Source organism: Sphingomonas sp. HITSZ_GF (genome assembly GCF_029543155.1).
GTDB lineage: Bacteria > Pseudomonadota > Alphaproteobacteria > Sphingomonadales > Sphingomonadaceae > Sphingomonas.
Genome location: NZ_JARQXA010000004.1, coordinates 224,645 through 335,024, shown reverse-complemented (window position 1 = coordinate 335,024; position 110,380 = coordinate 224,645). Strand labels below are relative to the sequence as shown.

106 protein-coding genes (2 of these 106 cut by a window edge) are annotated in these 110,380 nt (G+C 67.5%); 38 read left to right on the top strand and 68 right to left on the bottom strand.

Features of this window, described 5'->3' with window-relative positions; translation table 11 throughout:
- The 7 genes from pal to ruvB all read right to left on the bottom strand — a co-directional run.
- On the bottom strand, positions 1–443 hold the 5' portion of the coding sequence (gene pal / locus P6144_RS13355; RefSeq protein ID WP_277768252.1) for a peptidoglycan-associated lipoprotein Pal. It extends 70 nt beyond the left edge of the window; the window shows 443 of its 513 coding nt (coding positions 1–443); its start codon is at positions 441–443; the stop codon falls past the left edge of the window.
- 67 nt (positions 444–510) lie between these two features.
- Entirely contained in the window at positions 511–1,881 is a 1,371-nt protein-coding gene (gene tolB, locus P6144_RS13350) for a Tol-Pal system beta propeller repeat protein TolB (RefSeq protein ID WP_277768251.1), read from the bottom strand.
- 2 nt (positions 1,882–1,883) lie between these two features.
- The gene (locus tag P6144_RS13345; protein ID WP_347275818.1) at positions 1,884–2,651 is read right to left on the bottom strand and encodes a TonB C-terminal domain-containing protein; all 768 of its coding nucleotides are present in this window, start codon (positions 2,649–2,651) and stop codon (positions 1,884–1,886) included.
- 23 nt (positions 2,652–2,674) lie between these two features.
- Positions 2,675–3,118, bottom strand: coding sequence for a protein TolR (gene tolR / locus P6144_RS13340; RefSeq protein ID WP_277768249.1), 444 nt, complete (start codon positions 3,116–3,118; stop codon positions 2,675–2,677).
- A gap of 4 nt (positions 3,119–3,122) precedes the next feature.
- Positions 3,123–3,812 carry a protein TolQ gene (gene tolQ / locus P6144_RS13335; protein WP_277768248.1) on the bottom strand — a complete coding sequence of 230 codons (690 nt, stop codon included), beginning with the start codon at positions 3,810–3,812 and terminating at the stop codon, positions 3,123–3,125.
- 7 nt (positions 3,813–3,819) lie between these two features.
- Positions 3,820–4,266 carry a YbgC/FadM family acyl-CoA thioesterase gene (locus tag P6144_RS13330; protein ID WP_277768247.1) on the bottom strand — a complete coding sequence of 149 codons (447 nt, stop codon included), beginning with the start codon at positions 4,264–4,266 and terminating at the stop codon, positions 3,820–3,822.
- Positions 4,267–4,310: 44 nt separating this feature from the next.
- On the bottom strand, positions 4,311–5,333 hold the full coding sequence (gene ruvB, locus P6144_RS13325) for a Holliday junction branch migration DNA helicase RuvB (protein ID WP_277768418.1): 1,023 nt from the start codon (positions 5,331–5,333) through the stop codon (positions 4,311–4,313).
- Positions 5,334–5,413: 80 nt separating this feature from the next.
- Between ruvB and P6144_RS13320 the strand changes: the two genes are divergently transcribed.
- Complete coding sequence (locus P6144_RS13320) at positions 5,414–6,310, top strand: 2-hydroxyacid dehydrogenase (RefSeq protein WP_277768246.1); 897 nt, start codon at positions 5,414–5,416, stop codon at positions 6,308–6,310.
- A gap of 10 nt (positions 6,311–6,320) precedes the next feature.
- Here P6144_RS13320 and P6144_RS13315 read toward each other — a convergent pair whose 3' ends face one another.
- From P6144_RS13315 to P6144_RS13295, 5 genes are all read right to left on the bottom strand, one after another.
- A complete protein-coding gene (locus P6144_RS13315; protein WP_277768245.1) occupies positions 6,321–6,719 on the bottom strand; it encodes a GFA family protein in 399 nt (132 codons plus the stop codon).
- Positions 6,716–7,315, bottom strand: a complete 600-nt coding sequence (gene ruvA, locus P6144_RS13310; RefSeq protein WP_277768244.1) for a Holliday junction branch migration protein RuvA — start codon at positions 7,313–7,315, stop codon at positions 6,716–6,718. Before ruvA ends, P6144_RS13315 begins: the two co-directional genes overlap by 4 nt.
- A 207-nt stretch (positions 7,316–7,522) precedes the next feature.
- Positions 7,523–8,011, bottom strand: coding sequence for a crossover junction endodeoxyribonuclease RuvC (gene ruvC / locus P6144_RS13305; RefSeq protein ID WP_277768243.1), 489 nt, complete (start codon positions 8,009–8,011; stop codon positions 7,523–7,525).
- A gap of 244 nt (positions 8,012–8,255) precedes the next feature.
- On the bottom strand, positions 8,256–8,999 hold the full coding sequence (locus P6144_RS13300; protein WP_277768242.1) for a YebC/PmpR family DNA-binding transcriptional regulator: 744 nt from the start codon (positions 8,997–8,999) through the stop codon (positions 8,256–8,258).
- Between the two features lie 172 nt (positions 9,000–9,171).
- Complete coding sequence (locus tag P6144_RS13295) at positions 9,172–9,408, bottom strand: DUF2312 domain-containing protein (protein WP_086130470.1); 237 nt, start codon at positions 9,406–9,408, stop codon at positions 9,172–9,174.
- Positions 9,409–9,509: 101 nt separating this feature from the next.
- Here P6144_RS13295 and P6144_RS13290 point away from each other — a divergent pair, with 101 nt between their 5' ends.
- Positions 9,510–10,319: an SGNH/GDSL hydrolase family protein gene (locus P6144_RS13290; protein ID WP_277768241.1), complete on the top strand. Its 810-nt coding sequence runs from the start codon at positions 9,510–9,512 to the stop codon at positions 10,317–10,319.
- Here the strand turns inward: P6144_RS13290 and P6144_RS13285 are convergent.
- Positions 10,282–10,656 (bottom strand): DUF1244 domain-containing protein, encoded by a 375-nt coding sequence (locus tag P6144_RS13285; protein WP_277768240.1) that lies wholly within the window; start codon positions 10,654–10,656, stop codon positions 10,282–10,284. The genes P6144_RS13290 and P6144_RS13285 overlap by 38 nt on opposite strands.
- Positions 10,657–10,732: 76 nt before the next feature.
- Between P6144_RS13285 and pyk the strand changes: the two genes are divergently transcribed.
- Complete coding sequence (gene pyk, locus P6144_RS13280) at positions 10,733–12,211, top strand: pyruvate kinase (RefSeq protein WP_277768239.1); 1,479 nt, start codon at positions 10,733–10,735, stop codon at positions 12,209–12,211.
- Between the two features lie 121 nt (positions 12,212–12,332).
- Here the strand turns inward: pyk and P6144_RS13275 are convergent, their stop codons facing one another.
- The gene (locus tag P6144_RS13275; protein WP_277768417.1) at positions 12,333–12,938 is read right to left on the bottom strand and encodes an HAD family phosphatase; all 606 of its coding nucleotides are present in this window, start codon (positions 12,936–12,938) and stop codon (positions 12,333–12,335) included.
- A gap of 4 nt (positions 12,939–12,942) precedes the next feature.
- The gene (gene ykgO / locus P6144_RS13270; protein WP_086130464.1) at positions 12,943–13,068 is read right to left on the bottom strand and encodes a type B 50S ribosomal protein L36; all 126 of its coding nucleotides are present in this window, start codon (positions 13,066–13,068) and stop codon (positions 12,943–12,945) included.
- 174 nt (positions 13,069–13,242) lie between these two features.
- Here ykgO and P6144_RS13265 point away from each other — a divergent pair, with 174 nt between their 5' ends.
- The 5 genes from P6144_RS13265 (at position 13,243) to P6144_RS13245 (ending at position 17,749) form a co-directional block, all read left to right on the top strand.
- Complete coding sequence (locus tag P6144_RS13265; RefSeq protein ID WP_277768238.1) at positions 13,243–13,842, top strand: DUF4136 domain-containing protein; 600 nt, start codon at positions 13,243–13,245, stop codon at positions 13,840–13,842.
- On the top strand, positions 13,839–14,957 hold the full coding sequence (locus tag P6144_RS13260) for a M14-type cytosolic carboxypeptidase (RefSeq protein WP_277768237.1): 1,119 nt from the start codon (positions 13,839–13,841) through the stop codon (positions 14,955–14,957). Before P6144_RS13265 ends, P6144_RS13260 begins: the two co-directional genes overlap by 4 nt.
- 39 nt (positions 14,958–14,996) lie before the next feature.
- Complete coding sequence (locus P6144_RS13255) at positions 14,997–16,010, top strand: hypothetical protein (protein ID WP_277768236.1); 1,014 nt, start codon at positions 14,997–14,999, stop codon at positions 16,008–16,010.
- The gene (locus P6144_RS13250) at positions 16,007–16,465 is read left to right on the top strand and encodes a GNAT family N-acetyltransferase (protein ID WP_277768235.1); all 459 of its coding nucleotides are present in this window, start codon (positions 16,007–16,009) and stop codon (positions 16,463–16,465) included. Before P6144_RS13255 ends, P6144_RS13250 begins: the two co-directional genes overlap by 4 nt.
- 117 nt (positions 16,466–16,582) lie before the next feature.
- A complete protein-coding gene (locus tag P6144_RS13245; RefSeq protein ID WP_277768234.1) occupies positions 16,583–17,749 on the top strand; it encodes a DUF5009 domain-containing protein in 1,167 nt (388 codons plus the stop codon).
- Between the two features lie 2 nt (positions 17,750–17,751).
- Here P6144_RS13245 and P6144_RS13240 read toward each other — a convergent pair whose 3' ends face one another.
- Complete coding sequence (locus tag P6144_RS13240) at positions 17,752–18,762, bottom strand: sigma factor-like helix-turn-helix DNA-binding protein (RefSeq protein ID WP_277768233.1); 1,011 nt, start codon at positions 18,760–18,762, stop codon at positions 17,752–17,754.
- 176 nt (positions 18,763–18,938) lie between these two features.
- Positions 18,939–19,661, bottom strand: a complete 723-nt coding sequence (locus tag P6144_RS13235) for a dienelactone hydrolase family protein (RefSeq protein WP_277768232.1) — start codon at positions 19,659–19,661, stop codon at positions 18,939–18,941.
- A gap of 74 nt (positions 19,662–19,735) precedes the next feature.
- Between P6144_RS13235 and gpmA the strand changes: the two genes are divergently transcribed.
- The 3 genes from gpmA to P6144_RS13220 all read left to right on the top strand — a co-directional run bounded on the left by gpmA (position 19,736) and on the right by P6144_RS13220 (position 22,196).
- Positions 19,736–20,422 (top strand): 2,3-diphosphoglycerate-dependent phosphoglycerate mutase, encoded by a 687-nt coding sequence (gene gpmA / locus P6144_RS13230; RefSeq protein ID WP_277768231.1) that lies wholly within the window; start codon positions 19,736–19,738, stop codon positions 20,420–20,422.
- A gap of 245 nt (positions 20,423–20,667) precedes the next feature.
- Positions 20,668–21,123, top strand: coding sequence for a 5-(carboxyamino)imidazole ribonucleotide mutase (purE, locus tag P6144_RS13225; protein ID WP_277768230.1), 456 nt, complete (start codon positions 20,668–20,670; stop codon positions 21,121–21,123).
- Entirely contained in the window at positions 21,120–22,196 is a 1,077-nt protein-coding gene (locus tag P6144_RS13220; protein WP_277768229.1) for a 5-(carboxyamino)imidazole ribonucleotide synthase, read from the top strand. Before purE ends, P6144_RS13220 begins: the two co-directional genes overlap by 4 nt.
- An 87-nt stretch (positions 22,197–22,283) precedes the next feature.
- Here P6144_RS13220 and P6144_RS13215 read toward each other — a convergent pair whose 3' ends face one another.
- The 3 genes from P6144_RS13215 to P6144_RS13205 form a co-directional block, all read right to left on the bottom strand.
- Positions 22,284–23,222, bottom strand: coding sequence for a DUF808 domain-containing protein (locus P6144_RS13215; RefSeq protein WP_277768228.1), 939 nt, complete (start codon positions 23,220–23,222; stop codon positions 22,284–22,286).
- Between the two features lie 669 nt (positions 23,223–23,891).
- Positions 23,892–24,191 (bottom strand): hypothetical protein, encoded by a 300-nt coding sequence (locus tag P6144_RS13210; RefSeq protein WP_277768227.1) that lies wholly within the window; start codon positions 24,189–24,191, stop codon positions 23,892–23,894.
- Between the two features lie 14 nt (positions 24,192–24,205).
- Positions 24,206–27,076: an insulinase family protein gene (locus tag P6144_RS13205; protein ID WP_277768226.1), complete on the bottom strand. Its 2,871-nt coding sequence runs from the start codon at positions 27,074–27,076 to the stop codon at positions 24,206–24,208.
- 125 nt (positions 27,077–27,201) lie between these two features.
- Here P6144_RS13205 and P6144_RS13200 point away from each other — a divergent pair, with 125 nt between their 5' ends.
- Complete coding sequence (locus P6144_RS13200) at positions 27,202–28,896, top strand: M20/M25/M40 family metallo-hydrolase (protein ID WP_277768225.1); 1,695 nt, start codon at positions 27,202–27,204, stop codon at positions 28,894–28,896.
- A 211-nt stretch (positions 28,897–29,107) separates the two neighbouring features.
- Here the strand turns inward: P6144_RS13200 and P6144_RS13195 are convergent, their stop codons facing one another.
- A complete protein-coding gene (locus P6144_RS13195) occupies positions 29,108–31,414 on the bottom strand; it encodes a TonB-dependent receptor (RefSeq protein ID WP_277768224.1) in 2,307 nt (768 codons plus the stop codon).
- Positions 31,415–31,681: 267 nt separating this feature from the next.
- Here P6144_RS13195 and clpB point away from each other — a divergent pair, with 267 nt between their 5' ends.
- On the top strand, positions 31,682–34,261 hold the full coding sequence (clpB, locus tag P6144_RS13190) for an ATP-dependent chaperone ClpB (protein ID WP_277768223.1): 2,580 nt from the start codon (positions 31,682–31,684) through the stop codon (positions 34,259–34,261).
- Positions 34,262–34,367: 106 nt separating this feature from the next.
- Here the strand turns inward: clpB and P6144_RS13185 are convergent, their stop codons facing one another.
- The 4 genes from P6144_RS13185 to xseA all read right to left on the bottom strand — a co-directional run bounded on the left by P6144_RS13185 (position 34,368) and on the right by xseA (position 40,222).
- Complete coding sequence (locus tag P6144_RS13185; protein WP_277768222.1) at positions 34,368–37,433, bottom strand: TonB-dependent receptor; 3,066 nt, start codon at positions 37,431–37,433, stop codon at positions 34,368–34,370.
- Positions 37,434–37,701: 268 nt separating this feature from the next.
- Positions 37,702–38,604 (bottom strand): M23 family metallopeptidase, encoded by a 903-nt coding sequence (locus P6144_RS13180; RefSeq protein ID WP_277768221.1) that lies wholly within the window; start codon positions 38,602–38,604, stop codon positions 37,702–37,704.
- Between the two features lie 13 nt (positions 38,605–38,617).
- Positions 38,618–38,818: a DUF2093 domain-containing protein gene (locus P6144_RS13175; protein WP_277768220.1), complete on the bottom strand. Its 201-nt coding sequence runs from the start codon at positions 38,816–38,818 to the stop codon at positions 38,618–38,620.
- A 27-nt stretch (positions 38,819–38,845) separates the two neighbouring features.
- On the bottom strand, positions 38,846–40,222 hold the full coding sequence (gene xseA / locus P6144_RS13170; RefSeq protein WP_277768219.1) for an exodeoxyribonuclease VII large subunit: 1,377 nt from the start codon (positions 40,220–40,222) through the stop codon (positions 38,846–38,848).
- Between xseA and purD the strand changes: the two genes are divergently transcribed.
- Positions 40,221–41,483 (top strand): phosphoribosylamine--glycine ligase, encoded by a 1,263-nt coding sequence (purD, locus tag P6144_RS13165; protein WP_277768218.1) that lies wholly within the window; start codon positions 40,221–40,223, stop codon positions 41,481–41,483. The genes xseA and purD overlap by 2 nt on opposite strands.
- 3 nt (positions 41,484–41,486) lie before the next feature.
- Here purD and P6144_RS13160 read toward each other — a convergent pair whose 3' ends face one another.
- Complete coding sequence (locus tag P6144_RS13160; RefSeq protein ID WP_277768217.1) at positions 41,487–41,963, bottom strand: hypothetical protein; 477 nt, start codon at positions 41,961–41,963, stop codon at positions 41,487–41,489.
- 155 nt (positions 41,964–42,118) lie between these two features.
- Between P6144_RS13160 and P6144_RS13155 the strand changes: the two genes are divergently transcribed.
- A complete protein-coding gene (locus P6144_RS13155) occupies positions 42,119–43,945 on the top strand; it encodes a VWA domain-containing protein (protein ID WP_277768216.1) in 1,827 nt (608 codons plus the stop codon).
- Between the two features lie 72 nt (positions 43,946–44,017).
- The gene (locus tag P6144_RS13150) at positions 44,018–44,869 is read left to right on the top strand and encodes a hypothetical protein (RefSeq protein WP_277768215.1); all 852 of its coding nucleotides are present in this window, start codon (positions 44,018–44,020) and stop codon (positions 44,867–44,869) included.
- Here P6144_RS13150 and P6144_RS13145 read toward each other — a convergent pair.
- From P6144_RS13145 to P6144_RS13125, 5 genes are all read right to left on the bottom strand, one after another.
- The gene (locus tag P6144_RS13145; protein WP_277768214.1) at positions 44,866–45,399 is read right to left on the bottom strand and encodes a hypothetical protein; all 534 of its coding nucleotides are present in this window, start codon (positions 45,397–45,399) and stop codon (positions 44,866–44,868) included. The genes P6144_RS13150 and P6144_RS13145 overlap by 4 nt on opposite strands.
- The gene (locus P6144_RS13140; RefSeq protein WP_277768213.1) at positions 45,396–46,703 is read right to left on the bottom strand and encodes a hemolysin family protein; all 1,308 of its coding nucleotides are present in this window, start codon (positions 46,701–46,703) and stop codon (positions 45,396–45,398) included. Before P6144_RS13140 ends, P6144_RS13145 begins: the two co-directional genes overlap by 4 nt.
- A 203-nt stretch (positions 46,704–46,906) precedes the next feature.
- Complete coding sequence (locus P6144_RS13135) at positions 46,907–47,338, bottom strand: nucleoside deaminase (protein ID WP_277768416.1); 432 nt, start codon at positions 47,336–47,338, stop codon at positions 46,907–46,909.
- A gap of 163 nt (positions 47,339–47,501) precedes the next feature.
- The gene (locus P6144_RS13130) at positions 47,502–47,699 is read right to left on the bottom strand and encodes a YqaE/Pmp3 family membrane protein (protein WP_277768212.1); all 198 of its coding nucleotides are present in this window, start codon (positions 47,697–47,699) and stop codon (positions 47,502–47,504) included.
- Positions 47,699–47,995: a hypothetical protein gene (locus tag P6144_RS13125; protein WP_277768211.1), complete on the bottom strand. Its 297-nt coding sequence runs from the start codon at positions 47,993–47,995 to the stop codon at positions 47,699–47,701. Before P6144_RS13125 ends, P6144_RS13130 begins: the two co-directional genes overlap by 1 nt.
- Positions 47,996–48,168: 173 nt before the next feature.
- On the opposite strand from P6144_RS13125, the gene rpmB reads away from it, so the two are divergent.
- The gene (gene rpmB / locus P6144_RS13120) at positions 48,169–48,465 is read left to right on the top strand and encodes a 50S ribosomal protein L28 (protein WP_116839891.1); all 297 of its coding nucleotides are present in this window, start codon (positions 48,169–48,171) and stop codon (positions 48,463–48,465) included.
- 210 nt (positions 48,466–48,675) lie between these two features.
- Here rpmB and P6144_RS13115 read toward each other — a convergent pair whose 3' ends face one another.
- The 4 genes from P6144_RS13115 to P6144_RS13100 all read right to left on the bottom strand — a co-directional run bounded on the left by P6144_RS13115 (position 48,676) and on the right by P6144_RS13100 (position 53,898).
- Positions 48,676–49,671 (bottom strand): esterase-like activity of phytase family protein, encoded by a 996-nt coding sequence (locus P6144_RS13115; protein WP_277768210.1) that lies wholly within the window; start codon positions 49,669–49,671, stop codon positions 48,676–48,678.
- A 199-nt stretch (positions 49,672–49,870) separates the two neighbouring features.
- Entirely contained in the window at positions 49,871–50,593 is a 723-nt protein-coding gene (gene phbB / locus P6144_RS13110) for an acetoacetyl-CoA reductase (protein WP_277768209.1), read from the bottom strand.
- 34 nt (positions 50,594–50,627) lie between these two features.
- Positions 50,628–51,650 (bottom strand): ferrochelatase, encoded by a 1,023-nt coding sequence (gene hemH, locus P6144_RS13105; protein WP_277768208.1) that lies wholly within the window; start codon positions 51,648–51,650, stop codon positions 50,628–50,630.
- A 7-nt stretch (positions 51,651–51,657) separates the two neighbouring features.
- Complete coding sequence (locus P6144_RS13100; protein WP_277768207.1) at positions 51,658–53,898, bottom strand: molybdopterin cofactor-binding domain-containing protein; 2,241 nt, start codon at positions 53,896–53,898, stop codon at positions 51,658–51,660.
- Between the two features lie 190 nt (positions 53,899–54,088).
- On the opposite strand from P6144_RS13100, the gene lgt reads away from it, so the two are divergent.
- The 5 genes from lgt to P6144_RS13075 all read left to right on the top strand — a co-directional run bounded on the left by lgt (position 54,089) and on the right by P6144_RS13075 (position 59,045).
- The gene (gene lgt, locus P6144_RS13095) at positions 54,089–54,961 is read left to right on the top strand and encodes a prolipoprotein diacylglyceryl transferase (protein WP_277768206.1); all 873 of its coding nucleotides are present in this window, start codon (positions 54,089–54,091) and stop codon (positions 54,959–54,961) included.
- Positions 54,962–55,055: 94 nt separating this feature from the next.
- Entirely contained in the window at positions 55,056–56,060 is a 1,005-nt protein-coding gene (locus P6144_RS13090; protein WP_277768415.1) for an SAM-dependent methyltransferase, read from the top strand.
- A 135-nt stretch (positions 56,061–56,195) separates the two neighbouring features.
- On the top strand, positions 56,196–56,699 hold the full coding sequence (locus P6144_RS13085) for a GNAT family N-acetyltransferase (RefSeq protein WP_277768205.1): 504 nt from the start codon (positions 56,196–56,198) through the stop codon (positions 56,697–56,699).
- On the top strand, positions 56,696–57,463 hold the full coding sequence (pgeF, locus tag P6144_RS13080) for a peptidoglycan editing factor PgeF (RefSeq protein ID WP_277768204.1): 768 nt from the start codon (positions 56,696–56,698) through the stop codon (positions 57,461–57,463). The genes P6144_RS13085 and pgeF overlap by 4 nt, the downstream gene beginning before the upstream one ends.
- A 271-nt stretch (positions 57,464–57,734) precedes the next feature.
- The gene (locus tag P6144_RS13075) at positions 57,735–59,045 is read left to right on the top strand and encodes a cystathionine gamma-synthase family protein (RefSeq protein ID WP_277768203.1); all 1,311 of its coding nucleotides are present in this window, start codon (positions 57,735–57,737) and stop codon (positions 59,043–59,045) included.
- A gap of 25 nt (positions 59,046–59,070) precedes the next feature.
- On the opposite strand, the gene P6144_RS13070 is transcribed toward P6144_RS13075, so the two are convergent.
- The 3 genes from P6144_RS13070 to P6144_RS13060 form a co-directional block, all read right to left on the bottom strand.
- Positions 59,071–60,981, bottom strand: a complete 1,911-nt coding sequence (locus tag P6144_RS13070; RefSeq protein WP_277768202.1) for a hypothetical protein — start codon at positions 60,979–60,981, stop codon at positions 59,071–59,073.
- 208 nt (positions 60,982–61,189) lie between these two features.
- Positions 61,190–62,191: an SGNH/GDSL hydrolase family protein gene (locus P6144_RS13065; protein ID WP_277768201.1), complete on the bottom strand. Its 1,002-nt coding sequence runs from the start codon at positions 62,189–62,191 to the stop codon at positions 61,190–61,192.
- 31 nt (positions 62,192–62,222) lie between these two features.
- Positions 62,223–63,119: an iron-containing redox enzyme family protein gene (locus tag P6144_RS13060; protein ID WP_277768200.1), complete on the bottom strand. Its 897-nt coding sequence runs from the start codon at positions 63,117–63,119 to the stop codon at positions 62,223–62,225.
- 205 nt (positions 63,120–63,324) lie between these two features.
- Here P6144_RS13060 and P6144_RS13055 point away from each other — a divergent pair, with 205 nt between their 5' ends.
- The 3 genes from P6144_RS13055 to P6144_RS13045 all read left to right on the top strand — a co-directional run bounded on the left by P6144_RS13055 (position 63,325) and on the right by P6144_RS13045 (position 68,093).
- A complete protein-coding gene (locus tag P6144_RS13055; protein ID WP_277768199.1) occupies positions 63,325–64,836 on the top strand; it encodes an acetyl-CoA hydrolase/transferase family protein in 1,512 nt (503 codons plus the stop codon).
- Between the two features lie 42 nt (positions 64,837–64,878).
- On the top strand, positions 64,879–67,194 hold the full coding sequence (locus tag P6144_RS13050; protein ID WP_277768198.1) for a GH92 family glycosyl hydrolase: 2,316 nt from the start codon (positions 64,879–64,881) through the stop codon (positions 67,192–67,194).
- Between the two features lie 185 nt (positions 67,195–67,379).
- Complete coding sequence (locus P6144_RS13045) at positions 67,380–68,093, top strand: hypothetical protein (RefSeq protein WP_277768197.1); 714 nt, start codon at positions 67,380–67,382, stop codon at positions 68,091–68,093.
- A gap of 7 nt (positions 68,094–68,100) precedes the next feature.
- On the opposite strand, the gene murA is transcribed toward P6144_RS13045, so the two are convergent.
- Complete coding sequence (gene murA / locus P6144_RS13040) at positions 68,101–69,384, bottom strand: UDP-N-acetylglucosamine 1-carboxyvinyltransferase (protein ID WP_277768196.1); 1,284 nt, start codon at positions 69,382–69,384, stop codon at positions 68,101–68,103.
- A gap of 147 nt (positions 69,385–69,531) precedes the next feature.
- Here murA and P6144_RS13035 point away from each other — a divergent pair, with 147 nt between their 5' ends.
- Positions 69,532–70,242, top strand: a complete 711-nt coding sequence (locus tag P6144_RS13035; protein WP_277768195.1) for a Crp/Fnr family transcriptional regulator — start codon at positions 69,532–69,534, stop codon at positions 70,240–70,242.
- Positions 70,243–70,517: 275 nt separating this feature from the next.
- Here P6144_RS13035 and clpS read toward each other — a convergent pair whose 3' ends face one another.
- From clpS to phaC, 3 genes are all read right to left on the bottom strand, one after another.
- A complete protein-coding gene (gene clpS, locus P6144_RS13030; RefSeq protein ID WP_277768414.1) occupies positions 70,518–70,850 on the bottom strand; it encodes an ATP-dependent Clp protease adapter ClpS in 333 nt (110 codons plus the stop codon).
- A 202-nt stretch (positions 70,851–71,052) separates the two neighbouring features.
- Positions 71,053–71,820, bottom strand: a complete 768-nt coding sequence (locus P6144_RS13025) for a phasin family protein (RefSeq protein ID WP_277768194.1) — start codon at positions 71,818–71,820, stop codon at positions 71,053–71,055.
- Between the two features lie 117 nt (positions 71,821–71,937).
- Positions 71,938–73,698: a class I poly(R)-hydroxyalkanoic acid synthase gene (phaC, locus tag P6144_RS13020; protein WP_277768193.1), complete on the bottom strand. Its 1,761-nt coding sequence runs from the start codon at positions 73,696–73,698 to the stop codon at positions 71,938–71,940.
- A gap of 128 nt (positions 73,699–73,826) precedes the next feature.
- Here phaC and P6144_RS13015 point away from each other — a divergent pair, with 128 nt between their 5' ends.
- On the top strand, positions 73,827–75,032 hold the full coding sequence (locus P6144_RS13015) for an LL-diaminopimelate aminotransferase (RefSeq protein ID WP_277768192.1): 1,206 nt from the start codon (positions 73,827–73,829) through the stop codon (positions 75,030–75,032).
- A 10-nt stretch (positions 75,033–75,042) separates the two neighbouring features.
- On the top strand, positions 75,043–75,822 hold the full coding sequence (locus tag P6144_RS13010) for a sulfite exporter TauE/SafE family protein (RefSeq protein WP_277768191.1): 780 nt from the start codon (positions 75,043–75,045) through the stop codon (positions 75,820–75,822).
- Positions 75,823–75,834: 12 nt separating this feature from the next.
- On the opposite strand, the gene P6144_RS13005 is transcribed toward P6144_RS13010, so the two are convergent.
- On the bottom strand, positions 75,835–77,079 hold the full coding sequence (locus P6144_RS13005; protein WP_277768190.1) for a hypothetical protein: 1,245 nt from the start codon (positions 77,077–77,079) through the stop codon (positions 75,835–75,837).
- Positions 77,080–77,124: 45 nt separating this feature from the next.
- On the opposite strand from P6144_RS13005, the gene P6144_RS13000 reads away from it, so the two are divergent.
- Positions 77,125–77,547 carry a thioesterase family protein gene (locus tag P6144_RS13000; protein WP_277768189.1) on the top strand — a complete coding sequence of 141 codons (423 nt, stop codon included), beginning with the start codon at positions 77,125–77,127 and terminating at the stop codon, positions 77,545–77,547.
- Here P6144_RS13000 and P6144_RS12995 read toward each other — a convergent pair.
- A complete protein-coding gene (locus P6144_RS12995; protein ID WP_277768188.1) occupies positions 77,544–78,005 on the bottom strand; it encodes a hypothetical protein in 462 nt (153 codons plus the stop codon). The two genes, P6144_RS13000 and P6144_RS12995, sit on opposite strands and share 4 nt — an antisense overlap.
- 59 nt (positions 78,006–78,064) lie before the next feature.
- On the bottom strand, positions 78,065–78,565 hold the full coding sequence (locus P6144_RS12990; protein ID WP_277768187.1) for a helix-turn-helix domain-containing protein: 501 nt from the start codon (positions 78,563–78,565) through the stop codon (positions 78,065–78,067).
- A 151-nt stretch (positions 78,566–78,716) separates the two neighbouring features.
- Between P6144_RS12990 and P6144_RS12985 the strand changes: the two genes are divergently transcribed.
- Positions 78,717–79,028: a hypothetical protein gene (locus P6144_RS12985; RefSeq protein WP_277768186.1), complete on the top strand. Its 312-nt coding sequence runs from the start codon at positions 78,717–78,719 to the stop codon at positions 79,026–79,028.
- Between the two features lie 115 nt (positions 79,029–79,143).
- Positions 79,144–81,234, top strand: a complete 2,091-nt coding sequence (locus tag P6144_RS12980) for a bifunctional (p)ppGpp synthetase/guanosine-3',5'-bis(diphosphate) 3'-pyrophosphohydrolase (RefSeq protein ID WP_277768185.1) — start codon at positions 79,144–79,146, stop codon at positions 81,232–81,234.
- On the opposite strand, the gene P6144_RS12975 is transcribed toward P6144_RS12980, so the two are convergent.
- The 6 genes from P6144_RS12975 to P6144_RS12950 form a co-directional block, all read right to left on the bottom strand.
- A complete protein-coding gene (locus tag P6144_RS12975) occupies positions 81,231–81,668 on the bottom strand; it encodes a hypothetical protein (protein WP_277768184.1) in 438 nt (145 codons plus the stop codon). The genes P6144_RS12980 and P6144_RS12975 overlap by 4 nt on opposite strands.
- The gene (locus tag P6144_RS12970) at positions 81,622–82,029 is read right to left on the bottom strand and encodes a MerC domain-containing protein (protein ID WP_277768183.1); all 408 of its coding nucleotides are present in this window, start codon (positions 82,027–82,029) and stop codon (positions 81,622–81,624) included. The genes P6144_RS12975 and P6144_RS12970 overlap by 47 nt, the downstream gene beginning before the upstream one ends.
- Before the next feature lie 76 nt (positions 82,030–82,105).
- The gene (locus tag P6144_RS12965; protein WP_277768182.1) at positions 82,106–84,091 is read right to left on the bottom strand and encodes a TonB-dependent receptor; all 1,986 of its coding nucleotides are present in this window, start codon (positions 84,089–84,091) and stop codon (positions 82,106–82,108) included.
- Between the two features lie 85 nt (positions 84,092–84,176).
- Positions 84,177–84,590 (bottom strand): DUF2946 family protein, encoded by a 414-nt coding sequence (locus P6144_RS12960; RefSeq protein WP_277768181.1) that lies wholly within the window; start codon positions 84,588–84,590, stop codon positions 84,177–84,179.
- Between the two features lie 410 nt (positions 84,591–85,000).
- On the bottom strand, positions 85,001–85,954 hold the full coding sequence (locus tag P6144_RS12955) for a DUF6607 family protein (protein WP_277768180.1): 954 nt from the start codon (positions 85,952–85,954) through the stop codon (positions 85,001–85,003).
- A gap of 21 nt (positions 85,955–85,975) precedes the next feature.
- Positions 85,976–88,147: a TonB-dependent hemoglobin/transferrin/lactoferrin family receptor gene (locus P6144_RS12950; protein ID WP_277768179.1), complete on the bottom strand. Its 2,172-nt coding sequence runs from the start codon at positions 88,145–88,147 to the stop codon at positions 85,976–85,978.
- Positions 88,148–88,321: 174 nt separating this feature from the next.
- Between P6144_RS12950 and P6144_RS12945 the strand changes: the two genes are divergently transcribed.
- Positions 88,322–89,344 carry a glycosyltransferase family 2 protein gene (locus tag P6144_RS12945; protein WP_277768178.1) on the top strand — a complete coding sequence of 341 codons (1,023 nt, stop codon included), beginning with the start codon at positions 88,322–88,324 and terminating at the stop codon, positions 89,342–89,344.
- Here P6144_RS12945 and P6144_RS12940 read toward each other — a convergent pair.
- Together P6144_RS12940 and P6144_RS12935 are read right to left on the bottom strand one after the other, a co-directional pair.
- Complete coding sequence (locus tag P6144_RS12940; protein ID WP_277768177.1) at positions 89,341–90,072, bottom strand: class I SAM-dependent methyltransferase; 732 nt, start codon at positions 90,070–90,072, stop codon at positions 89,341–89,343. The genes P6144_RS12945 and P6144_RS12940 overlap by 4 nt on opposite strands.
- Before the next feature lies 1 nt (position 90,073).
- The gene (locus P6144_RS12935) at positions 90,074–90,460 is read right to left on the bottom strand and encodes a GtrA family protein (RefSeq protein WP_184165135.1); all 387 of its coding nucleotides are present in this window, start codon (positions 90,458–90,460) and stop codon (positions 90,074–90,076) included.
- A gap of 157 nt (positions 90,461–90,617) precedes the next feature.
- Here P6144_RS12935 and P6144_RS12930 point away from each other — a divergent pair, with 157 nt between their 5' ends.
- On the top strand, positions 90,618–92,459 hold the full coding sequence (locus P6144_RS12930; RefSeq protein ID WP_277768413.1) for an AcrB/AcrD/AcrF family protein: 1,842 nt from the start codon (positions 90,618–90,620) through the stop codon (positions 92,457–92,459).
- Between the two features lie 122 nt (positions 92,460–92,581).
- Here P6144_RS12930 and P6144_RS12925 read toward each other — a convergent pair whose 3' ends face one another.
- The 6 genes from P6144_RS12925 to P6144_RS12900 all read right to left on the bottom strand — a co-directional run bounded on the left by P6144_RS12925 (position 92,582) and on the right by P6144_RS12900 (position 97,059).
- The gene (locus tag P6144_RS12925) at positions 92,582–93,223 is read right to left on the bottom strand and encodes a MarC family protein (protein WP_277768176.1); all 642 of its coding nucleotides are present in this window, start codon (positions 93,221–93,223) and stop codon (positions 92,582–92,584) included.
- A 16-nt stretch (positions 93,224–93,239) separates the two neighbouring features.
- Positions 93,240–94,115 (bottom strand): bifunctional methylenetetrahydrofolate dehydrogenase/methenyltetrahydrofolate cyclohydrolase FolD, encoded by an 876-nt coding sequence (gene folD, locus P6144_RS12920; protein WP_277768175.1) that lies wholly within the window; start codon positions 94,113–94,115, stop codon positions 93,240–93,242.
- On the bottom strand, positions 94,105–94,413 hold the full coding sequence (locus tag P6144_RS12915; protein WP_277768174.1) for a DUF167 family protein: 309 nt from the start codon (positions 94,411–94,413) through the stop codon (positions 94,105–94,107). Before P6144_RS12915 ends, folD begins: the two co-directional genes overlap by 11 nt.
- Positions 94,414–94,419: 6 nt before the next feature.
- Positions 94,420–94,716 carry a YggT family protein gene (locus tag P6144_RS12910; protein ID WP_277768412.1) on the bottom strand — a complete coding sequence of 99 codons (297 nt, stop codon included), beginning with the start codon at positions 94,714–94,716 and terminating at the stop codon, positions 94,420–94,422.
- Between the two features lie 416 nt (positions 94,717–95,132).
- On the bottom strand, positions 95,133–96,029 hold the full coding sequence (gene argB, locus P6144_RS12905; RefSeq protein WP_277768173.1) for an acetylglutamate kinase: 897 nt from the start codon (positions 96,027–96,029) through the stop codon (positions 95,133–95,135).
- A 43-nt stretch (positions 96,030–96,072) separates the two neighbouring features.
- Entirely contained in the window at positions 96,073–97,059 is a 987-nt protein-coding gene (locus P6144_RS12900) for a DUF1176 domain-containing protein (RefSeq protein ID WP_277768172.1), read from the bottom strand.
- A gap of 67 nt (positions 97,060–97,126) precedes the next feature.
- Here P6144_RS12900 and P6144_RS12895 point away from each other — a divergent pair, with 67 nt between their 5' ends.
- Positions 97,127–97,996 carry a 3-hydroxyacyl-CoA dehydrogenase NAD-binding domain-containing protein gene (locus P6144_RS12895; RefSeq protein WP_277768171.1) on the top strand — a complete coding sequence of 290 codons (870 nt, stop codon included), beginning with the start codon at positions 97,127–97,129 and terminating at the stop codon, positions 97,994–97,996.
- Here the strand turns inward: P6144_RS12895 and P6144_RS12890 are convergent.
- The 3 genes from P6144_RS12890 to P6144_RS12880 all read right to left on the bottom strand — a co-directional run bounded on the left by P6144_RS12890 (position 97,993) and on the right by P6144_RS12880 (position 101,277).
- Positions 97,993–98,592: a PilZ domain-containing protein gene (locus tag P6144_RS12890; protein WP_277768170.1), complete on the bottom strand. Its 600-nt coding sequence runs from the start codon at positions 98,590–98,592 to the stop codon at positions 97,993–97,995. The genes P6144_RS12895 and P6144_RS12890 overlap by 4 nt on opposite strands.
- A gap of 531 nt (positions 98,593–99,123) precedes the next feature.
- Positions 99,124–100,419: a nucleoside transporter C-terminal domain-containing protein gene (locus tag P6144_RS12885; protein WP_277768169.1), complete on the bottom strand. Its 1,296-nt coding sequence runs from the start codon at positions 100,417–100,419 to the stop codon at positions 99,124–99,126.
- Between the two features lie 414 nt (positions 100,420–100,833).
- Entirely contained in the window at positions 100,834–101,277 is a 444-nt protein-coding gene (locus P6144_RS12880; RefSeq protein WP_277768168.1) for a hypothetical protein, read from the bottom strand.
- A gap of 102 nt (positions 101,278–101,379) precedes the next feature.
- Here P6144_RS12880 and P6144_RS12875 point away from each other — a divergent pair, with 102 nt between their 5' ends.
- Positions 101,380–102,057, top strand: coding sequence for a queuosine precursor transporter (locus tag P6144_RS12875; protein ID WP_277768167.1), 678 nt, complete (start codon positions 101,380–101,382; stop codon positions 102,055–102,057).
- A 150-nt stretch (positions 102,058–102,207) separates the two neighbouring features.
- Here the strand turns inward: P6144_RS12875 and egtD are convergent, their stop codons facing one another.
- The 6 genes from egtD to P6144_RS12845 all read right to left on the bottom strand — a co-directional run bounded on the left by egtD (position 102,208) and on the right by P6144_RS12845 (position 107,241).
- On the bottom strand, positions 102,208–103,185 hold the full coding sequence (gene egtD / locus P6144_RS12870; RefSeq protein ID WP_277768166.1) for an L-histidine N(alpha)-methyltransferase: 978 nt from the start codon (positions 103,183–103,185) through the stop codon (positions 102,208–102,210).
- Between the two features lie 115 nt (positions 103,186–103,300).
- Positions 103,301–104,563, bottom strand: a complete 1,263-nt coding sequence (gene egtB, locus P6144_RS12865; protein ID WP_277768165.1) for an ergothioneine biosynthesis protein EgtB — start codon at positions 104,561–104,563, stop codon at positions 103,301–103,303.
- Between the two features lie 144 nt (positions 104,564–104,707).
- Positions 104,708–105,253: a cob(I)yrinic acid a,c-diamide adenosyltransferase gene (locus tag P6144_RS12860; protein ID WP_277768164.1), complete on the bottom strand. Its 546-nt coding sequence runs from the start codon at positions 105,251–105,253 to the stop codon at positions 104,708–104,710.
- Between the two features lie 45 nt (positions 105,254–105,298).
- A complete protein-coding gene (locus P6144_RS12855; RefSeq protein ID WP_277768163.1) occupies positions 105,299–105,934 on the bottom strand; it encodes a LysE family translocator in 636 nt (211 codons plus the stop codon).
- Between the two features lie 92 nt (positions 105,935–106,026).
- Entirely contained in the window at positions 106,027–106,260 is a 234-nt protein-coding gene (locus tag P6144_RS12850) for a twin transmembrane helix small protein (protein ID WP_277768162.1), read from the bottom strand.
- Positions 106,261–106,269: 9 nt separating this feature from the next.
- Entirely contained in the window at positions 106,270–107,241 is a 972-nt protein-coding gene (locus tag P6144_RS12845; RefSeq protein WP_277768161.1) for a glutamyl-Q tRNA(Asp) synthetase, read from the bottom strand.
- A gap of 368 nt (positions 107,242–107,609) precedes the next feature.
- On the opposite strand from P6144_RS12845, the gene P6144_RS12840 reads away from it, so the two are divergent.
- The 3 genes from P6144_RS12840 to P6144_RS12830 all read left to right on the top strand — a co-directional run.
- Positions 107,610–108,176, top strand: coding sequence for an HNH endonuclease (locus tag P6144_RS12840; RefSeq protein ID WP_277768160.1), 567 nt, complete (start codon positions 107,610–107,612; stop codon positions 108,174–108,176).
- A 199-nt stretch (positions 108,177–108,375) separates the two neighbouring features.
- The gene (locus P6144_RS12835; RefSeq protein ID WP_277768159.1) at positions 108,376–109,962 is read left to right on the top strand and encodes a serine hydrolase; all 1,587 of its coding nucleotides are present in this window, start codon (positions 108,376–108,378) and stop codon (positions 109,960–109,962) included.
- Between the two features lie 76 nt (positions 109,963–110,038).
- A protein-coding gene (locus P6144_RS12830; protein WP_277768158.1) for a PBP1A family penicillin-binding protein crosses the window boundary here: on the top strand, positions 110,039–110,380 show its 5' end (the start). It continues 1,989 nt past the right edge of the window; the window shows 342 of its 2,331 coding nt (coding positions 1–342); the start codon lies at positions 110,039–110,041; the stop codon falls past the right edge of the window.

Below are 110,380 nucleotides of genomic sequence, written 5' to 3'. Positions count from 1 at the left end.
GGGCGCTCCTTGCCGTAGCTGATCGTGGTGATCCGGGTCGGCGAGATGCCGCGCGACGCCAGATAGTTCTTGGCGGCATTGGCGCGACGATCGCCCAGGCCGAGATTATATTCGCGGGTGCCGCGCTCGTCGCAGTGGCCCTCGATCGTGATCCGGGTGTTCGGGTGGCTGCTCAGCCACTGCGCCTGGCTGTCCAGGATCGCGCGCGCCTCGGGATCGATGTCGTACTGGTCGAAGGCGAAATGGATCGTGTCGCTGGCGACTTCGCGGCGGAACTGCTCGTTGATCGGCGCCGCAACGGTATCGCTGTCGCCTTCACCCGTCGTGACCGGTCCAGTCTCCGACGGCGCGGGCGGGATGTTGTTGGCGTCGCGCTTCTTGGTGCAACCCGCAGTGGCGATCAGCGCGATGCCGAGCACCAGGCCAGTCGTAATCTTGGACATGGTCTTTTCTCCTTTTCTCGTCGCATCGGTCCGCTTGCCCGGACCCTAGCACAGATGCGGTAACGTTTCAGGGGCGAATCGGTCCCCAACTGGGATCGGATCCGTCGAGCGGCGTCGGAATCCGCCGCGCATTGGTGCCGGTGAGGTCCACCGACCACAGGTCCGGACGGCCCGAACCCTGGGCAGTACGGAAGAACATCAGCACGCGGCCGTTGGGCGACCAGCTCGGCGCCTCATCGCCCCAGCTGTTGGTCAGCAGCTTCTCGCCGCTGCCGCCGGGGTTCATCACGCCGATCCGGAACGCGCCGCCGCCGGTGCGGGTGAAGGCGATCAGATCGCCGCGCGGGCTCCACACCGGCGTGGCATAGCGGCCGCCGCCGAAGCTGATCCGGTGCTGGTTCGATCCGTCGGCGTTCATGACGTAGATCTGCTGGGTGCCGCTGCGATCGCTCTCGAACACGATCTTCGAACCATCGGGCGAATAGCTGCCGCCGGTATCGATACCGGGCGAATTGGTGAGCCGCGACGGCGCGCCGCCCGCCGTGGCGATGCGATAGACATCGGTGTTGCCCGACTGTGCCATCGAGAACAGGATGTTGCGCCCGTCGGGCGAAAAACGCGGCGCGAAGCTGAGGCTGACGTTGGATACGAGGAGCCGGTTCTCGCGCGTCGCCATGTCATAGACATAGATGGACGGCTTGCGCTGGGTGTAGCTCATATAGACGATAGCGTTCTGCTTCGGCGACATGCGCGGCGTCAGCACGATCGACTGGCCATTGGTCAGGAAGCGGTGGTTGGCGCCGTCCTGGTCCATGATAGCCAGCTGCTTGCGGCGCTTGTTCTTGGGGCCGGTCTCGGCAACGTACACCACCTGGCTGTCGAAATAGGGGCCCTCGCCGGTGAGCTTCGAATAGACCGCGTCGGCGCACTTGTGCGCGGCGCGGCGCCAGTCGGCCGGCGAGACGACGAAGCCCTGACGGACCAGCTCGCTCTGCAGCAGCACGTCGTAGAGATAGCAGCCGACAGTCAGCGAGCCATTGCCGTTGGCGCGGACATAGCCCTGGATGATCGCCTGCGTGCCGTTCCAGCTGCCATAGTTGGGCGCAGTGACTTCGCTGTACGCGATCCCGCGATTGGCGCTGGGACCGGTGGTCTTGAACAGGCCGGTGCCACGCAGATCGGCCTCGACCACTTCGGCGAGCTTGGCGCCGAGCTGGTCGGTGGGGCCCGCAGGCGTCGAGACGCTCTCCGAAGTAGGCATCGCCGGGATGGCGATGACGAGGTCCTTGGCCGCAGTGTTGGTCACGTCGACGCTGAGCGGCGTGTCCTGATCCTGCGCCGGTTGCTGCGGCTGCGGCGCCGGCACGTCCTGGGCCTGGGCGGCTGTTCCGGCGGCGGACGCCAGCAGGGCCGCGATCGTCAGATGGGCAAATTTCATCTTCACAGGTCCTCGTACAAAACCGGGGCTATGACTTTCCACGCATCATAATATTGCGAGGGCAGCTTGAAGGGGGCGGCGAGCTTCACTGCGCGGATCGCACGGTCGCGGGCTAGATCGGCCTGGGCGCGATTGCTATCCGTGATGCCAGTCTGCGTCACCTGCGGTGCGCTGGCGAGCGATCCGTCCGGATTGAGCCGCACGGTCACCTTGGTGCGCAGCTTGTCCGAATCGGCACCGCTGGGCGGCGCCCAATGCGGCCGGATCTGCCGGATGATCGCCGCGCTGAGCGCAGCCTTGACCTCGGGCCCGGCAGTCGCCGCGGGCGGCGTGACCGATTTGCTCGGGCTGGGCTTGTCGTTGATTCCAGCGAGCAGACCGTCGAGCCGGCCGGTCGGCGCGACTGGACGGTTGGACGGGCGCGAGGGCGCCTGTGCCGGCGCAGCCTTGGGCGGCGTCTTTGGCGCGGGCTTGGCCGCATCGGGCGCAGGTGCCGGCTTGGGTTGGGCAGGCTGCGGCTTGGCGATCGGCTGCGGGTTGGGTGCAGGCTCGGGCGGCGCGCTGTCGGGCTCGACCGGCGCTTCGACGGGCGAGAGCTTGGCCGCCGGCATCTCGCTGGTCGGGTTGGGCGAGGTGCTTTCCAGCGACACCGAATCGACCAGCGCGACTTCGATCTGCGTGGGCTTGAGCTTCAGCGGATTGGGCGTGGCGAGGAATCCGACCGACAGGATGCCGAACAGGGCGACATGCCCCAGCACGGCAACCGTCAATCCGGCTCCCTCGGCCCGATCCATCACGGCTTGCTGCTCGCGTCGGTGATCAGCGAGACGCGGTTAAGGCCGGCATGGTTGAGCTCGCCCATCACCTTCATGACCTTGCCATAGCCCAAGCCCTGATCGGCGCGCAGGAACACCGGCACCGGCTTGCCGTCCGGCCCCGGCGCGCGGCCGGCGATTTCCTCGAGCTTGGTCGAGAGCGTGGCGTCCGAGGTCAGCTCGTCGTCGATGAAGATCTGGCCCTTGTCGTCGATCGAGATCTGGACGGGCTTCTGATCCTGGTCGACCGGCTTGGCGCGGCTCTCGGGCAGGTTCACCGGAACGCCCGCCGTCAGCAGCGGCGCGGTGACCATGAAGATGATCAGCAGCACCAGCATCACGTCGACCAGCGGCGTGACGTTGATCTCCGCCATCGGCGCGCGGCGGCCGCGGCCCTTGTTGGAAGGGAGGTGCATCGCCACCGGGTTAGGCCTCCATCTCCAGGCGACGGCTCAGCGTCGCGTGGAAACCGTCGGCGAAGCGGTTGAGGCGGGCCTCGATACGGTTCACCTGGTGCGAATAGCGGTTGTACGCGATCACCGCGGGGATGGCGGCGAACAGGCCGATCGCGGTGGCGAACAGCGCCTCCGCCATGCCCGGCGCGACCACGGCGAGCGAGGCGCTCTGCTCCTTGGCGATACCGGTGAAGCTGCGCATGATACCCCATACGGTGCCGAACAGGCCGACGAACGGCGCGACCGCACCGACGGTGGCGAGGAAGTTCAGCCGATCCGCAAGCCGGTCGATCTCCTGCGCGATCGTGGCGCCCATCGCGGTGGCAAGGCGCTCGCGCGTGCCGTCGCGATCGATCGCCTTGCCGCTGGTCGAGCGGCGCCATTCGGTGACGCCGGCGGCGAAGACGCGGGCGATCGGCTGGTCGCGGCCGGCGGCGCGGCGGTGGAACTCATCGATATCGTCGGCCTCGCGATACTCACCCTCGAACCGGTCGATCGCCTTCTTCACAGAGGAGGCCTTGAAGCCGAAGCTCAGGATGATCGCCCAGGTCCACAGCGAGGCGAGGAGCAGGCCGATCATCACGGCGCGCACCACCCAGTCCGCCTGCAGGAACAGGCCGATCGGCGACATGGTTGCGGCGTCGGTGCTGAGAAATTCCATGATCGGTTCAGTTCCCCTTGAAGACCAGCGGCTCGAAACGCTCCATCCACGCTGCCGGCTGGCGGCGCGGACGGCCGGACGGGGCGACGAACACCGCCTCGATTTCCGCTTCGGCCACTATGGTAACGTCGCGCATGACTCGTTGATGAATATCCACTGCGGCAGGGCGCAGCCGGACCAGCCGGCTGACCACCACCAGTTCGTCGCCCAGGCGCGCCGGCGCGCGGTAGCGGATATTCGCTTCCCGCAGGGCATAGGCGCCCTCGCCCGCTTCGTGCGCTGCGCGCTGATCGATGCCGGCGAGCGCCAGCATATCGGAGCGGGCGCGCTCCATGAACCGCAGATAGTTGGCGTGATAGACCACGCCGCTCAGGTCTGTGTCCTCGAAATAGACACGCAGGACGAAATGATGCTCGAGGCCCTCGAAGCGGCCAGGGGCGAAACGAACGTCCATGCAGCGGCCCTAACGCAGCGATTCCCCCGGGGGAACCCCCGGCCTCAGTCGAACAGCCCTTCCTGCGCGGTGGACGGAGGATTGAGCCCGAGATGCTTCCACCCCGCCGCATTGAGGCAACGGCCCCGCGCCGTTCGCGCGATCATCCCGATCTGGATCAGATAGGGCTCGATCACTTCCTCGATCGTGTCGCGCGGCTCGCTCAGCCCCGCCGCCAGCGTCTCCACCCCCACCGGGCCGCCCTTGTAGATATCGGCGATCATGGTGAGGTAGCGCCGGTCCATCGCATCGAGGCCGAGCGCATCGACTTCGAGCCGGGTGAGCGACTGGTCGGCCACCTTCGCATGCACCGTCTCCTCGCCCAGCACATTGGCGAAATCGCGCACCCGGCGGAGCAGCCGGCCGGCGATGCGCGGGGTGCCGCGCGAGCGCCGGGCGATCTCCTGCGCGCCGTCCGGAGCGACATGGAGATCGAGCAGCCGGGCGGCGCGGGTGACGACCTTTTCCAGCTCGTCCACGGTGTAGAAATTGAGGCGCACCGGGATGCCGAACCGATCCCGGAGCGGCTGGGTGAGCAGCCCCTGGCGGGTGGTGGCGCCGACCAGGGTGAAGCGCGGCAGGTCGATGCGGACGCTTCGTGCTGATGGCCCTTCACCAATCATAAGGTCCAGCGCGCGGTCCTCCATCGCCGGGTAGAGGACTTCCTCGACCGCCGGATTCAACCGATGGATCTCGTCGATGAACAGCACGTCGCCGTCCTCGAGATTGGTGAGCAGCGCGGCCAGGTCCCCCGACTTGGCGATCACCGGACCCGAAGTCGAGCGGAAGCCGACACCCATCTCGCGGGCGATGATCTGGGCGAGCGTGGTCTTGCCGAGCCCCGGCGGGCCGAAGAACAGGACATGGTCCAGCGCATCGCCGCGCCCCTTTGCGGCTTCGATGAACACGCGCAGATTCTCGCGCGCCGCCTTCTGCCCAACGAACTCGTCGAGGCTCTTGGGGCGCAGCGCGGCATCGACATCGTCGATCCGACGGGCGGAGGAGAGAAGGCGATCGGAATCGGTCACCGCATCGCTCCAGCCGGTTTCGTGCGCCGAGGCAAGCCCATGGCTGGCCATTTGCCGGCCCACGGGTCTAGGGCAGGCAGATGGCGCGCCCCGACCTGCTGATCGCAACCAACATCCCCGCCCCGCTGCGTGCGGCGCTGGCCGAGCGGTTCACGCTGCACGAGGGCGATGCGCCGCCCGAGACCCGCGCCATTGTCGGCGGGGGCATGGCGAAGGTGGATGCCGCACTTCTCGCCAGGCTGCCCGCGCTCGAGATCGTCGCGATCCACGGCGTGGGGCATGACCGGCTCGACCTCGATGCGCTCAAGGCACGCGGCGTGCGGGTGACGACCACGCCCGACGTGCTGACCGAGGATGTCGCCGACCTTGCCATCGCGCTGATGCTGGCGGTGCAGCGCCGCATCGTGGCGAACGACGCGCTGGTGCGCGGCGGCGGCTGGGCGGCACCGCTGGGGCGCCGGGCGAGCGGCCGCCGCATCGGGGTTTTCGGGCTGGGCCAGATCGGCCGCGCCATCGCACTGCGCGCCGCGCCCTTTGCCAGCGAACTGCTCTATAGCGCCCGCAGCGAGAAGCCGGTGCCATGGCGCTTCGTGCACGACATCGCCGCGCTGGCCGAGGCGAGCGACGTGCTGGTCCTCGCCGCGCCGGGCGGGCCGGAGACGGACGGGATCGTCGATGCCGCAGTGCTCGACCGGCTGGGGCCAGGCGGGGTGCTGGTCAACATTGCCCGGGGCAGCCTGGTCGACGAGGATGCGCTGGTCGCCGCGCTCGCCGGGGGACGCATTGCCGGGGCGGGCCTCGACGTGTTCGCACAGGAGCCGAACGTGCCGGAAGCGCTGCGAGCGCTGGAGACGGTCGTGCTCGCCCCGCACCAGGGCAGCGCCACCGAAGAGGGCCGTACCGAGATGCGCGCGCTGGTGCTCGCCAATCTCGATGCGCATTTCGCTGGCCGGCCGCTGGTGACGCCGCTGCTCTAGCCGGCGCGCTTCAGTCATAATGCTCGACCACGCCCCTGACCTCCAGCCAGGCGCATTGGCGGCTTTCGTAAACCGAGATGCCGGGCGCCGGGAAGGCCGGGTCGGCGAACTGGCCGACGGGGATCGCGACCGTGTCGGCAATGCCGCCGCCGCTGTACCAGACATTGCCGCCGCAGACCGGGCAGAAGTGGAAATGGGCGGGCGCGCCGCCGCTTTCCGAGGGCGCCACATATTCGGTCGAGCGGCCGGTGATCGTCACCTGCTCCGCCGGGAAGCGCGCCTGCACCGCGAAGGCCGAGCCGCTGCGCCGCTTGCAGTTGAGGCAATGGCAGACCGAGATGCGCACCGGTTCGCCCGCGCATTCGGCGCGGAGCTGGCCGCAGCGGCACGAAGCGGTGCGCAGCGTCATTTCGCCGCCTTGCGCAGGGCGAGGCGGACCAGCGCATCGAGCGTGGCGCCGGCACCCAACTCGTCGGCGGCGGCATTGACCGCGGCGCTCGCCTCGGCCGGCTTGAAGCCAAGGTTGAGCATCGCCGACACCGCATCCTGCGCCGCGCCGCCCGCCGCCGCCGCGCCGGGCGCGCCGCCGCTGCCGAGCGCGATGCCGCCCGCCTTGTCCTTCAATTCGTTGACGATGCGCTGGGCGAGCTTCGGCCCCACCCCGTTCGCCCGGGCGATCATTGCCGAATCGGCGCGCGCCACCGCGGTCTGCACTTCCTCGGGACCGAGGATCGAAAGGATCGCCAATGCCACCTTGGCGCCGACGCCCTGCACGCTGGTGAGCAGGCGGAACCAGTCGCGCTCGCTCGCCGTGGCGAAACCCATCAGCCGGATCGAATCCTCGCTGACCAGCATCTCGGTGTGGAGCGTGACGAACTCGCCGGTAGCGCCGAGTGCCGTGATCGTCTTCGCCGAGGCGCCGGCAAGATAGCCCACGCCGTTCACGTCGATCACGACATGATCGAGCCCGGTCGCTTCCAGCCGGCCCTTGAGATGGGCGATCATGCTGCGCCTCCCCGATATTCAACCGGATGGTTGGGCAAAAATGTTGACTCCCTTGACTCGCCACACGTGCGCGTCGCGCGCGGGAGACGCAGGATCGGCGGCGAAGAAGCGGTCGCAGTCACGCCCGGTACATAAGCGGAACATGCGCCGGTAGGAAAGCGAAATCACCCGCGCGCCCTCGGCGTGGCGGGATGCAGTCCTGCAACGCTAGCGCAGGCCGAAGCGCGCGCTTGCGAGGTGATGGGCGTGGCAGATCGCGACGGCGAGCGCGTCGGCAGCGTCGGGCCCGTCGATCTTCACGCCTGGCAGCAGCCGCGCGACCATGGCGTGGACCTGGTCCTTGTCGGCATTGCCGACGCCGACCACCGATTTCTTGACCGTGCTCGGCTTGTACTCGCCGACATCGATGCCGATCCGCGCCGCGGCGCACAGCACCACCCCGCGCGCCTGGCCGAGCTTGAGCGTCGACTGGGCATTGGAATTGACGAACACTTCCTCGACCGCCGCAGCCTCCGGCGCATGATCGGCGATCAGCGCGGCGAGCATCGCGTCGAGATGCGCGAGGCGCCGGGGCAGCGGCGCCTGGGTATCGGTCTTGAGCCGGCCATTGGCGAGGTGCGACAGGCGATTGCCCTCGGCACGGATCAGCCCCCAGCCGGTGGTGCCGAGCCCGGGATCGAGGCCGAGGATGATCATAGAAAATTCCTCCCCGAGCTTGTCTCGGGGAGGGGGACGTAGCAGCGATCAGCGACATGCTGGGAGCATGTCGCAGCCGCGGAGCCGGATTGCGAAGCAATCCGTGGGCGCAGCATGGTGGAGGGGCGCCGCGCAGCGGCGATGGGGAGAAGGAAGCCGGCGCGCCGCGCCTGGCGGCGCGGCCCCTCCACCACGCCCTGCGGGCGCGGTCCCCCTCCCCGAGCAAGCTCGGGGAGGAATTGGATCAACCCAGCTTCTCCATCACCGCGTCCGAGACTTCGTAATTGCCCCAGACGGTCTGGACGTCGTCGTCGTCGTCGAGCGCGTCGATCAGCTTGAACAGCTTGGTCGCGTCGTCCTCGCCCACATCGACCATGGTCTGCGGGCGCCAGGCGAGCTTGGCGCCTTCGGCTTCGCCGAGCACCGATTCGAGCGCCTTGGCGACTTCGTGGAGATCGCCCTGGGCGGTCCAGATCTCGTGGCCGTCCTCGCTCGAGGTCACGTCCTCGGCACCGGCTTCGAGCGCCGCCTCGAACACTTTTTCGGCGTCGCCGGCGCTGAGCGGATAGTTGATCAGGCCCATCCGGTCGAAGCCGTGGCTGACCGAGCCGGCAGTGCCGAGATTGCCGCCATTCTTCGAGACCGCGGTGCGCACATTGGTGGCGGTGCGGTTGCGGTTGTCGGTCAGCGCCTCAATGATCAGGCTGACGCCGCCCGGACCGAAGCCTTCGTAGCGGATCTCTTCGTAATTCTCGCCATCGCCCTTCGACGCCTTGTCGATCGAGCGCTGGATATTGTCCTTGGGCATCGACTGCGCCTTGGCCGCGGCGATCGCGGCGCGCAGGCGCGGGTTCATGTCGGGATCGGGCAAGCCCATCTTGGCGGCGACGGTGATTTCGCGGCTGAGCTTGGAGAACATGCTCGAGCGCTTCTTATCCTGCGCGCCCTTGCGGTGCATGATGTTCTTGAATTTGGAATGGCCTGCCATTGCGCTCTCGTATGGAAAATCGTGGCGCGTCTCTAGGCCAGGCAAGGGGCGATGGGCAATGCCCGGCCCAAATCGTCCTCCCGGCGCAAGCCGGGATCTCGTGCGGCTCTTGTCCCGCGCCTTCGCCCGAGACCCCGCCCCGGATCAGGTCCGGGGCGGAGTGACGTTAATGTCAGATGCCCAGCGCCTGCTTGTAGGTCTCGAGCAGCATCTCGGCCTCGTCGCGGTGATGCTTCTCCATCTTCCGCAGGCGAACGATCGAGCGCATCGTCTTCACGTCGAAGCCGGTGGCCTTCGCCTCGCCATAGACATCCTTGATGTCGTCGGCGATGCCCTTCTTCTCTTCCTCGAGCCGCTCGATGCGCTCGATGAGGAGGCGCAGTTGTTCGGCGGAAATCGAGTCGGACATTGAAGGCTCCTGATTGGGGTGAAGCGGGGCGATTAGAGAAGCTGGCGCCCGCGCTCAAGACTCATTTGCGGCGAATCGCATCCGGCTTTATCCGAAGGGACATGTTCCGACACATTCCGAAATTTTTCGCCGCCGCCCTCGCCCTGATGCCCGCGACCGCGCCGGCCCAGACCCGGCCGGCGCCGCCGATCGAGCTGCCGCCCGCGATGCGCGTGCCGCCGCGCTCGGCACCGGCGCCGATGGAGAAGCAGCCCTTCGCCGCCGAGATCGCAGCGTTCGAGGCGCGCGACGCCCTGGCGAAGCCGGCCCGCGGCGGAATCCTGTTCCTCGGCAGCTCGAGCATCCGGATGTGGACCGACCTGGCGCACGACTTTCCCGGGCTGAACGTGATCAACCGCGGCTTCGGCGGCTCCACCATCCCGGACAGCGTGCGCTATGTCGACCGGATCGTGACACCCTATGCGCCGAAGACGATCGTCTTCTATGCCGGCGACAACGACCTGGGCGCGGGGCACACGCCCGACGAAGTGTTCGCCGATTTCCAGGCGCTGGTGACCAAGGTCCACGCCAAGCTGCCGACGACGCGCATCCTGTTCGTCTCGATCAAGCCGAGCATCTCGCGCTGGCAGCTGATCGACGGCATCCGCGCGACCAATGCGCTGGTGCGCGACTATGTCGCGAGCGACCCGACGCTCGGCTATGTCGACATCTTCCCGGCGATGCTGGGCCGCGACGGCAAGCCGCGCCCCGAGCTCTACCGCCAGGACGGGCTGCACATGACCCGCGCAGGCTATGACATCTGGCGCGGCGCGGTGGCCAAGGCGCTGCGGTTCAAGCTGCCGCCGGCAAAGGCCCGGCCGCTGGCGCCGCCGGTCAGCCTCCCGGCTGGGTCATCGCCGGCGGGTCACTAGCCGGGAAGCTCTCGTCGAGCGCTTCGTCCAGCTCCTCGTCGATCGTCTCGTTGCGCGCGATGCTCTGCTCCATCCGCGCGATCTGCTCGGGCGTCGCCTCCGCCTGATACTTCGCCTTCCATTCGGAGAAGGGCATGTCGTAGATGATCCGGCGCGCTTCCTCGCGGTCGATCGCCGGATCGGCCTCGACGATCCAGTCGGCCAGGCAGTTGCGGCAGAAGCCGGACAGGCCCATCAGATCGATGTTCTGCGCATCGGTGCGGCGGCGGAGATGGCGGACGAGGCTGCGGAACGCCGTGGCGGCTGTAGCGTCATCCAGTTTGTCGAGTTCGTCCATTAATCACACCTCAGCGGTTGATCCGCTGGGATATGAGGCTAGAGGCACCCGGGCACAAGCCGAGGATATGACAGTGATGACAAAGGCAATCAGCCCCCGCACGCGCAAGGTGCGCATCCTCGCCACGCTGGGCCCGGCCAGCGCCAGCTCCGAGATGATCGGCAAGCTGTTCGAGGCGGGCGCCGACGCGTTCCGCATCAACATGAGCCATGGCGACCAGGCATCGAAGGTGCCGCTGTTCGAGGCGATCCGCGGCCTCGAGAAGAAATATGGCCGGCCGACCACGATCCTGGCCGACCTGCAGGGCCCGAAGCTGCGCGTCGGCAAGTTCGCCGACGGCAAGGTGCAGCTGGTCACCGGCCACGAGTTCATCCTCGATCGCGACAAGACGCCGGGCGACGCCACCCGGGTCGAGTTGCCGCACCGCGAGATCTTCGAGGCGGCGCACGAGAATGCACGGCTGCTGCTCGACGACGGCAAGCTGGTGCTGCGCGTGATCTCGGTCGCGCCCGATCGGCTGACCACGATCGTCGAGGTCGGCGGCCCGCTGTCGAACAACAAGGGCCTGAACGTGCCCGACATGGTGCTGCCGCTTGCCGCGCTGACCGAGAAGGACCGCAGCGACCTCGCCTTCGCGGTCGAGCAGGGTGCCGACTGGATCGCGCTCAGCTTCGTCCAGCGCCCCGAGGACCTGATGGAAGCCCGCCGGCTGATCGGCGGCAAGGCGGCTTTGCTCGCCAAGATCGAGAAGCCCTCGGCCATTGCCCGGCTCGACGAGATCGTCGAGCAGTGTGACGGCGTGATGGTTGCGCGCGGCGACCTGGGCGTCGAGCTGCCGCCGCAGACCGTGCCGCCGCTGCAGAAGCGCATCGTCGAGACCGCGCGCCGCATGGGCCGCCCGGTGATCGTCGCTACTCAGATGCTCGAATCGATGATCGAGAGCCCGTCGCCGACGCGCGCAGAGGTCTCGGACGTCGCCACCGCAGTCTATGACGGCGCCGACGCGATCATGCTCTCGGCCGAGAGCGCCGCGGGCAAGTGGCCGGTCGAATCGGTGGCGATGATGAACTCGATCGCCGACGCAGTGGAGCGCGACCCCGCGCATGGCGACCGCGTCCACTTCACCGTGCTGCGCCCCGATCCCACCACCGCCGACGCGCTGGCCGAGGCGGCGAAGAACATCGCCAAGACGGTGTCGGCATCGGGCATCAGCTGCTTCACCACCTCGGGATCGACCGCGCGGCGCATCGCCCGCGAGCGCCCCTCGGTGCCGATCCTGGTGCTGACCCCGCATATCGACACCGCCCGCCGGCTCGGCCTGCTGTGGGGCGTGCATGCAGTGCACACGCGCGATGTCGATTCGTTCGAGGAGATGGTCGCCAAGTCGAAGCGGATGGCCCTGCGCCACCATATCGCCGCGGCGGGCGACCGCGTGGTGCTGTGCGCCGGCGTGCCGTTCAAGACGCCGGGCTCGACCAATGTGCTGCACGTGGTGACGCTCGTCGGCGACGAGCTGAAGAACCATCCGGGCAAGGAAGGCCCGGACGCGATCTGATACGCAGGATTCCCCTCCCTGGAAGGGAGGGGCTAGGGGTGGGTTGCCATCCGCGAGCTGAGAAGCCTGTTGAAGCCCACCCACCCCCGACCCCTCCCTTCACCAGGGAGGGGAGCAGAAGTTAAAGCAGCCCCAGGCCTTCCAGATCCACGCGCAGCTTCGCCGCATCGGTGAACAGCAGCGCGTGGATGCCGGCATCCTGCGCGCCGGCGACATTCTTGATGCTGTCGTCGATGAACACCGCGTCCGGCCCCTCCAGGCCGAATCGGCGGAGCGCCAGGTCGTAGATGGCGCGATCGGGCTTGAGCAGCTTCTCGTCGCCCGAGACGACGATGTCGCGGAAACGGCCGAATATCCCAGGATGGAGCGGCGCGAAGGCGCGGAAGAACTCGCCCGAGAAATTGGTGATCGCGAACAGCGGCACGCCGCGCGAATCGAGATCGGCGAGAATCTCCGCCATGCCGGCGATCGGCGGGCCCAGCGTCTCGTTGAAGCGCGGGCCCCAGGCGGCGATCAGATCGGCATGCTCGGGATACGCGGCGGCCAGCTCTGCCGAAGCTTCGGCAAAGGGACGCCCGCGATCGAGCTCGGTGTGCCACTCCATGGTGAGCACATCGGCCATAAATGCGTCGAGCGCCCGATCGTCATCGATCAGGCGCCCGTACAAAGACCGCGGATTCCAGGGAAACAGCACATTGCCGACATCGAAGATGACGGCGTGCGGAATCACCTTAGCCCTGGCGAGCCTTGAAACGCTTCTGGGTCTTGTTGATGACGTAGATGCGCCCACGACGGCGGATCACGCGGTTGTCGCGATGCCGATCCTTGAGCGACTTCAATGAATTCACGATCTTCATGACCGATTCGCTTCTCAAACTATGGAATGCCGGAAAGAGGGGCTCGCCTAGTGGCCACCGCCGGCCAAGTCAAGGCTGGAGTCGCCCTGGCGCGCGCAGATACGGAACCACTCGACGGACTCCGTGTTGGAAGGCAAACGGAGACGTTCCGTCCGCGAAACAGGAGTTCGTCGCGTGAAGAAGCCGCTCAGCATCGCCCTGCTCGTCGCCTTGGGCGCCTGCGCCCCGACCTATCGTCCCCAGCCGATCGACGTGACGCGCTATCATCTGGGCGCACCGATGGAGCGCACCACGGTGGCGATCGAGCCGATGGCGAACACCGATTCGTTCGGGCCGGAATACCAGACCTATGCCGATGCGGTGCGCGCCGAGCTGGAGCGGCTGGGCTATGTCCAGTCGGTGAGCAGCACGCCTTCGGGCTATATCGCCGCGGTCGCCTTCCGCCGCGTCTCCAAGGGCGCCTTCAAGGAGCCGCCGCCCGTGACGATCGGCGTCGGCGGCGGCAGCTTCAGCGGCGGGCGCCGCGGCGGCGTGGGCGTTGGCGGCGATGTCGGCTTCGGCATCGGCGGCAAGACGCGCGAGCTCTACCAGACCGAGCTGTGGGTGCAGCTGCGCCGCCGCAGCGACAACACCACCGTGTGGGAAGGCCGCGCGCAGACCGACAATGTCAGCGGCACCGATCCCGCCCAGCCGGCCGTTGCGGCGGCGCGGATGGCAAAGGCGCTGTTCAAGGACTTCCCCGGAGAGTCAGGCATCACTATCACGGTGAAATGACCATCCAGATCAACTCCGGCTTCGATTCCGGCAACATCCGTCTCGTCGGCATCGAGGGCGACCGCGTCGACCTCGAGATCGTCACCGATCACCTGTCCGATTTCTACCAGTGGTTCCATTTCCGCGTGGCCGGGGCGAAGGGGCGCACGCTCACCTTCCGCCTGACCAACGCGGGCGGCGCGGCCTATGCCTTTGGCTGGCCGGGGTACAAGGCGCGCTGGTCGACCGACCGCGAGGCGTGGCGCACCGCCGAATCGAGCTATGCCGACGGGGTGCTGACCTTCACCAAGGCGATCGACACCGACCTGGTGTGGTTCGCCTATTTCGCTCCCTATTCGATGGAGCGGCACCACGACCTGGTCAGCCGCATGGCGCTGATGCCGGGCGTTTCGCACCGCGAGCTGGGCAAGACGCTCGACGGCCAGCCGATGGACCTGCTGACGCTCGGCACCGGCCCCAAGACCGTGTGGCTCTATGCCCGCCAGCATCCCGGCGAGACGATGGCCGAATGGTGGATGGAAGGCGCGCTCGAGTTCCTCACCGACCCGACCAACAAGACCGCGCTCGCGCTGCGCGAAAAGGCCGTGTTCCACATCGTGCCGAACATGAACCCCGACGGCTCGCGCCGCGGCCATCTGCGCACCAACGCGGCGGGCATCAACCTCAACCGCGAATGGCATGCGCCGACGATGGAGAAGAGCCCCGAGGTCTTCCTGGTCAAGGCGGCGATGGACGAGACCGGCGTCGACTTCGCGATGGACGTGCACGGCGACGAGGCGATCCCGGCCAACTTCCTTGCCGGCTTCGAGGGCATTGCCTCGTGGACCGATGCGCATGGCGAGAAATTCTACGAATATGCCCGCCGCCTCGCCAAGGCGACGCCCGACTTCCAGCTCGACCTGGGATACGAGAAGTCGGCGCCGGGCCAGGCCAATCTGTCGATGTCGACCAACCAGCTCGCCGAGCGCTTCGGCGCGGTGTCGATGACGCTGGAGATGCCGTTCAAGGATCACGAGGCCAATGCGGACGCCGAGTTCGCTTGGTCGCCCGCGCGCTGCAAGACGCTGGCGCATTCGTGCCTTGAGACTTTGGCAGGATTTATCGACGAGATCTGAGCCAACGACCTCAGAAACGATTTCAGGGGAGGGAAATCGATGCTGACTGAAATGATGCTGGCGCTCGCCTGGGGGCAAGCGGTGCCGGCGCCGAAGCCCCTGCCGGCGGTGTATCTCTTTGCGGATGCCGCCGGCGCAGGCACGGATTTGCTGCGCCCGGCGCTGGGGCAGGACATGTGGCACTGGACGACGCCGGCCGACTACCCCGCCTCCGGGCTCGACAAGGACGGCAAGGGCGAGGTGCGCGCCACGGTGCGGATCGACGCCAGCGGCGCGGTTGCCGATTGCCGGCCCGAGGCGGGCCAGCCCGAAGCGCTTGCCGGGCTGATCTGCCCGATCGTGCGCCAGCGCGGCAAGTTCATTCATGCACTGGATCGCGCCGGAAGGCCTGTGTCGGACCAGCTCTCGCTGAGGCTGATATTCGCGCCACGCGAGTTCCCGCCGGCGCCCTATCCGGGCGATTCGGACGGCGTGAACGCGGAACTGATGCGTTCCACGGCCAATATGCGGATCACCCGCGAACCGGACTGGCCGCGCTTTGCCCCGGCCGGCTTCACCGGCAAGGCGGATCTGGCAGTGAGCGTGATGCTCTATGGCGCGCGCGACGGCCGGTTCCAGACCGTCTGCCGCGTGCTCGACCGGCCGGTCGACAAGGCATTGTCCGACGCGACCTGCCAGGCGCTGGCGACGGCCGGCTATCAAACCCGCCCCGGCGAGAGCTTCAATCGCGCAACCGTGCTGGTGCGCTGGAACAAGGGCAAGGCCAAGCTCGGGTTGCCCGAACGCATCGGCACGCCGCTGGTCTTCGATCGCAAGGCCGCCCAGGCCGTGCCCGTCAGGCCCGAAGGCGCCACCAACAAGGGCGCGATCCTGCTGCGCTTCCCTGCCGGCGGGAAGCGGCCGGTCTGCCAGATCACCCGAACCACCGGCAGCGACGATGGCGACCTCGCCGCATGCCGCCATGCCGAGAGCCTGCCCTACACCGCGCCGGTCGACATGTTCGGTCGCAAGGTGGACGGCGAGCTGCGCCTTTCCCCGGTATTCACCCAATGACCGAGATTCGCGAAGGCGGGCTGGACGAGCCCCAGGTCGTCGCGCTGCTCGAGCAGCATTTCGCGGGGATGCTGGCCAATTCGCCCAAGGACAGCACCCATTTCCTCGACCTCTCCGGCCTCGCCGCGCCCGACGTGACCTTCTGGACCGTGTGGGACGGCGAGGACCTGCTCGGCTGCGGCGCGCTACGCGAACTCGATGCGGCGCATGGCGAGATCAAGTCGATGCGCACCGCATCAGAGCATCTGCGCCGCGGCACCGGTGCCAGGCTGGTGGGGCACATCCTCACCACCGCCCGCGCGCGCGGTTACAAGCGCGTGAGCCTGGAGACCGGATCGGGCGCGGCCTTCGAACCGGCCCATGCGCTCTATCGCCAGTTCGGCTTCACCGATTGCGGGCCGTTCGGCGACTATCGCGAAGATCCGTTCAGCCGGTTCCTGTCGCGAATAGTCTGATCGACGATATTGTGAACGTTCTCAGAATTGCTATGCTTCGCCGGTCGGGAAGAACGGGCGAGCGCTGATCGCCCGCCAGGGAGGATTCCGGCGATGGCGAGTGCGCCTTCACGACTTGTGGAATTGGATGTTTTACGCGGGCTGGCGGTCGCGGGCATGATCCTGGTGGTCAGCCCGGGCGACTGGGGCGCCGCCTATGCGCCGCTGCGCCATGCGGAATGGGACGGCTGGACGCTGGCCGATATGGTATTTCCCACCTTCCTGTTCAGCGTGGGCGCGGCGCTGGGCCTGTCCTTCCCGCGCCCCTTTGCCGATTCCGAGACACGCAGGGCATTCTGGCTGCGCGTTGGCCGGCGCGTGGCCGCGCTGATCCTGCTCGGGCTCGTGGTGGAAGCCAGCTACAACCTCTATCTCGGCATCGGCGGCGGCGGCCCTGGCCATCCGGGGCTGGAAAATGTCCGGCTGCCCGGCGTGCTCCAGCGGATCGCGCTCTGCTATCTGCTGGGCGTGGTCGCCATCGTTGCGACCGGGCGTCGGGACGATATGGGCCGGCTGAACGTCCGCGCGGCAGACCTGGGCTGCACCATAGCCGCGGTGCTGATCGGCTATTGGGCGCTGCTCATGTTCGTGCCGGTGCCCGGCTATGGCGCGGGGCGGCTCGATCCCGAGGGCAATCTGGGCGCCTGGATCGACCGCGCGATCTTCACCGTGCCGCATCTCTGGCCGCTGGGCTGGGCGACGCCGAACGGCCCGATCGTCTATGATCCCGAAGGGCTGCTCTCCACCCTGCCCGCCGCGACCAATACGCTGCTTGGCGTGCTGGCGGGGCAGGTCTGGCGTAACCGGCCCGAACGCGCGCCCATGCTGATCGGCGCGGCCGGCGCGCTGCTGCTGGTGGCAGGGCTCGCGCTCGATCCGGTGTTCGTGATCAACAAGCGGATCTGGACGAGCAGCTTCGCGCTGCTGAGCAGCGGCTTTTCCGCGCTGGTGCTGGCAGCGCTGATGCTGGCGCTGCGCCAGCGCGCCGCCGCGATCGCGGCCATGCCGTTCCGCGTGCTCGGCGCGAACGCGATCCTGGCATTCGTGGTGGCGACCCTCCTCGGACGGCTCTACGGCCTGCCGCTCCTCGGCGGAGCGACCCCACAGGCAACGCTCAACGGCATCATGTTGGCACTGGTCGGCGAGCCCTATTTCGCTTCGTTCCTGTGCGCGGTGCTGGTCTGCGCAATCGTCGTCGCGCTGCTCTGGCCGCTCCAGCGCCGCGGCTTCCACTTCCGCCTATAGGATCAGTGCATCACCAGCTGCATCACCGGCAGGGCCGGGGTGATGTAGGCGGCGCGCTCGGCCTCGATCGCCTCGACATGGGCGAGGCGGTTGTGGAGCGCGCCGGGATCGGGAAGCAGCGACACCTTCGACGCGGCGGCAGCGGCGCTGCGGCGCGGGCGCGCCGGCGGCATCGCGCGGCGGGCGTCGTCGGCCATCACTTCGAAGCGCGGCTGTTCGGCGGCGATCTCGGTGAGCAGCTTGGTCGCCTGCTTGGTGATCTGGCGGATGCGCTCCTTGGTCACGCCGGTATCGGCCGAGATCTCGTCGAGCGTGGCGGTCTCGAAGATGCGGCGCTCGACGATCTCGCGGTCGCGCTGCAGCTTGGCCTCGAGCTTCTCCAGCTCGACCGGATCGACCGTCTTGAAACGCGGCCCTTCGGCACGGCGCTGGGCGGCATCGGCCTTCTTGGCGCGTGGACGGCGACGCAGCGCCTCGACGCCGACCTTGCGCAGCTGATCGACATAGGCGTCGATGAGCTGGCCGACGGCGCCTTCGGCGAGATAGTCGGACGCGCCGGCTTCGGTGCGGCCGAGCGCATATTCGTCCTCGATCATCGCCTCGGGCGAGATCTCGTCGCCGTCGGGCGAAGTGGCAAGGGCGGAAAGCGAAACGGTGGTGGCCTCGACCTTCTTCGCCGAGGGGCGCTGGTCGGTCATCAGGCGGAAGCGCAGGCTCTGCAGCTCGCCGCGGATCTGCCAGTTCACGAAGGTGGTGAACTGCGCCTTGGCGGGGTCATAGGCCTCGATCGCGCGGTGGACGGCGATCGCGCAGCACTGCTCGGCGTCTTCCCAGTGCGCGGTGAGGCCGTACTGGCGGACGAAGTGGCGGATGCGCGGGGCGATCAGCTTGAGGATCTGGGCGAAGGCACGATCGACATTGACGCGCTGGCGGTTGGTCTGGGCCGCGTCCTTCGGCATGTTCTCGAGGACGGTGGCAACGGCGGCTTCAAGCGCGATCGTGGTCTTCGACATGGTCTGCAATCCCCTGCTTCTGCAGCCCCTCGGCTGCTGTCGTGAGGGGAATATGAACCGGGCCGGGGGCCGCGAATATTCGGCGGGAACCCTTATGGTAATCGCACCTTACGGATGAATCCGGGGCCGAGGCGGGGAGGATTCGTTAACCATCCCGCGCGACTCGGCCCCTTCCCTCAGGCGAACACTTCTTCGAGGAAATTGGTCATCGCCTGCCAGCTGCGGCGATCGGCCTTGGGCTCATAGACCACGCCCGCCACCGTCGAATCCTTACGGTCGAGATCGGTGAAGGCATGGCCGGCATGGCCATAGGCGTGGATCTGCCAGTCAGCACCCGATTCGGTCAGCTCCTGCGCCAGCGCCACGGTCTTCTCCGGCGGAGCGATCGGATCTTCCCAGCCATGGCAGACGAGCAGCTTGGCAGTGATCGGCGAGACGTTCGGATAGTCGGGGCGCTCATAGACGCCGTGGAACGAGACGGCGCCGAGAATCGGCAGCCCCGCGCGCGCCATGTCGAGCGCGCAGCGGCCGCCGAAGCAGAAGCCGATCGCAGCCAGCTTGGCGGGATCGACCCGGTCGAAGCCCTTGAGCGCGTCGAGCGAGGCCGCGAGGCGATCGCGCAGCAAGCCGCGATCGGCGTTGAGCGGGTTCATGTAGAGACCGGCATCGGGGCCGTGCTGGGTGCGCTTGCCCTGGCCGAACACGTCCGCCGCCAGCGCGACATAGCCGAGCTTCGCCAGCTTCTCGGCATGGACGTTGTCGGCTTCCTTCTGGCCGAGGATGTTGGGCAGGACGAGCACGCCGGGGCGCAGCGTCGTCACTTCGTCCTCATAGGCGATCACGCCTTCGAACGGGCCACCCGGCCCCTGATACACCAACGTCTCCCGAACGATTGCCATGCCGCGACTCCCTTGTGCTTGTCCCTGTCGCTGCTGCCGCTAAGAGCGCTGGCAACCGGTTGCAAGGAGTTCACATGCCCACGCTCGTCCTGATCCGCCACGGCCAGTCGGCCTGGAACCTCGAGAACCGCTTCACCGGCTGGTGGGACGTCGACCTGACCGAGCAGGGCGTCGCCGAAGCCACCGCAGCCGGCGCGCTGATGAAGGAGAAGGGGCTCGACTTCGACCTGTGCTTCACCAGCTTCCAGAGCCGCGCGATCAAGACGCTGCACCTCGCGCTGGAAGCGATGGGGCGGCTGTGGCTGCCCGAGGAGAAGAGCTGGAAGCTCAACGAGCGGCACTATGGCGGGCTGACCGGGCTCAACAAGGCCGAGACCGCGGCCAAGCATGGCGACGAGCAGGTGAAGATCTGGCGCCGCAGCTTCGACGTGCCGCCGCCGCTGCCCGAAGAGGGCTCGCCCTGGGACCTCGCCAAGGACGCGCGCTATCACGGCGTGCCGATCCCGCAGACCGAATCGCTCAAGGACACGATCGCGCGCGTGCTGCCCTATTGGGAAGAGACGATCGCCCCCGAGCTCAAGGCCGGCAAGCGCGTGCTGATCGCCGCGCACGGCAATTCGCTGCGCGCGCTGGTCAAGCATCTGTCGGGCATTCCCGACGAGGAGATCGTCAGCCTGGAGATCCCGACGGGCGCGCCGATCGTCTATGAGCTGGACGACCAGCTGAACGCGCTGGATCGCTACTATCTGAGCGAGCGCTGACCTCGAAATCCTCCCCCAGCTCGCTGGGGGAGGGGGACCGCGACGCGAAGCGTCGGGGTGGAGGGGCGCGCCGGTTCACCGGCGCGTTCCGCGCCGGCCCCTCCACCATCGCTGGGCGATGGTCCCCCTCCCCGAGACAAGCTCGGGGAGGATTTGATTAGCCGTTGCCCTCCCCGCCCTCCCTCTCTAGGAACCGCGCTTCCAACAGCTTGGGGCAAGACGTGGCACCTCTGGTCGGCATCATCATGGGCAGCACTTCCGACTGGGAGACGATGCACCATGCCGCCGATGTGCTCGACGCGCTCGGCGTGGCGCACGAGACCAAGGTGGTCAGCGCGCACCGCACCCCGCAGCGGCTCTATGATTACGCCACCGGCGCGGCGGAGCGCGGGCTCAAGGTGATCATCGCCGGCGCCGGCGGCGCGGCGCATCTGCCCGGCATGGCCGCGTCGATGACGCACCTGCCGGTGCTCGGCGTGCCGGTCGAATCCAAGGCGCTGAAGGGCATGGACAGCCTGCTCTCGATCGCCCAGATGCCCGGCGGCATCCCCGTCGGCACCCTCGCCATCGGCAAGGCCGGCGCGATCAATGCCGGGCTGCTCGCCGCCGCGATCCTGGCGACTTCGGACGAAGCGCTCAGCCAGCGCCTGCAGGCCTGGCGCGCGGCGCAAACCGAAGGCGTGGCGACCGACCCCGAATGAGCGGCGCGCTTCCCCCCGGCTCGACGATCGGCATCCTCGGTGGCGGCCAGCTTGGCCGCATGCTCGCCGTCGCCGCCGCGCAGCTCGGCTACCGCACCCATGTGCTGGCGCCCGATGCCGAGAGCGTCGCCGCGCAGACCGCCTCGAGCTACACCCGCGCCGACTATCACAGCCGGATCGTCCTCGACGAGCTCGCCGCCCAATGCGACGTGATCACCTATGAGTTCGAAAATATCGCGATCGGACCCGTCGAGCATCTCGCCGGCAAGGTGCCGGTGCGCCCCGGCGCGCAGAGCCTGTCGATCGCGCAAGACCGCGCGCGCGAAAAGGCGTTCGTCGCAGCCCTTGGCGGCCGCACCGCCCCCTGGGCGCTGGTCGAGACGCGCGAGCAGCTGGATGCGGCGATTGCCGAGATCGGCGCGCCGTCGATCCTGAAGACGTTGCGGCTGGGCTATGACGGCAAGGGCCAGGTGCGCATCCGCGACGTGGCCGAGGCGGCGAAGGCGTGGGAAGAGATCGGCGAGCGACCAGCCATTCTCGAAGGCTTCGTCACCTTCAGCCACGAATTCTCGATCATCACGGTGCGCGGCGTCGATGGCAGCCTGGCCAGCTATCCGCCGCCTTGGAACGAGCACAAGGACGGCATCCTCGACAAGTCGAGCGTGCCTGCCCCCGCCGAGATCGCCCGCCACTGGACCGAAGCGGCGACGCTCGCCGGCCGCGTCGCCGAGGCGCTGGGCCATGTCGGCGTGCTGACGCTCGAATTCTTCGCGACCGAGGACGGCCCGGTGTTCAACGAGATGGCACCGCGCGTGCACAACTCCGGGCACTGGACGATCGAAGGCGCCGAGTGCTCGCAGTTTGAGAACCACATCCGCGCGATCTGCGGGTTGCCGCTCGGCAGCACCGGGCTCACGGGCACGGAGATCGAGATGGAGAATCTGATCGGCGACCAGGCGGACCGCTGGGCCGAACTGCTCGCCGAGCCGGGCACGCATCTCCACCTCTACGGCAAGGGCGATGCCCGGCCCGGGCGGAAGATGGGGCATGTCACGCGCGTGAAGCGGGGCTGACCGTCATCCCGGCGAAAGCCGGGATCTCGTGCTGCTCTTTTCCCGCCTTCGCCTGAGATCCCGGCTTTCGCCGGGATGACGGTTTTCTCAGTGCGCCTTCTTCTTCCGCGGAATCAGGTGGATCACGCCGACGATCACTCCGCCGGCGATCAGCCCGACGATGCCCGATCCGATCGCGCCGACCAGCCATTCGACGAAGCCGCCCGCGAACGGGACAGCATGCCCGGCGACCGCGGCAAGGTGGTGGACGAAATGCGGAACCGCGTTGAGCCCGAACGCCTCGAGCCCATGCAGCAGGATGCCGCCGCCGACCCAGACCATCGCCGCCACGCCGATATGCGACAGCGCCTGGAGCAGCACCGGCATCGCCTTGACCAGCAGCTCGCCCGCCCGCCTGGCGCCGGCCGAGGGGCGCTTGCTGAGGTGCAGGCCGATATCGTCCATCTTCACGATCAGCGCGACCACGCCATAGACACCGACGGTGATCGCCACGGCCACCGCCGCCAGCGCCGCCGCACGCATGCCGAGTGAGGCATCGGGCAGCTCGGCCAGCGCGATCGCCATGATCTCGGCCGAGAGGATGAAATCGGTGCGCACTGCGCCCGCCACCTGGCGCTGCTCGAGCTCGGCGGGGGTATCGACCTCGGCCAGCTCCTCCTCGGCATGATGGCCGGTCAGCGCCTCGATGATCTTCTCTGCCGCCTCGAAGCAGAGGTACGAGCCACCGAGCATCAGCAGCGGCGTCACCGCCCAGGGCGCGAAGGCGCTGAGCAGCAGCGCGATCGGCAGGATGAAGAGCAGCTTATTGCGCAGCGAGCCGAGCGTGATCTTCCAGATGATCGGCAGCTCGCGATCGGGCGTGAGCCCGACGACATAGCGCGGGGTGACCGCAGTATCGTCGATCACCACGCCCGCCGCCTTGGCACCGGCGCGCCCCGCAGCACCCGCGACGTCGTCGAGCGAGGCCGCCGCCAGCTTGGCAAGCGCCGCAATGTCATCGAGCAACGCAACCAGACCGCCCGCCATGTCTTCCCCTTTTGTGAACTGCAGTTCAGCCATAGCGGAGTGGGCGACCCATTAAAGCCCCTCGGTTTGGGTGGGGGATATCTCGCAGAGACCGGTGCTCGCAGCACTGCCCCACCCCAACCCCTCCCCTGAAGGGGAGGGGCTAGTGCCACGCCTGCACGATTTCTCCTCACCGCGCGCATCAGCGCTGCTGACCTGGCTGTGAAACCGCAGGCCCGGCGCGACCAGCCCCTCCCCTAACCCCTCCCGCAAGCGGAAGGGGAACGAGCGGGGACAGCGCGTGCCATCGTCGCTCCCCTTCCGCTTGCGGGAGGGGTCGGGGGAGGGGCTGAGGTGCGGCCTCTCCAAAACACGGCGCCGTTTCCCGCCGGTGTCGTGTCTTGCGGAAGCGGGGATCGGATCGACCCCTGGCTCGGCCCCGCTTCCGCACTTTCCGGTATCGAAACCCCTCCCCCTCGGAGGGAAAATTTGGGGTGGTGAGATTTCCCATTGTCACCCTGAACTTGTTTCAGGGTCCAACTCTCCAAAGGCGACGCCGTCGCCAGCTGCACCTTGGATGCTGAAACAAGTTCAGCATGACGATGGGATCGAGGGGAGGATGCCGCAAACGCAAAGCGCCCGCCCCGCACAGTGCGGGACGGGCGCTTCACCAGCCTTGCGGCGTGGCGCTTAGGCGCGGGTGCCGGTCAGCGGGAAGGCGCCGAACGCCCCCGCGGTCACGGTGCCGGTCATCGTGTCGCCATCGACGGTGGCTTCGCCGGTCAGCGTCATCGGCATGGGAACCGAGACGTCCATCGACCAGGTCAGCGTATCGCCGCTCACCTTGCCGTCCTTGGCTTCGGCATTGCCCATCGCGCCGGCGAAGGTGCCGGTGAAGGTGTCGCCACTGCTCGTCACGGTGAACACCGCCGCCTGATCGCCGAGCGGCGACTTCACGACCGTGTTCCAGCTGCCGTCCACATTCGCCATGAGAACTCTCCTGATTAGTTGGCCGCCGGCTTGGTGCTTGCCAGCGACGCTGCGGGGACCACCTCGACGGGCAGGCCGATGCTGTCAAGCTGCGGCCGGACCTTGGAAGCATCGCCCACGACCACGAAAACGAACTTGTTCGGGTCGAGAGCCGCGCGTGCCGCAGCGTCAAGCTGGGGTACGGTGAGCGCGCGATATTTTTGCGCGATGGTGCTGAAATAGTCGTCCGGACGGCGCCGGATGTCGTTCTGCTGCATCGCGTTGAGCACCGCGTCCGAGGTTTCGAAGCGGCCGGGCAGCTCGCGAGTCGAGCCGTTGACCTCGCGCACCAGCTCCTCGTTGGTCACGCCCTTGGTGGTCAGGAAGTCCTTCACCTGCTGCTGGATCGCCTTGATCGAGTCGCCGGTCTTGTCCGCCTGGACCGGGGCGCTGATCGTGTAGGGCACAGCGTGCTCCAGGAAGGAGAAGCCGCCGCCGGCGCCATAGGACCAGTGCTTGGCTTCGCGCAGATCCATGTTGATGCGCGACAGGAAGCCCGAGCCGAGCGCCTGGTTGGCGGTGGCCACCGGCAGCGTGTCCGAGAAGGGATCGACCGGCGTCAGCTGCGCGGCGACGATCTGCGACTGGGGCGAGTTCGGCCGGTCGATCAGGATGATCCTGGGCGTCATCGCCTGGGCCGATGCGGTGAAGCTCTTGGTGCCGGCGGTGCCGACGCTCTTCCAGCCGCCGAAGCGCGCCTCGAGCGCCGCCTTGATCTCGGCGAGCGGACGGTCGCTGACCACGAAGATCTTGGCCTTGTCCGGACGGATCCAGGCATTGTGCCAGGCGACGAGGTCGTCACGGCCGATCGTCTTGACCACCGCCGGATCGCCCGCGCCGGCGGCAAGCTTCGCATAGGGGCTGCTCGGCGCGTAGAGCACGCGCGGCACCATGCGGCCCGACAGGCCCTGCGGGCTGGTCAGCTCCTGGGCGATGCCGGTGAGCATCTGGCCGCGCACGCGCTCGATCTCGGCCGGGGCGAAGGCGGGACGCTCGACGACGTCGGCGAACAGATCGAGCGCGCCAGCCAGGTTCGGGCTCGGCGCATCGACGCTCAGATAGGTGCGGTCGGACGAGCTGCCCGAACCGATATTGGCGCCGAGCCGCTCGCGTGCTTCGGCGAGCGCCGCCGAATCGAGCTTCTCGGTGCCTTCGTCCATCATGCTGAGCGTGAGGCGCTGGGTGCCGAGCTTCTCCGAGGGATCGGCGGCGACGCCGGCATCGAAGCTCATCTCGACCTGGGTGACCGGCACGGCGCTGCGATTGGCATAGACCAGCTCGATGCCGTTCGAGAGCTTGGTGCGCTCTACCTTGGGGAACACCAGATCGCCGATCGGGGCGACCGCCGGCAGCGCGCCGCGCGTGCCCTTCACCGGCTCGGCCTTGGGGCCTTCCGCCGCCGGCTTGGCCGCCGGGGCGACCGCTTCCTGATAGGCTTCGCGCTGGCCGGGGACGACCATCACGGTGAGCGCCGGGCGGGTCAGCCACCTGGCCGCGGCCGCCTTCACTTCTGCGGGCGTGACCTTGGCGGTCGCTTCGAGCTCCTTCTTGAAGAAGAGCGGATCGCCCGAATAGAGCTCGCCCGAGGCAAGCGCCACGGCCTTGCCGCCGAAGCCGCCGACCGATTCCAGCCCCGAGATGCGGCCCGAGACCTTGGTGGTGGCGACGCGCGTCACTTCGTCCGCGGTCGGGCCGGTGTTGATCAGGTTGGCCATGATCTCGTCGAGCCGCTTGGAGACGATCTCGGGATCGACGCCGGGCTTCACCACGGCCTGGATCATGAAGATGCCGATCTGCGACATCGACTGGACGCTCGACGAGACCTGCACCGCGGTCTTGTCCTTGCGGACCAGCTCATTGTCGAGCCGCGAGCTGGCGAGGCCGCCGAGCACCGAGGCGAACACGCTGAGCGGCGTCGCGTCCTTGTCGTTCAGGCCCGGCACCGCCCAGCTGCGCAGGATCAGCGTGGCGGCCACGCTGTCCTTCATCGTCACCGTCTTGGGTGCGGCCAGAGTGGGCACGGTCACCTTGGGCAGCACGCTCTTGGGACCGGCCGGGATCGCGCCGAAATACTTCTCGACCAGCGGCTTGGCGGTGCGGGCGTCGATGTCGCCGGCGAGCACCAGGATCGCGTTGTTCGGGCCGTAATGCGAGCGGAACCAGTTCTTGACGTCGTCGAGGCTGGCAGCATCGAGATCGGCCATCGAGCCGATCACGTTATGGCCATAGGGCGTGCTGCCGAGCAGCTCCTCGAGCACCGTGTAATAGACCAGGCCATACGGCTGGTTGTCGCCCTGGCGCTTCTCGTTCTGGACGACGCCGCGCTGCTCGTCGAGCACGTCCTGGGTGATCGCGCCGGTGAGATAGCCCATGCGGTCGCTCTCCAGGAACAGCGCGCGCTCGAGCGCCGGGCCGGGGACCGTCTCGAAATAATTGGTGCGATCGAAGCTGGTGGTGCCGTTGAAATCGGTGGCGCCGACCTGCTTCAGAGGCTCGAAGAAGTCGCCGGGGGCGTTTTCCGAGCCGTTGAACATCAGATGCTCGAACAGATGCGCGAAGCCGGTCTTGCCCGCGGGCTCGTGCTTCGAGCCGACATCGTACCAGGTGGAGACCGCGACGATCGGCGCCTTGCGATCGGTGTGGACGAGCACGCGCAGGCCGTTCTTCAGCGTGAACGCCTCGTACGGGATGTCGACCTTCTTCACGAGCTCGGCGACCGGGACCGGCTTGGCCTGGGTCTGGGCGGCAGGCGCGGCGGCAGGTGCCTGCTGCGCGAGAACCGGGGTGGCGGCGCCGATCGCAAGCGCACAGGTGGCGGCGCTGCAAAGCATCCGGAACGATTTCATCTGGCTGATTCCCCTGGGTATCGTGGTTGCCCGACCATAACGCGGGGGCGCCCCTCCGCAAGCCGGTTGCGCCGGATACCATTTGCTCTAGCCTGCGGAAAACTGGGCCATTCCGGGGAGATTTCATGCGCCGCACCTCGCTTCTGATCGCGCTTTCGCTCGGCCTGGCGCCGATGCATGCATGGGCACAGAGCGAGCCGGTGTTCAGCCCCGACGAAGTGCGCGGGCATGTCGAGTTCCTGGCGGACGATCTGCTCGGCGGGCGGGACAACGGCACAGAGGGCTTCGAAATCGCGGCGCGCTATGTCTCCAGCCGCTTCGATGCGATGGGATTCAAGCCGGGCGGCACCCAGGGCTGGTACCAGCCGGTGAACATCGCCGAATATGCACTCGACGCCGACAGGCCCGCGACGGTGACGGTGGGCGCCCGGAAATTCCCCTCCGGCACCGACGTGCTGATGGCACCGAGCCCGCGCTTCGGCGAGGCGACGCAGACGCTCACCGCCGACGCGGTGTTCGTCGGCTATGGCCGTGAGGAGGACTATGCCGGGCTCGACGTGACCGGGAAGTTCGTCGTCACCCTGCTCAACACCCCGCCCGGCACAGCGGCCGGCAAGGTCGACAAGCCCGCCATCGCCGGCGAGCACGGCGCGCTCGGGATGCTCTACGTCGTCACGCCCGACAATCTGAAGGGCGCCTTCCCCTGGGCGCAGGCGGTGATGTATTTCCAGCAGCCGCAGAGCAACTGGCTGGCACCCGACGGATCGCCCAAGGGCGAGAACCCGGCGGTCAAGATCGGTGCCTATGTGAAGGGCCCGGCCGCCGAGGCGCTGTTCAAGGGCGCGCCGATGAGCGCCGCGCAGCTCTATGCCAAGCTCGCCGAGCCCGGGGGCATGCCCGGCAGCTTCGCGCTCAAGCAGCGCCTCACGCTCGAGCGCACCAGCGTGGTGACGGTGAAGAAGAGCGAGAACGTGATCGGCATCCTGCCCGGATCCGATCCGAAGCTGGCCAGTGAATATGTCGTGATCTCCGCGCATCTCGATCACGAAGGCACCGATCCCGGGCTCGACGGCGAGGACAAGATCTACAACGGCGCGATGGACAATGCCGCCGGCGTGGCGAGCATGCTCGAGGCGGCGCGCGCCTTCGTCCAGAGCGGCAAGCGCCCGCGCCGCTCGATCCTGTTCGTCGCGCTCACCGCCGAGGAGGACGGGCTGATCGGCTCGGAATATCTGGCGCGCTATCCGGTCGTCGGCAGCGGCAAGGTGGTCGCCGACGTCAATCTCGACATGCCGATCCTGCTCTACGACTTCCAGGACGTGGTCGCCTTCGGCGCCGAGCATTCGACGCTGGGCCCGATCGTGGCGCGTGCCGCGGCGAAGATGGGCATCACCCTCTCCCCCGATCCGATGCCCGAGGAGCAGCTGTTCCTCCGCTCGGACCATTACAGCTTCGTCAAGGCGGGCGTGCCCTCGGTCTTCCTCGTCACCGGCTTCAAGAATGGCGGCGAGAAGGCGTTCCGCGACTTCCTCAAGACCAACTATCACAAGGTGAGCGACGACATCCGCCAGCCCTTCGACTGGCAGGCCGGCGCCAAGTTCGCCCGGATCAACTACATGATCGCGCGCGAGATCGCCGATGCCGACCAGGAGCCGCGCTGGTACGAAGGCAACAGCTTCGGCATGCGCTTCGCGAAGGATGCGCCCAAGGCGCCGCGGCCAGCCGACGCGCCGGTGCCGGCATCGGGCGCGCCGCGCGCAAAGGTGACGGTGATCGTGCCTCCGGCGCCTGCGCCCGCACCGGCGCCGAAGAAGGACTAGCAAAATCCTCCCCCGCAGGGGGAGGGGGACCAGCGAAGCTGGTGGAGGAGGCCTGCCACGGGCGATATCGCTTGGGGCGATCCCTCTCTACCACCACCTCCGGCGGCGGTCCCCCTCTCCCTCCGGGAGAGGATTTTGAACCGAAAAGGCCGGAGCGTGCGCCCCGGCCTTTCCCTTTGCTCCCCTATGCTGTCCGGGAGAGCGAAGCCGGTCAGAAGCCGACCTTCAACGTCACGAAGAACTGCTGCGGCGCGCCGACCATCAGCGTCTGGTTGTCGCCCGAATTGCCGAAGCCGTTGGTGCCGATCGTCGAGATGTACTTCTTGTCGAACAGGTTGGTCGCGTTGGCCTGGATCTCCAGGTCGCGGCCACCCAGGTCGAACTTGTAGCCGAGCGTCGCATCGACGACGACGCGGCCCTCGACCGACTGGTCGTTGGTGTAGGTGAAGTAGCGCTTGCTCATATAGTTGGCGCCGATGCGCGCGTTGAAGCCGCCCATGTCATAAGTCAGCTCGCCCTTGAGCAGGTGCTTGGGCGCATCGACCACGGTCTTGCCCCTGGTCGCGGCGAGCAGCGTGCCGGCCGAGTTCACGACATCGTCGCGATAGGTCGAATCATTGTAGCTGTACGAGACGAAGGCGCCGAAACCGCTGCCCAGGCGCAGGTCGCCGGTCGCCTCGAAGCCGATCGCGCGGACATCGCCGACATTCTGCAGCGTCACCGGGTTGCCGACGATGCCAGCGCCCGTGGTTACGCCGAGCAGGCGGTTGCGGAAGTTGACATAATAGCCTGCCAGCGAGCCGGTGAACGGGCCCGAACGGACGCGGCCGCCCAGTTCCCAGGTATCCGACTGCTCGGGCTTGAGCTTGGTCGAGCCCGAGAGCAGCGCGTTGAAGCCGGCCTGGGTGGTGGCGAACGGGCCGGTGGTGGCCGAGGCGGTGAAGGCGCGCGTCACCTGGCTGAACCCGCCGAACAGCTCGGCGCCGCCGCCGATGCGGAAATTGAAGCCCGCGGTCGGCTGGAACCAGTCGGTCACCTTGATCTCGCCCGAGGCGAGGCTGCCGGCAGTGTTGGGATCGGCCCGGTTCTTCACGCTGAAGCCCTTCCAGCCCAGGTTGAGCGTGAGCGCGCCGAAAGTCAGCTTGTCCTGGACATAATATTGGAAGGTGTCGGTGGTGTAGTCATAGTCCCACTGGGTCGCGAACGGGTCCGACTGGAAATCGAGGCTGTCGCGATCCGGCGCGGTGCGGCTCGACAGCGCGTAGAAGCGGCGCGCCTGCTGGAAGGCGTTGTTCTCGTACCAGCCGCCGACGGTCACTTCGTTGTTGCCACCGATCTTGCCGGTGAGGTGGCCGAACAGGCCCTTGCGGTCCATGTCATATTCGGTGGTGCGGATCGAGATCGGCGAGGCGCCGGCACCCGGGCTCGGCACGTAGGGTGTGTACCACAGGCCCTGGCCGTGATTGTTGTGGTAATAGCCCTTGAGCGCGAAGTTCAGCCCGCCGGTGTCGCCCTCGACCCCGAACGAACCCAGCCAGTCGCGGCGCAGGCCCGCGGCATCGAAATAGGCGTCGTCCACCGTCGCGACCGGCGCCGGATAGACGGTGCCCGCCGCCGCGTTCGACACCGGTGCGCCGGTGTCGCCGCGATTGTTGGCGATGTCGGCGATGCGCACCGCGAGCGCATAGTCGTTCGAGATATTATCCCAGTCATAGCCCAGCCGGTTGATCATGCCGAGCGAGAGGTCCTGATAGTCGTTCTCGCGGCGATCGGAGTAGCTGATCGTGCCGACGAGGCGCACGCCGTCCGCCACCGGAGCGACGATCTTGCCGTTCGCCTGGTTGGTGCGCTGCGCGCCCCAGCCCTTCCACTTGTCGAGATCCGAATAGACGTACGAGGCATAGGCCTTCACGCCGCCGCCGAGATCGCCGGTGTCGACCCGGCCGAACAGGCGCACGGTGTTCTCGCTGCCATAGGTGCCCTCGGCATGCACGCCGAACCTGCCCGACGGCTCGCGCGAGAAGAATTCGAGCGTGCCGCCGAGATTGTTGGTCGCCTGCGTACCGATCGCGCCGGCGCCCTGCGAAACGCGGACCTCGCCGACATTCTCGCTGGTGATCGCGCGGCTGATGTGGAGGCCGTTGACGTTGCCATAGCTGGCATCGCCGAGCGGAATGCCGTCGAGCGTGAAGCCGAGCTGGTTCTGGTTGAAGCTGCGGATCGAGACGCGCTCGGCCCATTCATAGGCGCCGAACGGATCGGCCGACTGGAAGTTGACGCTCGGCAGCTTCTCGATAGCCTTCAGGGGGCTGGTGCCCGCGGCGAGTTCCTGGATGTCCGCGGCCGAAAGCTGCTGGACCTGGCGGGTCTCGCCGCGGCCGATCACCACGATCTGCGTATCGTCGCCGCCCTCATCGGCGGCGGGAACCGGGGCAACCGTCTGCGCGTCCTGCGCGAAAGCGGTGCCCGAGGTGAGAATGGACGTGCCGGCCAGCAGCCAGATAGCAGCCTTACGCATGGGTGATCTTCCCTGGGAATATCGGCCAGGGCCCCAATGCCCCTGCCGCGGGCGGCGCTAGGGTTTGTGCGTTGCAGCATCGGGTAGCCGCGATGTCATTTGCGCGACCGTGCGGTTACAAGTTTCGGACAAGCAACAAAGTGCAGGCGCCGCCGTGGCTTGGCGGAAGGCGCTGCTGCATTACATGATGCGAAACAGGCAGCGAGCGCCTCTTGTGTTGCATAATCGCAACACTATCTCGCGGGACAGGAACGAACAGGGACACGCATGAACCTCGAGAAATTCACCGACCGCGCCAAGGGCTTCCTCCAGTCGGCGCAGACCGTCGCGATCCGGATGAGCCATCAGCGGATTTCGCCCGAGCATATCCTGAAGGCGCTGCTCGAGGACGAGCAGGGCATGGCGAGCGGCCTGATCCAGGCAGCCGGCGGCGACGCCAAGCGCGCGCTCAGCGAGACCGACCTCGCGCTGTCGAAGATCCCAGCGGTGTCGGGTGGCGGCGCGCAGCAGACGCCGGGGCTCGACAACGACACGGTGCGCGTGCTCGACCAGGCCGAGCAGATCGCGCAGAAGGCGGGCGACAGCTTCGTCACCGTCGAGCGGCTGCTCGTGGCCCTGGCGCTGTCGCTCAACACCGCCGCGGGCAAGGCGCTGCAGGCGGCGAATGCGAAGCCCGAGGCGCTCAACGCCGCGATCAACCAGCTGCGCGGCGGGCGCACCGCCGACACCGCCGGTGCCGAGGACCGCTATGACGCGCTCAAGAAGTTCGCACGCGACCTGACCGAGGCAGCGCGTGCCGGCAAGCTCGATCCGGTGATCGGCCGCGACGAGGAGATTCGCCGTACGATCCAGATCCTGGCGCGGCGCACCAAGAACAATCCGGTGCTGATCGGCGAGCCGGGCGTCGGCAAGACCGCGATCGCGGAGGGACTCGCGCTGCGCATCGCCAATGGCGACGTGCCCGACAATCTGAAGGACCGCACGCTCATGTCGCTCGACATGGGCTCGCTGATCGCGGGCGCCAAATATCGCGGCGAGTTCGAGGAGCGGCTGAAGGGCGTGCTCGACGAAGTGAAGGCCGGCGAAGGCGACATCATCCTGTTCATCGACGAGATGCACACGCTGATCGGCGCGGGCAAGACCGAGGGCGCGATGGACGCCGGCAACCTGCTCAAGCCCGCGCTTGCCCGCGGCGAGCTGCACTGCATCGGCGCAACCACGCTCGACGAGTATCGCAAATATGTCGAGAAGGACCCTGCGCTGCAGCGGCGCTTCCAGCCGGTGTTCGTCGGCGAGCCGACGGTCGAGGATACGATCTCGATCCTGCGCGGGCTGAAGGAGAAATATGAGCTGCACCACGGCGTGCGCATCACCGATGCCGCGATCGTGAGCGCCGCGACGCTTTCCAACCGCTACATCACCGATCGCTTCCTGCCCGACAAGGCGATCGACCTGATGGACGAGGCGGCCAGCCGCATCCGCATGGAAGTCGAGTCCAAGCCCGAGGAGATCGAGAATCTCGACCGCCGGATCATCCAGCTCAAGATCGAGCGCGAGGCGCTCAAGAAGGAGACGGACGACGCCTCGCGCGACCGGCTGGCCACGCTCGAGAGCGAGCTCGCCAATCTGGAGCAGCAGTCGGCCGAGCTGACTGCGCGCTGGCAGGCCGAGAAGGACAAGATCGCCGGCGAATCGAAGCTGAAGGAACAGCTCGAGGCGGCCAAGATCGAACTCGAGCAGGCGCAGCGCGCCGGCGACCTCGCCAAGATGGCCGAGCTCAACTACGGCACGATCCCGGCGCTGACCAAGCAGCTCGAGGAAGCGCAGGGCGTGACCAAGGGCGCGATGCTGCGCGAGGAAGTGACCGCCGAGGATATCGGCGCAGTCGTCTCGCGCTGGACGGGCATCCCGGTCGACAAGATGATGGAAGGCGAGCGCGAGAAGCTGCTCGCCATGGAGGAAGTGCTCGGCAAGCGGGTGATCGGCCAGGCCGATGCGGTGAAGGCCGTGTCGACCGCGGTGCGCCGCTCGCGCGCCGGGTTGCAGGATCCGAACCGGCCGCTCGGCAGCTTCCTGTTCCTGGGCCCGACCGGCGTCGGCAAGACCGAGCTGACCAAGGCGCTGGCCGAATTCCTGTTCGACGATCCGAACGCGATGGTGCGCATCGACATGAGCGAGTTCATGGAGAAGCATGCCGTGGCGCGGCTGATCGGCGCCCCTCCCGGCTATGTCGGCTATGAGGAAGGCGGCGTGCTGACCGAGGCGGTGCGGCGGCGGCCCTATCAGGTCGTGCTGTTCGACGAAGTCGAGAAGGCGCATGGCGACGTGTTCAACGTGCTGCTCCAGGTGCTCGACGACGGGCGGCTGACCGACGGCCAGGGCCGCACGGTCGATTTCTCGAACACGATCGTGATCCTGACCTCGAACCTGGGCAGCCAGTTCCTCACCAATCTCGGCGAGGGCCAGCCGGTCGAGAGTGTCGAGCCGCAGGTGATGGAAGTCGTCCGCGCGCATTTCCGCCCCGAGTTCCTCAACCGGCTGGACGAGATCATCCTGTTCCACCGGCTGGGCGCGGAGCACATGGCGCCGATCGTCGACATCCAGGTCGGCCGGGTGGCGAAGCTGCTCAAGGACCGCAAGATCGCGATCGACCTCACCGATGCTGCGCGCGCCTGGCTGGGCCGGGTCGGCTATGATCCGGTCTATGGCGCGCGCCCGCTCAAACGGGCGGTCCAGCGCTATCTCCAGGATCCGCTGGCCGACATGATCCTGCGCGGCGACGTGAAGGACGGCTCGACGGTGAAGATCGACGAAGGCGACGGCGCGCTGGCGCTCTCGGTCGCCTGACCTTCGCCGAGGGGGTCTCGCTAGCCCGCATCGGCTCCGGTATCGGCAAAAAAGAAGGGGCGGTTCCCGAAGGAACCGCCCCCAATTTTTGGCAGTAGCGTGAAGCTTAGAAGTTCACGCGGACGCCGGCCTTGTAGTAGCGGCCGAGAATGCCGTTACCGCCCTGGACCGGGTTGTAATACTGCGCACCGTAGGTGACCGGATCGATCGGCGGCATGCGATCGAACAGGTTCAGCGCGGTCATGTAGAAGGTGAACTGGTCGTTGACCTTCACACGCGCGTTGAGGTCGAACGTCACGTACGACGACACATCGCAGTAGTTGGTGGTGAAGGACATCGAGCAGTCCTTGTAGTCGCTGCCCTGGTCCATCGCCGACAGGTTGTAGCCACCGAAATAGTTGGCGGTACCGGTCATGTCGAACGAACCGAAGTCCAGCGTGGTCTGCCAGCTGCCGTGCCACTTCGGGGTGCCCGAACCGGCGGTCAGGTTGTAGTTGCCGATCGTGCCGTCATAGCGCTGCTCGACACCCGCAACCGTCGTCGACAGCTTGATGATGTAGCTGGCTTCGAGCGAGCTCGCGATCCGCAGACCATCCGAGACCTTGAAGTCGACGCTGGCCGAGAAGTCGAGGCCCTGGGCCTTGATCGTGTCGGCGTTGACGAGCGACGACTGCACGAAGGCCACGGTCGGCTTCGCGGTCGGGAAGTTCACGTCCGGCGAGTTGGTGACGATGGTGATCGACGGATCGATCGGCAGGCCGGCATAGTAGTTGACGACGGCGGTGCCGGTATCCGGGCTGGTGATCGCGCCCGTCTTCTTGATGTTGTAGTAGTCGATGGTGAACGACACACCACGGACCGGCTCGAAGATCGCGCCGGCAGTCCAGCTCTGCGACTTCTCCGGCTTCAGGTTCGGGCTCGCCAGGGTGGTGAGACCGTAGGAAGCCGAACGGATGTACGTCGGGCAGGCCGTGCTGAAGTTGGCGGTCGTGCAGCCATACTGCGCGAGGTAGGCGTTGTTGAACAGGCCCACCGTGTTGTTCACATAGCCCGTGGTCGGCAGCGCGTTGGCTTCGCCGAAGGACGGGATACGGAAACCACGCGAGTAGGTGCCGCGCACCACCAGCTGCTTGATCGGCGTCACCTTGATGCCGACCTTCGGCGAGAAGGCGTCCTGGCCGCTCGAGTAGCGGTCATAGCGACCCGAAGCGTTGATGCCGACCCACTCGGTGATCGGCGCATCGAGTTCGGCGAAGGCCGAGCCGATGGTACGATTGCCGGTGGTGCCGAAGGCGTTGAGCGTGAAGTAACGCTCGGTTGGGCCGTTGATGTCCGAGTTGCCCGAGGGCGCGTCAACCGCTTCGTAGCGGAGCGAGCCACCGAAACCGAACTGCAGCGGGCCGCCCGGCAGATCCATGAGCGTCGCGCTCAGGCTGGCCTGCAGCTGATACTGGTCCGAGCTGGCGTCGGTGTAGTTCACCGGCGTCAGATAGTCGCGCACCGACTGCGGCGTCGCACCCGGGTTGCGGAAGTTGTACGAACCGTCGGCGATCACATCGAGCAGGTGCTGGATGTAAACATAGCCGTCCTGGCGGCGACGCAGGTCTTCGTGCATCGCGGTGGCGGCAACGTCGAAGGTGACGGTGTCGCTCAGGTTGCCCTTGATGCCGAAGGCGGCACGATAGGCACGGTTGCGGGTCTGGTTGTCGGTGACTTCCGAAAGGTCACGACCCACGATGCGGGCGACCTGGCCGGTCGACGCATAGGGGTTGTTCGGGTTCAGCGTGCCGGTGGCAGCCGTGCAGCCCGGCAGCGTCGGAACGCCGTTGACCATGGTGGCGTGCTGACCAGCAGCGCGCGAGCAGACATAGACCGGAAGCGCCAGGATGCCCGAGCCGGCAGCGTAGATCGTGCCGGTGCCGCCCGCGCCCGAGGTGCGGAACTGCGGGTAATAGATGCCGGTCGGCGCCGCGCCGTACACCGTGCCCGGGAAGCCGGTGTAGTGGACGGTGCTCTGCAGGAAGTTGACTTCGAAATAGGCCTCGGTCGTGTCACCCAGACGCGCAGTCACGCGGCTCGAGATGCCGAAGCGCTCGACGTCCGGCGAGATCACGCCCCAGTTCTTGGTGTAGTCGACCTGGCAGACCGTCGACGGGGCGGTCGCGTTGGCGGCGAGCGCGCGGTCGGCGGCGGTCAGCGTGTAAACGCTGCCCGGGCAGGGCTGCTGGCTGAGGTTCTGCCAGGTGGTGGAGCCGACAACCGAGTTGGTCGCGGCGTCATAGGGGCGGAACAGGAACGACGACGAGGTCGGCGTGCCCTGGGTGTACTGGCCGGCGCCGTTCAGGCCGCCGATCACGCTGTTGCCGACGCAGTCGCCGCCATAGCAGAGCGCGCGGGCGTCGTCCGAGTTGTACGGGAAGCCGCGGTCCTTGTTATAGAGCGCTTCGCTCTTGTAGTAGAAGCCGCTGATATAGGCGTTCAGGCCGTTCTCATCGAGATCGCCGAAGCCGGCGGTCGCGCTGAGGCGGTAGGACGGGGCATCGCCACGCTCGGAAATGCCGGCTTCGGCGCGTGCCTTGAAGCCCTTCACTTCCTTCTTGGTGATGATGTTGACCACGCCCGCGATCGCGTCTGCGCCGTAGGTCGACGAAGCGCCGTCGCGCAGCACTTCGATGCGCTCGACGATGTCGTCCGGGATGGTGTTGAGGTCGACGAAGTTACGCGAGCCGTCGTCGGCCAGCGGGTAGTAGGCGGCGCGCAGGCCGTCGAACAGCACCAGCGTCGAGTTGGTCGACAGGCCGCGCAGCGACACGGCCGATGCACCGGCCGCGAACGCGCCGTTGGCCGAGAAGCTGTTGGTCAGCGCCGGGCCGTTGTTGGCGGCGAGCGACTGGATGGCGTCCTGCATGGTCGAGATGCCGCGCGTGTCGAGCGACTCGGCGGTCACGACGGTGACGGGCGACGCAGTGGCCGAACCGGCAGCGCTCTGGAACATCGAGCCGGTGACGACGATCGTGCCTTCGTCCTGGGTGGTGTCCTGAGTGGTGGTCGGGACCGTCGTCGACGGAGTCGGCGTGGTCTGGGCGAAGGCCGGCGTCGCGGCCGTAGCGCCCGCAAGCACGAGCGCAAACAGCGCCGTGCTACCGCGCAGGGTGATCTGCGTGTTCTTCATGGTGATCCCTCTGTATGTCCGGCCGCGTCGCTCGCGCTTGGCAGCCGGGTTGTCTCCCCGCTCCTCCATTCCCGTGTGCAACTCACGTGTGCGGAATGGTGGAGCTTGAACGGATCGTGAATGGCGACCCCGGCGCTGTAAACCGGGCAGCGCTATGCTGCGGGCGCTTTCAAGGGATGTGTGGCTGAAATGCTACAGAGACGCACGGAATATTGCGCGTTTGCGTCAAATCGTGTTTCTTTATGTTGCAGCGCGACACATTCGCGCCTCAATCCGTGACGGGCATCGACCCTGCAACGAGCAGCGGATCGATCCGCGCATCCCGCCACTTGAGACTCCAGTGGAGATGCGGCCCGGTGGCACGCCCCGTCCGGCCCACCGCACCGATCGGCTGGCCGCGGCGGACATGCTCGCCCAGCTTCACGTCGATCCGCGAGAGATGCATGAAGGCGCTGTTGAGACCCATGCCATGGTCGATCATCAGCAAATTACCCTCCAAAGTGAAGGGCTTGGCCGCAGCGAGAATCACCACGCCGTCCGCCGGTGCCAGCACCACCGTGCCGGCGGGCCGGGCGATATCGATTCCCGAATGATAGGAGCCCGGCTCGCCGCGATAGATGCGCTGCGAACCGAACAGCGTCGAGATGCGCCCGACCACCGGCCAGAAGAACGGCATCTGCCGCCAGCCCTGCGAATCGGTCTGCATTTTCCGCGCAGCATTGATCTGCGCGAGCTCGGGAACGCGCAGCTTTTCGAACTCGGGGCGCGGCACCGGATATTTCGGCAGTGTGTCGAGCCGTGAAATATCCCAGGCACGCGGCGCGATCGCCAGCACCTGGCGCTGCTGGGTACCGTTACCCAAAGTCGCCACCAGTGTTGCACTGGGGCCATGGTCGCGATCGAACGCGATCAGGAATTTTCTGTCGGGCGTGAGCGGCACCGCTTCGCCGTCGAGCGTGAGCATGCTCGTGTCCCGGGGAGCGGTGCCGATCACTGCGCCGCCCTGGATCAGCTGCCCTTGCAACGTGAACGGCCCCGCGACGTTGGGCGCGGGCGGAATCGGTGCCGCCTCCGCCGAGACGGGCACGGCAGGCGCGGCCGCGGGCAGCTGCGCGCTGCCGAGCAGAGTGAAGCCCAGAAGGGCGGCGGGCAGCCGAGCAGCGAGTCCCATCAGCTACGCCCCCTCAACCGCGCATCGCCTGCATCGCCAAAGCGGCGGAGGCATAGGGCTCCTGCTTCTCGACGCTCCAGTAGCGCAGCAATTGCAGCGGGATCTTCTCGCCGCTCACTGCGCAGACAACATGATCGCCCGGCGTCAGCACGCGAAAGCCGTTGGCCATGAAATGGAGGCGCGCCGCGCGGGCGACCGGGTTCGACATCAGCATGGGCGCGGCATCCTTAAAATGGCTCTTTTACAACAGGCTGGGCTGTTCGGGCTTTGGGGCATCATAGGATTTGCCGGCCGGCCGCTCAAGCCGCGCATCGACGGCTCCGTCGATGAAGTGGAGCGTCACCGCGCCCGCCGAACGCGCAGCATCGGCGGTACCGATCACCTTCTTCGTGCCGCGCGCCTCGACCCAGGCATAACCCTTTTCGAGCGGGCGATTGGGGTGGACCAGATCGAGGTGCCGCCCGATGCCCTCGAGCCGCTGCCGCGCCGCGGACAGGCGCTGATCGAGCATCGCCGGGCGCAGCGCCCCCGCCGAGCGATCGAGCTGCCCGCGCGCCAGCGTCACGCGGCGTTCGAGCGCGCGGTCGAGCCGGCCGCCCAGATCGTCCATCTTCTGCCGCTGCGGCCCGAGCAGCGCGTCGCGCCGCGGCAGCACGCGCACCAGCGCCGCCAGCCGCTCGCCGGCGCGCTCGTGATAGCGGCGCACGCAGCGTTCGGTGCGGTGCGCCAGCGTCGCGATCGTATGGCGCACATCCGCCAGCACCGGCACCGCGATCTCCGCCGCCGCGGTCGGCGTCGGCGCGCGCAAGTCAGCGGCATAGTCGCACAGGCTGGTATCGGTCTCGTGCCCGACGGCCGAGATCACCGGGATGCGGCAGGCCGCGACCGCGCGCACCACCACTTCCTCGTTGAACGCCCAGAGATCCTCGATCGAGCCGCCGCCGCGCGCGACGATCAGCAGGTCCGGGCGCGGCACCGCGCTGCCCTCCCCCAGCGCATCGAAGCCGCGGATCGCATTGGCCACTTCCTGCGCCGCGCCGTCGCCCTGCACCTTGACCGGCCAGACCAGCACATGGCTGGGGAAGCGATCGGCGAGGCGGTGGAGGATGTCGCGGATCACCGCGCCGGTGGGCGAAGTGATCACGCCGATCACCCTGGGCATATAGGGCAAAGGCTGCTTGCGCTCGCGATCGAACAGCCCCTCGCCCGCCAGCTTGGCCTTCAGTTTCTCGAACAGCGCCATCAGCGCGCCTTCGCCGGCCAGCTCCATCCGCTCGATGACGATCTGGTATTTGCTGCGCCCCGGATAGATGGTCAGCTTGCCGGTGACGATCACTTCGAGCCCGTCCTGTGGCGCGAAAGGGATCGCGCTGGCGGCACCGCGCCAGATCACCCCGTCGATCACCGCATCGGCATCCTTCAGCGCCAGATAGGCATGGCCCGAAGCCGCGCGCTTCCACCCCGAAATCTCGCCGCGCAACCGGACATGGCCGAATTCGCCTTCGACCATGCGCTTCAGGGCTAGCGATAATTCGCTGACCGACAGCGCCGGTGCGTTGTCGCCCGCCACCGGCTCGGCTACGAGCCGGCCTGGCGTATCGAAGAAGGGGTCGCTCATGAATGTCCTATTGCTCGGCTCGGGCGGCCGCGAACATGCTCTGGCCTGGAAGCTCGCGCAATCGCCGCTGCTCGAACGGCTCTACGCCGCCCCGGGCAATCCGGGAATAGCCCAGCATGCCGAAATCGTGGACATCGCAGTGAACGACCACCGCGCGGTGATCGATTTCTGCCTGCGCCACTCGATCGGTTTCGTCGTGATCGGGCCCGAGGCGCCGCTGGTGGCGGGCCTGGGCGACAACCTCCGCACCATGGGCGTCGCCGTGTTCGGCCCGAACAAGCTGCCGGCGCAGCTCGAAGGCTCGAAGGGCTTCACCAAGGACCTGTGCGCACGCGAGAAGATCCCGACTGCCGGCTATGTCCGCTGCGAGAGCCGCGACGGCGCGCTCGCTTCGCTTGAGGATTTCGGGCTGCCGGTGGTGATCAAGGCCGATGGGCTGGCCGCGGGCAAGGGCGTAACCGTCGCTTTCACGCATGAGGAAGCCGAAGGCGCGGTGCAGGACATCTTCGCCGGAACCGGCGCCAGCGTGGTGATCGAGGAATTCCTGGAGGGCGAGGAAGCCAGCCTGTTCGTGCTGACCGACGGCGAGGCCTATGTCTCGTTCGGATCGGCGCAGGATCACAAGCGCGTCGGCGACGGCGATACCGGGCCGAATACCGGCGGCATGGGCGCCTATAGCCCTGCCCCGGTGCTCACCCCCGAACTCGAGGCGCAGGCGATCGACGAGATCGTCCGCCCGACGATCGAGGCGCTGGCACGGATGGGATCGCCCTATTCGGGCGTGCTCTATGCCGGGCTGATGCTGACCCCGACCGGCCCCAAGCTGATCGAGTACAATGCGCGCTTCGGCGACCCCGAATGCCAGGTGCTGATGCTGCGCTACCAGGGCGACCTGCTCGCGCTGATGCTCGCCGTGGCGAAGGGCGAGTTGGCCGGCCAGCCCGCGCCGGTGTTCGCCGACAAGACCGCGCTCACCGTGGTGATGGCCGCGAACGGCTATCCCGGCACGCCCGAAACCGGCGGCGCGATCACCGGGATCGACAAGGCCGAGGCGACCGGCGCCCAGGTGTTCCATGCCGGCACCCGGATGGACGGCGACACGCTCGTCGCCAGCGGCGGCCGTGTGCTCAACGTGACGGCACTGGGCGACACGGTGAAGCAGGCGCAGGCGGCTGCCTACCAGGCAATCGACGCGATCGACTTCCCCACCGGCTTCTGCCGCCGCGACATCGGCTGGCGGGAAATCGCGCGCGAAGGCTGAGGCTCAGCCGGGCACCAGCCCGTCGAGATAGTCGGTGGTCGCGAGCCAATCGGAGCGCTCTTCGACCACCGCCAGATCCGGGTCCGTCGATACGGGCGCCGGATCCTCGAAGCGCAGGCACAGAAACGCCTGGCCGTCATAACCGAAACTCACGGCCCGGCAGTTGACTGCCGAACGCACGTCCGCACCGCGGATATGGCAGCTCGGCAGGACGCCGTTGGGATCGATCGCCGCCTCGACATGCGCATGGAGCGCCGCCGCATCGCGCAGCGGCACGATCGCGAGGCGCGAATCGGTATCGAGCACATCGGCCATCGTGCCATCGGGGCGACGCCACTCGGAGGTAAGCTGCGTGTCGTCGCCATCCCGCAGCGCATCGCACACCAATTGCGTGATCAGCGCGATCGCGGCCCGGGTGCGCTCCGCGGCAACATCCTTGCCATAGAGCTCGAACGCCGGCGCGATCAGGTAGAGTTTCATGCCCGGTTCCTCGCAGAGCAGATCGTGCAAGGCAATCGAACGAAAAATGATACAACATATCATTCGTTCATCTGGCGCTCATCGCGGAAGCGCAACAACTTGCCCCACCAGGCACGCAGCGACTCGCGTGCCGCGCTCTGAAGGGGAGAGTTGCCATGTCGCGTACCGCCTTGCTGATCGGTTGTTCCGCCCTGCTCACCACTTCCGCCGCACCGCCGCCGCTGCCCAAGGCCGGGCCGGTCGTCGCTGCTACCGCACAGGACCGCCATTCGCCGGTGCGCTGCGTGAGAGAAGCCGAGGACCGCGACGTGCGGCGCCGGCCGATGCCGACGGGCTATGCGCCGCCGCCCATGCCCGCGCCGACACCGACGCCCCCGCCGATGTACGAGCCGATGCCGGCACCGCCCGCACCGCCGACTTCCATCGCTCCGCCACCGCCAAGCGAGGCGCTGGTCGTCACCGGCTCGCGCAATTCGCTGCAATCGGTGCGCGCTGCGCCGGGCGTTCTCGCCGGCAATGTCGGTGCGATGCCGGCGGTGAAGCGCAATCCGCCGGTGGGCGCGCCGGGCAATACCGAGCGCTATGACGGCAAGGACGTCGCCGCGATCCAGTCGGTCGCCGATCAGCCCGTCTCCACCTTCTCGGTCGACGTCGACACCGGCGCCTATTCGAACGTGCGCCGCTTTCTCACCAAGGGGCAGGACGTGCCCGCCGGCGCGGTGCGCACCGAGGAGATGATCAACTATTTCCGCTACGACTATCCGCGCCCGACCTCGCCCGACGTGCCGTTCAGCGTCACCACCGACATATCGACCACGCCGTGGAACGCCGAGACGCGGCTGCTGCGCATCGGCCTGCGCGGCTATGACGTCGATGCCAAGGGGCGGCCGCCGGCCAATCTCGTCTTCCTGGTCGATGTCTCGGGCTCGATGGAGGACGACGACAAGCTGCCGCTGGTCAAGAAGGCGCTGATGCAGCTCGCCGACCGGCTGTCGCCGCGCGACCGGGTCTCGATCGTCGTCTATGCCGGCGCGGCGGGCATGGTGCTCGAGCCGACCAACAAGAAGGAATATGTGAAGGCGGCACTCGACTGCCTCTCGGCCGGCGGCTCCACCGCGGGCGGCGACGGCATCAAGCTCGCCTATTCGGTGGCGCGCGCCACCTTCGTGAAGGGCGGGATCAACCGCATCTTCCTGGCGACCGACGGCGACTTCAACGTCGGCATCAACGACAAGAAGGCGCTCGAGGCGCTGGTGAAGAAGAACCGCGACGACGGCATCACCCTCACCACGCTCGGTTTCGGCACGGGCAATTACAACGAAGCGATGATGGAGCGCATCGCCGATGTCGGCAACGGCAACTATGCCTATATCGACAGCGCGATGGAGGCGACCAAGGTGCTGGACGACGAGCTCTCCGCCACGCTCTTCACCATCGCCAAGGACGTGAAGGTCCAGGTCGAGTTCAACCCGGCGCAGGTGAAGCAGTATCGCCTTATCGGCTATGAGAATCGCGCGCTGGCCGAGGAGGATTTCAACAACGACACGGTCGATGCCGGCGATATCGGCGCGGGGCATCAGGTTACCGCGCTCTACGAAGTCGTCCCCGCGAATGCCAAGGGCTGGACCGAGGATCGCCGCTACGAGGCCAATCGCCCCGCGCCGGCCGTATCGACCGGCAGCGAGATGGCCTTCGTCAAGCTGCGCTACAAGATCCCCGGCAACGAGACCTCGAAGCTGATCGAGCGCCCGGTGCCGGCGAGCCTGATGCAGGGCGCCCGCGCGCCGAGCGGCGACATGGCCTTCGTCACCTCGGTGGCGGCGTTCGGCCAGCATCTGCGTGGCGACAAATATCTGAACGGCTACAGCTACACCCAGATCGGCGCGCTTGCGCCGAGCTCCAACAACTATTGGCGGAGCGAATTCGGCCGGCTGGTGAAGCTTGCCGATTCGGGACAGTCTGGCGCCGGCGCCAGCGACTAGCTTGTCGCGCTGCGCCGCACCACGTTATGCAGTTGCCGGGAATCGCAATTTGCAGACACGGGGTAGGCGCAGATGAACAGCACGGAACCGCTCTTCCAGGGCGCGCCGATTTGGTTGACGCTCCCGTTCGCGGCGATCGCGGCGGGAGTCGTCTTCGCGCTCCTGATCCTGTTCTGGGGCGCGCGCCTTGCCGCTCGCCGCCGCGCGGCGCGCGAGGAGATCGAGGAATATAACGAGGAATATCGCGAGGAGGTGGCGCCCTCGCGGCCGATCACCCCACCGGTAGCGCCCCCGCCCCCGCCGATCGCCGAGCCGGTGGCGGCACCCGAACCGGTAGCGGCCCCGGAGCCCGTTGCCGCGCCCGAGCCGGTTGCGCCGCCGCCTCCGCCGCCCGCCCCCGAACCGATCGCAGAAGCCCCCGCGCCGGTCGCGGCGCCCGAGCCGGCTGCGGAGCCTGCTCCCGTTGCAGAGCCCGAGCCCGTCGCCGAGATCGTGCCGACACCGCCGCCGCCGGTGATCGAGGAAGCGCCGGCTCCCGAACCGCTGGCGGACGAGCCGATCGCCGCCGCCGCGCCGCTCGATGCGTCGCCCGCCTCGCTCGCATCGGACATCGCCGAGCCGGTAGTGGCCGAGCCCGCGCCCGCCCCGGAACCCGCTCCGCCGCCAGCACCCACCGCTCCGGCAGCGGCCGACGATCTCACCCGGATGAAGGGCGTCGGCCCGCGGCTGGGCGAGAAGCTCAACAGCGTCGGCATCACCAGCTTCGCCCAGCTCGCCGCGCTGACGCCCGAGGAAGCCGATGCGCTCGACGCCAAGCTGGGGGACTTCCAGGGCCGCATCCACCGCGATCGCTGGATCGAGCAGGCGAGCTTCCTGGCGAAGAACGATATCGAGGGCTTCGAAGGCGTGTTCGGAAAGCTCTAGGCGAAGAGCTGCGGCGCCCGGGCGCGAACCGCCTCTACCAGCTCGCTATTGCGGCGGTTCGCCAGCCACATCGAGATCGCGACGTCCGGCGCCGCCGGGCCGTCGCGCCGCATGCTCTGTAGCGCGCGGTTGGATCGCAGCACGTGCTCGAACTTCCTGCCCGGCGGGATCTCGGCATCCTCGATCAGCCACAGATTGACGCGCCCGCCCAGGACCTGGGCCCGCGCGATCGCGCTCCAGGGCAGCATGCCTTCGAAGCAGCCGGGCATGCGCATGCCCTCGGCGTCGAGCACCAGGGCCTCGCCCCGGTGAAAGAAGGAGCGCCCGACCCAATAGGTGCCATAGAGGAACAGCAGGGAGACCGCGGCGATCAGGAGCAGCAGCAGCCAATCGATGATGCCCATCGGCGGCTGGTAAATCAGCAAGGTCACCGCGAGGGCCGCCATCGAGGCCGCGGCCGCCAGCATCGACAAGGTGTGGCGCAACACTTTCGCCCGCGACACGTGCGCCACGAACGCCGCCTCGCTCATTTCTCCGCCCGATCCACCAGCAGCTTGTCGATCTTGCGCCCGTCCATGTCGACGATCTCGAAGCGCCATCCCTGCTCGACGAAGCTGTCGCCTTCATTGGGCAGCCGCTTGAGCACCGCCAGCGCGAGGCCGGCGACGGTGGCATAGTCGCGGTCCTCGTCGAGATCGAGGCCGAGCTTCTCGGCGAGCAGGTCCGCCGGCATCTGGCCCGAGACGAGCAGCGAGCCGTCCTCGCGCGTCACGATGTTGGGATTGTCGCCCGGCTCGACGTCCGACGCCAGCTCGCCGGCGATCGCCGCGAGCAGGTTCGCCGGCGTGACGATGCCTTCGAAATGGCCATATTCGTCATGCACCAGCCCCATCGGCACTTCGGCCCGGCGCAGCGCCCCGAGCGCGTCCATCGCGTCGACGGTGTCGGGCAGGATCGGCGCCTCGCGCATCAGCTTCCTCAGGTCGAGCGCCTCGCCGCGGAACAGCGCCGCAGCGATGTCGCGCGCCTGGACCACGCCGATCACCTTGTCGACCGAGCCCTCGGCCACCGGCAGACGGGTGTGCGGCGTGAGCAGCAGCGCCTCGCGGATGCCGTCGGCATCGAGATCGACATCGACCCAGTCGACATCGGTGCGCGGCGTCATCACTTCGCGCACCGGCCGGTCGGCCAGGCGGACGACGCTCGAGATGATCGAGCGCTCATGCTCCTCGATCACGCCCGACTTGCTGGCTTCCGCCACGAGCAGATGCAGCTCCTCGGCGGTGACCCGGTTCTCCGATTCGCGGTCGAGCCCGATCAGGCGGAAGATCAGCTTGGTGGTCGAATCGAGCAGCCAGACGAGCGGGGCGGTCAGCCGGCTGATCCACAGCAGCGGCACCGAGACCAGCACCGCGATCGGCTCGGGCGAGCGCAGCGCGAACTGCTTGGGCACCAGCTCGCCCGCAACCAGCGAGCCGAAGGTGGTGAGCCCGATCACGATCGCGATGCCGAGCGTGTGCGCCAGCTCCTTGCTCACACCGAGCAGTTCGATCCGCTGCGCGGTCGGTTCGCCCAGGCTCGCGCCTGAATAGGCGCCGGCGATGATGCCGATCAGCGTGATGCCGATCTGCACGGTGGAGAGGAACTTGCCCGGATCGGCGGCGAGCTGGATCGCGGTGCGGGCACCGGCGCCGCTGCGTCCGGCCCGGGCCATGGCCTCCAGCCGCGCGGTGCGCGACGAGACGATCGCGAGCTCGGACATCGAAAAAAGGCCGTTGAGAACGATCAGCGCGAAGATGATCGCTACGTCTATCCAGGGGAAAGGCGCTAACATGGTGTGGCGCCTTCATATCCGCAGAGGGGGCCGCACGGCAACTGGGTTGCGCAGGTGGAACGGATACGACGCGGATTCACCAATCCCTCGCCCCAAATCCACCGTCACCCTGAACGCGTTTCAGGGTCCAACCTTCCGCAGGCTACGCCGCTGCCTGTCGCGCCTTGGATGCTGAAACAAGTTCAGCATGACGATGAACGGAGTTAGCCCCGCCGCTCCCGGAAAAACCCCCGCAGGATTTCCCCCGCCTCCGCCTCGCCGATGCCGGGATAGAGCTCGGGCTGGTGGTGGCAGGTCGGCTGGGTGAAGAAGCGCGGGCCATGCTCCACCGCGCCGCCCTTGGGATCGCCGGCGCCATAATAGACGCGCGCGATCCGCGCATGCGCGATCGCGCCGGCGCACATCGCGCAGGGCTCGAGCGTCACCCACAGGTCGCAATCCTCCAGCCGCTCGCGCCCGAGCGCCTCGGCCGCCATGCGAATCACCCGCATCTCGGCATGGGCAGTAGGGTCGTGGAGCGTCCGCGGCGCATTGGCCGCGGTGGCGATCACCTTGCCGTCGTGTACCAACACCGCGCCGACCGGCACCTCGCCTGCCGCGGCGGCGGCACGGGCAGCGTCGAGCGCCAGGCGCATCGGTTCGGGAAGCGGGAACATGGGGAGGGCGTAGCCCACACGCCCCCCTCCGTCACCCCGGCCTTGTGCCGGGGTCCACCGCGAGGCGAACACAGAGATGGAGAATAGAGGGCAGCAGGTGCGGCACGGTGGATCCCGGCACAAGGCCGGGATGACGATATAGCTAGGCGGCCGCCGACTCGGCAGGCTTCACCCGCGAATTCCCCAGCACGCGCCACAGCGCGAACCCGACCCCGGGCAGGAAGCCCAGCACCGTCAGCCCGGTGGTGATCCAGAAGTCGCGCCCCACCCCCCGCGCCAGATACGTGCCCAGGGGCGGCAACAATGCCGCCGCCACGATGGGGCCGGGGCGCGCTGCCATCACTTCGCGGCGGGCGTCGGCGTCGGAGTGGCGCCGGCCTGCTTCACTTCGATGGTGGGCAAGGTGACCGTGGTGTTCTTCATCTCGACCGTCGGGACTGCAACGGTCGTGTTGGTCGATCCGATCCCTACCGATCCCGTTTCGGCCTTGAATTTGGGCAGCTGGCCGCCCTTGGCGTCGAAGGTGATCGTCGGCATCGAGGCGCCCTGCTGCTGCTCGATGCGGAGCATGCCGACCGACATCAGCACCACGACGGCCAGCGCGATAAGACCTATAAGCACGAGAATTCCACGCATCGCTTCATCTCCCCAATTGAATCGGTTGCGTAATCAACGCCGCATCAACCATGGCGGTTGCATGGGCACAAGGCGTTTCTTCGAGCGAATCGGTTGACGCTTCGTCCCATTACGGTTATTCGCGCCGCCTTTCCGGCCGTGGTTCGCCAGGGCTCAAACCAGGATATCAAGCGATGTCGCGCATTTGCGAGCTGACCGGCAAGGGCCGGCAGGTGGGTAACAACGTTTCCCACGCCAACAACAAGACCAAGCGTACGTTCCTGCCGAACCTGCAGAACGTCACGCTGATCAGCGATTCGCTGGGTCGCAGCGTCCGCCTGCGCGTCTCGACGCACGGCCTGCGCTCGGTCGAGCACAATGGCGGCCTCGACAACTGGCTGCTCAAGACCAGCGACGACGATCTGTCGCTGCGTGCCCGTCGCCTGAAGCGCGAAGTGCGCAAGGCGTCGGCCGAGAAGACCGCGGCCTAACAGCCCGCTTCTTCGACGGCTCAATGCGAGCCCGTTCTCCATGCGGAGGGCGGGCTTTTCGCATGTCCGGACAAGATAAATCCTCCCCCGGAGGGGGAGGGGGACCAGCGAAGCTGGTGGAGGGGGCCTGCCACAGGCAACACAGCCCGCGGCGCTTCCTCTCCACCACGACGCTTCGCGTCGCGGCCCCCCTCTCCCTCCGGGAGAGGACTACTTCCCGAATTCCACCCGGAACTTGAGCAGCAGCGACCATTCCCAGAATTGCTGATTGTCGTCCGAGGCGATCCACAGGATCACGTCCTTGCCCTCCCGGGTGACCGCCAGCGCCTCGTAATTGTCGTGGAGCAGCGGCGGCGCCAGCGCGGCGATCTCCTGGCCCTTCACCACTGCGCCGGCGCGAATCGCGCGCGGATCGACCAGGGTGAGCCTGGCGGTGAACAGATCGGGCACCGAGAAGCGCCGGTTGAGCACGATCAGCCGCCCGTCGGGTAACTGCACTGCGTCGCTCGGGTCATAGGCTTCGTCCGGCGGCAGATAGGTGAAGCGAATCGGCTCGGCGCCGGGCGCGGTGGGATCGCCGGCGAAGAGCAGCGCCTCGCGCCCGGTGCGGCTGCCCTTGGGGCGCGAGGTCTCGCTCAGCACCACGAAGCGCCCGTCGGCGAGGCGGACCATCGATTCGGGGCCGCCATTGGCCGACCAGCCGCGCATCGCGCCAGGCCGCACGCTCCGCTCGGCGCGAGTCAGGCCGTCATCATAGCGCCAGATCGCGTTGTAGTTCTCGAAACCCACCCAGATATGGCCGGTGGCGGGATCGCTGGTCATCGATTCGGAATCGCGCTGCGCCTTCAGCCAGCCGCTGCCCGGGCCGTCCGGCAGATCGCCGAAGCGCAGCTCGCGCGGTGCCCAGTCGGCGCCCATGCGGAAGCGGATGAAGGTGCCGCCGTCCGAAAGCAGGGTGAAGCGATCGCCCTTTATCTGCATCGAGGAGAAGCCGCCGAACGCCCGGTCCGGGCTCTTCAGCCTGATCCCGCCCAGATAGGTGAGCGCCCCCACCCGGGTGCGCGCGGGATCGCGCAGATCGAGCGGCACGCGCTCTACCTGCATGCTCGGCACCTTGCCCAGCACGTCGCGCCCCTCGCGTCCCGAGGCGGAGAGCAGCAGGATAAGGCAGAGCGAGAACAGGGCGATCGCGGGACGGAGCAGCATCGCCTCCGCTCATAGCGGCTTGGGGCGGAAGAACCAGCGCCGCAAAGATGAACGCCAGATGACTGGCGCGTTCAGCAGAAACTAAAGGGAACTCACTAGAGTCGCAGTCGTTATTCTTTGCAGTGTTACCCCTCGCGTAGCGTATCGAGGGCTGAGGGCCGCTCCCTTTTGGGGCGGCCCTCGTCGTTTCTGGGCCGTATCAGTACATGTGCTGGCCACCGTTGATCGACAGCGTCGATCCGGTGACGAAGCCGGCCTCGTCCGAGCAGAGGAACGCGACGCCGCGGGCGATCTCGTGCGCCTGGCCCAGCCGGCCGACCGGGATCTTGGCGACGATCTTCTCGAGCACCTCGGCCGGTACCGCGGCGACCATGTCGGTATCGATATAGCCCGGGGCGATCGCATTGACCGTCACGCCGAAGCGCGCGCCTTCCTGCGACAGCGCCTTGGTGAAGCCGTGGATGCCCGATTTGGCGGCGGCATAGTTGACCTGGCCGTACTGGCCGGCCTGGCCATTGATCGAGCCGATATTGACGATGCGGCCCCATTTGCGCTCGCGCATGCCGGGGAAGGTCGCGTGCGCCATGTTGAAGCAGCCGCCCAGGTTGATGCGGATGACGTCTTCCCACATCTCGCGGCTCATCTTCAGGATGGTGCCGTCGCGGGTGATGCCGGCATTGTTGATGACGATGTCGACCGGGCCCAGCTCTGCCGCCACCCTGGCCACGCCTTCGTGGCAGGCGTCGTAATCGCCGACATCCCATTTGTAAGCGGCGATGCCGGTGCGATCGGTGAAGGCCTTGGCCTTCTCGTCATTGCCCGCATAGTTGGCGGCGACGGTCACGCCGGCATCCTTCAGCGCAAGGCTGATCGCCTCGCCGATGCCGCGGGTTCCGCCCGTCACGATCGCTACGCGTGCCATGCCTTGTCCTCTCCTTGCTGGGGTCGGGAGAACGCTAGGCAGGCTGGCTCCAGCCCGCAAGCTCTCCGCGCAAAATTGTGCGCAGCATGTCGATACCCCCGGCGCTGTCGTTGAGACAGGGAAGATAGGCGAAATGGGTGCCGCCCGCGGCAAGGAACGTGCTCCGCCCGCGGATTTCCAGCTCCTCGAGCGTCTCCAGGCAGTCGGCGGCGAAGCCCGGGGCGACGATCGCCACCTTCTTCACGCCCTTGGCCGGCAACGCGGCCAGCGTCACGTCGGTCGCCGGCTCGAGCCATTTCGCCCGGCCGAAGCGCGACTGGAAGGTGACGGTTAACTCGCGTCCCCCCAAAACTTCCTTGAGCGCTTCGCCGAGCAGCCGCGCGGTCTTCTGGCAATGGCAGTGATAGGGATCACCCAGGTGCAGCGTGCGCTCGGGCATGCCGTGGAAGCTCGCCAGGATCGCGTCGGGCGCGAAGTCGAGCGCCGCCAGATGCGCCTCGACCGACGCGCGCAGCGCTTCGATATAGGCGGGATGATCGTGATAGGGCGGCAGGGTGCGGAGCGCCGGCTGCCAGCGCATCGCGGCGAGCGCGGCGAAGGCGGCGTCGTTGGCCGTCGCGGTCGTCGCCGCGCAATATTGCGGGTAGAGCGGCGCGACCAGGATGCGTTCGCAGCCGCGCGCCTTGAGCACGTCCAGCCGCTCGGCGATCGCGGGCTTGCCATAGCGCATCGCATGATCGACGATCACCTCGGACCCGAACGCGCCTTCGAGCGCCATCGCCTGGGCACGGGTGATCGCGGCGAGCGGCGATCCGTCCTCGCGCCATACCAGACCATAGGCATGCGCCGACTTCTTCGGCCGGGTGCGCAGGATGATCCCGCGCAGGATCGGCTGCCAGAGCAACGGCGGAATCTCGACGACGCGGCGATCGGACAGGAACTCGCCCAGATAGCGCCGCACCGCGCCCGGCTCGGGCGCATCGGGCGTGCCCAGGTTGACGAGCAGCACGCCGATCCTGCCCGTCGCGACCGGGACATGCTTTTCGGGCCAGATCATTCCCGGGTCACTCGACATCCGAGAGCAGCGGCAGCACGCGGAAGCGCACGCCGCTCGCCGATTGCAGCGCATTGGCGATCGCCGGCGCGACCGGCGGCACCGCCAGCTCGCTCACCCCGCCCGGATCGGCGCCGTTCCGGATCAGCTCCACCGTGATGTCCGGCGCGCTGGCCAGCGTCGGCAGGCCGAGCTCGGAAATATCGCGCACGTCGGCGACATTCTCGGTGAAGCTCGTCGAGCCCGCGATCGCCGCGGCCATGCCGAAGAGCAGCCCGCCTTCGATCTGCTGGGTCACCAGGTCGGGATTGACGATGCGCCCGCAATCGACCGCGGCGACCAGCCGCTCGACCACCACCTTGCGCCCGTCCAGCCGCGCCTCTGCCATCACCGCGATATAGGAGCCGCGGAACGCATGGCAGGCGATGCCCTGGCCGCTGCCCGGCTGGCCGCCCTGCCAACCGCCGAGCTGCGCCGCAGTCTGGATGCAGCGCGCCAGCCGCGTCTCGTTGCCGAGCATCGCCATGCGGAAGGACACCGCATCCTGCTCGGCGACATGCGCCAGCTCGTCCATGAAGCTTTCGACGAAGAAGCAATTGTAGCTATGGGCGCCCGAGCGCCAATAGCCGGTCGGGACGCCGATCTCGGCCGGGTGGTGATCGACCGCGTAATTGGGGATGCCGTAAACGGGCTCGGCGCCCGCCACCGCGGAAGGATCGCCCTTGCCCGGCAGCGCGAGCGAGGCCTGCACTACCGGATCGCTCCCCAGCAGCCGCGTCGCGAGCTCGCGCCCGGTCTCGGGCGCGGCGATCTTGGCGAGCAGGCCCGAGACCTGCCCCCCCGCGCCCAGCTTGCCGGTAAGCCGCCCGATCGCCGGCGGCCGGTAGCGGTCGTGCCGCATGTCCTCGCCGCGCGTCCAGCTGAGCTGCACCGGCCTGCCGATCTTCAACGCGAGCAGCGCCGCCTGCCCCGCCACGTCATGCTCGAGCCGTGCGCCGAACGAGCCGCCGGCCATCGTCGCATGCACCGTCACCGCGCCTTCGGAGACGCCGATCGCCCGCGCCGCCGCAGCGCGTGCCAGCCCCGGCGCCTGGGTCGGCAGCCAGATCGACAGGTGCCCGTCGGCGTAGGACGCGGTGCAGGTCGCGGGCTCGAGCGCCGCGTGCAGCGCCACATCGACGCGGTATTCGGCATTGACCACCTTCGCCCCGCGGAAATCCGCCGCCAGGTCGCCCGCCTCGTGCAGCCGCGCGCCATCGGCGTTCAGCGCGTTGTTGAGCGCATCGGCGATCGAATCATTGTTGATCACCGCATCGGGCGTCTTGAAGCGCGGGCGCATCGCGTCGATCGCGCGCTCCGCCGCCCAGCCATTATTGGCGACCGCCGCCACCCAGTCGCTGGTGGTGACCACCGCGAGCATGCCCGGGATCCTGTTCGCCGCCGCCCGATCGAGCTTGACCAGCCCGGTCTCGCCGATCGGCCCCATCCGGATCGAGGCGAACACCATGTTCGGCAGCCGCACGTCGGCGGCATAGACCAGACTACCGTCGGTCTTGGCAGGCCCATCGAGCCGGGGCAGCGGCTGGCCGTAGAGCCGGTTGGCCTCGCCGGTGCGCAGCGGGACGTCGCCGGGCACGCTCTCGTCCGCCGCCTCGGCCGCCAGCGCGCCGAAGCCGAGCTTCGAATTGCCGTGGATCACCTGGCCGCCGGCGGTGTCGCAGCTCTGCCATTCGGTGCCCCAGCGCCGCGCCGCCGCCTTGCACAGCAGCACCCGCGCGGTGGCGCCGGCATGGCGCAGCTGGTCCTCGAAGCTCCGGATCGACGTCGAGCAGCCGGTGAGCATCAGCCCGGTGCGCGCGGCATGGCTCTTGCGCAACTGCTCGGGCAGGCCGCCCAGCGCCAGCTCGAACAATTCCTGCGCGGCGAGCGGATTGGCGTAGAGCGGGTTGAGCGGCGCGGGCTCGACGCCCATCAGCTTCCAGTCCGCCCCCAGCTCGTCGGCGATGATCTGCGGCAGCGCGGTGAACACGCCCTGCCCTTCCTCGCACTGCGGCACCGCGACCGAGACATGCCCGTCGGTGCCGATCTTGAGCCAGGCACCGAACAGGCTCTCGCCCGGCGCCGCGGTCAGGTTCGGCAGATAGGTGCGCGGCCAGACCGCCCAGGCCACCACCAGCCCCACGCCCACGCCGCCACCGATCAGCAGCGTGCGCCGATCCAGCTTCCCAAGCTTGCCGATATCGACCTTCATCGCCCCCGCTCTATCGCGCGTGCCAGGGACTGTCACCCCGCGCCCCAATCGTCATCCCGGCAAAAGCCGGGATCTCAGGCGGAGGCGCGATACGGCACGAGATCCCGGCTTTCGCCGGGATGACGGGAAGATGCGCTTGGGTTTGCGGCCCGCCTGCTCTATCGGGGCGCTACACCCCGGAGGGACCATAGTGCTGTTTGCTACCCTGGCCGACGCGGCCACCCAGCATATCCATTTCGCCGATCTCGGCCTCAACAAGGTCGCGCTGTCGCTCGGCTTCTTCGACATCAAATGGTATTCGCTGGCCTATATCGCCGGCATCCTGGTCGGCTGGTGGTACCTGATCCGCCTGCTGCGCGAGCCCGGCGCGCCGATGAGCCGCAAGCATGCCGACGATCTCGTCTTCTACGCCACGCTCGGCATCATCATCGGCGGCCGGCTCGGCTATGTCCTGTTCTACGGACTCGACCGGTTCGTCGAGCACCCGCTCGACATCTTCAAGCTGTGGGACGGCGGCATGTCGTTCCATGGCGGCGTGATCGGCACCACGCTGGCGATCATCCTGATGTGCCGCCAACAGGGGCTGAACTGGCTGCGCGTCCACGACTATGTCGCCTGCTGCGCGCCCTTCGGCCTGTTCTTCGGCCGCCTCGCCAATTTCGTGAACGGCGAGCTGTGGGGCAAGCCGGCCGAGCTGCCCTGGGCGATCATCTTCCCCGGCGCCGGTCCGCTCGCCCGCCATCCGAGCCAGCTCTACGAGGCGCTGCTCGAAGGCGTCCTCCTGTTCGCGATCCTCGCCTACGCCTTCTGGCGCACCAAGGCGCGCTACGAACCGGGCAAGCTCGTCGGCATCTTCCTGCTCGGCTATGGCTGCTTCCGCTTCTTCGTCGAATATTTCCGTGAGCCCGATGCGCAGTTCGCCGGCACGGTGTTCGAGCATGTCATCCATATGGGCCAGGTGCTGTGCCTGCCGATGATCGTCGGCGGCGTCTGGCTGATCGCCACCGCCAAGGGCCGCCGCGAGCGGGTCGAGCCGATCGCGGGCGCGGAGAGCGTGGCCTGAAGTGCGCGAGAACCCTCTAGACGCCAGCGCGCAGGATCGTTCGGCCAACGCTGCCGAACCCCTGCTCGCCGAGCGGCTCTCCCGCGCCATCACCATGGCCGGGCCGATCCCGCTCTCGCAGTTCATGGGCGCCGCCAACGCGCATTATTACGCCACGCGCGATCCGCTCGGCGCGCGCGGCGACTTCACCACTGCGCCCGAAGTCAGCCAGATGTTCGGTGAGCTGATCGGGCTGTGGATCGCCGACCTGTGGCAGCGCGCCGGCGCTCCGCCCGCGCGCTATGTCGAGCTCGGGCCGGGCCGCGGGACCCTGGCGGCGGACGCGCTGCGCGCCATGGCCAAGGCGGGGCTTACCCCGCCGGTCGATATGATCGAGACCAGCCCCACCCTGCGCGCCGCCCAGGCCGAGCGCGTGCCGCATGCCGAGTTCCATCTCGGCCTCACCGGGCTGAGCGAAGACGCGCCGCTTATCTTCGTCGCCAACGAATTCTTCGACGCGCTGCCGATCCGCCAGCTGATCGCCACGCAGGAAGGCTGGCGCGAGCGCCTGGTCGCCTGCCAGGACACGCTGTTCCTGCCGATCGCCGGCGACCGCGGCTTCGACATGATCATCCCGCCCAGCTTCCGCGATGCCGCGCCGGGCTCGATCCTCGAGACATCACCGGCCAGCGTCGCAACGGTGCGCCAGCTCGCCCAGCGGCTGACCGCGCAGGGCGGCGCGGCGCTGATCATCGACTATGGCTATATGGGCCCGGCGATCGGGGACACGCTGCAGGCAGTGAAGGGGCATGAATATGCCAACCCCTTCGATACGCCGGGCGAGGCGGACCTGACCGCCCATGTCGATTTCGCCACGCTGGGCGAGGCGGCGCGCGCCGAGGGCCTCGTCATCCACGGCCCGGTCACCCAGGGCGAGTTCCTCACCCGCCTCGGCATCACCGAGCGCACCGCGGCGCTGTCGCTTGCCGCGCCCGAGCGCGCCGGCCAGCTCGCCACCGACCGCGATCGCCTGACCCACCCCGAGCAGATGGGCGAGTTGTTCAAGGTAATTGCGCTCACTGCCCCCGGCTGGCCGGCGCCCGCCGGGTTTTCGGAATGAACACCCAAGCCGTCACCCCCGCGAAAGCGGGGGCCCATCTCCCACGCTGTCGAGCCGATACAACCGCTGTTGTATGCTTGGCCTCGCTCCGAGATGGGTCCCCGCTTTCGCGGGGATGACGAGAAGAAGGAAGCAATGATCTACCGCGACGCCACTATCGACGATCTGCCCGCGATCGACACGCTGTTCCGCGCGAGCTTCATCGCGACCTTCGGCCATCTCTACCGGCCGCAGGATCTGGCCGGCTTCCTCGGCAAGTTCACGCCCGCGGCCTGGGCGCGCGAGTTCGCCGAGCCGGGTCTCGCCTTCCACCTCGCCGAGGACGAGCAGGGCCTGGCCGGCTTCGCCAAGGTGAGCCGGCTCACCTTGCCGGCGGAGACCAGCGCGCGCACCTATGAGCTGCGCCAGCTCTATCTCGACGAGCGGGCGAAGGGCAGCGGCGCCGCGCAGGTGCTGATGGACTGGGCGCTCGACCGGGGCCGCGCCGCCGGCGCCGAGGAGATGTGGCTCTCGGTCTATGTCGACAATCACCGTGCCCGGCGCTTCTACGAGAAGAACGGCTTCGAGGATCGCGGCCCCTATGTCTTCCTGGTCGGCAGCCATGAGGACGAGGACCGGCTGATGCGGCGGGCGCTGTGAGCGACGTGGAGGTCTTTCGCGCCCGCGCGCTCGATGGCGTCGCGCACGGCTTTCTCGGCCGCAAGGGCGGCGTCTCCACCGGCGCCATGGCCAGCCTCAATGTCGGCCTGGGATCGCAGGACGATCCCGCGCTGATCGCCGAGAATCGCCGCCGCGCCGCCGATGCGGTGCTGCCCGGCGCAAGGCTGGTGACGCTCTATCAGGTCCATTCGCCCGATTGCGTCGCGGTGATCGAGCCGTTCGAGGAGCAGTTGCGCCCGCGCGCCGATGCGCTGGTCACCGATCGCCCGGGCCTGGTGCTCGGCATCCTCACCGCCGATTGCGCGCCGGTGCTGTTCGCCGACAAGGAAGCCGGCATCGTCGGCGCCGCACATGCCGGGTGGAAGGGCGCGATCGGCGGCGTCACCGATTCGACGATCGCCGCGATGGAGGCACTGGGCGCGCAGCGCGCGCGCATCGTCGCCGCGGTCGGCCCGTGCATCGCGCGCGCGTCCTACGAAGTCGACGTGGTCTTCCTCGCCCGCTTCGCCGATGCCGATCCGGACAATGAGCGCTTTTTCACCGAGGGGCGCCGCGAGGATCACTGGCAGTTCGATCTCGAAGCCTATGTCGCGTCGCGCCTCGCCGCCGCCGACATCCGCACCGTCGAGATGCTCGGGCAGGACACCTATGCCCGCGAAGACCATTTCTACAGCTTCCGCCGCGCGACGCACCGCAGCGAGCCGGACTATGGCCGGCAGATCAGCCTGATCGGGCTGGGCTGAGCCCAATACCCACCGTCACCCTGAACTTGTTTCAGGGTCCAAGGTTGGGCTGGGCGACGCCCCTTCGCTTCGTGGACTGTCGTCCGCCGCACGTTGGATGCTGAAACAAGTTCAGCATGACGGGTTGGAGCGACGGATGTGGTTGCCCGCGGAAAGGCCCGCGGCTCCTCGCGCAGCGTGACTTTTGTGACCTTCCGCGCGTTTCAGGCTCCCCTTCGTCGCGCGAATCGTTACAGATGATACGAAATAAGCACATCCCCGGAGAGCCTGCATGACCGACGAAACCGAAGCCGACCTGACCGGCGGCACCCCGCGCCGACGCCCCAAGCCGTCGGCGGACAAGGTCGGCGATCGCAAGCTCAAGCCCAGCACGATGATGATGGGGCACGGCTATGATCCGATGCTCTCGGAAGGCTCGCTCAAGCCGCCGATCTTCCTCACCTCGACCTTCGTCTTCCCCAATGCCGCCGCCGGCAAGCGCCATTTCGAAGGCGTCACCGGCAAGCGCCCGGGCGGCGCCGACGGGCTGGTCTATTCGCGCTTCAACGGCCCGAACCAGGAGATTCTCGAGGATCGCCTCGGCATCTGGGAAGGCGCCGAGGACGCACTCGCCTTTTCCTCGGGCATGTCGGCGATCGCCACGCTGTTCCTGTCGATGGTCAAGCCGGGCGACACGATCGTCCATTCGGGCCCGCTCTATGCGGCAACCGAGACGCTGATCGCGCGCATCCTCGGCCGCTTCGGCGTCCACTGGCTCGACTTCCCCGCCGGCGCCACCCGCGAGGAGATCGACGCGGTGCTGGGCAAGGCGGCCTCGGGCAATGTCGCGCTGATCTATCTGGAGAGCCCCGCCAACCCGACCAACGCGCTGGTCGATGTCGAAGCCGTCCGCGCCAGCCGCGACGCCATCTTCACCGGAGCAAACAAGCCGCCGATCGCGATCGACAACACCTTCCTGGGCCCCTTGTGGGCCAAGCCGCTCGAGCAGGGCGCCGACATCGTCGTCTATTCGCTGACCAAATATGCCGGCGGCCATTCGGATCTGGTGGCGGGCGGCGTGCTCGGCTCGAAGGAGCACATCAACACGATCCGCCTGATGCGCAACACGATCGGCACGATCTGCGATCCCAACACCGCCTGGATGCTGCTGCGCTCGCTCGAAACGCTCGAGCTGCGCATGTCGCGCGCCGGCGAGAATGCCGTGAAGGTCTGCGAATTCCTGCGCAGCCACCCAAAGGTCGAGCATGTCGGCTATCTCGGCTTCCTCGAAGAAGGCTCGCGCCAGGCCGACATCTACCAACGCCACTGCACCGGCGCCGGATCGACATTCTCGCTCTATCTGAAGGGCGGCGAGAAGGAGGCCTTCGCGTTCCTCGACAGCCTCAAGATCGCCAAGCTCGCCGTGTCGCTCGGCGGTACCGAAACGTTGGCGAGCCACCCGGCCGGCATGACCCATCTCTCGGTGCCCGATGCCCGCAAGCAGGCGCTGGGCATCACCGACAATCTCGTCCGCATCTCGATCGGCGTCGAGGATGCCGAGGACCTGATCGCCGATTTCGAGGAAGCGCTGAAGGCAGTCTAGCCCGCCGCGCCGCCTCCCTTCGGCTTCAGTGGACGAAACCGAAGGGCAGCGTCGCGGTCAGCGGCAGCGCGAAGCACTGGCCGTTGAGCGCATTGGCCATCATCCGCTGGCGCCGCTCGAGATCGTCCTCGGCCGGGTCGCCGGGATTGTTCAGGAAGGTCGACAGGCTGGCGACACCGGCGGGTGTGCGCGGCTTCACATGGGTGAACGCCGTGCCGGTGTCGCCGGTATGGCAGCCATTGCAGGTGCCGATCGAGAAGGCGGCGAGCGCCGCGGGGTCGACCGGCGTCGCGAAGCTCGTGTCGGTCCAGGTGAAGCTGGTGTTGTTGAAGGTCGGCGATTCCCCGCCGAGGATCGGCGCGTTCGACGGCGCCGGCAGCACCGCGGGAATGACATAGGTGCCGTTGAGCAGCGCCGCCTGGTTGTCGCCGATGAACTGCGCGAGCAGCGCACGGGGACCCGGGGCGTTCTTGAAGCTGATATCGGGGTTCTGCTTCACCGTCACATTGTGGAGCGCGCCCGGATCCGGATCGCCGGCGCTGCGCGGCTGGAATTCGAACAGCATCCAGGGGCCGGCGATCAGGTCGTTGGTGCGCACCTGCCCGATCGCGCTGCGGTTGGGCAACTGGGCGGGATTGGCGCCGGCGGTGACGAAGCTCTCGGTCAGCGTCTGGAGCTTGGTGTTGAAGCTGCCGCCCAGCACGAACCCGCTGCCGCTCAGGCTGAACCAGTCCTGGATCCAAGCCTTTTTCGCCGCGCAGCTCGATTTCTGGATCGCATATTCGAAGATCACCGTCGATTGCTGCACCCCGCAGGCATTGTTGGGATCCAGCACGCCGAACACGAAGCGCGCCTCACCGGCATTGCCGCCGCTATAGCCGCTCACCCCGGTACCGAGATCGGTTCGGGAAACGATCGCGAGCAGGCGGAACGGCGCCTTGTCGAGGTTGAGCTTCACGCCGCCGCTCTGCGTCAGCCAGCGGTCGCGCACCATCGAGACGAACCCGGGCCGCGCGCCGGCGCTGAAGCTGTTGACCGGTTGCGCGCTATTCTGCTGCGTCAGCCAGTTGAACACGAAGTCCTCGGGCGCGATGCCGGTCTGCGGCGTGTTCGCCATCTCGGTCATCAGGTGCTTGAAGGTCCACACGCCGTTCGGATTGCCCTGGTTGGGCACGGTGGTGCACGGCTCGAACGTGCGGGTCGTATCCTTCACCACTTCGGGCGCGGTGATCATCAGCGAGCGCTCGGGCTTGACCGCCGAGGGCAGGACCTTGAGCTTGAGCTTGGGCAGCGTGAGGATGCCCACCGGCACCTGCCTGCCGAACAGCGTGGCGCGCACGTCGCCCTTCGCCCGGTCGAAGCGCAGCACCTCGGCCGGGCGGCGCGCCGCCGGCAGCTTGAAGGTCGCGAGCGCCGCCTTCGAATCGGTGACCGATTGGGTCCGGAACAGCCGGTCGGCGGTGAGCTGCTGCGTCCTGAGCTGCGGCGCGGTCAGCAACTTGGCGCCGCCTTGCAGCTTGCGCGTCGGCGGATCGAAGCGGAGCGAGCGGATCGCCGGCGCGGTCAGCGGTTCGGCCTGCACCTTGGCGAAGTTCGCGGTGGCGGTGCGTCCGAGCTCGTCGACGTCGAAGCGCACCTTCGCGGTATAGGTGCCGTCGCCCGCACGCCGGTCGCCGTCGCGGCCGAGATCGTTCACGATCACGTCGCCAGTGTCGAAGGCATAGGGGAAGCTGCCCGGATGCGCCGGCCCCTTGATCGCATGGACCAGCAGCAGCGTCGTTCCGGCCCGCGCATCCTGCTCGATCGCGACCGAGTCGATGCCCGGCAGCGCGGCCGGGGTCTTTGGATCGTTGCGTCCTGTCTGCTGCGCCACGCCAATCCCGCAAATGGCCGCAACAAGGCTCACGCCGAAAACCACATTGAGTGCACGACGCATGGGATTTCCCCTACCGGATTTATTTGTGGATACTTATCCGAAATGTTTCCGGAGTCCTAAAGGACTTTGCGCCGTTTCGAACCATTGTTCGAACCCACATGGATATTCATCGGGAACTTCCGGCATTTTTCAGAGAACTATGCAGCGGCATTGCCACGCGCATTTTTAGCTGCACACTTCCTGTCCGGATGCCGAACCAGGCCCGGGCTCAGCCGCGGATCGCCTTTTCGAGCAGGTCCGCCATGGCGCGGTGATCCTGGAGCGACGGGTGCCAGTTGCAGCCCGTCATCTCGAGCTTGGGGACCTTCACCGCCGCCACGCCCGTCGCCGCCGCCACCGCAGCGACATCGGCGTAGAAATTCTCGGCCCCCATCAGCAGGATGCGAGCCCCGGGCCAGGCCGCCTGGCGGGCGCGGACAAAGGCGATGTACTTCGCCCGATAATCGGCCCTGAGCGCCGCATCGTCGGCCCAGGCCTCGCCGGCATGGACGGGAGTCGAGAAGTCGTTGGTGCCCAGGTTGATCACGACGATCCCGGGCTTCCAGCCATCGGCGCGGGCAGGCTCCGGCGCGCCGGGGATCGCGCGGGGATAGAGGAAGGGCAGGCTCTCACCGGGAAATTTGCCGGCATAGTTGCGGACAATTCCATAGCCCGAATAGGCGATCACCCGGTAATCGGCGCCCAGCCGTTTGGCCAGGATCGGCCCGAAGGCCTGGCTGGTATCGGTGGTGTCGTGCACCTGCGCCGCCTTGCAGTCGCGCGTCGCCGAGGTGTTGCCATAGCCGACGCTGTGCGAATCGCCGATGAACTCGATCCTGGCGGTGCGCGCCGGCGCCGTCAGCGGCGTGCCATGGGTGAAGAAGCCCAGGAAGGTGCCCCCGCCCGACTGGCTCTCGGTCAGCTTCTCCAGCCGCACGGTGTGGACGCCCGGCTTCAGCCCGGCGACGCGCAACTCGGTCCGCTCGGGTCTGGTCAGCGTCTGGAACACCCGGCCATCGACCAGCACGCGGTAGAAATCGGTGCGCGTGTCGAACGCCACGGTCACGTCGGTGCCGCGGAAGCGACCCTCGAAATACGTGCCGGGCCAGCCGAAGCGCAGCGCCTGCCCCTCTGCCACCGCGCGGCCGCCGACATGCACCGGCAGGCGCTTGCCCGGATCGGGGGCGGGGACCGAGAGAAGGACGGGCAGGAGCAGCGCGGCGAGCTTCATGCCCCCAGCCTAGAGCGGCCCGGGCGCCCCGTCAGCCCCACAGGCGATCGCGATAGGCCGCGAAGCAGCGCTCGCCGCATTTGAGCCGGATCAGCGCGCCCTCGGCCATCGCCGTCGCGCGGCGCGGATCGTCCGCCACGGCCGGGCGGATCGCCTCGCGGTTCCAGTCCTCGCTGTGCTTGACGTCGAGCACGGCGTGGAGCGTGAAATAGCGCGCCTCCTTGGGCGTCAGCCCGACGCGCTTGAGCCCTTCGGCGACCAGCGCCGCCCGGCCCGGCGCGGTCAGCTCGATCACGCCCAGGGCGCCCACCGAATGCCAGGCATAGCGGCGCTGCGTCGCCATCGCGGTCATCGCATTGGCAAGGCACAGGCTCTCCCATACCGTGTTCTCGATCACCGGCGTCACCGCCAGCGTCTCGACCAGCGCATCGAGCATCGGGCCGTGCATGCCCTTTTCGGTGCCATGCCCCATCTCGTCCCAATAGTTGCGGGCAAGCTCCAGTTTCGGCCGCACCGGCAGCTTCACCTGCGTCATCGCCACCAGATCGTCGAACCCGGCCTCGCCCGCGGCTTCCTGCTCGAAGAACCATCGAAGCTGGTCCCGGTCGGCATGCTCGGCGAGCCAGGGGAACAGCGGATCGCCCTGCCCGGGCCCCACCGCCTTCAGCCCCTCGAACCAGGCGATGAAGCCCTCGACGTCGGTCGGCGCCGCCGCGGCCTCGGCCGCGACTTCGGCGCGCAGCTCTTCGAGGAACGCGCCTTCCAGCCGCTGCATCTTCACGTCGCGCTCGAAGACCTTCTGCCAGTCGGCATCGGGAAATCCGGGCGACAACCGCTCGCGATTCCAGTGCGCAAGCCCGCGCTGGAAACTGTCCTTCAGAAATTGCGAGCCGAGGTCGTTCGCGAAATCGCGCGCGCGCGTTGCCATGTCGTCATCTCTCTCCTGGGATGGCGCAACAACCGGCCCCAAGCGCGTCGGGTTCCGCCGCGCCGCGAAGAAACCCGCCGATTTCCGTCACTTATAACCTGGGTTAAGCTCGCGTGCCGGTATCGCGCGTGCAGCATGCGAAACCTGCATTCGTCCATGCGCTGCGCGCTGCGCTAGCGACCGGGCATCATCCCAGAGGAAACCCATGACGTCCCGCATTGCCCATCCCGGCCTCGCCGCCAAGGTCACCACCGCCGAGCAGGCCGCCAGCTTCATCGACGACCACATGACCGTGGGCATGAGCGGCTTCACCGGATCGGGCTATCCCAAGGCGGTGCCGATGGCGTTGGCGCGGCGCATCGCCGCCGAGCGCGCCGCCGGGCGCAACCTGCGCGTGAAGGTGTGGACCGGCGCCTCGACCGGCCCCGAGCTCGACGGCGCGCTGGCGGAGGCGGACGGTATCGAGCTGCGCCTGCCCTACAACTCCGATCCCACCGCACGCGAACGGATCAACAAGGGCGAGATGGAATATCTCGACATGCACCTCAGCCAGGTCGCGCCAATGGCCTGGGAAGGGTTTCTCGGGCCGCTCGACATCGCAGTGATCGAAGTCTCCGGCATCAACGCCGACGGCTCGCTGATCCCCTCCTCCTCGGTCGGCAACAACAAGACCTGGCTCGATCGCGCGCATGCCGTGATCCTCGAGGTCAACAGCTGGCAGAACCCTGCGCTCGATGGGATGCACGACATCTATTACGGCACCGCGCTGCCGCCCAATCGCGTGCCGATCCCGCTGGTCCGCCCCGACGATCGCTTCGGCCAGCCGAGCTTCCGCTGCGATCCGGACAAGGTGATCGCCGTGGTCGAGACCGACGCACCCGATCGCAACCTGCCTTTCGCCAAGCCCGACGAGACCGCGCTCGCCATTGCCGGCCACATCATCGAATTCTTCAAGCACGAAGTCGGCAAGGGCCGGCTGCCCCCGAACCTGCTGCCGCTCCAGTCGGGCGTCGGCAACATCGCCAACGCGGTGCTCGCCGGGCTGCTCGATGCGCCCTTCACCGACATGACCGCCTATACCGAGGTGCTGCAGGACGGGATGCTCGACCTGCTCGCCTCGGGCAAGCTGCGCATGGCATCGTGCACCGCCTTCTCGCTCAGCCCCGATGCAGCGGCGCGGCTCAATGCCGAGATGGCGCAGTTCCGCGATCGGATCATCCTGCGCCCACAGGAGATGAGCAATCATCCCGAGCTCGTCCGGCGGCTGGGCTGCCTCGCGATGAACGGGCTGATCGAGGCCGATATCTACGGCAACGTCAACTCGACCCATATCATGGGCTCGCGCATCCAGAACGGCATCGGCGGCTCGGGCGATTTCGCGCGCAACGCCTATCTCTCGATCTTCATGACGCCTTCCACCGCCAAGGGCGGCAAGATCTCGTCGATCGTCCCGCATGTCAGCCATGTCGATCACATCGCACAGGACGTGCAGGTTATCGTCACCGAACAGGGCCTGGCCGATCTGCGCGGCCTCGCCCCACGCCGCCGCGCCGAGCTGGTGATCGAGAAATGCGCGCATCCCGAGTACCGCGAGATGCTGCGCGACTATTATGCGCGCGCGCTCAAGGGCAGCTACGGCCTGCAGACGCCGATGCTGTGCGGCGAGGCGCTGGCCTGGCACCAGCGCTTCCTCGAAACCGGCAGCATGCTGCCCTGATCGCGCTTGGATGCGGGCGCGGGCCATGCTCTAACCCGCGCCATGATCGCCCGCTTCCGCACCGGCCTCGCCGCGCTCGCCGCCCTGTCGCTCCCCGTCCAGCCGATCCTGGCGCAGACCAGCGGCAGCGGATCGACCTATGACGCCGCCGATCCGATGATCGGCACCGGCGGCGAGGGGCATACGTTTCCGGGGGCGGTCGCGCCCTTCGGCATGATCCAGCTCAGCCCGGACACCGACACCACCTGCCAGATCCGCAAATGCTACGGCCATGCCGCCGGCTATCGCTACGAGGACCCGACGATCCAGGGCTTCTCGATGACGCATTTCTCGGGCGCGGGCCATTCGGACCTGGGCGATTTCCTGGTCCAGCCGGTCGCGGGCGAAGTGGCGGGGATCGAGCCCGACGACTATCGCTCGCCCTTCGACCATGCGACCGAGCAGGCGGTGCCCGGCTATTATGCCGTGACGCTCGCCAGGCCGGGCGTCCGCGCCGAGATGACCGCGGGTGCCCGCGTCGGCGTCCAGCGCTATGCCTTCCCTGCGGGCAAGGCCGCGCATCTGCTGCTCGACCTGCGGAGTTCGCTCTACAATTATCCGGGCAAGATCCTCTGGTCCTCGATCCGCATCCGCGCGGACGGCACGATCACCGGCGCGCGCGAGACGCGCGGCTGGGCGCCCGCCCGTAAATTGTTCTTCGCGATCCGCCCGTCGGCGCCGCTCACCGGCCACAGCTTCCTGAACAAGGAGGAGAAGGTCGAGTATAAGGGCTTCCAGGGCCCGAGCCGCGGCATGGACGACGCGCAGCAGCTCGCCGGGCGCGCGCTGGTCGCGCAGCTCGATTTCGGCATGCTCGACAAGCCGCTCGAAATGAAGGTCGCGCTCTCGACGGTCGACGAGGACGGCGCGATCGCCAATCTCGATAGCGAGCCCGGCGATTTCGACACCGTCCGCGCCGCCACCCGCAAGGCCTGGGACAAGGCGCTCGGCGCAATCGAGATCGACGCGCCCGCGCCGATGAAGAAGACGATCGCCACCGCGCTCTACCACAGCCTGATGGCACCCAGCGTCGCCTCCGACGCCGACGGCCGCTGGCGGGGACCGGACGACCAGGTCCACCAGGCCAAGGGCTTCACCTTCCACTCGACCTTTTCGCTATGGGACACCTTCCGCGCCGAACATCCGCTGCTGCTGCTCGTCCAGCCGGAGAAGAAGAACGCCGACTTCATCAACTCGCTGATCGCCAGTCAGCAGATCAGCCCGTTCGGCATCCTGCCGGTCTGGCAGTTCCAGGGCCGCGAGACCTGGACGATGATCGGCTATCACGCGGTGCCGGTGATCGCCGACGCCTATCTGAAGGGCCTGAAGGGCTTCGATCCGAACGCCGCGCTCGATGCGATGGTGAAGAGCGCCACCTACGGCCCCTATGGCGGGCTCGATCACTATATGAAGCTCGGCTACGTCCCGATCGACAAGGAGCCGGAAGCCGCCTCCAAGACGGTCGAATACGCCTATGACGACTGGACCATCGCGCGCATGGCCGCCGCGATGGGCAATCCGGACCTCGCCGCCACGTTCGAGAAGCGCGCCGGCAACTGGCGCAACAGCTTCGATGCCAAGACCGGCTTCCTGCGCGCCCGCAAGGCCGACGGCAGCTTCCGCACGCCCTTCGATCCCACCGCGATCAACTATGGATCGGACTACACCGAGGGCAATGCCTGGCAATATAGCTGGTTCGTGCCGCAGGACCAGGCCGGCATGTTCGCGCTGCTCGGCGGCGACGCGGCGGCGGTGAAGAAGCTCGATGCGATGTTCGACTTCGACAATTCGAAGCTCGACTACAGCCATGCCGAGGACATTGCCGGGCTGATCGGCCAATATATCCACGGCAACGAGCCGAGCCACCATGTCGCCTATCTCTACAGCTATGCCGGCCAGCCCTGGCGCACCCAGGAGCGGCTCAAGCAGATCGTCGAGAGCCAGTACAAGCCGACGCCGGACGGGCTTTCGGGCAATGACGATCTCGGCCAGATGTCGGCCTGGCTCGTCTTCACTGCGCTCGGCTTCTATCCGGTCGCGCCGGGCTCGAACGAATATGTGATCGGCCGCCCCTTCGCCAACCGCGTCGCGCTCAACCTGCCCAGCGGCAAGCGCTTCGCCATCGTCGCGGACGGCCTGTCGGACGCCAACAAATATGTCGGCAAGGTCACGCTCAACGGCAAGCCGCTGGCGCGCGGCTATCTGAAGCACGCCGAGATCGTCGCCGGCGGCGAACTGCGCTTCACGATGCAGGCGTCGCCCAACAAGAGCTGGGCGACGGGCAAGGCGGCGCGCCCCTATTCGATGAGCGCCAACTAGGGCGCCGCACCCGTCATCGCCGGCCAAGCCGTTCCGGACGCGCACCGATCGACTTTGGTCGCAGCAGGATCGGATTCCGAAGCAAGCAGCATGGCGAGCGGCAGCAAAGCGGGCAAATGTCCCCGCAACTCGATTGCCCTGTCCGTGCCGAGCATCCCCACCCTCGGGTCGCACCGGAGAGCCCTATGCGTTTGATTTCGATTCCCGCGCTCGCTGCGCTTGTCGCCATGGCAGCCGCCCCCGTCGCCGCACAGGATCACGCGCCCTCCAATCCGAACATGGGCCAGTCCCGGAACAAGGCGATAAAGGGCAAGATGGCCGCGCCCGATGCGCCGCCGTCCGGCCCGGTGCCTGCCAATATCGGGATCATGCCCTGCCCTGCGCTGGCGGCGCAGATCACCGCCGCCACCAATATCGGAATCGCCGACGCAATGAGCCAGCGCGCGGCGATGCAGAATGCGCGAAACCAATATAATGCGATGACCGCGCGCGCGCAGACCAATTTCGGCAAGGCCGGCATGGCCAAGGTTGCGGGCGCCCGGGGTGCCGCTACCGCGCTGTCACAACAGGCGGGCGCGCAGCTGGAACGCGACTCGCGGGGATATGCGCAAACCGGGCGCAATATCTCCGCCGCCACGCCCCGCGTCCTGGCGGACATGGGTACGCTCGATGCCCTGACCAAGGAATATGATCGCCGGTGCGGCGGCGCTTATGGCGCGCCGGCGGCGGGCAGCGCCGCGACCGCAGGCACCACCGAAGCCGATATCGCCTCCGCGGTTTCCGCAGCCTCGGCCACGCCGGCAAACACCGGCTACAACGGCAATCCGGAATGCGCCGACTTCCCGCCCGCCGGGCAAAAGGATTGCGAACGCCTGCTGAAGCCCAGGAAAAAGGGCTGAACCCTCCTCAGCCGTCGCCGACGCGCTCGATATCCGCACCCACCGCCTGAAGCTTCTCCTCAAGGCGCTCGTAACCGCGGTCGAGGTGATAGACGCGGTTGACCTGGGTCTCGCCCTCGGCGGCCAGGCCGGCGAGGATCAGGCTCATCGAGGCACGAAGGTCGGTCGCCATCACCTGCGCGCCGACCAGCTTGGCCGGGCCGTGGACCACGGCAGTGCGCCCACGCACATCGATATGCGCGCCCATGCGGGTCAGCTCGGGCACGTGCATGTAGCGGTTCTCGAAGATCGTCTCGGTGAACACGCTGGCGCCCTCGGCAACCAGCTGCATCGCCATGAACTGCGCCTGCATGTCGGTTGCGAAGCCCGGGAAGGGCGCTGTCGACAGCGTCAGCGGCTTGAGCGGTCCATTGGCGGCGATGCGGATGCCGGCCTTGGTCTCCTCGACGGTCACGCCCGCCTGGATCAGCGCATCGAGCGTGGCGCGCATATCGCCGGCCACGGCGCCTACCAGCTCGACGTCACCACCGGTGATCGCCGCGGCGCAGGCATAGCTGCCCGCCTCGATCCGGTCAGGCATCACTGCATAGGTCGCGCCGTGCAGCCGGTCGACGCCTTCGATCTCCAGCCGCTCGGTGCCGATGCCGCCGATATGCGCGCCCATCGCGACGAGCAGGTTGCACAGGTCGACGATCTCGGGCTCGCGCGCGGCATTGTCGAGCACGGTGGTGCCCTTGCAGGTCACCGCCGCCATCAGCGCATTCTCGGTGGCGCCGACCGAGACGACCGGGAAGCTGAAGCGCCCGCCGGGCAGGCGGCCGCCCGGTGCGGTCGCCTTCACATAGCCTGCGGCCAGCTCGATCTCGGCGCCCATCGCCTCGAGCGCCTTCAGGTGGAGGTCGATCGGGCGGTTGCCGATCGCGCAGCCGCCGGGCAGCGACACCGTCGCCTCGCCGGCGCGGCCGAGCAGCGGGCCGAGCACCAGGATCGAGGCGCGCATCTTGCGGACGATGTCATAGGGGGCGACCGTCGAGGTCAGCTTGCCCGCGCGCACCGTCATCACCCGGCCGAAATCGGTGGGGCGCGTGCCCTCGATCGCGGTCGAGGCGCCGAGCTCGTTGAGCAGATGGCCGAAGCTGTCGACGTCCGCCAGGCGCGGCAGATTGCGCAGCGTCAGCGGCTCGTCGGTGAGCAGCGCGCAGGGCATCAGCGTCAGCGCGGCGTTCTTCGCGCCGGAGACGGGGATCTTGCCGGAGAGGCGCTTGCCGCCACGAATGAGAATACGGTCCATGCCGGGCTTCTAGTCGCTGGCCAGCCGCACGCAAGTGCAGGCGTTTTTTCCGCCCTTGATCGATTTTAATGCATTGATTCAATTGCACTGCTTTGCATCGACCCCGTGGGGGGAAGCCATCGCGTGTCGGGCAGTTGTTTCGCGGAAATGCTGAGTCAGCTCATCGACCTTACTCCGGTCGAGCAGCGGGCACTCGAAAAACTGGAGGAACGCCAGCGGCCTGTGCGCCGCGGGGCGGTGTTGCAGCGCGAAAATGAGGGCTGCAGCGAGCTCTATATCCTGCGCAAGGGGCTGATGATGAGCTATGTGCTGCTCGACGACGGCAGCCGGCAGATCCTGCGCTTCCTCTTCCCCGGCGACATGCTGGGCGTGTCCAGCGCCGTCTATCAGGAAGCACCCGAGACGCTGGCGGCGCTGTCCGACTGCGTGGTCTGTCCGTTCGACCGCAGCGCGCTGTCCGACCTGATGGTCGAGCATCCGCGGCTGGCGGCGATGGTGCTGGTCTATTCGCAGATCGAGCGGGTGGCGCTCACCGATCGGCTTGCCGCGCTCGGCCGCACCAGCGCGAAGGCGCGCGTGGCCGCGTTGCTGATCGAGCTGCGCAACCGCCTGCGCCGGGTCGACAAGAGCGTCACCACCGCCTTCACCCTCGGGTTGACCCAGGAGGAGATCGGCGATGCGACCGGGCTGACCGCGGTGCACGTCAACCGGATGCTGCGCCAGCTCGAGGAAGAAGGGCTGATCGCCCGTGAGGCGGGCCGCGTCACCCTGCGCGACGAGCGCGCGCTCACCCGCGCCGCCAATTACATCAATCGCTATGAGGGACTCGATCTCGGCTGGCTGCCAAGGACGCGCTGAGTTTCGCCGAAAAGAATTGGGCCGGACGTCGAGCGATGACAAGTCGCGCCGTCCGGCCCTTGTTCCCGCCCAAAACCCCCCGGTTCCCAGGAACTGAGGCGCTTATAGATCGCGCCGCGCGGCAGGTATTTCCCGGAAAAGCGCCTACGCGGGTTTGCCCGGAGGCGGAGGCGTAACAACTATATCGTCATCCCGGCGAAAGCCGGGATCCCAGGCGAAGGCGCACACGGTTTGCGGCACGAGATCCCGGCTTTCGCCGGGATGACGGATTGGGCTTACGCCTTCTCCAGCGTGCATTGCAGCGGATGCTGGTTCTGCCGGGCGAACTCGATCACCTGGGCGACCTTGGTCTCCGCCACTTCATAGCTGAACACGCCGCACACGCCGACGCCGCGCTGGTGGACGTGGAGCATCACCCGCGTCGCCTCTTCCATGTTCATCCGGAAGAAGCGCTGCAGGCAGAGCACGACGAACTCCATCGGAGTGTAGTCGTCGTTGAGCATCAGCACCCGATAGGGCGTCGGCTTCTTGGTGCGCGTGCGAGTGCGCGTGGCGAGACCGATCGAGGGGTCGTTGCCCCGATCGTCGTCGTTGCCGTCCTCGGCCATGCGGATCGCGAAAGTCACGGGATTTGTCACGCTGCGGAAAATATGGGCTCGCGCCGCCAAGGGCAAGGCCGGGGCGAACGCGTAAACCCTGATTGGAAACGGATAAAAGGAAAGGGCGGCCATTCCCGGGGGAACAGCCGCCCTGAACCTTGGTCTTCCGCGTCGCTGGCGCGGCGTGCGCCGGCCGACCGGAAGCCGGGGCTTACGCCGCGGTCTTCACCTTCTCGGCGGCGACGGCAACGCGGTTCGACAGCGGCTGGGCCGCGTCGCTGGCGAGCTTGATCAGCGCCTCGGTGTTCTTCGACGCCTCGGCGACGTACGAGTCGAACGCGCCGCGGAAATAGTCGCTCTGCAGCTTGAAGAACTCGGTCGGCGACTTGACCGACGACAGGCTCTTCAGCGCGGCGGTCGCGGTTTCGAACGACTTGCGGCTATATTCGGCGGCGTCCTGGCCCAGGCCCTCGATGCCCTTGGCAGCGATGCGGCCCGACTCGACCAGCGCCTCGACATTGCCCTTGGCGAAGTCATTGGCTTCCTCGACCAGCTTGGTCGACTTCTCGACGGCGGTCTTGGTGCGGTCGTTCCACTCGGCGAACAGAGCCTGGGCCTTGCCGGTGGCAGTCTCGAACGGGTTTTCCATCTTCCAGCTTCCCTTCACTTCCGGCTTCGCGGCGATCTCTTCGACGGCCTCGACGACGGCGATTGCGGTTTCCGCGGCGGCTTCCTTGATCGGCTCTGCCACGGCTTCGACGGTTTCAGTCACTTCCTGCGGTGCTGCCTCAAGGACCGGGACCGGCTCGGCGATGACGGGTGCCGGGGCGATCGCTTTCGCGATCGGCGCGGCCGCCTTCTTCACCGGCGCGGGCTTCTCAGCCTTGGGCGCAGCAACTTTCGGCGCGGCCTTAGCGCGCGCCGCAGGCTTCGGAGCGGCAGGCTTGGCCTTGCCGGTCTTCGGTCCCTTGGTGGCCATGATATGCCTTCCCCATGACTATTGCTGCAATGCAGCATGTAAGCGCAGGCAGCAGCGAATGCAAGGGACTTTTGTGCAGTGCACAAAAACAGAATTTACGCTACGGAATGCGTGGATTCAGCGCATCCGCACATAGCTTCCCGGCGCGTCCTCCAGGGCCTCCAGCTTGCCCCCGCCCGGCACGCGTGCGCCCGTCACGGGCGTTTTTGCTGCATCCAGATCCTGGAGCCATGCGAGCCAGTCGGGCCACCAACTCCCCTTGGTCTCCTTTGCTCCCGCGAAAAATTCGGCGAGCGTCCCGGCCTTCGCCGAATTGGTCCAATACTGGTATTTCTGCGCGGAAGGCGGGTTCACCACGCCGGCGATATGCCCCGATCCGGCGAGCACGAACTTGAGCGGCCCCTTGAAATAATGCGTGATCTTCCAGACGCTCTCGGCCGGCGCGATATGGTCCTCGCGCCCGGCCTGGACATAGGTCGGCGTCGCCACTTTCGACAGGTCGAGCGGGGTGCCGCCGATCGCCAGCGCGCCGGGCTGGACCAGCTTGTTGTCGCGGTACAGGTCGGTCAGGTAGCTCATGTGCCAACGCGCCGGCAGGTTGGTCACGTCCGAGTTCCAGTGGAGCAGGTCGAACGGGGCATAGTCCTTGCCCATCAGGTAGTTGTTGGTGACGTAGTTCCAGATCAGGTCGCGCCCGCGCAGCAGGTTGAAGGTCGCCGCCATGTAGCGCCCGTCGAGGAACCCCTCGGTCCCCAGGCTGCGGATCATCGCCAGCTGGTCGTCATCGACGAACATGCTGAGCTCGCCGGCATCGGCGAAGTCCACTTGCGCGGTGAAGAAGGTCGCGCTCTTCACCTTCTCCGCTTGCCCGCGCGCGTGGAGCACCGCCAGCGTCGCGGCGAGCGTGGTGCCGGCCACGCAATAGCCGATCGCGTGCACGCCTTTAACGCCGAGCAGGTCGCGCACCGTGTCGATCGCGTCGATCTGCCCCTGCTCGACATAATCGTCCCACACCACGTCCTTCATCGTGGCGTCGGCCGACTTCCACGAGACGACGAACACGGTGATCCCCTGCTCCACCGCCCAGCGGATGAAGCTCTTCTCGGGGTTGAGGTCGAGGATGTAGTAGCGGTTGATCCAGGGCGGGAAGATGATCAGCGGCGTCGCATAGACTTCTTTCGCGCCTTCCGCCGGGGCATATTGGATCAGTTCGTAGAGCGGCGTGCGCTTGACGACCTTGCCCGGGGTCAGCGCCAGGTTGCGGCCCAGCTCGTACACGCCCTCCGCGGTCTGGGTCATCTGGCCCCTGGCCATGTCGCCCATCATGTTCGACAGGCCCTTGAGCAGGCTCTCGCCCTTGGTCTCGACGATCTTCTCGAGCACTTCGGGGTTGGTCGCGGGGAAGTTGGTCGGGCTCACCGCGTCGAGGAAGCCCCTGGTGGCGAAGCGCACCTGCTCCTTCTGCCGGGCATCGATGCCGTCCAGCGCATCGACGCCGCGCAGCATGTGGTCGGCGATCACCAGATAGCTCTGGCGCAGGAAGTCGAACAGCGGCTCCTCGCGCCATTGCGGCGCCTTGAAGCGCTTGTCGCGCGCCTGCTCGGCCGTCTCCTCGAAGGGCTCGGCATGCTGCGGGTCGAGGAAGCGCTGCCACAGCTTCATCGTGTCCGACCAGAAATCGGTGGTCGCCTTCACCGCCGCGCCCGGGCCGAGCATCGCCGGGAACGCAGGCGCGCCGAACGGCGCCGCCGCGCCGGGCATATGCTCCATCATATCGAAGCCATGCTCGAGCATCATCTGCTGCGCACGGCCGAGCACCCAGGTCCAATGCTGCAGGTCCGCAAGGTCGGGAATCGGCGGATTGGTCGTCTCGGCCATGCTTATCCTCTTCAAGCGCCGCTTTAGCGCACCACAGGCAACTCGTCATTCCCGCGAGCGAGAACATGGCGTAGGAGGGCGCCACGGCACAAGATCGTGCCGCGCTCCAACCCCTGAGAGATGAGGAAATGTCCGAAGAATTCTACCGCATGAAGCGCCTGCCCCCGTATGTCATCGCCGAAGTCAATGCGATGCGGGCAGCGGCGCGTGCGGCGGGAGAGGACATCATCGATCTCGGCATGGGCAATCCGGACCTGCCGCCGCCGCCGCATGTGATCGAGAAGCTGGTCGAAGTCGCGCAGAAGCCCGACGCGCACGGCTATTCCCAGTCCAAGGGCATTCCCGGCCTGCGCCGCGCCCAGGCGAACTATTACGCCCGCCGCTTCGGCGTCGACATCGATCCCGAGACAGAGGTCGTGGTGACGATGGGCTCGAAGGAAGGGCTGGCCAGCCTCGCCACTGCGATCACCGCGCCGGGCGACGTCGTGCTGGCGCCCAATCCCAGCTACCCGATCCATACTTTCGGCTTTATCCTCGCCGGCGCGACGATCCGCGCGGTTCCGACCACGCCCGACGAGCATTATTTCGAATCCCTCGAGCGCGCGATCGCCTTCACCGTCCCGCGCCCGTCGATCCTGGTGGTCAACTATCCGTCGAACCCCACCGCCGAGACGGTCGACCTCGCCTTCTACGAGCGGCTCGTCGCCTGGGCGAAGGAGAACAAGGTCTGGATCATCTCCGACCTTGCCTATTCGGAGCTCTATTTCGACGGCAAGCCGACCGTGTCGATCCTGCAGGTCAAGGGCGCCAAGGACGTGGCGATCGAGTTCACCTCGCTCTCCAAGACCTATTCGATGGCCGGCTGGCGCATGGGCTTCGCGGTGGGCAACAAGCAGCTGATCGCAGCGATGACCCGGGTGAAGTCGTATCTCGATTACGGCGCCTTCACCCCGATCCAGGCCGCCGCCTGCGCCGCATTGAACGGCCCGCAGGACATCGTAGAGGCCAATCGCCAGCTCTATCACAAGCGCCGCGACGTGCTGGTCGAGAGCTTCGGCCGCGCCGGCTGGGAGATCCCCAGCCCGCCCGCCTCGATGTTCGCCTGGGCGCCGCTGCCCCCGGCACTCGCGCATCTGGGGAGCCTCGAATTCTCCAAGCAGCTGCTCACCCATGCCAAGGTCGCGGTCGCGCCGGGCGTCGGCTATGGCGAGAATGGCGAAGGCTTTGTCCGCATCGCGATGGTCGAGAACGAGCAGCGCCTGCGCCAGGCCGCCCGCAACGTGAAGAAGTACCTCCAGTCGATGGGCGTCAACACCGCGGCAAAGGCAGGCTGAGCCCCGCATCGTGCCGCATATCGATCCGCTCTACTCGCTCGCGGGCGTGCTTGTCGGCCTGCTCGTCGGGCTGACCGGTGTGGGAGGAGGCTCGCTGATGACGCCGTTGCTGGTGCTCGTCTTCGGCTTCCACCCCGCCACCGCCGTCGGCACCGACCTGCTCTATGCCTCGGGCACCAAGGCGGTGGGCACTGCCGTCCATGGCTGGCGCGGCTCGGTCGACTGGAAAGTGGTGCGCCGGCTGGCGACGGGCAGCGTGCCGGCGACGGTCCTCACGCTTCTCTACCTCGCCGCCGCGCATCGCGACGCCCGCGATACCGGGCATTTGATCTCGACGATCCTCGGCATCACGCTGATGCTCACCGCGGTCGCGGTGTTCTTCCGTGTCCAGATCGTCCGCGCGGCGGGCCGCCGCTTCGCCCGGCTCGACGAGGCGCGGGTCGGCGCGCTCACCGTGCTGCTCGGCGCGGTCCTCGGCGTGCTGGTCTCGCTCACTTCGGTCGGCGCCGGCGCGCTGGGGATGACGGCGCTGCTCGTCCTCTATCCCGGCTCGCCGGTCGCGCGGCTGGTCGGCTCGGACATCGCCCATGCCGTGCCGCTCACCTTCATCGCCGGCATCGGCCACTGGACGATGGGATCGGTCGACCTCAACCTACTGCTCGCGCTGCTGCTCGGCTCGATCCCCGGCATCATCGTCGGCAGCCTGATCGCCACGCGCGTATCCGAGCGCGTGCTGATCCCGATCCTTGCCGCGGTGCTGGCGTTCGTAGGGTTCAAGCTGCTGGCCTGAAGGGCCGGCGTCTCAATCGTCGGACGTGGCCTGCGGCCGGTTCAGCTTGTAATCGCTATATTTGTCCTGCCTGCGGGCAAGGTCTTCCTGCGCCTGCTTGAAGATCTGCTTGGCGTCGGTCACCGCCGCCTTGTCGCCGCTTGCTTCCGCATCGTTCAGCCTTTCGCGTGCTTCCTCGAGCGCCTGGCGCCCACGCTGCACGTCTTCCCGAAGCGCACGCTCTTCGGGCGACCCGGCTTCGCCAGGGCCATCGGGCCCGTCATATTCGTCGAGCTCGGGCACCGGCGGCTTTCCGGTCTCCCCCGGATGCGCGCCTCCCTGGCCCTTCATCATCAGCATGGGACGAAGGCTGCGGTTCCATTCGTCATTATGCTTTTCCAGCGCCTCAGGCGCGTTTTCCCCCAGGAACTTGCGATAATCCTGCTCCGCCTTTTCAAGCTCGGCGCGCGCCTGCTGGATTTCGCTTTCGCCGCCCTCGCGCAGCGCGGTTTCGAGCGTATCGAGGGCGCTGCGATACTCGGTCTCCAGCTCCAGCTTCACCAGTTCCTTGGCGCGATAGTCGATAGCGGCATCCGACGGCCCGGCATCGGCAGCCTTGGCCGGCGCTTCGAACTTGACGTCGAGGCTCTTCGGCCGGCCTCCGCATTTGCGCGCGGCCGCCGCTTCCATGCGCGGTTGCCGGATCTCGGAGGCCTTCACCTTCAGCTTGCCCTGTTGCAGCCCCAGGCTTTCGATCTGCTCGAGCGCGCCCGTCTCCATGGAATGGGGTGACAGGGCGACGATCCGGCGTTCGAACTCGGCGATCTGCGTATCGAAAGGCGTGGGGAAATCCTCGTCGCGATAGGACCCCATGGCCATGGTGAAGCACATCATCAGCCGGCCTTCCGCAGCGCCTTCCAGCACCGTCCCGGATCGATCGCCAGCCGCATCCCCGCCGGCATCGCCCGCTTTGCCATCTCCGGAACGGGCGGCGCCACCCCCGGCGTCGGCGCCGCCACGAACCGCGCCGCCGTCCTTGCCGGCGTTGCGCATCTTTTCGGCGGCATCGCGCCAATTGTCGCGCACCTCCTGCCTCGCCTGATCCCCGACCGAACCAAGATCGGGCGCGGTCTGTGCAATTGCGGGGACCGCCAAGGCACCGGTAGCCAGCGAAGAAAGAAGCAAGGTGCGCAACATGATTTCCTCCAGAAGCGCACATGCGCCTGCCCCGGCAGCATCCCCCAGCAAAATGCGTCGAATCCGGACCGCGATATCCATGGGGACGGCTTGGTCGCTGCCGGAGAGGCTTGCTAAGGGAAGCACATGACTCGCCCCGGCTTCTCCTTCTCCACCCGCTTCCGCGTCCGCTATTCCGAGATCGACGGGCAGAAGATCGTCTTCAACTCGCGCTATCTCGAATATGCCGATGTCACGCTCGGCGAATTCTGGCGCTGGGCGGATCTGGGCGACATCGGGCCGGACTGGCTCGACGCCGAATTCAACGTCGTCCGCGCCGCGATCGACTACAAGAAGCCCTTCGTGTTCGACGACATGGTCGAGGGCTTCGCCCGGGTCGAGCGCGTCGGCACCTCGAGCATGACGATGCGCGTCGAGCTCTGCCATGCCGAGACCGGCGAACTCCACACCGAAATCGAGATGGTCAGCGTCCATGTCGATCTGGCGACGCGCAAGTCGAAGCCGATCCCGGAGAAGGTGCGAGCGCGGCTGGAGGGGCTGGGGGGTTAGCGCTGCACTGCGCCGGCATCACCGAGATAACGCATCACTTTCTCCGCAACTTCGTCGAGCGTCGCGCCCAGTCGGTTCAGATGCGAGGCCGTCGATAGCGCAGGATCGTAGCGCGTAATTAGATACTCGCGCGTGTTCGAGAGAGCCTGCAGGTGCAGGAAGGTCCGCTTACGCAGGCAGAGCCGGGCTTCGACTGCCAACGTCGTGCGTGAAGAGAGGTCATGTTGCAAACCTCGCACCTTGGTTGAGCTATGCCCTGCCGCCAGAAGATACGCGTTTAGATAAAGCTCGATCGCATGGATTGCCACCAGCCGGTAAGGGCAGGTCGAGAGCAAGCCGCCGCGTCGCCCCGACGCAAGCAAGTTCTCAGCCGCCAGCTTGTATTCTTGGGCAAGCATCGCAACCTGCTCGGCTGTCGCCGTCGCACCAGGATAAAGCTTTCCCTCATCGAAAGACATGCTCCCAGTCTGGAGAGCGCTGGAAAATACTTTGCTAACGCCGCAACTTCACGGGGGACTTACTCCGCCGCCTTCACCTCGGCCGCCTCGTCCTCGCGCACCACATCCTCGGGCAGCGCCCAGAGCAGGTCGCCGCGCCCCAGCACCCGCCCGTCATGGCTGAGCACCTGTACAGCCTGGATCGGCCGGCTGTCGCGCGCGTCGACCAGCACCGGGAAGGCGGGCACCCGCGTCTCCCAGCGCTCGCCCCATTGGCGCAGCGAGATCATCACCGGCAATAGCGCATAGCCCTTGTCGGTCAGATGATATTCGATCTTGCGGCGATCGTCGGCGCAGGGCCGGCGCTCGAGGATGCCCTTGTCGACCAGCCGCGCCAGCCGGTTGGCCAGAATGTTGCGGGCGATGCCCAGCTCGGACTGGAATTCCTCGAAATGGTGGAGCCCGTTGAACGAGCCGCGCAGGATCAGGAACGACCAGCGCTCGCCCATCGCCTCCAGCGCGGCCGGCAGGCTGCAGTCATTGGCCAGCTGCCGCAAGGACTCTCTGATGGCACCACCCATGACTTGTCACCCTATCGCAAAAGCGGACGCTACGGAATGCCGTAACTTCTTGCATTGCAGCAATAGTTTCTCGTTGCAACTTACCTTTATGTCAATTAAATAGGGATTCGCAACGCCTGTTGCTCGTTTCAAATCCCCAGGAGGATTTCCCATGACCCGCTTTTTCGCCGCAGCGGCCGCGGCCACGCTGGCCCTCGTCCCCGCCGCCGGCATCGCGCAGGCTGCGACCAGCGGCTATGCCGCCACCCCGGTGACCGCGCCGGCCAAGACCAGCTTCGTCACCCGCTCGACGCTGTGGAAGTGCAATGCCGGCACCTGCACCGCCGCCGCCACCGGCAGCGCGCGTGATGGCATCGTCTGCGAGCTGGTCGCCCGCGAAGTCGGCAAGCTCTCCGCCTTCCGCGCCAACGGCACCGACTTCGATGCGGCTGCGCTCGAGAAGTGCAACACCAAGGCGCGCTGATCTTATGGCGCCTGCGCCACACCAGTTACGCTAAAAGTTTGGGCGCGGTCCGGAAAACACCGGATCGCGCTCAATTTTATTGCAAAGCAACAGCACCGGGCCCCATCTAGAAGCTGTGCTGCGTCAATATGAACTTGTCGACCGGGTCCTGAGCTACGACCCAGATGCCGATGAAGCCATGCTCAACCGGGCCTATGTCTTCTCGGTGAACGCGCATGGCACCCAGAAGCGAGCCAGCGGCGACCCCTATTTCAGCCACCCGATCGAAGTGGCGGGCATCCTCACCGACCTGCATCTCGACGACGAGACGATCGTCACCGCGATCCTGCACGACACGGTGGAAGACACGGTCGCCACCCCTGAGGACATCCAGCGGCTGTTCGGCGACAATGTCGCGCGCATGGTCGACGGCGTCACCAAGCTCTCCAAGATCGAGGCGCAGACCGAGAGCGAGCGCGCCGCGGAGAACCTCCGCAAGTTCCTGCTCGCCATGTCGGACGATGTCCGCGTGCTGCTCGTCAAGCTGGCCGACCGGCTGCACAACATGCGCACGCTGGTCCACATCAAGAACCCCGACAAGCGCAAGCGCATCGCCCGCGAGACGATGGAGATCTACGCGCCGCTCGCCGAGCGGATCGGCATGTACGAGTTCATGAAGGAGATGCAGACGCTCGCCTTCCGGGAAATCGAGCCCGAGGCGTATGAGTCGATCACCAAGCGGCTCGACAGTCTGAAGATCGAAGGCGAGGACCGCATCGCCAAGATCGCCTCGGGGCTCAAGCTGCTGCTGTCGCGCGGCGGCATCGACGCCGAGATCACCGGCCGCGAGAAGCACCCCTATTCGATCTGGAAGAAGATGTCCGAGCGGCACGTGTCGCTCGAGCAGCTGTCCGACATCATGGCCTTCCGCGCGATCGTCGACACGGAGGAGGAATGCTACCGCGCGCTCGGCGTGATCCACCGCCGCTGGCCGATGGTGCCGGGCCGGTTCAAGGATTACATCTCCACGCCGAAGCGCAATGGCTATCGTTCGCTCCACACCAGCATCATCCATGCCGGCGACACGCGCATCGAGATCCAGATCCGCACCCGCGACATGCATGCCCAGGCGGAATATGGCCTCGCCGCGCACTGGGCCTACAAGACCAGCGGCGTCCGGCCGGACACCCAGGTCAGCTGGATCAAGGACCTGATCGAGATCCTCGACCATGCCGACAGCCCCGAGGAGCTGCTCGAGCATACCCGGATGGCGATGTACCAGGACCGGATCTTCGCCTTCACTCCCAAGGGCGAGCTGATCCAGCTGCCCAAGGGCGCGACGCCGATCGACTTCGCCTATGCGGTGCATTCGAACCTGGGCGACCAGGCGGTGGGTGCCAAGATCAACGGCCGCGTCGTCCCGCTGCGCACCGAGATCGCCCAGGGCGACCAGGTCCAGATCCTGCGCTCCAAGGCGCAGGAGCCGCAGGCCAACTGGCTCAACTTCGCGATCACCGGCAAGGCACGCGCCGCGATCCGCCGCCACATCCGCCACAAGGAGCGCGAGGAGTCGATCGCGCTCGGCCGCAAGCTCTATGACGAGATCGTCGAGCGGCTGCCGACCCCGCCCGGCGAGAGCGCGATCCCCGATGCGCTCAAGCGCCTCAAGCTGCAGGACGAGGCGGCGCTGATGGAGGCGATCGCCCGCCGCCAGTTCACCGATGGCCAGGTGATGGAAGCGGTGATGCCCGGCTCGACCGAGGGCGAGGACGAGCACGACCTGCCGCCGCAGCAGCACGCGATCGAGATCAAGGGCCTGACCCCGGGCATGGCCTTCCATTTCTCGCCCGATTGCCGCCCGGTGCCGGGCGACCGCATCGTCGGCATCCGCCGCGCCGGCGAACCGATCGAGGTCCACCGCATCGACTGTCCGTCGCTGGCGGACACGACCGAAGAGGACTGGGTCGATCTCAGCTGGGGCGACAAGGCCGAGGGCGGCATTGCCCAGATCGAGATCACGCTGAAGAACGAGCCCGGCGCGCTCGGCGCGATCGCCACGCTGATCGGCCAGCACAAGGCCAACATCCTCGGCCTGCGCATGGACAATCGCGACACGACTTTCCACACCAACACGATCGACCTGGAAGTGCGCAACGCCGCGCATCTGATGCGCCTGCTCGCGGCACTGCGCGCGGCGGACGCAGTGAGCTCGGCCGAACGCGCCTAGCGCACCCGCCGGCCCGCACAGGCCGCGCACAGTCCGGGCACTTCGACGATGCAGCGCGGCGCCGCGATGCCGCCTGCCAGCGCCCCCGCCTCCAGCCGCGCGAACAACGAAGGGCACGGCACCGCCTCGAGCGCGCCGCAGCTCCGGCACCAGAGCAGGATCGCCGGCTCGGACCCAACCGGCGCATAGCCGCCGGCGACCAGTATCTTGCGCGCTTCGCCCGCATCGATCAGCCGCCGCAGCGCACGATAGACCTGGCTCGGCAGCACATGCTCGCCCTCGTGCTCCAGCTGCTCGGCGAGCTGGAGCCCGGTCAGCGGGTGCGGATAGTGCTGCTCGAGCAACCGCAGCACCCGCTGGTGCAGGAAGCCCGTAGCGTGCTTCCGCTCAGCCATGGCGATGCCCGCCATGCCGCCGCCGCCAGTTGCCGACATGCGCGGCGACGAGGCACAGGCTCCCGGCGATCGTGACCGGCGTCTCGAACCGCGCGCCTTCCAGCAGCAGCGCGCCGATTGCCAGCAGGCCGAGCCCGATCGCCCCACCGGCAAGAGGCAACCAGGCACGGTGCTGGCGGAAGCCGAAGAGCAATGCCGATCCCGATGCCGGGATGGCGAAGAGGAGCAGCCAGAGATGCAAGCTCTCCGGCAAGGCGACCAGTCTAGAAAGCGCCGGCAGTGCCGCCAGCAGCAACGGCAGACCCGCGCAATGGATCAGGCACAGCAGCGACGCGCCCGCCGCCGCACGCTCGAACCAGTCGAGGGCGGAGACACGGGCGGCCTGCGGACCGCAAGGCATAGGATTCTCCCTGCCTGGCGCCGATGCACCACCGTCGAGAGGGAACGACGGCGGTGCATCGACTCAGAAGTTGGGCTCAGAAGGTGGCGACGCGCAGCACGAAGCGCACGGTGCGACCCGGCATCACCACATCTTCCTTGTTGAAGGCCGATGCGTTGCGGATCACGTCGTTGGTCAGGTTCTGGCCCACGATCGCCAGCTCGATCCCCGGCTGGCTCGCGAACGGCCGCACGGCGATGTTGGCGCTGAGATTCTCATAGCCATCGGTCGGGGTGTCGAAGACGCCGTATTTGTCCTGCTCGCCGACATGCATCCACAGGAAGCCAGCGTCGAACCGGTCGCTCTTCCAGTTCAGCCCGCCGCCGATGCGATAGGGCGGGATGCGCGGCACGTTGTCGCCGTCGTCGAGCTTGGCGCGGGTATAGTCGCCGAGCACATGCGCCTCGAGCCCGCCGGTCGCGGTCTTGAGCAGCTGGTAGTGGACATCGCCTTCCAGGCCCCAGAACTTGGCGCCCTGCTGGCCATAGTTGAGCTCCTTCAGCTCCTCGCTGTCGCCCACCACGCAGGCGCCGTCATCGTCGCAGGTGCGCCCGGTCAGGTCGCCATAGATGTAGTTGTGGAACCAGGTGCCATAGACGCTGCCTTCGAAGCGGAACGGGCCGGAATTCACCCGGATCGTGCCTTCGAGCGAATTGGCCCGCTCGATCTTGAGCGAGGGATCGCCCGTCTCGAAGGTCTGCGGCCCGTCATGCCCGCCGCGCGCGAACAGCTCGGTCAGCGCCGGGGCGCGGCCGGTGCTCGAGAAGGTCACGCCCAGCTTCACGCCCGGGCTCACGTCGAGCAGTGCGCCGATCGCGCCGCTGAGCGGGGTATAGTCGCGCTTGGTGAACACGTCCGATGCCGGCGTGCCTTCGATATGGACATTCTCCACCCGGCCGCTCGCCTGGATGTGGAGCGCGCCGACCGGCACTTCGGTGAACAGATAGGCCGCCTCGCTCTGCGAGGTCGCCGGCGACAGGTACGAGCTGTCCTCGCCGATCGCCGAGAAGTCGCGATGCCCCACCTGGATGCCGAGCGCGGTCTTGGAGAAGATGCCGATCTGTCCGAACAGCAGCTCGGCATGGCTGTCGAACTCCTTGTTCTTGAAGGTGGTGTTCACCGAGCCGTCGGGGTTCTTCTCCTGGTGCTGATAGTCGCCATAGCTGGCATCGACATCGAGCGACTTGAGCAGGCCGTCGCCCAGCTCGAACGACGAGCGGCCGATCACCTTGGTCTGGTGCATGTCGATATAGGCTTCGTCCGCCGGTATGCCATACTGGGTGTCGTAATGGACCACCGCGGCGCCGATATGGCTGCCCTTGTCCGCGCCGAAGAAATAGGAGCCGCCAAGCGAACCGCCCCAGCCGCGGATGAAGCTGTTCTCCATCGTGCCGAGCGGCGTCTCATAGTCGCCGGCGTGGCGATAGAAGCCGTCGGCATGCAGCGCGAGGTCGCCGGCCTTGGCGTCGACCAGCCCGGCGGTCTGCCACGTGTCGGCGTTGGTCGCATAGCTGCCGCTCGCCTCGCCCGACAGGTCGCGCGTCGGCAGTTCGGTCGGCACGCGGTTGTTGATCACATTGACCACGCCGCCGATCGCCTGGCTGCCATAGCGCAAGGTCGCCGCGCCGCGGACGACCTCGATGCGCTGGGCGGAGAGCGGATCGATCGGCACGCCGTGATCGGGGCCGATATCCGACACGTCCGAAGCGCTGCTGCCGTCCTCGAGCATGCGGACGCGCGTGGCGTCCATGCCGCGGATGATCGGCCGGCTGGCGCCCGAGGCGAAGCCCGTGCCGGCGATGCCCGGCACCTGGGCGAGCGAGTCGGCGATGTTGCCGCCGCCGGTCTGGACGATCTGGTCGCGATCGACCGTGGCGACGATCGTCGGCGTCTGCGAGCCGAGCGGCGAACCGGTGACGACGATGGTGCTGCTGTCGGCCGGCTTGCTGGTGGAATCCTGCGCAAAGGCAGTGGCGGGGATCAGGGCAGCGGTGGCCGCGCCCAGCAGGAAGAGATGACGCATCTAAGAAACTCCAAGACCTTGGCGTCGGGCGCCCGGCGGACGCCCGATGAGGTGCGAGGGCATGTGCTGCCCTTCGCGGCTGTGTTCAGGCTTGGATGCGGAGGGGTGGCGCGCGGCTGCGCCAGCCATGCGATTGCTGCTGCAGCGCCAGCGCGAGCAGCAGGGTGACGGCAAACCAGGCGACAACGGCTGCGGGGGCCGGAACGTCGATCGGCGCCGGCGCCAGATAGGCGCCGCCATGCGCGATCTCCTGGCAGATCGGGCAATTGTCCGGCGTGTCTGGCGGGAGTTGCCCGCCCTTGTGCGCCTGGGTGCCGGCCGATGCCTGGGCGGAGAGACCCAGCGACACGACGGGCGTGCCGGCATGCCGGTGCGTCTGGGTGACGAAGCTCTGCCAGGTGAAGGCCAGCAGCGTGACGAAGAGCAGCGCCGCCCAGAGCGCGCGGACGGCAGGCGCCCGGCCGATGCCGCGCCCCTTCACGCTCCGCTGATCACCCATCGCCATAGAGTCGGTCGGCCAGTTCTTCGCCTGCGCATGCCGCAGCGCAAAATCACCGTTATGTTGTACTGTAACATCGGTCAAGCCTGGATGGCGCTCGCCCCCGGGGCGTATCACCATTCAGCGAGAGCATAAGGCGCTGAGCCGTTCCCCGGCGAAAGCCGGGGCCCAGCTGCAATGTCGTTCGTGAGCAAGGCGCGCCTGACCAGCCGCGCCGAGACTGGACCCCGGCCTTCGCCGGGGAACGGACATTGCTGAATGTCGATACCGCCGGGCCCTTCCCTTGCAAGGAGGGGAACGCGAATGGCCGGCACTTCCAATAAAAAAGGGGGCACGCACGGGCTTGGGAACCGTGCGTACCCCCAGCCCGCTCCGACCAAGGAAAGCGGGCCTTTTCCCGAGGGGGAACTCTAGTTGGCGGCCTTGGTCGCCTGGTCCATCAGCGCCTTTGCGGTCTTGATCGCATCGGCTTCGGTCATCTTGCCCGCCTGGATCTCGTCGGCGATCTCGAGCACGCGGCCGGCGATCACCGTGCCATGATCGGCTTCCTCGGTGATGCGGATGCCGCCCTTGGCTGCGGCGATGCGGTCCCATTCGGCGCGGATCGCAGCCCAATAGCCCTTGGTGGCCGCCCAATAATCGTCCGCCGCCTTCACGTCGAAGTCGGAGAAGCGGGTATAGCTGTTGAGGACATATTCCTGGACGATCGGCACCGCCTTGCCGTCCATCTTGATATTGTCCTGCCAGTGGATCCAGCCGGCGGGCGCGATCGCGTGGCGGTTCACACCCAGATAGCGGTCATAGACCGGCCCGCGCACCGCGTCGCGGCGCGCCAGCGGCCGCCAGGTGCGGTTGGACTCCCAGCGGCGCTGGCCGCCGACATCGGTCCATTTGCCCCAGCCGCCATAACGGGGCGAATCGTCGACCTGATACACCGTCTGCGACCAGGCGCCCTTGCGCTCCGCCGCCGGCACCTCAGCCCAGGTCCAGGCATCGCGGTCCGAATAGACCAGCACCTTGGCCGGCTCATACTGCCAGTCCTGGCGCCAGTGCTTGATCACCATCTTCTTGCCCTCGCCCATGTCGACGACGAGGAGGTGCTGCAGGCGGATCGTCTTGCCATTGTCCTCGATCACCCGGACGACTTCGTTGCCGCCCGAGACCTTGACCGGGATCGGGGTATAGTCGGCGCGCCAGGAGGTGCTCTCCTGCATGTCGAACTTCACCTTGTAGGTGCCGGCCATCGCCAGGATGTCGGCCCGGTCCATCTCGAAGGCGGACTTGGCGGCCGGCGCCGGCGCGCCCTGCGCCAGCACCGGAAGCGGCGCCAGCAGCGCCAGGGCAATCGGAAGAAGCTGCTTCATGATCTTGGTCCTCAGAAGCGGTTAGAAACGGTAGCTGACCGAGACCGAGCCGTTGCGGCCCGGCTGGGTGTAGCTGTCCTTGACGGTCGAGCTGTTCGCCAGGCCGCGCACATCGTTCCACCAGGCATATTTGGTGTCGAAGATGTTGAACACGCCGGCGCGCAGCGTCAGCCCCTGGGTGAGGCGGAAGAACGCCGTCGCGTCGAGCACGGTGAAGGCGCCCGGCGTGAAGCAGGTGCCCGAGCAGACGCCGGTGGTCGCGCTCAGCTCCTTCTGGGCGCTGTGCGTCGCGGTCACGTCACCGCCGAAGCGGCCGTCATTGGCGCGGTACCCCAGGCCGAGGATCAGCTTGAGCGGATCGACGGTCGACAGCGGGCTGCGCGCGCCGCTCGGATCGATCACGTCGCCCTTCGCGTAGGAAAGGCCCAGCTTGCCGAACAGGCCGTTGGATCCGGTGACCGTGAAGGTCGCCTCGGCGCCCTTCACCTTGACCTTGTCGAGGTTGATGAACTGATAGATCGCCGGGTCCGCCGGGGTGAAGCTGCCGCTCGTCACTTCCTGCGAGATGAAGTCGTCATAGTTGGAGACGAAGCCGGTGACGTTCAGGCCGACCGGGCCGCTGTTCAGGCGGAAGCCGCCTTCCCAGCTCTCGCTCGTCTCGGGGCGCAGGTTCGGGTTGGGCCGCGAAGTGTAGCCGAAGGCGATGTTCGAGAAGAACTGGTTCACCTGGCTCGGCTCGGGCGCCTTGAAGCCCTGGGCATAGTTGGCGAAGAAGCGGATCTCGTCGCTCAGCTTCAGCACCGCGCCGAGCTTGGGCGAGACGCGCGAGCCGGACTGCTTGGCCGCGGTGAAGGCCGGCAGCAGCGGGTCCGCCTCGGGCGACAGGTCATAGGCGTCGAAGCGCAGCGCCGGGTAGAGCGTGATCGGGCCGATCGCGATCTCGTCGGCGATGAAGGCGCCGGCCAGCGTGTAGTTGGTCTCGGGGAAGGCGCGGGTCGGGAAGGTCTCGCCGGCCGGCGGCACGACGCCGTCGCGCAGCCCTTCCTGATGCGTCTTGCTGATGTCGCCGCCGAACAGCAGCCGGTGGGTGATCGCGCCGGTATCGAAGCGCGCGCCGACCTCGACCGAGCCGCCGAACACGGTGTTCTCGAAGGTATTGAGCCGCTCGCGGTCGGCCGCCGGGGTCCGGTCCTCGTCGGTGAACTGGCGGTTCTCGCCATCCTGCCAATAGACGCTGATCCGGGCGTGATCGAACAGGCCCTCGCCCTTCCAGAACCAGTCGCCGGCGATGCGGCCGCGCTTGGTGCTGTCGCGCGCCTGGAGCAGCTCGACCGTCGAGCTGAGCCCGGTCAGCACGTCGGTATAGACATGGCTGTCCTGATATTCGCCGGTCAGGCGGAAGCGGTTCGACGCGTCGGGCTCATAGACGATGCGGCCGAGCACGGCGTTGCTGCGCCCGTCCTGCGGATTGGGCTCGGTCCGTGCCGCGCCGGTGCCGCCCACGGTGCCCTTGTTGTCGAGCTCGTGGAAGTCGCGGCGGGTATAGGAGATCATCGCCGACAGGTCGCCGAAGCGGCCGGCGAGGATGCCGGTCTCCGCGAACTCGTCGTCGGCCGAGCTGTAGCCGGCGCGGACCAGCCCGCCGAACTTCTTGCCGCCCGTAAGGAAATCGGCGGGATCGCTGGTGGTGAAGCTGATCGCGCCGGCCAGGCCGTCGCTGCCGTACAGCGCCGATGCCGGGCCGCGCAGGATCTCGACCGACTTGACCAGGCCGATATCGACATAGTCGCGGCCCGAGGACTGGGCGCCGAAGGTGAAGCCGTCGGGCACGCGCACGCCGTCCACCTGGATCAGCACGCGGTTGCCGCCGATGCCGCGGACGATGAAGCCTTCATTGCCCGCGCGCCCGGTGACGCCCAGCGCAGCGCCGAAGCGGGTCGGGCCGCGCGGCACGCTGATGCCGGGCTCGTAGCGCACCAGGTCCTTGATGTCGGTCACCAGCTGGTCGGCGATCTTCTTCTCGTCGATCACGGTGACGGTGGCGGGCACGTCCTTCACATCGGTCGGGATGCGGGTCGCGGTGACGGTGATCGTCGAATCCTGCTGGTCGCCGTCCTTCTTGTCCTGCGCCATGGCCGGCATCGCCGCCGCCAAGGCCCAGAGACTGATGCCCACCCCGATAAACCCGCGCATGCCCTGTTGATCCTTCTGCTAATGCAACTGACTCTCAATTGCGGTTGCGTTAGGCCCAGCGGGTGGGAGCGTCAACCCCGTAACGAGGTGCGAAGGCGCGCAAGGGCGGATGTGCCGCGCGCAAGCACCGAGCCGGCTCGACGGCGGCCCGTCGCAGCGTTAAGGCGTCCGGTCATGCAAAAGCGTCCGCAACTTTCCGTCGTCATCCCCTGCTACAATGAAGAGGCATGCCTCGAGATGCTGCACGGCCGCGTCTCGGCTGCGGCGCGCGTGGCGGTGGGCGACGCCTATGAGATCGTGCTGATCAACGACGGCTCGCGCGACAAGAGCTGGGACGTGATGCAGCGCCTCTCCGCCGCCGATCCGCGCCTCGTCGCGATCAACCTGTCGCGCAACCACGGCCACCAGCTCGCGCTGACCGCGGGCCTCGACCTGTGCTCGGGCAACGAGATCCTGATCATCGACGCCGACCTGCAGGACCCGCCCGAATTGCTGACCGACATGCGCGCAGCGATGCGCTCGCAGGGCGCCGACGTCGTCTATGCCGTCCGCCGCAAGCGCGAGGGCGAGACGATCTTCAAGAAGATCACCGCCGCCTTCTTCTACCGCATGCTCGACAAGATCACCGACACGCCGATCCCGCTCGACACCGGCGACTTCCGCCTGATGACCCGGCGTGCGCTCGACGCGTTCCTGTCGCTGCCCGAGCAGGCGCGCTTCATCCGCGGCATGGTCGCCTGGGTGGGCTTCAAGCAGGTGCCCTTCCCCTATGACCGGCACGAGCGCCATGCCGGCGAGACCAAATATCCGCTCGGCAAGATGATCCGCTTCGCGCTCGACGCGATCACCGGCTTCTCGACCGCACCCTTGCGCTTCGCCAGCCATGTCGGCCTGGTGCTGACCGGCCTGTCGGCGCTGCTCGTGCTCTATATTGTCGCCGGCTGGCTGATGGGCGCGGCGATCCCCGGCTGGACCTCGCTGATGCTGGTCGTCGTCGTGCTCGGCGCGGTGCAGATGTTCGTGCTCGGCATGATCGGCGAATATCTCGGCCGCCTCTATGTCGAGTCCAAGCGCCGCCCGCTCTACATCGTCGCCGACGTCGCCGGCCCGGTGATGGGCCACGCCTCGCTCGGCTATCGCTATGCCGATTCGGGCGAGGTCAGCGTCTCGCCGGTGACGCCGCGGCCAGCGGACTAGCCCTTCGGCGCCGCCAGCACGATGATCGAAAGCCCCGGCGGCATCGGCAGCCGGCCGAGCAAATGGCGCTCCAGCCCGAACACCGCTTCGAATGCCGCATTGAGCGGCCGGGGCGGGGGCGAATCGTCGCTGTCGTCCTTGCCGGTCAGCTTGCCGACGAAGCGCGCCGCCACCGCGACCGGGAACAGCAACGAGTTGAACCAGCGCAGCTTCTGCCAGCCGAGCCCGGCCTTTTGCAGCGAAGCGATCAGCGTGCCCTTGGAATAGCGGCGCTTGTGGTGGTTCACCACATCGTGCGCGCTCCACATCCACTGGTGCGCCGGCACGGTGATCAGGATCTTGCCGCCGGGCTTGAGCACCCGCGCGATCGCCTTCAATGCCGCGACATCGTCCTCGACATGCTCGACCACGTCGAGCACCGCGACCAGGTCGTAGCTTGCATCGGCCACGCCGGCGAGCTCGGGCAGCGGCGACGAACCGACCTGCTTGCCCAGCCGCTCGCTCGCCTTGGCGGCGGCGGTCTCGTCGATCTCGATCGCGTCGATCTCGCCGAACTGGGCGAGCATCGGCAGGTTGTGGCCGGTGCCGCAGCCGATCTCGAGGATGCGCGCGCCCTCGGGAATCGCGCCATAGCGCTTCAGATAGTCGGAAAGGATCTCGCGGCGCGCGCGGTACCACCAGTGCGTGGTGTCGTGCGCGGCCATGCGCTCATAGACGATGCGGTCCATCTTACTTGAACACCAGATAGCGGTTGAGCGCGAAGGTAACGACAGGCGTGACGAACACCACCGGGAGCAAAGGCACCCAGGTGGGCTGATGCAGCGGGCCGGTGCAGATCCAGGTGAAGGTGGCGTTCATCGCCATGCCGACCGACTGGACCGCGACGAACTTGGACTGGGTGCCGACGCCGCCCTCGGCCTCGTGCCCCTTGAAGCTCCAGCGGCTGTGGAAGACATAGCCGAACACCACCGCGACCAGGAAACCCGCGATCGAGGCGAGCACCGGCGGGATCGCATAGGTGGCGAGCGGCCAATAGACCAGGGCATAGACGAAGGTCGATGCCAGGCCGACAATGCCGAAGCGGACGAGCTGCCCCAGCACGCCATTCGCCCACATCTCTTCAAATCGCTTGATTACTGCCGTCACAACCGCTTGCCCAAGAACCGCCGGTCGCCCTAATGCGTGGCGCCGAGCGAGGGAAGCGATTTTGAAGCCGGATGCAACAGGCGGGTTCCGCCTCGATCACGAATTGGACCGCAACTGGCTGCGCTGGATGGCGCTCTTCTGGGTGATCGTCGTCGCCTGGTTCCTCTACGATCGCCAGGGCAACATCTACTGGCTGATGCTCAGCGACACCGACGACAATATGCGCCTGATGCAGGTCCGCGCCTGGCTGGCGGGCCAGGGCTGGTACGACCTCAGGCAATATCGCCTCGATCCGGCGCTGGGCGGCTTCGACATCCACTGGTCGCGCCTCGTCGACCTGCCGATCGCCGCGCTGATCCTCGCCTTCAAGCCGTTCGTCGGCACCGCGACTGCCGAGAAATGGGCGTGCGGTATCGCCCCGCTGCTGCCGCTCTCCGTCGCGATGCTCGGCCTCTCGCTCGCCGTGCGCCGGCTGGTCGCGCCCTGGGCCTGGCCGGTGGCGCTGGTCGTGCTGATGGGCTGCACCTCGACCATGTCGATGTACGCGCCGATGCGGATCGATCACCATGGCTGGCAGCTCGCCTTCCTGGCGCTCACCGTCGCCGGCCTCGCCGATCCGAAGCGCGCCCGTGGCGGCGCAGTGGTCGGGCTGTCGAGCGCCGCCTCGCTCACCATCGGGCTCGAGCTGCTGCCCTATTGCGCGATGGCCGGCGCGATCATCGCGCTGCGCTGGATCTGGGACCGTGAGGACGTCCGCCGCATGCAGGTCTATGGGCTGACACTCGGCGGCGGCTCGGCGCTCGGCTTCGCGCTGTTCGCGTCGAACGCCAACCAGGTGCTGCGCTGCGACGCGCTCACCCCGGTCTGGCTCAGCGTGATGGTCACCGCCGGCGCGCTGCTCTTCGCGCTGTCGCTCATCAACCCCGCCAATCGCTGGTTGCGCCTCGCGCTCGCCGCGCTGGCCGGCGCGATCATCGTCGCCGGCTTCACACTCTGCTTCCCGCAATGCCTCGGCCGCCCCGAACAGGTGTCGGACGAGCTCGCCAACACCTGGCTCAACAATGTCCGCGAGGCGCGGCCGATCTACAAGCACGCCTTCAAGACCGCCTTCCCGATGGCCGTGCTGCCGGTGATCGGCGTGCTCGGCGCGCTGTTCGCCACCTGGCGGGCGCGGCGCAGCGAAGCGCTGGTCGGCTGGGCGGCAGTGGCACTGTTTACCGCCTTTGCCAGCGCGATGCTGCTCTGGCAGGTCCGCGCCGCGCCCGCCGCGCAGCTGCTCGCCGTGCCCGGATCGGTGGCGCTGCTGGTGGTTGCCGTGCCCTGGTTCCTGAGCATCCGCGAGCCCTTTGCCCGCTGGATCGGCGCGGGACCCGCCCGCATCCTCGGCATGCTGATCCGCGTGTTCGGCACCGTCGGCGCCTTCCTGCTGCTCTCGGGGCTATGGGCCGGGCTGGTCGTGCCGCTGTTCTCGGGCGGCAACGCCGCCAAGCCGGGCAAGCCCGCCCCGCCCGACAAGGTCACCGCCGCCAACAATGCCTGTGCCCGGATGAGCAATCTGCGGATCCTCAACGACATTCCGGCGGCGACGCTGTTCACCCATGTCGACATGGGTCCGCGGCTGATCACGGTGACGCATCACAGCGGCATTGCCGGCCCCTATCACCGCAACGGCCGCGCGATCCTCGACGTCCACCACGCCTTCACCTGGGCGACCCCGAACTTCCGCCCGATCGCCGCCGCGCACAAGGCGCAGTATCTGCTGATCTGCCCGAACATGTCCGAGACCACGCTCTACCGCGCACGCGGGCCCAACGGCTTCTATGCGCAACTGGTCAAGGGCGAGGTGCCCAACTGGCTCGAGCCGGTGCCGCTGCGCCCGGCGCCGGGCGGCAAGCCGCTGCCGTTCCAGCTGTGGAAGATCCGGTATGACCTGCCGGAGGTGGCGGCATCTCAGAAGCCAGCCAAATAACTTCTGTTTCCCCGGCGAAGGCCGGGGCCCAGGCTAAGCAGTGCGCGGCGAAGACGCGCCAAGGCGCGTGACTTTCAAGGCTGGGCCCCGGCCTTCGCCGGGGAAAGCAAGTACCTCGAAGCCTAGTGCCCCGTCACCGCCCGCCCGGCCACCAGCGCGGCGCTGATCCCGTCAATCACGAACTGCACCGCCAGCGCGCCCAGCAGCACGCCGAGCAGCCGCGACACCACTGCCTCGATCTTGGCGCCCACCACGCGCATCAGCGGCCCCGCGGCCAGCAGCGCGAGCAGCGTCAGCAGCAGGATCGCCGCCATCGCCGCGAGCACCACGGCGGTGCGCTCGATGCCGCTGTTCTGCGACATCAGCAGCATCGTCGAGGCGATCGATCCCGGCCCGGCGATCATCGGCATCGCCATCGGGAAGATCGAGATGTCGGTCGGCTCGCTCGCCTTCACCTTCTCGGCGCGGTCCTCGCGCCGCTCGGTGCGCTTCTCGAACACCATCTCGAGCGCGATCAGGAACAGCATGATGCCGCCGGCGATCTTGAAGGCGTTGAGGCTGATGCCGAGCGCGCGCAGCAGCGCCTCGCCGAACAGCGCGAAGCCGAACAGGATCGCCGCCGCGACGATCACCGCACGCACCGCCATCGCCCGGCGATGCGTCGCGCTCGTCCCCGCAGTCAGCCCGGCGAAGATCGGCGCGCAGCCCGGCGGATCGATCACCACGAAGAAGGTGATGAAGGTGGAGACGAACAGCTCGATCATTTGGCGGCCGCGAGGATCATATCGTCCCCTTCTCGAGCGGCACCCCGGCATTGCGGTGCGCCGCCACCAGCGTGTTGCGCAACAGGCAGGCGATCGTCATCGGCCCGACGCCGCCCGGCACCGGGGTGATCGCGCCCGCCACGCTCGCCGCGCTCTCGAAATCGACATCGCCGACCAGCCCGTCCTCGGTGCGGTTGATGCCTACGTCGATCACCGTCGCGCCGGGCTTGAGCCATTCGCCCTTGACGAAATGCGCGATGCCCACCGCCGCGACGACGATATCGGCATGCTTCAGATAATGCGGCAGGTTGCGCGTCTTGGAGTGCACCAGAGTCACCGTCGCGCTCGCCCGGGTCAGCAGCGCCGCCATCGGCTTGCCGACGATGTTCGAGCGGCCGATCACCACCGCGTCGAGCCCGGTCAGGTCGCCCAGCCGGTCCTCGAGCAGCATCAGGCAGCCGAGCGGGGTGCAGGGCACAAAGCCGTGCAGCCCGGTCGCCAGCCGCCCGGCATTGACCGGGTGGAAGCCGTCGACATCCTTGTCGGGGCTGATCCGGGTGAGCACCGCCTGCTCGTCGATATGCCTGGGCAGCGGCAGCTGGACGAGGATGCCGTCGACCTCGGGATCGTTGTTGAGCTTGTCGACCAGCGCGATCAGTGTCGCCTGGGTCGTGTCGGCGCCGAGCTTGTGCTCGAAGCTCTCCATCCCGGCTTCGCGCGTCATCTTGCCCTTGGAGCGGACATAGACTGCGCTCGCCGGGTCTTCGCCGACCAGCACCACCGCCAGCCCGGGCGCGCGCCCGCGCGCCGCCACAAATGCGGGAACCAGAGCCGCCACGCGGGCGCGCAGATTGGCGGCGAACGCCTTGCCGTCGATGATCTCAGCCGTCATGCGACCCGCCATAGAGACGTTGGGCGATCGCTTCCAGCACCAAGGGGTCGCCTTCGACACGAAGTCGCTTCAGCCGTGCGGTATCGCCCGCGATCAGCGCCACCGCGCGCTTCGGCACGCCGAACGCCTTGGCCACCAGCGGCATCAGCGCTGCATTGGCGGCGCCTTCCACCGGCGGCGCGGCAAGCCGGGCGGCGAAATGGTCCTCGGTACCGGCCGCGAACGCATCGCGCGACGCGCGCGGCGTCACCCGTACGGCGATCTCGATGCCGTTGGCGATCCGCCGCCAGGCCGGCATCGCGGATCAGTAGGTACTGGCGGCGAGCTGTGCAGCGATCGTCGGCAGCACGAAATTGTTGAGGACGTAGATGATCAGCAGCGCGACCAGCGGGCTCAGGTCAAGCGCGCCGAAATCGGGCAGGATCTTGCGGATCGGGCGGTAGATCGGCCGGGTGATCACGTCGAGCGCCTGCCAGACCGAGCGGACGAACTCGTTGTAGAGGTTGATCACGTTGAACGCGATCAGCCACGACAGGATCGCCTGGATGACGATCACGACACTCAGCGCCGAAAGCAGGAAGCCGAGGATGTCGACGATCATGAGGAGAAAGGGGATCAATGCGCTCTCCGCGAGGGGGTGTTTCCCCCAAGATTAGGCGCTGCGGGCCTCGGCAACAAGTCCGGCGCGCCTTTCGGGAAGCCGGGCGCCGTTTCCGTTCCCCGGCGAAAGCCGGGGCCCAGGGTTTCTCTGCCGTCCCGCCTGTGACTCCGGGCCCCGGCTTTCACCGGGGAACATTGAGCGGGTTGCAATGTAGGATTTCGCCTGCTGGGCTGGCACGGTTCGGCTTCGGCCGCACCGCTCTTTCCTAATGTTGGAAATATTGGATCCCGCGCCCGCAAGGAAGTTGCGAGATGCGCCGCGTTCGCGGGAAAACAGGGAAAATAGGCGCCCCGAAAACCCGCGCTTGGCGTGTCCTTCGTGACCTTTGCCGAGTCGCGAAACCCGCCGCTGTTGGATCAGGCGTGGACCAGCGTGCCCGCGCCGCGCCGCGTGAAGATCTCGAGCAGCATGCCGTGCGGGATACGCCCGTCGAGGATCACCGCCGCGTCGACGCCCGCCTTCACGGCGTTCACGCAGGTCTCGACCTTGGGGATCATGCCGCCCTTGATCGTGCCGTCCGCCTTGAGCGCCTCGACCGCGTCGGGATCGAGATCGGTCATCAGTTCGCCGCTCTTGTTGAGCACGCCCGCCACGTCGGTCAGCAGAAAGAAGCGCGAGGCGCCACAGGCGCTGGCGATCGCGCCGGCCATGGTGTCCGCATTGATGTTATAGGTGTGCCCGTCCGCGCCCAGCGCGATCGGCGCGACCACCGGGATGAAGCCCTGCGCCGCCAGCGAGTGGAGGATCGCCGGATTGACGCCCACCGGCTCGCCGACGAACCCCAGGTCGACATGGCGCTCGATGCCCTGGAGCGGATCGGCTTCGCGGCCCGTCACCTTCTCGGCGGTGACCAACCCGGCATCCTTGCCCGAGATGCCGACGGCGCGGCCGCCCGCGGCGCCGATCCAGCTGACGATCTCCTTGTTGATCGATCCGGCCAGGACCATCTCGGCGATCTTGGCCGTCTCCGAATCGGTCACGCGCAGCCCGCCGACGAAGCTCGATTCGACGCCCAGCCGCTTGAGCATCGCGCCGATCTGCGGGCCGCCGCCATGGACGACGATCGGATTGATGCCCACCGCCTTCAAGAGCACCACGTCCTCGGCGAAGTCGCGCTGGAGCTCGGGATCGCCCATCGCGTGGCCGCCATATTTCACGACGAAGGTCGCGCCGGCATAGCGCTGCAGATAGGGCAGCGCCTCGGTGAGCGTTTCGGCCTTGGCAAGCAGCGCGGGATCGGGGGCGTTGGTCATGGCGGCCCCATAGGGCCAGCGAGGCGCCCCCGCAACTTGTCGCTTAGCGGAAGACCGGCGTCGCGCGGTAGGTGGCCAGCCAGTTGGTCGAGCCGCGGCATTCGCCCATCACCCGCGCCTCGGTCAGGCGGAAGCGCGTTCCGTCCCACACATAGGTCTGGCTGCCGCCGCAATCGCCGATGCCGCGGCCCTTGTTGTAGGAGGAGAGCACGCCCTTGTCGAAGCCGGCATTGACCAGCATCCCGTCATTGCCGTCGTCGAACACCGCGCGCACGGCCTTGCTGCCCGCCAGCACGAAGGCAACGCTGCTGAAGTTATAGGCTCCGGCGCCGCAGGGCAGCAGCGCCAGCGTCTTGCCGCCGCCCAGCGCGAAGCTCTCGACCTCGGGCACGCTCTCGGCCCCGTCATAGAGCCCGTCGCACTCGCTCTGCCTCTCCATGCCGGCGCGCATCGCCTTGGAGACCGTGGCCGGGGTGCCCGAGGGGCGAAGCGCGGCGATCTGCGCGGGCGCCTTGGCGGCAGGCACCGCGCTGGCGGGCTTGCTCCCCTTGGCGACAATAGCGGTCACCGTGCCGGCCCGACCTTGGTTGGCATCGATATGGCGCAGCGATGCCGAAGAACCGGCGAGCGAGATTCGCGCGGCGACCTTGCCGCTGCCGTCGACCAGCGTCAGGGCCTTCCCGTTCGGCATGGCGGCGACGATCCGGGCGGCATCGGCGCCGGTGAAGGTCACGCTTTCGCCGCCGGCGGCCGCCGCGGCGATCGCAGCGTCGTCGATCCGCAGCGTCACCTTGCCGCTCGGCGCGGCCGCGGCCCAGACCTCGACCGTGAAGCCGCCGGCCGGGCCCGCGGCACGCGTCACCGACATGCTGGCATCCCAGGCCGAATCATCTTCGGGCACCGGCTGCTCGCCGGGCTGGAGCGAGGTCATCTCGCAGCCGTTCAGATTGTCGCAGGCGACCACCCAGTCGCCATAGGTCTTCTCGGGGTCGTCTTGCGCTGCCGGGGCGGCGAGGAGGAGAGCGAGCATCAGCATGGCGCCAAGCCTAGCCGATTCCGCAATCAACGGGTAGGAGCCTGCGACAAAGGAGACTGCGATGAAGACGGTTGGCGTGATCGGTGCGGGACAGATGGGCGCGGGCATCGCGCAGGTTTCGGCCCAGGCGGGCTATGCCGTGCTGCTCTCCGACGTCGATCAGGCGCGGGCCGAGGCGGGCAAGGCGGGCATCGCCAAGCAGCTGTCCCGCGCGGTCGAGAAGGAGAAGATCAGCACGGCCGATGCCGAGGCCGCGCTCGGCCGGATCACCTGCGTCGGCGGCACCGAGAGCTTCGCCCCCTGCGACCTGGTGATCGAAGCGGCGACCGAGCGGGAAGCGATCAAGCGCCAGATCTTCGAGAGCGTCGGCAAGGTGCTGGGTGCCGAGGCGATCCTGGCGAGCAACACCTCGTCGATCCCGATCACCCGCCTCGCCCAGGCCTCGCCCGACCCGGCCCGCTTCATGGGCGTGCATTTCTTCAACCCGGTGCCGGTGATGGGGCTGATCGAGCTGATCCGCGGCCTCGCCACCTCGGACGCCACCGTCGCCGCGGTCGAGGCGTTTGGCCAGTCGCTCGGCAAGCGCATCGTCCATGCCAACGACGCGCCGGGCTTCATCGTCAACCGCGTGCTGATGCCGATGCTCAACGAGGCGTGCTTCGCGCTGGGCGAAGGCGTGGCGACGATCCCGGACATCGACGCGGCGTGCCAGCTCGGCCTCAACCACCCGATGGGGCCATTCACCCTGGCCGACTTCATCGGGCTCGACACCTGCCTGGAGATCACCCGGGTGCTGTTCGAAGGCACGGGCGATCCCAAGTTCCGCCCGGCCCCGCTGCTGGTGAAATATGTCGAGGCCGGCTGGTATGGCCGCAAGACCAAGCGCGGCTTCTACGACTATACCGGCCCCGAGCCCGTGCCGACGCGCTAGGCGCCGGCACGATCCTGGGCGGCGAACTCGGCCTGGCGGTCGAGCGCCCACTTCGCCAGCGTGTCGAACGGGATCGCCGCAAGGAAGGCGATCCCCGCGCGCCCGCTATGCGCCCAGCGCACCACGCCGCGATGCGGATCGAGCCCGCGGATGCCGAGCGTCACTTCGTCACCTTCGCGCAGGAAGTCCGCCTCGACCTTGGCGCCGCCCTGCGACACGTCAACCAAGGTGAGCGTCTGGCGGATGCCGTCGGCCAGCAGCCCGACCGGGCAGGCGATGCGCAGGCGCGGCATGCGCTGGGTGAGCCCCGGCTCGCCGTGCACCGGCGCATGGAGCACCTCGAGCACGTCGATCCGCTCGTCGAACTGCACGCCGACCATGCCGTCGGCCGACCAGGCGACGCGGCCCGGTATCTCCTTGCCCGAGCGGATCTCGACCAGAACCGGTTCGCCGGGGGGCAGGCTGGTGTGCAGCTTGCCCATCAGGCCGCCGGGGGAGATGTTGCGGATCAGGCAGAGCGACTCATAGCCCGACCATCGGAGCATCGCCGAACGATAGACGGAGATCTTCGAACGGTCGTCGCTGCGGCGGTCCATGACAGGCACTTCAGGCTGGAAGGAGATTTCGGTGCGGGAGATGTCGTCCTCCGACTGCGTGAGTATGACCTTTGGGTCATATGCATCCACGGCGTTTCCGGAACGTTTCGAAGGCGCAACAATCCTTGGCAGATGGCTGTGCCGCCGATCTGCGCCGAGCCGCGACGCCGCGCCGACGGGTTGAAAGGCCAATGCCAGGCAATCATGCACCCGGCCCAGCGCCTCTTCGCCGGGCGTGGGGGGTGGTTGCCGCAAGATACGCAACGGGCGGGGGCCCGTACCGGAAGAAGAAATCAGATTGGTCACGCCCTGCTCCAGATTAAAGATAATCCCTGGAGACCGCACATCGACGACCAGTGAACCCGGGGTTCCCGTGTTCAGGTTGACGATGGCGAGCGACCCGCTCTCCATCCCATGTAGATTGTTCTCGGCAGGACCGGCGCGCCCCCCGGCGCAGCGTCGCTCCTGCAACATTACGCAGATGTTACGGGCGATCCGGTATCTAAAAAGTTAACGCGCGCGGTGATAAAGTCAGGGAAGCAGCAATCCCGCCAGCGCCGCGCTCATCAGGTTGGCCAGGCTGCCCGCGAGCAGCGCGCGCAAGCCGAGCTTGGCGATCATCGGCCGCTGGTTCGGCGCCAGGCTGCCGGTGGCCGCCATCTGGATCGCAATCGAGCTGAAATTGGCGAAACCGCAAAGCGCGAAGGTGATGATCGCGCGGGTGCGCGGCGCCAGATCGGTCATCCCGCCCAGATCGATGAAGGCGACGAACTCGTTGAGCACCACCTTGGTGCCGAACAGCCCGCCCGCCGCGGTCGCCTCGTGCCAGGAGATGCCGAGCAGGTACATGACCGGCGCGAAGACGGTGCCGATGATCTTCTGGAAGCTGAGATCCTGGAGGAAGCCGGCCCAGGCGGCATGGCCGGTCAGATCGTAGATCCAGTTGCCCGCACCGGCGAGCAGACCGTTGGCGAGCGCGACCAGCGCGACGAATGCCAGCACCATCGCGCCGACCGCGACGGCGATCTTCACGCCGGTCGAGGCGCCCGAGGCCGCGGCCATGATGATGTTGGCGGCGCGCTCTTCCTCGACATCGGCTTCGGCGACCTTGATCGCCTCGTCCTCGATATTATCGCCGAGCGGCAGCTCGCCGTCCTTCACCGCCTCGTCCGGCATGATGATCTTGGCCATCAGCAGGCCGCCCGGCGCCGCCATGAACGACGCCGCAAGCAGATAGGGCAGCGACGCCGGCCCGAGCAGGCTGGCATAGGCCGCGAGGATCGTGCCGGCGACGCCCGCCATGCCGACGCTCATCACCGCGAAGAGCTGGGACGGGGTGAGCCGCGCCAGATAGGGGCGGATCACCAGCGGCGATTCGCTCTGGCCGACGAAGATGTTGGCGGCTGCGCACAGCGACTCCACCTTGGTGGTACCGACGACCTTCTCGATCGCGCCGCCGATCCAGCGGATCACAAACTGCATCACGCCGAGATGATAGAGGATCGAGACCAAGGCGGCGAAGAAGATGATCACCGGCAGCGCCGCGATCGCGAAGCTCTGCCCGCCCAGCTCGGGCTTGGCGAGCGGGCCGAACAGGAAGCTGGTGCCCGCACCGGCATAGCCGAGCAGCGCCGAGACGCCGTTCGACAGGCCGTGCAGCGCCGCCTGGCCCCATTGGGTCCGCAGCACCAGCGCGGCGATCGCGACCTGGAGGAAGAAGGCCGCGCCGACGACGCGCAGATTGATCCCGCGCTTGTTCGACGAGAAGAGGAACGCGATCGCCAGGATCGCAACCACGCCGAAGATGCCGATCGGAAACTGATTCAACTGCCTAATCCCCCAAGGCAAAAGCCCAAGCCCCCAACCATACACGCTCGAAGCCGCATGGCCAGAGGCAGCCGACTCCGTTCCCCGCAGAAGCGGACACATCCGAACGCCGAAGTTCGCGGCGTTCGCGGCAATGGCACGGCGCCAGGTCCGGCAAACGCTATTCCGGCAGCCGCAGAACCCACGATTTCCGCGGGAGTCGAGGTTTGCGTCCATACCCCGCCCACCGCGGAAGTTGGCGCGTGCCTTCGCCCCACAGAGCCAAGCCCCTGATTTCACACCAGGATAGCGGCGCGCATTTCGATGTCCGAACCGTTCAAAGAGCCATGCTACCCGGCAAGAGGCAGCAGGAGAACGATAGGTGAACATTTCCTACATTGGAAGGGAGCCACCCCTTCACGCCAACAGCTTCCCTCAGAAGAAGGCGCGGCCCGTTTCCCAGGGCAGGGCGCTGCCGAGCGACTTCTTGTCGGGCAGCGAGCCGCCGCGGCTGCAGACATAGCCGAGGATCGTGCCGCCCTGCGTGCCCTTGGCGGCGACCGCCCATTCGGTCTTGATATCCTCGACGCCCTTGGACCTGCGATCGCCGTCGAAGGCCTCGGCGCGGATCAGCCGGCTGGACTGCCCCTTGCAATCGAACTCTACGGTGAAGCGATAGGCGGCATCGCCGTCGGTCACCTGCGCCATCAGCGAGAACATCGAGGCTTCGAGATTGCCCGCCTTGTTGGGGACGATGTTCGCCCGGTCGATGAAGGACGCATTGGCGTGATCGCTGGCGGTATCGACATGAAACCAGTCGCTCGGCGCCGCCTGCACCGGAGACACGGCAGCAAGCGCGACGACGATCCATCCGAACATTGGCTTTCCCCCTAAAAGCTTACACCGCGAACCTGACGCGCCGCACCGGGCAAGGCAAGGTGCGGGGCTTGCGGCGGCGGCATTTCCCGCTAGCGTCCGCGCATGGACACCATTCGCCTTCCGCGTTCGCTCTTCTTCCTGTCGATCTTCTATGGCGGCATGGTCTGCATCGCCGGCGTGCTGGGCAACAAGCAAGTCGCGCTCGGCCCCATCTCGCAGATCGGCAACTGGGTGGGCGTGGGGCCGCTTGCGGTGGAAGCGGGCATCTTCGCCTTCCTGCTGCTCGTCTCCGTCTCCAGCGCCGTTGCCGAGCTGCACGGGCCCGACACCGCGCGGAGGCTGGTGGTGGTCGGCTTCGTGCCGCTGATCGTCTCGGTACTGCTATCGGTGCTCGTGCTTGCGCTGCCCGCCTCGCCGAGCATGGCACCGGACCGGCTGAATGCCTTTGCGCTGATGATGGGCGGCACGCCGCGCATCTGGCTGGGCGGCATCATCGCCTATGGCATCTCGCAGATCCTGAACGTCACCATCTTCTCTGCGCTGAAGAGCGGCGGCGGCAAGCTGCTGTGGCTGCGCGCCGCAGTGGCATCGGTGCTGAGCCAGATCGCCGACACGCTGATCTTCGTCTCGATCGCCTTTTACGGCGTGTTCCCGATCGGCGAGCTGCTGGTCGGCCAGATGCTGAGCAAGGTGGTGCTGAGCATCGTGCTGGTGCCGGCGCTGATCTATCTGTTCGTCGCGATCGGCCGCTCGCTCGACCGGCGGCGGGCGTTGAACTGAACCTTCTTTGATCCTCTCCCGGAGGGAGAGGGGGACCGCGGCGCGAAGCGTCGTGGTGGAGAGGGGACGCCGCAAGCGCATCGCCTTTGGCAAGCCCCCTCCACCATGCTGCGCATGGCCCCCTCCCCCTCCGGGGGGGGATTTTTAGAGTTACGGCGCCACGCGGAGCGGCTGGGCTTCGCAGAGGATCAGCGCGAACCAGTCATTCTCGTCGGTCCATTCGCGGATCGGCGTCCAGCCGCCGGCGCGCAGCAGCATGCGAGCGCCGTTGCGGCCATATTTGTGGCTGTTCTCGGTGTGGATCGTCTCGCCCGCCTGGAGCGAGAAAGGCCGGCCGTCGACGCTGAACTCCATGTCGCGCACCGCTTCGAGATGCATCTCGATCCGCGCGGCATCGTCGTTCCACAGCGCGACGTGGCGGAAGGCCTCGACCGGGATCGTCCCAGCCAGCTCGCGGTTGATCCGCTCGAGCAGGTTGAGGTTGAACGCCGCGGTAATCCCCTGGGCATCGTCATAGGCGGGGACGAGCACCTGCGGATCCTTGACCCGGTCCATCCCGATCAGCAGCCGCGCGCCCTCGCCCAGCCATTCGCGCATCGCGCGCAGCAGGTTGACCGCGTGATAGGCCTGCATGTTGCCGATCGTCGAGCCGGGGAAGAAGCCGAGCTTGGGCATGCCGGCGACCTGATCGGGCAGCGGCACCGGATGGAGGAAATTGGCCTCGACCGGATAGACCGGCAGCCCCGGAAAGGCCTGGCTCAGCTCGGCGGCGGACTGGCGGAGGAAATCGCCCGAGATGTCGATCGGCACATAGGCGGCGGGATCGATGGCGCGGAGCAGCAGCGGCGTCTTGACCGAGGAGCCCGAGCCGAACTCGACCACCGCCGCACCGCGCGCCGCCAGCGCGCCGAGCTCGGGCCCGGTCCTGCGCAGCAATTCGGTCTCGGTGCGGGTGGGATAATATTCGGGAAGCCGGGTGATCTCCTCGAACAGCTCCGAGCCGCGGCGATCGTAGAACCAGCGCGCCGGGATGGCGCGGGGCCGCGCTTCGAGCCCGCTCAGCACATCGGCGCGGAAATGCGGATCGGCCAGGCTGGCCTGGCCGTCTTCGAGTTCCTGCTTCAACATGATCCAAATACTTTCGTCATTCCCGCGAAAGCGGGAACCCATCTCCGACGGGTTCCGCCTGCTGCACGGGCAGGAGATGGGCCCCCGCTTTCGCGGGGGTGACGGAAAAGAGAAGTCACAGGTCCTTCGCCAGGCGAACGCCGGTGAACTGCCAGCGCTGATGGGGGTAGAAGAAGTTGCGGTAGGAGGCGCGGCTATGGCCCCGCGGCGTGGCGCAGGACGCGCCGCGCAGCACGAACTGCCCGCTCATGAACTTGCCGTTATACTCGCCGACCGCACCCTCGACGGGCTTGAAGCCGGGATAGGGACGGAAGGCGCTGCCCGTCCATTGCCAGACATCGCCGAAAAAGGCCGGGCCGCCGGCCGACGGGCGGGGCTCGACCGGGCCGGCGGCGTCGAGCTGGTTGCCGCCCGCAGCGTCGTGCGCGGAAGCCGCCGCCTCCCATTCGAACTCGCTGGGCAGGCGCGCGCCGGCCCAGCTGGCATAGGCATCGGCCTCGAAGAAGCTGACATGGGTGACCGGTGCAGCTGGATCGAGCGGACGCCGCCCGTCGAGCCCGAAGCGGGTCCAGACATCGCCGTCGCGGCGCCAGTAGAGCGGTGCCTCGATCGCTTCCGACTGCACCCAGGCCCAGCCGTCCGACAGCCAGTGGCGCGGGTCCTTGTAGCCGCCATCGGCGATGAACGCGGCCCATTCGCCGTTGGTAACGGTGCGATCGGCAATCGCATGCGGCGTGAGCAGCGCCTGGTGGCGCGGCCCCTCGCAATCGAACGAAAAGGTTGATTCCGTTGACTCGCCGATGTGCACGAGCCCGGCCTGCCCCTCGATCCAGCCGATCGGGCCGGGCATCGCCACCGGCACCTTGGGCGCGCCCTGCCAGAGCGCGGGTTCGAGCGGATTGACCGAGAAATGGTGGAGGATGTCGGTGAGGAGCAGCTCCTGATGCTGCTCCTCGTGGTTGCAGCCGAGCAGGACCAGCGCCTGCGCCGCGTGCGGCAGATCGGGCAGCGCATCGGCGAGCGCGGCATCGACATGGGCGCGGTAGGCCAGCACCTCGTCGAGGCTGGGGCGCGAGAGCATGCCCCGGCGCGGGCGGGCATGGCGCTGGCCTTCCGCCTCGTAATAGCTGTTGAACAGGAAGGGCCAGCGATCGTCGTGGAGCGCATAACCGGGCAGATGGTCGCGTAGCACGAAGGTCTCGAAGAACCAGGTCGTGTGCGCGAGATGCCATTTGGCCGGCGAGGCATCGTCCATCGACTGGATCGTGGCATCTGCATCGGAGAGCGGGGCGACCAGCGCCGCGCTCAGCGCGCGGGTGTGCGCGAACTTCGCGGCAAGCGCGCTGGAAGCCGGTGCGGATCCCGTTTCCGTTCGCATTATGTTCTCCTAGGCGCGTGCGCGATCGCCGTCAACCGTCGCGATATAGGTGTCCGGAAAGCCCCCGGTAGATGCACAACGTCATGCGGGCGGCTTTTGTTCAGGTCAGGCAGGAATAAGCGAGGGAAAGCAAAAACTTCGCGCTCAGCGCGAGGCGCCGGGTACCCAGAGCACGTCGCCGGCCTCGCCCTGGTTCACCGCGCGGGCGGCGACGAAGAGCAGATCGGACAGGCGGTTGAGATAGGCGAGCGGCTGCGGGCTAGCCCCCATGGCCACGGCGGCGCGCTCGGCCCGGCGGGTGACCGCGCGGGCGAGGTGGAGCTCGGGCGCGCCGGGCGCGCCGGCGGGCAGGACGAAGCTGGTGAGCGGCTCGAGCGCCGAATTGATATGGTCGATCCGCTCCTCGAGCCACGCGACCTGGCCGGGGGTGATGCGCAGCGCGCCGGGAATGTCCTCGGGCGTGGCGAGATCGGCGCCGAGATCGAACAGGTCGTTCTGGATGTGCGCAAGCATGCCGCCAAAGGCATGATGGCCGAGCGTGGCGCGGGCGACGCCCAGCGCGCAGTTCGCCTCGTCGACATCGCCGATCGCCGCCATGCGCAGGCTCGCCTTGGAAACCCGGGAGCCGTCCGCGAGCCCGGTGGTGCCGTCATCCCCGGTGCGCGTGTAGATCTTGTTGAGCTTTACCATTGCGACGAGACTCTTACGCCCCGCGCGCGGGCGGGGAAAGCGCGATCAGCCGTGCCGCGCGCGAAGCAGCAACAGGCCGAAGCCGATGAAGATCGTGCCGGTGAGCCGGTTGAACCACGTCTTGAGCGCGGGGCGCTCGAGATGGCGGGCGAGACCGCGGCCGCCCAGCGCATAGACCAGGTACCAGCCGCACTCGATCACCGCGAAGGTGAGCACCAGGATCGCGAACTGGGGCGGCTTGGGCGCGGCGGCGCTGACGAACTGGGGGAAGAAGGCGGCGGCGAAGAGCAGCGCCTTGGGATTGGAGAGGCTGATCGCGAAGCCGCCGCGGAAGAGCTGGGCGGCGGTGAGGCGCCGGTCCGCCAGCGCGGCATCGTCGCCGATGTCGAGCGGCGTCGGATCGGCGCGCCACGCCTTGATGCCGAGCCAGACCAGATAGGCGGTGCCGAGCCAGCGCAGCACTTCGAACGCGCCGGGAATGGCGAGCAGCAGCGCGGTGAGCCCGGCGGCGGAGGCGGCGAGGATCGTCACCAGCCCGGCGAGGCAGCCGGCCATCGCCGCGACGGTGCGCCGCACGCCGAAATCGACGCTGCGCTGGAGGATGTGGAGCATGTTGGGGCCGGGCGTTCCCGACAGCAGGAACACGGCCATGACGAACAGCCACCAGGTCTGGAGAGTCATCGTGGTCTCTGGAATATCGCCCCGCGGGGGCAGGTGCCCCGGCCCTTGGCCGAAGTTTTCAGAAATCAGCCCTTGGCTGAAGTTTTCGGAAGTCAGCCCTTGGCTGACAGGGCAAACAGGATGATCGCGGCGACGCCGATCGCCACCGCCTGGAACAGGATGCGTTGCTGCATCAGCTTCTGCGACTTGAGCGCGCGCGGGCTGGGGCCGTCGCCCTGGGCTTCCAGGTCCTGGCTGGTCGTCCCGGCCATGTTCACCAGGCCGCGGATGAGGATGAACAGAGTCGCGAACATCGCGGCGAGCAGCAGGATGGCGAGGAAGAACATCGCGCGAGCTTACGCCTGTGCCGCGGCGATGCCAACCGGCAGTTGCCCGGCGCGCAACTGGTCTGCGAGCGCGCGGCCGTCTGCACCGGCAAGTCGCATCGCCTCGAGGCCGGGGGCGCCGTGGCGCTTGGCGAGGCGAGTGCCGTCGGGGCCGAGCAGCAGCTTGTGGTGGCGGTATTCGGGCGTCGGCAGGCCGAGCAGCGCCTGGAGCAGCCGGTGGACATGGGTGGCGGCGAACAGGTCGACGCCGCGCACGACATGGGTGACGCCCTGCGCGGCATCGTCGAGCGTGACCGCGAGGTGATAGCTGGCGGGTGCGTCCTTGCGGGCGAGGACGACATCGCCGGCCGAGGCGGGATCGGCGGCGACCCAGCCGGCAAAGGCATCGTGCCAGAACAATCCCTCTCCCCCTCGGGGAGAGGGAGGGAGCCGCGAAGCGGCGGAAGGGAGAGGGGCAGTGGGGAGCGGCACATCACTGCCCCTCTCCCTTCCCACGCCTTCGGCGCGGGCCCCTTCCCTCTCCCCGATGGGGAGAGGAAGTTCGAGCGCCTTCCCCATATCCAGCCGCCAGCAATGGGGCTTGCTGAGGTCCGGCGCGGCCAGCCTGCGGCAGGTGCCCGGATAGAGCGCGCCCTCGGGACCGTGCGGGGCAGTGAGGCTCGCGGCGATGTCGGCACGGGTGCAGAAACAGGGGTAGAGCAGGCCCATCGCACGCAGGCGATCGAGCGCATCCTCGTACAGCGCGAGGCGCTGCGACTGGAAGGTCACCGGCCCGTCCCAGGCGAGGCCGAGCCATTCGAGATCGCGCAGGATCGCCTCGACATGCTCGGGGCGCGAACGGGTGCCGTCGATATCCTCGATGCGCAGCGTGAACATCCCGCCGGCAGCGCGCGCAAAGTCGTGCGCCTGGATCGCCGACCAGGCATGGCCGAGGTGCAGGCGCCCGGTCGGGCTGGGCGCGAATCGGGTGTGGATAACCATCAAAGCCGCACCAGAGCCGATCTCCGGTATCCGCAATGGCCGTGATCGCCTTGGGAAGGCCGCTGACAAGGAAGGTCACGCAGTCGCGTAGCGGTACTACGCGCAAGTGGCCTGACGCTGTTCAGCGGCCTTCCCAAGGCGACCGCGAAGCGGCGGGCGGATTTTGCCGCAGGGCGGCGTCGCGCGTCGGTCACGATGCGAAAGCATCGCTCCCTCCTTGCTCCTTGCCCTGCGACAAAATCCGCCCCGTCACGGCCGTTGCGGATACCGGAAATCGGCTCTTGACCGCGAGTCGCGGGATATGGTGTCATTACCGCGTCACGCTTCTCGGCGAGATGCGTGCCACCACGAACTGGGCGAGGGAGCGCATGTATCATCCCGATCTGATCCGCCATCCGGACAGCTGCCCGTCGCTTGTGCTCAACGCAGACTATACGCCCCTGAGCTATTATCCGCTGAGCATCTGGCCCTGGCAGACGGCGGTCAAGGCGCTGTTCCTCGATAGAGTGGATGTCGTCTCCTATTACGAACGCGAGGTGCGAAGTCCCAGCGCGAGGCTGAAGCTTCCTTCGGTCATCGCGCTCAAACAATATGTGAAGCCTTCGCAATTCCCCGCCTTCACCCGCTTCAACCTGTTCCTTCGCGACAAATTCTCCTGCCAATATTGCGGCAGCCATCGCGACCTCACCTTCGACCATGTCATTCCCCGCGCCCAGGGCGGGCGCACCACCTGGGAAAATGTCGCCACCGCCTGCGCGCCGTGCAACCTCAAAAAGGGCGGGCGCACCCCGCAACAGGCCGCGATGCCCCTCTATCTCCAGCCGATCCGGCCGACCAGCTGGCAGCTCCAGGAGCATGGCCGGCGCTTCCCGCCCAATTACCTCCACGATACCTGGCGCGACTGGCTCTACTGGGATGTCGAGCTGCTGGCTTAGGCTGCCCTAAATCCTCTCCCGGAGGGAGAGGGGGACCGCCGCCGAAGGCGGTGGTGGAGAGGGCACGCCCCAAGCGGTATCGCCCGTGGCGAGCCCCCTCCACCAGCTTCGCTGGTCCCCCTCCCCCTCCGGGGGAGGATTGATTGAACCTCGAGACTGGCAGCGCTAGCATCCTCGCAAATTCCGGGGAGTTCGTCACATGAGCGGTTTCACCATCGACCGGCGCACCGCGCTGGCGCTTTCGCTGGGCGGCGCGAGCGCGCTGGCCTTTCCCCGGCTCGCCTTCGCCGCAGCGCTCGACGAAGCCGCGGTGGATGCGATCGTCCAGCCGTTCCTCACGGCGTTCGAGACCCCGGGCGTGGCGGTGGCGATCGTGCGGCCGGGCCAGCCCGCGTTCGTGAAGGGATATGGCGTGCGCACGCTGGGCAAGCCCGGCGCGGTCGACGCGCATACCCGCTTCGGCATCGCCTCGCACTCCAAGGCGTTCACTGCCGCCGCGCTGGCGCTGCTCGTCGACGAGGGCAAGCTCGGCTGGGAAGATCCGGTGGTGCAGCATCTGCCCGAGTTCCGCATGTCCGATTCCGCGGTCACGCAGATGATGACGGTGCGCGACCTGCTCGTGCATCGCTCGGGGCTGCCGCTCGGCGCCGGCGACCTGATGTTCTTCCCGGCGGGCAACCATGTCGCCGCCGACGTGCTCAAGGCATTGCCCTATCTCAAGCCGGCGCGCGGCTTCCGGGCGGGCTATGATTACGACAACATCCTCTACATCGTCGCCGGGCTGCTGATCGAGCGCGTGGCGGGCACGCCCTGGGACAAGTTCGTCGAGACGCGGATCTTCGCGCCTTTGGGCATGGCCGACGCAGTGGGATCGCGCGGCTCGCTCAAGACCGACAATGTCGCCGGGCGGCATGCGCGGCTGGGGCCGCCGGTGCGCGGGATCGGCAAGCTCGAAGTGGTGCAGCCCGACGAGGGCAAGATGGTCGACGCCGCGGGCGGGATCAACGCGAGCATCAGCGACATGGCCAGGTGGATCCAGGTGCAGCTGGCCCAGGGCAAGCTGCCCGACGGCAAGCAGCTCTGGTCGCCCGCCCAGGCAAAGGAGATGTGGAAGCCGCAGACGATCACTTCGTCGAGCGACGGGCCGACCGAGAGCAACCCGGTGCGCCCGGTGCTCGCCGCCTATGCGCTGGGCTGGTTCGTGCAGGACTATCGCGGGCTCCGGATGATCCAGCACAGCGGCGGGCTCTCGGGCCAGGTGACCTATACCGGGCTGCTGCCGTCGCGCGGGATCGGCGTGTCGGTGCTGAGCAACGTCGAGGAGGGCGTCTCCGCCGCGATCCGCAACGCGATCCTCGACCGGCTGATCGACGCGCCGGCCTTTGACTGGGTGAGCAGCTACAGGACCCGGCAGAAGGCGGCGCAGGACGAGGCGCTGGCCAGCGTCGAGGGCGGCGTCGACAAGGCGCCGGCGGGCGCGCCGTCGCTGCCGCTCGCCGGCTATGCCGGGCGCTACCGCGATCCCTGGTACGGCGACGTGGTGGTTACGACCAAGGGCGGCAAGCTGTGGATCGACTTCACCCCGACCCCGGTGTTCAAGAGCGTGCTCGAGCCCTGGGGACCCGACGCGTTCCGCACCCGCTTCGCCAAGGATGCCGGCGAGGACGCGGTGGTCAGTTTCGAGATCAAGGAAGGCAAGGTGACCGGCGTAACGATGAAGCCGCTCTCGCCGCTCGCCGATTTCAGCTATGATTATCAGCACCTCGCCTTCGTGCCGGTGGCGTAACCAACTGTATTATTGTAGTAACACAGATGCTGCGCTAAAAGGCGGCATGCGAGCGGCAGAAACGACGATCGGTTGAATGGCTGACGGCAACGATTCCAGGAACGTCCGCTTTCCGCTGCGCCGGTCTAGCGAGGACGCCGATCCCGCGCCGCCGCCTGCGCCCAGGCCCGAGCCGCGCGCCTGGCGCCCACCCTCGATCGAGAAGATCGGCGAAGGGCTGGGCGAGGCGCTGCGCAAGGTAAGGCCGGCGAAGCAGGAGCCGCTGGAGCTTTCGGGCGGCATGCCCCCACCCGAGCAGCAGGCGCCGATCCGCCCGCGCTGGCGCGCCGCGACGCCGCCGCCTCCCCCTCCCCCGCCACCATCGATGCCCGGCCATGGCGAGCCGCTGCCGGCGGGCGGCTACACCACCAATCTGCCG

What these genes read in the sequence shown, in the direction of transcription:
- tolB (WP_277768251.1), bottom strand. Translation starts at nt 1,881, where the DNA reads ATGAAATTTGCCCATCTGACGATCGCGGCCCTGCTGGCGTCCGCCGCC.
- tolQ (WP_277768248.1), bottom strand. Translation starts at nt 3,812, where the DNA reads ATGGAATTTCTCAGCACCGACGCCGCAACCATGTCGCCGATCGGCCTG.
- P6144_RS13330 (WP_277768247.1), bottom strand. Translation starts at nt 4,266, where the DNA reads ATGGACGTTCGTTTCGCCCCTGGCCGCTTCGAGGGCCTCGAGCATCAT.
- P6144_RS13320 (WP_277768246.1), top strand. Translation starts at nt 5,414, where the DNA reads ATGGCGCGCCCCGACCTGCTGATCGCAACCAACATCCCCGCCCCGCTG.
- P6144_RS13315 (WP_277768245.1), bottom strand. Translation starts at nt 6,719, where the DNA reads ATGACGCTGCGCACCGCTTCGTGCCGCTGCGGCCAGCTCCGCGCCGAA.
- ruvA (WP_277768244.1), bottom strand. Translation starts at nt 7,315, where the DNA reads ATGATCGCCCATCTCAAGGGCCGGCTGGAAGCGACCGGGCTCGATCAT.
- ruvC (WP_277768243.1), bottom strand. Translation starts at nt 8,011, where the DNA reads ATGATCATCCTCGGCCTCGATCCCGGGCTCGGCACCACCGGCTGGGGG.
- P6144_RS13300 (WP_277768242.1), bottom strand. Translation starts at nt 8,999, where the DNA reads ATGGCAGGCCATTCCAAATTCAAGAACATCATGCACCGCAAGGGCGCG.
- P6144_RS13295 (WP_086130470.1), bottom strand. Translation starts at nt 9,408, where the DNA reads ATGTCCGACTCGATTTCCGCCGAACAACTGCGCCTCCTCATCGAGCGC.
- P6144_RS13290 (WP_277768241.1), top strand. Translation starts at nt 9,510, where the DNA reads ATGTTCCGACACATTCCGAAATTTTTCGCCGCCGCCCTCGCCCTGATG.
- P6144_RS13285 (WP_277768240.1), bottom strand. Translation starts at nt 10,656, where the DNA reads ATGGACGAACTCGACAAACTGGATGACGCTACAGCCGCCACGGCGTTC.
- pyk (WP_277768239.1), top strand. Translation starts at nt 10,733, where the DNA reads ATGACAAAGGCAATCAGCCCCCGCACGCGCAAGGTGCGCATCCTCGCC.
- ykgO (WP_086130464.1), bottom strand. Translation starts at nt 13,068, where the DNA reads ATGAAGATCGTGAATTCATTGAAGTCGCTCAAGGATCGGCATCGCGAC.
- P6144_RS13260 (WP_277768237.1), top strand. Translation starts at nt 13,839, where the DNA reads ATGACCATCCAGATCAACTCCGGCTTCGATTCCGGCAACATCCGTCTC.
- P6144_RS13255 (WP_277768236.1), top strand. Translation starts at nt 14,997, where the DNA reads ATGCTGACTGAAATGATGCTGGCGCTCGCCTGGGGGCAAGCGGTGCCG.
- P6144_RS13250 (WP_277768235.1), top strand. Translation starts at nt 16,007, where the DNA reads ATGACCGAGATTCGCGAAGGCGGGCTGGACGAGCCCCAGGTCGTCGCG.
- P6144_RS13240 (WP_277768233.1), bottom strand. Translation starts at nt 18,762, where the DNA reads ATGTCGAAGACCACGATCGCGCTTGAAGCCGCCGTTGCCACCGTCCTC.
- P6144_RS13235 (WP_277768232.1), bottom strand. Translation starts at nt 19,661, where the DNA reads ATGGCAATCGTTCGGGAGACGTTGGTGTATCAGGGGCCGGGTGGCCCG.
- gpmA (WP_277768231.1), top strand. Translation starts at nt 19,736, where the DNA reads ATGCCCACGCTCGTCCTGATCCGCCACGGCCAGTCGGCCTGGAACCTC.
- purE (WP_277768230.1), top strand. Translation starts at nt 20,668, where the DNA reads ATGGGCAGCACTTCCGACTGGGAGACGATGCACCATGCCGCCGATGTG.
- P6144_RS13220 (WP_277768229.1), top strand. Translation starts at nt 21,120, where the DNA reads ATGAGCGGCGCGCTTCCCCCCGGCTCGACGATCGGCATCCTCGGTGGC.
- P6144_RS13215 (WP_277768228.1), bottom strand. Translation starts at nt 23,222, where the DNA reads ATGGCGGGCGGTCTGGTTGCGTTGCTCGATGACATTGCGGCGCTTGCC.
- P6144_RS13210 (WP_277768227.1), bottom strand. Translation starts at nt 24,191, where the DNA reads ATGGCGAATGTGGACGGCAGCTGGAACACGGTCGTGAAGTCGCCGCTC.
- P6144_RS13205 (WP_277768226.1), bottom strand. Translation starts at nt 27,076, where the DNA reads ATGAAATCGTTCCGGATGCTTTGCAGCGCCGCCACCTGTGCGCTTGCG.
- P6144_RS13200 (WP_277768225.1), top strand. Translation starts at nt 27,202, where the DNA reads ATGCGCCGCACCTCGCTTCTGATCGCGCTTTCGCTCGGCCTGGCGCCG.
- P6144_RS13195 (WP_277768224.1), bottom strand. Translation starts at nt 31,414, where the DNA reads ATGCGTAAGGCTGCTATCTGGCTGCTGGCCGGCACGTCCATTCTCACC.
- clpB (WP_277768223.1), top strand. Translation starts at nt 31,682, where the DNA reads ATGAACCTCGAGAAATTCACCGACCGCGCCAAGGGCTTCCTCCAGTCG.
- P6144_RS13185 (WP_277768222.1), bottom strand. Translation starts at nt 37,433, where the DNA reads ATGAAGAACACGCAGATCACCCTGCGCGGTAGCACGGCGCTGTTTGCG.
- P6144_RS13180 (WP_277768221.1), bottom strand. Translation starts at nt 38,604, where the DNA reads ATGGGACTCGCTGCTCGGCTGCCCGCCGCCCTTCTGGGCTTCACTCTG.
- P6144_RS13175 (WP_277768220.1), bottom strand. Translation starts at nt 38,818, where the DNA reads ATGCTGATGTCGAACCCGGTCGCCCGCGCGGCGCGCCTCCATTTCATG.
- purD (WP_277768218.1), top strand. Translation starts at nt 40,221, where the DNA reads ATGAATGTCCTATTGCTCGGCTCGGGCGGCCGCGAACATGCTCTGGCC.
- xseA (WP_277768219.1), bottom strand. Translation starts at nt 40,222, where the DNA reads ATGAGCGACCCCTTCTTCGATACGCCAGGCCGGCTCGTAGCCGAGCCG.
- P6144_RS13160 (WP_277768217.1), bottom strand. Translation starts at nt 41,963, where the DNA reads ATGAAACTCTACCTGATCGCGCCGGCGTTCGAGCTCTATGGCAAGGAT.
- P6144_RS13155 (WP_277768216.1), top strand. Translation starts at nt 42,119, where the DNA reads ATGTCGCGTACCGCCTTGCTGATCGGTTGTTCCGCCCTGCTCACCACT.
- P6144_RS13150 (WP_277768215.1), top strand. Translation starts at nt 44,018, where the DNA reads ATGAACAGCACGGAACCGCTCTTCCAGGGCGCGCCGATTTGGTTGACG.
- P6144_RS13145 (WP_277768214.1), bottom strand. Translation starts at nt 45,399, where the DNA reads ATGAGCGAGGCGGCGTTCGTGGCGCACGTGTCGCGGGCGAAAGTGTTG.
- P6144_RS13140 (WP_277768213.1), bottom strand. Translation starts at nt 46,703, where the DNA reads ATGTTAGCGCCTTTCCCCTGGATAGACGTAGCGATCATCTTCGCGCTG.
- P6144_RS13135 (WP_277768416.1), bottom strand. Translation starts at nt 47,338, where the DNA reads ATGCGCCTGGCGCTCGACGCTGCCCGTGCCGCCGCCGCGGCAGGCGAG.
- P6144_RS13130 (WP_277768212.1), bottom strand. Translation starts at nt 47,699, where the DNA reads ATGGCAGCGCGCCCCGGCCCCATCGTGGCGGCGGCATTGTTGCCGCCC.
- P6144_RS13125 (WP_277768211.1), bottom strand. Translation starts at nt 47,995, where the DNA reads ATGCGTGGAATTCTCGTGCTTATAGGTCTTATCGCGCTGGCCGTCGTG.
- rpmB (WP_116839891.1), top strand. Translation starts at nt 48,169, where the DNA reads ATGTCGCGCATTTGCGAGCTGACCGGCAAGGGCCGGCAGGTGGGTAAC.
- P6144_RS13115 (WP_277768210.1), bottom strand. Translation starts at nt 49,671, where the DNA reads ATGCTGCTCCGTCCCGCGATCGCCCTGTTCTCGCTCTGCCTTATCCTG.
- phbB (WP_277768209.1), bottom strand. Translation starts at nt 50,593, where the DNA reads ATGGCACGCGTAGCGATCGTGACGGGCGGAACCCGCGGCATCGGCGAG.
- hemH (WP_277768208.1), bottom strand. Translation starts at nt 51,650, where the DNA reads ATGATCTGGCCCGAAAAGCATGTCCCGGTCGCGACGGGCAGGATCGGC.
- P6144_RS13100 (WP_277768207.1), bottom strand. Translation starts at nt 53,898, where the DNA reads ATGAAGGTCGATATCGGCAAGCTTGGGAAGCTGGATCGGCGCACGCTG.
- P6144_RS13090 (WP_277768415.1), top strand. Translation starts at nt 55,056, where the DNA reads ATGGCCGGGCCGATCCCGCTCTCGCAGTTCATGGGCGCCGCCAACGCG.
- P6144_RS13085 (WP_277768205.1), top strand. Translation starts at nt 56,196, where the DNA reads ATGATCTACCGCGACGCCACTATCGACGATCTGCCCGCGATCGACACG.
- P6144_RS13075 (WP_277768203.1), top strand. Translation starts at nt 57,735, where the DNA reads ATGACCGACGAAACCGAAGCCGACCTGACCGGCGGCACCCCGCGCCGA.
- P6144_RS13070 (WP_277768202.1), bottom strand. Translation starts at nt 60,981, where the DNA reads ATGCGTCGTGCACTCAATGTGGTTTTCGGCGTGAGCCTTGTTGCGGCC.
- P6144_RS13065 (WP_277768201.1), bottom strand. Translation starts at nt 62,191, where the DNA reads ATGAAGCTCGCCGCGCTGCTCCTGCCCGTCCTTCTCTCGGTCCCCGCC.
- P6144_RS13060 (WP_277768200.1), bottom strand. Translation starts at nt 63,119, where the DNA reads ATGGCAACGCGCGCGCGCGATTTCGCGAACGACCTCGGCTCGCAATTT.
- P6144_RS13055 (WP_277768199.1), top strand. Translation starts at nt 63,325, where the DNA reads ATGACGTCCCGCATTGCCCATCCCGGCCTCGCCGCCAAGGTCACCACC.
- P6144_RS13050 (WP_277768198.1), top strand. Translation starts at nt 64,879, where the DNA reads ATGATCGCCCGCTTCCGCACCGGCCTCGCCGCGCTCGCCGCCCTGTCG.
- P6144_RS13045 (WP_277768197.1), top strand. Translation starts at nt 67,380, where the DNA reads ATGCGTTTGATTTCGATTCCCGCGCTCGCTGCGCTTGTCGCCATGGCA.
- murA (WP_277768196.1), bottom strand. Translation starts at nt 69,384, where the DNA reads ATGGACCGTATTCTCATTCGTGGCGGCAAGCGCCTCTCCGGCAAGATC.
- P6144_RS13035 (WP_277768195.1), top strand. Translation starts at nt 69,532, where the DNA reads ATGCTGAGTCAGCTCATCGACCTTACTCCGGTCGAGCAGCGGGCACTC.
- clpS (WP_277768414.1), bottom strand. Translation starts at nt 70,850, where the DNA reads ATGGCCGAGGACGGCAACGACGACGATCGGGGCAACGACCCCTCGATC.
- P6144_RS13025 (WP_277768194.1), bottom strand. Translation starts at nt 71,820, where the DNA reads ATGGCCACCAAGGGACCGAAGACCGGCAAGGCCAAGCCTGCCGCTCCG.
- phaC (WP_277768193.1), bottom strand. Translation starts at nt 73,698, where the DNA reads ATGGCCGAGACGACCAATCCGCCGATTCCCGACCTTGCGGACCTGCAG.
- P6144_RS13015 (WP_277768192.1), top strand. Translation starts at nt 73,827, where the DNA reads ATGTCCGAAGAATTCTACCGCATGAAGCGCCTGCCCCCGTATGTCATC.
- P6144_RS13005 (WP_277768190.1), bottom strand. Translation starts at nt 77,079, where the DNA reads ATGGATATCGCGGTCCGGATTCGACGCATTTTGCTGGGGGATGCTGCC.
- P6144_RS13000 (WP_277768189.1), top strand. Translation starts at nt 77,125, where the DNA reads ATGACTCGCCCCGGCTTCTCCTTCTCCACCCGCTTCCGCGTCCGCTAT.
- P6144_RS12995 (WP_277768188.1), bottom strand. Translation starts at nt 78,005, where the DNA reads ATGTCTTTCGATGAGGGAAAGCTTTATCCTGGTGCGACGGCGACAGCC.
- P6144_RS12990 (WP_277768187.1), bottom strand. Translation starts at nt 78,565, where the DNA reads ATGGGTGGTGCCATCAGAGAGTCCTTGCGGCAGCTGGCCAATGACTGC.
- P6144_RS12985 (WP_277768186.1), top strand. Translation starts at nt 78,717, where the DNA reads ATGACCCGCTTTTTCGCCGCAGCGGCCGCGGCCACGCTGGCCCTCGTC.
- P6144_RS12975 (WP_277768184.1), bottom strand. Translation starts at nt 81,668, where the DNA reads ATGTCGGCAACTGGCGGCGGCGGCATGGCGGGCATCGCCATGGCTGAG.
- P6144_RS12970 (WP_277768183.1), bottom strand. Translation starts at nt 82,029, where the DNA reads ATGCCTTGCGGTCCGCAGGCCGCCCGTGTCTCCGCCCTCGACTGGTTC.
- P6144_RS12965 (WP_277768182.1), bottom strand. Translation starts at nt 84,091, where the DNA reads ATGCGTCATCTCTTCCTGCTGGGCGCGGCCACCGCTGCCCTGATCCCC.
- P6144_RS12960 (WP_277768181.1), bottom strand. Translation starts at nt 84,590, where the DNA reads ATGGGTGATCAGCGGAGCGTGAAGGGGCGCGGCATCGGCCGGGCGCCT.
- P6144_RS12955 (WP_277768180.1), bottom strand. Translation starts at nt 85,954, where the DNA reads ATGAAGCAGCTTCTTCCGATTGCCCTGGCGCTGCTGGCGCCGCTTCCG.
- P6144_RS12950 (WP_277768179.1), bottom strand. Translation starts at nt 88,147, where the DNA reads ATGCGCGGGTTTATCGGGGTGGGCATCAGTCTCTGGGCCTTGGCGGCG.
- P6144_RS12945 (WP_277768178.1), top strand. Translation starts at nt 88,322, where the DNA reads ATGCAAAAGCGTCCGCAACTTTCCGTCGTCATCCCCTGCTACAATGAA.
- P6144_RS12940 (WP_277768177.1), bottom strand. Translation starts at nt 90,072, where the DNA reads ATGGACCGCATCGTCTATGAGCGCATGGCCGCGCACGACACCACGCAC.
- P6144_RS12935 (WP_184165135.1), bottom strand. Translation starts at nt 90,460, where the DNA reads ATGTGGGCGAATGGCGTGCTGGGGCAGCTCGTCCGCTTCGGCATTGTC.
- P6144_RS12930 (WP_277768413.1), top strand. Translation starts at nt 90,618, where the DNA reads ATGGCGCTCTTCTGGGTGATCGTCGTCGCCTGGTTCCTCTACGATCGC.
- P6144_RS12925 (WP_277768176.1), bottom strand. Translation starts at nt 93,223, where the DNA reads ATGATCGAGCTGTTCGTCTCCACCTTCATCACCTTCTTCGTGGTGATC.
- folD (WP_277768175.1), bottom strand. Translation starts at nt 94,115, where the DNA reads ATGACGGCTGAGATCATCGACGGCAAGGCGTTCGCCGCCAATCTGCGC.
- P6144_RS12915 (WP_277768174.1), bottom strand. Translation starts at nt 94,413, where the DNA reads ATGCCGGCCTGGCGGCGGATCGCCAACGGCATCGAGATCGCCGTACGG.
- P6144_RS12910 (WP_277768412.1), bottom strand. Translation starts at nt 94,716, where the DNA reads ATGATCGTCGACATCCTCGGCTTCCTGCTTTCGGCGCTGAGTGTCGTG.
- argB (WP_277768173.1), bottom strand. Translation starts at nt 96,029, where the DNA reads ATGACCAACGCCCCCGATCCCGCGCTGCTTGCCAAGGCCGAAACGCTC.
- P6144_RS12900 (WP_277768172.1), bottom strand. Translation starts at nt 97,059, where the DNA reads ATGCTCGCTCTCCTCCTCGCCGCCCCGGCAGCGCAAGACGACCCCGAG.
- P6144_RS12895 (WP_277768171.1), top strand. Translation starts at nt 97,127, where the DNA reads ATGAAGACGGTTGGCGTGATCGGTGCGGGACAGATGGGCGCGGGCATC.
- P6144_RS12890 (WP_277768170.1), bottom strand. Translation starts at nt 98,592, where the DNA reads ATGGACCGCCGCAGCGACGACCGTTCGAAGATCTCCGTCTATCGTTCG.
- P6144_RS12880 (WP_277768168.1), bottom strand. Translation starts at nt 101,277, where the DNA reads ATGTTCGGATGGATCGTCGTCGCGCTTGCTGCCGTGTCTCCGGTGCAG.
- P6144_RS12875 (WP_277768167.1), top strand. Translation starts at nt 101,380, where the DNA reads ATGGACACCATTCGCCTTCCGCGTTCGCTCTTCTTCCTGTCGATCTTC.
- egtD (WP_277768166.1), bottom strand. Translation starts at nt 103,185, where the DNA reads ATGTTGAAGCAGGAACTCGAAGACGGCCAGGCCAGCCTGGCCGATCCG.
- egtB (WP_277768165.1), bottom strand. Translation starts at nt 104,563, where the DNA reads ATGCGAACGGAAACGGGATCCGCACCGGCTTCCAGCGCGCTTGCCGCG.
- P6144_RS12860 (WP_277768164.1), bottom strand. Translation starts at nt 105,253, where the DNA reads ATGGTAAAGCTCAACAAGATCTACACGCGCACCGGGGATGACGGCACC.
- P6144_RS12855 (WP_277768163.1), bottom strand. Translation starts at nt 105,934, where the DNA reads ATGACTCTCCAGACCTGGTGGCTGTTCGTCATGGCCGTGTTCCTGCTG.
- P6144_RS12850 (WP_277768162.1), bottom strand. Translation starts at nt 106,260, where the DNA reads ATGTTCTTCCTCGCCATCCTGCTGCTCGCCGCGATGTTCGCGACTCTG.
- P6144_RS12845 (WP_277768161.1), bottom strand. Translation starts at nt 107,241, where the DNA reads ATGGTTATCCACACCCGATTCGCGCCCAGCCCGACCGGGCGCCTGCAC.
- P6144_RS12840 (WP_277768160.1), top strand. Translation starts at nt 107,610, where the DNA reads ATGTATCATCCCGATCTGATCCGCCATCCGGACAGCTGCCCGTCGCTT.
- P6144_RS12835 (WP_277768159.1), top strand. Translation starts at nt 108,376, where the DNA reads ATGAGCGGTTTCACCATCGACCGGCGCACCGCGCTGGCGCTTTCGCTG.